The sequence below is a fragment of the Bradyrhizobium sp. genome (assembly GCF_047605465.1).
Taxonomy (GTDB): Bacteria; Pseudomonadota; Alphaproteobacteria; order Rhizobiales; family Xanthobacteraceae; genus Bradyrhizobium.
Genome location: NZ_JASGFS010000010.1, coordinates 1 through 112,781, shown reverse-complemented (window position 1 = coordinate 112,781; position 112,781 = coordinate 1). Strand labels below are relative to the sequence as shown.

General features: G+C 64.8%; 113 protein-coding genes, 2 tRNA genes and 3 pseudogenes (1 of these 118 running past the window's edge). 83 read left to right on the top strand and 35 right to left on the bottom strand.

Annotated elements, in window-relative coordinates; genetic code table 11:
- The 25 genes from QM712_RS12135 to QM712_RS12015 form a co-directional block, all read left to right on the top strand.
- A protein-coding gene (locus tag QM712_RS12135; RefSeq protein WP_415023330.1) for a phage terminase large subunit family protein crosses the window boundary here: on the top strand, positions 1-1,546 show its 3' portion. Its footprint begins 539 nt before the window's first position; only the last 1,546 of its 2,085 coding nucleotides appear in the window; its start codon lies beyond the left edge, outside the window; it ends in the stop codon at positions 1,544-1,546.
- 3 nt (positions 1,547-1,549) lie between these two features.
- A complete protein-coding gene (locus QM712_RS12130; RefSeq protein WP_415023329.1) occupies positions 1,550-1,768 on the top strand; it encodes a phage head-tail joining protein in 219 nt (72 codons plus the stop codon).
- A 32-nt stretch (positions 1,769-1,800) separates the two neighbouring features.
- On the top strand, positions 1,801-3,348 hold the full coding sequence (locus tag QM712_RS12125; protein ID WP_415023328.1) for a phage portal protein: 1,548 nt from the start codon (positions 1,801-1,803) through the stop codon (positions 3,346-3,348).
- 101 nt (positions 3,349-3,449) lie between these two features.
- A complete protein-coding gene (locus QM712_RS12120) occupies positions 3,450-4,811 on the top strand; it encodes a S49 family peptidase (RefSeq protein ID WP_415023327.1) in 1,362 nt (453 codons plus the stop codon).
- A gap of 65 nt (positions 4,812-4,876) precedes the next feature.
- Positions 4,877-5,551, top strand: a complete 675-nt coding sequence (locus QM712_RS12115) for a head decoration protein (protein ID WP_415023326.1) — start codon at positions 4,877-4,879, stop codon at positions 5,549-5,551.
- Positions 5,552-5,661: 110 nt separating this feature from the next.
- Positions 5,662-6,687: a major capsid protein gene (locus QM712_RS12110; RefSeq protein ID WP_415023325.1), complete on the top strand. Its 1,026-nt coding sequence runs from the start codon at positions 5,662-5,664 to the stop codon at positions 6,685-6,687.
- 3 nt (positions 6,688-6,690) lie between these two features.
- A complete protein-coding gene (locus QM712_RS12105) occupies positions 6,691-7,014 on the top strand; it encodes a hypothetical protein (protein ID WP_415023324.1) in 324 nt (107 codons plus the stop codon).
- Positions 7,011-7,661, top strand: a complete 651-nt coding sequence (locus QM712_RS12100; protein WP_415023323.1) for a hypothetical protein — start codon at positions 7,011-7,013, stop codon at positions 7,659-7,661. The genes QM712_RS12105 and QM712_RS12100 overlap by 4 nt, the downstream gene beginning before the upstream one ends.
- 1 nt (position 7,662) lies before the next feature.
- Positions 7,663-8,073 carry a phage tail terminator-like protein gene (locus QM712_RS12095; protein ID WP_415023322.1) on the top strand — a complete coding sequence of 137 codons (411 nt, stop codon included), beginning with the start codon at positions 7,663-7,665 and terminating at the stop codon, positions 8,071-8,073.
- 44 nt (positions 8,074-8,117) lie between these two features.
- Entirely contained in the window at positions 8,118-9,614 is a 1,497-nt protein-coding gene (locus QM712_RS12090) for a phage tail tube protein (protein ID WP_415023321.1), read from the top strand.
- A gap of 131 nt (positions 9,615-9,745) precedes the next feature.
- Positions 9,746-10,198 carry a hypothetical protein gene (locus tag QM712_RS12085; RefSeq protein ID WP_415023320.1) on the top strand — a complete coding sequence of 151 codons (453 nt, stop codon included), beginning with the start codon at positions 9,746-9,748 and terminating at the stop codon, positions 10,196-10,198.
- A gap of 116 nt (positions 10,199-10,314) precedes the next feature.
- Complete coding sequence (locus tag QM712_RS12080) at positions 10,315-10,488, top strand: hypothetical protein (protein ID WP_415023319.1); 174 nt, start codon at positions 10,315-10,317, stop codon at positions 10,486-10,488.
- Positions 10,489-10,496: 8 nt separating this feature from the next.
- Positions 10,497-14,054 (top strand): hypothetical protein, encoded by a 3,558-nt coding sequence (locus QM712_RS12075; protein ID WP_415023318.1) that lies wholly within the window; start codon positions 10,497-10,499, stop codon positions 14,052-14,054.
- Positions 14,054-14,452, top strand: a complete 399-nt coding sequence (locus QM712_RS12070) for a hypothetical protein (RefSeq protein WP_415023317.1) — start codon at positions 14,054-14,056, stop codon at positions 14,450-14,452. The genes QM712_RS12075 and QM712_RS12070 overlap by 1 nt, the downstream gene beginning before the upstream one ends.
- A gap of 37 nt (positions 14,453-14,489) precedes the next feature.
- Entirely contained in the window at positions 14,490-14,918 is a 429-nt protein-coding gene (locus QM712_RS12065; RefSeq protein WP_415023316.1) for a hypothetical protein, read from the top strand.
- Between the two features lie 34 nt (positions 14,919-14,952).
- Positions 14,953-15,369, top strand: coding sequence for a hypothetical protein (locus QM712_RS12060; RefSeq protein WP_415023315.1), 417 nt, complete (start codon positions 14,953-14,955; stop codon positions 15,367-15,369).
- Positions 15,366-16,955: a hypothetical protein gene (locus tag QM712_RS12055; RefSeq protein WP_415023314.1), complete on the top strand. Its 1,590-nt coding sequence runs from the start codon at positions 15,366-15,368 to the stop codon at positions 16,953-16,955. The genes QM712_RS12060 and QM712_RS12055 overlap by 4 nt, the downstream gene beginning before the upstream one ends.
- The gene (locus QM712_RS12050; RefSeq protein ID WP_415023313.1) at positions 16,948-17,745 is read left to right on the top strand and encodes a hypothetical protein; all 798 of its coding nucleotides are present in this window, start codon (positions 16,948-16,950) and stop codon (positions 17,743-17,745) included. Before QM712_RS12055 ends, QM712_RS12050 begins: the two co-directional genes overlap by 8 nt.
- A 1-nt stretch (position 17,746) precedes the next feature.
- Positions 17,747-19,096, top strand: a complete 1,350-nt coding sequence (locus tag QM712_RS12045) for a pyocin knob domain-containing protein (RefSeq protein ID WP_415023312.1) — start codon at positions 17,747-17,749, stop codon at positions 19,094-19,096.
- A 47-nt stretch (positions 19,097-19,143) separates the two neighbouring features.
- Positions 19,144-20,316: a tail fiber protein gene (locus QM712_RS12040; protein ID WP_415023311.1), complete on the top strand. Its 1,173-nt coding sequence runs from the start codon at positions 19,144-19,146 to the stop codon at positions 20,314-20,316.
- A gap of 63 nt (positions 20,317-20,379) precedes the next feature.
- Positions 20,380-21,636, top strand: coding sequence for a peptidoglycan-binding protein (locus QM712_RS12035; RefSeq protein WP_415023310.1), 1,257 nt, complete (start codon positions 20,380-20,382; stop codon positions 21,634-21,636).
- A 2-nt stretch (positions 21,637-21,638) separates the two neighbouring features.
- On the top strand, positions 21,639-22,064 hold the full coding sequence (locus QM712_RS12030; protein ID WP_415023309.1) for a hypothetical protein: 426 nt from the start codon (positions 21,639-21,641) through the stop codon (positions 22,062-22,064).
- Positions 22,030-22,275, top strand: a complete 246-nt coding sequence (locus QM712_RS12025) for a hypothetical protein (RefSeq protein WP_415023308.1) — start codon at positions 22,030-22,032, stop codon at positions 22,273-22,275. Before QM712_RS12030 ends, QM712_RS12025 begins: the two co-directional genes overlap by 35 nt.
- Positions 22,275-22,517: a hypothetical protein gene (locus QM712_RS12020; RefSeq protein WP_415023307.1), complete on the top strand. Its 243-nt coding sequence runs from the start codon at positions 22,275-22,277 to the stop codon at positions 22,515-22,517. The genes QM712_RS12025 and QM712_RS12020 overlap by 1 nt, the downstream gene beginning before the upstream one ends.
- A 94-nt stretch (positions 22,518-22,611) precedes the next feature.
- Complete coding sequence (locus tag QM712_RS12015) at positions 22,612-22,866, top strand: hypothetical protein (protein ID WP_415023306.1); 255 nt, start codon at positions 22,612-22,614, stop codon at positions 22,864-22,866.
- On the opposite strand, the gene QM712_RS12010 is transcribed toward QM712_RS12015, so the two are convergent.
- Entirely contained in the window at positions 22,845-23,210 is a 366-nt protein-coding gene (locus tag QM712_RS12010; RefSeq protein ID WP_415023305.1) for a hypothetical protein, read from the bottom strand. The two genes, QM712_RS12015 and QM712_RS12010, sit on opposite strands and share 22 nt — an antisense overlap.
- A 335-nt stretch (positions 23,211-23,545) precedes the next feature.
- Between QM712_RS12010 and QM712_RS12005 the strand changes: the two genes are divergently transcribed.
- A complete protein-coding gene (locus QM712_RS12005) occupies positions 23,546-23,755 on the top strand; it encodes a hypothetical protein (RefSeq protein ID WP_415023304.1) in 210 nt (69 codons plus the stop codon).
- Positions 23,756-23,776: 21 nt separating this feature from the next.
- Here the strand turns inward: QM712_RS12005 and QM712_RS12000 are convergent, their stop codons facing one another.
- The 6 genes from QM712_RS12000 to QM712_RS11975 form a co-directional block, all read right to left on the bottom strand.
- Positions 23,777-24,049 carry a hypothetical protein gene (locus QM712_RS12000; RefSeq protein WP_415023303.1) on the bottom strand — a complete coding sequence of 91 codons (273 nt, stop codon included), beginning with the start codon at positions 24,047-24,049 and terminating at the stop codon, positions 23,777-23,779.
- A complete protein-coding gene (locus QM712_RS11995) occupies positions 24,046-24,423 on the bottom strand; it encodes a hypothetical protein (protein WP_415023302.1) in 378 nt (125 codons plus the stop codon). Before QM712_RS11995 ends, QM712_RS12000 begins: the two co-directional genes overlap by 4 nt.
- A complete protein-coding gene (locus QM712_RS11990; RefSeq protein WP_415023301.1) occupies positions 24,420-24,713 on the bottom strand; it encodes a hypothetical protein in 294 nt (97 codons plus the stop codon). Before QM712_RS11990 ends, QM712_RS11995 begins: the two co-directional genes overlap by 4 nt.
- A 536-nt stretch (positions 24,714-25,249) precedes the next feature.
- Entirely contained in the window at positions 25,250-26,470 is a 1,221-nt protein-coding gene (locus QM712_RS11985) for a DUF5131 family protein (protein ID WP_415023300.1), read from the bottom strand.
- Positions 26,467-28,305: a helicase HerA domain-containing protein gene (locus QM712_RS11980; protein ID WP_415023299.1), complete on the bottom strand. Its 1,839-nt coding sequence runs from the start codon at positions 28,303-28,305 to the stop codon at positions 26,467-26,469. Before QM712_RS11980 ends, QM712_RS11985 begins: the two co-directional genes overlap by 4 nt.
- Positions 28,218-28,850, bottom strand: coding sequence for a hypothetical protein (locus tag QM712_RS11975; RefSeq protein ID WP_415023298.1), 633 nt, complete (start codon positions 28,848-28,850; stop codon positions 28,218-28,220). The genes QM712_RS11980 and QM712_RS11975 overlap by 88 nt, the downstream gene beginning before the upstream one ends.
- A gap of 530 nt (positions 28,851-29,380) precedes the next feature.
- On the opposite strand from QM712_RS11975, the gene QM712_RS11970 reads away from it, so the two are divergent.
- Positions 29,381-29,474 (top strand) — tRNA-Ser (locus QM712_RS11970).
- Between the two features lie 609 nt (positions 29,475-30,083).
- Entirely contained in the window at positions 30,084-31,661 is a 1,578-nt protein-coding gene (locus QM712_RS11965; RefSeq protein WP_415023297.1) for a porin, read from the top strand.
- 537 nt (positions 31,662-32,198) lie between these two features.
- Here QM712_RS11965 and QM712_RS11960 read toward each other — a convergent pair.
- A complete protein-coding gene (locus tag QM712_RS11960; RefSeq protein ID WP_415023296.1) occupies positions 32,199-34,676 on the bottom strand; it encodes a lytic transglycosylase domain-containing protein in 2,478 nt (825 codons plus the stop codon).
- 225 nt (positions 34,677-34,901) lie between these two features.
- On the opposite strand from QM712_RS11960, the gene dapA reads away from it, so the two are divergent.
- The 4 genes from dapA to QM712_RS11940 all read left to right on the top strand — a co-directional run bounded on the left by dapA (position 34,902) and on the right by QM712_RS11940 (position 37,395).
- The gene (gene dapA, locus QM712_RS11955; RefSeq protein WP_415023295.1) at positions 34,902-35,792 is read left to right on the top strand and encodes a 4-hydroxy-tetrahydrodipicolinate synthase; all 891 of its coding nucleotides are present in this window, start codon (positions 34,902-34,904) and stop codon (positions 35,790-35,792) included.
- A 52-nt stretch (positions 35,793-35,844) separates the two neighbouring features.
- A complete protein-coding gene (gene mscL, locus QM712_RS11950; protein ID WP_415023377.1) occupies positions 35,845-36,261 on the top strand; it encodes a large conductance mechanosensitive channel protein MscL in 417 nt (138 codons plus the stop codon).
- A gap of 74 nt (positions 36,262-36,335) precedes the next feature.
- Positions 36,336-36,809 carry an SsrA-binding protein SmpB gene (smpB, locus tag QM712_RS11945; protein WP_027530006.1) on the top strand — a complete coding sequence of 158 codons (474 nt, stop codon included), beginning with the start codon at positions 36,336-36,338 and terminating at the stop codon, positions 36,807-36,809.
- 4 nt (positions 36,810-36,813) lie between these two features.
- The gene (locus QM712_RS11940) at positions 36,814-37,395 is read left to right on the top strand and encodes a peroxiredoxin (protein WP_415023294.1); all 582 of its coding nucleotides are present in this window, start codon (positions 36,814-36,816) and stop codon (positions 37,393-37,395) included.
- Here QM712_RS11940 and QM712_RS11935 read toward each other — a convergent pair.
- Positions 37,392-38,066, bottom strand: coding sequence for a uracil-DNA glycosylase (locus QM712_RS11935; RefSeq protein WP_415023293.1), 675 nt, complete (start codon positions 38,064-38,066; stop codon positions 37,392-37,394). The genes QM712_RS11940 and QM712_RS11935 overlap by 4 nt on opposite strands.
- Positions 38,047-38,691 (bottom strand): NYN domain-containing protein, encoded by a 645-nt coding sequence (locus tag QM712_RS11930; RefSeq protein ID WP_194482445.1) that lies wholly within the window; start codon positions 38,689-38,691, stop codon positions 38,047-38,049. The genes QM712_RS11935 and QM712_RS11930 overlap by 20 nt, the downstream gene beginning before the upstream one ends.
- A gap of 328 nt (positions 38,692-39,019) precedes the next feature.
- Here QM712_RS11930 and rpoZ point away from each other — a divergent pair, with 328 nt between their 5' ends.
- The 14 genes and pseudogenes from rpoZ to QM712_RS11860 all read left to right on the top strand — a co-directional run bounded on the left by rpoZ (position 39,020) and on the right by QM712_RS11860 (position 52,915).
- Positions 39,020-39,412 carry a DNA-directed RNA polymerase subunit omega gene (gene rpoZ, locus QM712_RS11925; RefSeq protein WP_415023292.1) on the top strand — a complete coding sequence of 131 codons (393 nt, stop codon included), beginning with the start codon at positions 39,020-39,022 and terminating at the stop codon, positions 39,410-39,412.
- Positions 39,413-39,620: 208 nt separating this feature from the next.
- Positions 39,621-41,909: a RelA/SpoT family protein gene (locus QM712_RS11920; RefSeq protein WP_415023291.1), complete on the top strand. Its 2,289-nt coding sequence runs from the start codon at positions 39,621-39,623 to the stop codon at positions 41,907-41,909.
- A gap of 112 nt (positions 41,910-42,021) precedes the next feature.
- On the top strand, positions 42,022-42,774 hold the full coding sequence (locus QM712_RS11915; RefSeq protein ID WP_415023290.1) for a pyridoxine 5'-phosphate synthase: 753 nt from the start codon (positions 42,022-42,024) through the stop codon (positions 42,772-42,774).
- Positions 42,771-43,190: a holo-ACP synthase gene (gene acpS / locus QM712_RS11910; RefSeq protein ID WP_415023289.1), complete on the top strand. Its 420-nt coding sequence runs from the start codon at positions 42,771-42,773 to the stop codon at positions 43,188-43,190. The genes QM712_RS11915 and acpS overlap by 4 nt, the downstream gene beginning before the upstream one ends.
- Before the next feature lie 249 nt (positions 43,191-43,439).
- Positions 43,440-44,204, top strand: a complete 765-nt coding sequence (gene lepB, locus QM712_RS11905; RefSeq protein ID WP_415023288.1) for a signal peptidase I — start codon at positions 43,440-43,442, stop codon at positions 44,202-44,204.
- On the top strand, positions 44,201-45,052 hold the full coding sequence (rnc, locus tag QM712_RS11900; protein WP_415023287.1) for a ribonuclease III: 852 nt from the start codon (positions 44,201-44,203) through the stop codon (positions 45,050-45,052). Before lepB ends, rnc begins: the two co-directional genes overlap by 4 nt.
- Entirely contained in the window at positions 45,042-45,968 is a 927-nt protein-coding gene (era, locus tag QM712_RS11895) for a GTPase Era (RefSeq protein ID WP_415023286.1), read from the top strand. Before rnc ends, era begins: the two co-directional genes overlap by 11 nt.
- Before the next feature lie 21 nt (positions 45,969-45,989).
- Positions 45,990-46,370, top strand: coding sequence for a hypothetical protein (locus tag QM712_RS11890; protein WP_415023285.1), 381 nt, complete (start codon positions 45,990-45,992; stop codon positions 46,368-46,370).
- Between the two features lie 88 nt (positions 46,371-46,458).
- Positions 46,459-47,211, top strand: coding sequence for a DNA repair protein RecO (gene recO, locus QM712_RS11885; RefSeq protein ID WP_415023284.1), 753 nt, complete (start codon positions 46,459-46,461; stop codon positions 47,209-47,211).
- A gap of 114 nt (positions 47,212-47,325) precedes the next feature.
- Positions 47,326-47,604 carry a hypothetical protein gene (locus QM712_RS11880; protein ID WP_415023283.1) on the top strand — a complete coding sequence of 93 codons (279 nt, stop codon included), beginning with the start codon at positions 47,326-47,328 and terminating at the stop codon, positions 47,602-47,604.
- 60 nt (positions 47,605-47,664) lie between these two features.
- Positions 47,665-49,923 carry a DNA topoisomerase IV subunit A gene (gene parC / locus QM712_RS11875; protein ID WP_415023282.1) on the top strand — a complete coding sequence of 753 codons (2,259 nt, stop codon included), beginning with the start codon at positions 47,665-47,667 and terminating at the stop codon, positions 49,921-49,923.
- A 137-nt stretch (positions 49,924-50,060) separates the two neighbouring features.
- Positions 50,061-51,023 (top strand): CDF family Co(II)/Ni(II) efflux transporter DmeF, encoded by a 963-nt coding sequence (gene dmeF, locus QM712_RS11870; RefSeq protein ID WP_415023281.1) that lies wholly within the window; start codon positions 50,061-50,063, stop codon positions 51,021-51,023.
- An 86-nt stretch (positions 51,024-51,109) separates the two neighbouring features.
- The gene (locus QM712_RS11865) at positions 51,110-51,952 is read left to right on the top strand and encodes an N-acyl homoserine lactonase family protein (RefSeq protein ID WP_415023280.1); all 843 of its coding nucleotides are present in this window, start codon (positions 51,110-51,112) and stop codon (positions 51,950-51,952) included.
- A gap of 84 nt (positions 51,953-52,036) precedes the next feature.
- Positions 52,037-52,915 (top strand): annotated as a pseudogene (locus QM712_RS11860) (DMT family transporter).
- Here the strand turns inward: QM712_RS11860 and QM712_RS11855 are convergent.
- Positions 52,912-53,097 carry a hypothetical protein gene (locus tag QM712_RS11855; RefSeq protein WP_415023376.1) on the bottom strand — a complete coding sequence of 62 codons (186 nt, stop codon included), beginning with the start codon at positions 53,095-53,097 and terminating at the stop codon, positions 52,912-52,914. The pseudogene QM712_RS11860 and the gene QM712_RS11855 sit on opposite strands and share 4 nt — an antisense overlap.
- A gap of 31 nt (positions 53,098-53,128) precedes the next feature.
- A complete protein-coding gene (locus QM712_RS11850; protein ID WP_415023279.1) occupies positions 53,129-54,292 on the bottom strand; it encodes an MFS transporter in 1,164 nt (387 codons plus the stop codon).
- 175 nt (positions 54,293-54,467) lie between these two features.
- On the opposite strand from QM712_RS11850, the gene QM712_RS11845 reads away from it, so the two are divergent.
- Complete coding sequence (locus tag QM712_RS11845; RefSeq protein WP_415023278.1) at positions 54,468-55,727, top strand: adenylate/guanylate cyclase domain-containing protein; 1,260 nt, start codon at positions 54,468-54,470, stop codon at positions 55,725-55,727.
- Between the two features lie 52 nt (positions 55,728-55,779).
- Here QM712_RS11845 and QM712_RS11840 read toward each other — a convergent pair whose 3' ends face one another.
- A complete protein-coding gene (locus QM712_RS11840; RefSeq protein ID WP_415023277.1) occupies positions 55,780-57,024 on the bottom strand; it encodes an MFS transporter in 1,245 nt (414 codons plus the stop codon).
- A 158-nt stretch (positions 57,025-57,182) separates the two neighbouring features.
- Between QM712_RS11840 and QM712_RS11835 the strand changes: the two genes are divergently transcribed.
- Entirely contained in the window at positions 57,183-58,535 is a 1,353-nt protein-coding gene (locus QM712_RS11835; protein ID WP_415023276.1) for an Nramp family divalent metal transporter, read from the top strand.
- A 53-nt stretch (positions 58,536-58,588) separates the two neighbouring features.
- Here the strand turns inward: QM712_RS11835 and QM712_RS11830 are convergent, their stop codons facing one another.
- The 3 genes from QM712_RS11830 to hemB form a co-directional block, all read right to left on the bottom strand.
- Positions 58,589-59,365: an arginyltransferase gene (locus QM712_RS11830; protein WP_415023275.1), complete on the bottom strand. Its 777-nt coding sequence runs from the start codon at positions 59,363-59,365 to the stop codon at positions 58,589-58,591.
- A gap of 119 nt (positions 59,366-59,484) precedes the next feature.
- Complete coding sequence (locus tag QM712_RS11825) at positions 59,485-60,027, bottom strand: RDD family protein (protein ID WP_415023274.1); 543 nt, start codon at positions 60,025-60,027, stop codon at positions 59,485-59,487.
- A 244-nt stretch (positions 60,028-60,271) separates the two neighbouring features.
- Complete coding sequence (gene hemB / locus QM712_RS11820) at positions 60,272-61,333, bottom strand: porphobilinogen synthase (RefSeq protein ID WP_415023273.1); 1,062 nt, start codon at positions 61,331-61,333, stop codon at positions 60,272-60,274.
- A 122-nt stretch (positions 61,334-61,455) separates the two neighbouring features.
- On the opposite strand from hemB, the gene QM712_RS11815 reads away from it, so the two are divergent.
- The 12 genes from QM712_RS11815 (at position 61,456) to QM712_RS11760 (ending at position 72,116) form a co-directional block, all read left to right on the top strand.
- Positions 61,456-61,953: a DUF6163 family protein gene (locus QM712_RS11815; RefSeq protein WP_415023272.1), complete on the top strand. Its 498-nt coding sequence runs from the start codon at positions 61,456-61,458 to the stop codon at positions 61,951-61,953.
- 527 nt (positions 61,954-62,480) lie between these two features.
- The gene (gene ldtR / locus QM712_RS11810; protein WP_011087797.1) at positions 62,481-62,999 is read left to right on the top strand and encodes a transcriptional regulator LdtR; all 519 of its coding nucleotides are present in this window, start codon (positions 62,481-62,483) and stop codon (positions 62,997-62,999) included.
- Positions 63,000-63,200: 201 nt separating this feature from the next.
- Positions 63,201-63,437 (top strand): hypothetical protein, encoded by a 237-nt coding sequence (locus QM712_RS11805; protein ID WP_415023271.1) that lies wholly within the window; start codon positions 63,201-63,203, stop codon positions 63,435-63,437.
- A 37-nt stretch (positions 63,438-63,474) separates the two neighbouring features.
- Positions 63,475-63,696: a hypothetical protein gene (locus QM712_RS11800; RefSeq protein WP_091893260.1), complete on the top strand. Its 222-nt coding sequence runs from the start codon at positions 63,475-63,477 to the stop codon at positions 63,694-63,696.
- Between the two features lie 246 nt (positions 63,697-63,942).
- Positions 63,943-65,241 (top strand): serine hydroxymethyltransferase, encoded by a 1,299-nt coding sequence (glyA, locus tag QM712_RS11795; RefSeq protein WP_415023270.1) that lies wholly within the window; start codon positions 63,943-63,945, stop codon positions 65,239-65,241.
- A 15-nt stretch (positions 65,242-65,256) separates the two neighbouring features.
- Positions 65,257-65,739 carry a transcriptional regulator NrdR gene (nrdR, locus tag QM712_RS11790; RefSeq protein ID WP_415023269.1) on the top strand — a complete coding sequence of 161 codons (483 nt, stop codon included), beginning with the start codon at positions 65,257-65,259 and terminating at the stop codon, positions 65,737-65,739.
- Positions 65,736-66,884, top strand: a complete 1,149-nt coding sequence (ribD, locus tag QM712_RS11785) for a bifunctional diaminohydroxyphosphoribosylaminopyrimidine deaminase/5-amino-6-(5-phosphoribosylamino)uracil reductase RibD (protein ID WP_415023268.1) — start codon at positions 65,736-65,738, stop codon at positions 66,882-66,884. Before nrdR ends, ribD begins: the two co-directional genes overlap by 4 nt.
- Position 66,885: 1 nt before the next feature.
- Positions 66,886-67,509, top strand: coding sequence for a riboflavin synthase (locus QM712_RS11780; protein WP_415023267.1), 624 nt, complete (start codon positions 66,886-66,888; stop codon positions 67,507-67,509).
- Between the two features lie 122 nt (positions 67,510-67,631).
- On the top strand, positions 67,632-68,123 hold the full coding sequence (ribH, locus tag QM712_RS11775) for a 6,7-dimethyl-8-ribityllumazine synthase (protein ID WP_415023266.1): 492 nt from the start codon (positions 67,632-67,634) through the stop codon (positions 68,121-68,123).
- 3 nt (positions 68,124-68,126) lie between these two features.
- Positions 68,127-68,624, top strand: a complete 498-nt coding sequence (nusB, locus tag QM712_RS11770) for a transcription antitermination factor NusB (RefSeq protein ID WP_415023265.1) — start codon at positions 68,127-68,129, stop codon at positions 68,622-68,624.
- A gap of 137 nt (positions 68,625-68,761) precedes the next feature.
- Positions 68,762-69,760, top strand: coding sequence for a thiamine-phosphate kinase (gene thiL / locus QM712_RS11765; RefSeq protein WP_415023264.1), 999 nt, complete (start codon positions 68,762-68,764; stop codon positions 69,758-69,760).
- Positions 69,761-69,995: 235 nt separating this feature from the next.
- A complete protein-coding gene (locus QM712_RS11760; RefSeq protein ID WP_415023263.1) occupies positions 69,996-72,116 on the top strand; it encodes a sodium-translocating pyrophosphatase in 2,121 nt (706 codons plus the stop codon).
- 225 nt (positions 72,117-72,341) lie between these two features.
- Here QM712_RS11760 and QM712_RS11755 read toward each other — a convergent pair whose 3' ends face one another.
- On the bottom strand, positions 72,342-73,343 hold the full coding sequence (locus QM712_RS11755) for a Bug family tripartite tricarboxylate transporter substrate binding protein (protein ID WP_415023375.1): 1,002 nt from the start codon (positions 73,341-73,343) through the stop codon (positions 72,342-72,344).
- A gap of 109 nt (positions 73,344-73,452) precedes the next feature.
- Positions 73,453-73,938, bottom strand: coding sequence for an outer membrane protein assembly factor BamE (locus QM712_RS11750; protein ID WP_415023262.1), 486 nt, complete (start codon positions 73,936-73,938; stop codon positions 73,453-73,455).
- A gap of 98 nt (positions 73,939-74,036) precedes the next feature.
- Between QM712_RS11750 and QM712_RS11745 the strand changes: the two genes are divergently transcribed.
- From QM712_RS11745 to QM712_RS11715, 7 genes are all read left to right on the top strand, one after another.
- Entirely contained in the window at positions 74,037-74,588 is a 552-nt protein-coding gene (locus tag QM712_RS11745) for a ubiquinol-cytochrome C chaperone family protein (protein ID WP_415023261.1), read from the top strand.
- A complete protein-coding gene (locus tag QM712_RS11740; RefSeq protein ID WP_415023260.1) occupies positions 74,585-75,154 on the top strand; it encodes a YceD family protein in 570 nt (189 codons plus the stop codon). Before QM712_RS11745 ends, QM712_RS11740 begins: the two co-directional genes overlap by 4 nt.
- Positions 75,155-75,453: 299 nt before the next feature.
- On the top strand, positions 75,454-76,515 hold the full coding sequence (plsX, locus tag QM712_RS11735) for a phosphate acyltransferase PlsX (protein ID WP_415023259.1): 1,062 nt from the start codon (positions 75,454-75,456) through the stop codon (positions 76,513-76,515).
- Positions 76,512-77,492, top strand: a complete 981-nt coding sequence (locus QM712_RS11730) for a beta-ketoacyl-ACP synthase III (protein ID WP_415023258.1) — start codon at positions 76,512-76,514, stop codon at positions 77,490-77,492. Before plsX ends, QM712_RS11730 begins: the two co-directional genes overlap by 4 nt.
- A 132-nt stretch (positions 77,493-77,624) precedes the next feature.
- Complete coding sequence (locus tag QM712_RS11725) at positions 77,625-77,966, top strand: integration host factor subunit alpha (RefSeq protein WP_415023257.1); 342 nt, start codon at positions 77,625-77,627, stop codon at positions 77,964-77,966.
- Positions 77,967-77,990: 24 nt separating this feature from the next.
- Positions 77,991-78,566: a MerR family transcriptional regulator gene (locus tag QM712_RS11720; protein WP_415023256.1), complete on the top strand. Its 576-nt coding sequence runs from the start codon at positions 77,991-77,993 to the stop codon at positions 78,564-78,566.
- A gap of 104 nt (positions 78,567-78,670) precedes the next feature.
- Positions 78,671-78,748, top strand: a tRNA-Pro gene (locus QM712_RS11715).
- A 288-nt stretch (positions 78,749-79,036) separates the two neighbouring features.
- Here the strand turns inward: QM712_RS11715 and QM712_RS11710 are convergent.
- Positions 79,037-79,660 carry a TetR/AcrR family transcriptional regulator gene (locus QM712_RS11710; protein WP_415023255.1) on the bottom strand — a complete coding sequence of 208 codons (624 nt, stop codon included), beginning with the start codon at positions 79,658-79,660 and terminating at the stop codon, positions 79,037-79,039.
- 117 nt (positions 79,661-79,777) lie between these two features.
- Between QM712_RS11710 and QM712_RS11705 the strand changes: the two genes are divergently transcribed.
- Complete coding sequence (locus tag QM712_RS11705) at positions 79,778-80,752, top strand: alpha/beta fold hydrolase (protein ID WP_415023254.1); 975 nt, start codon at positions 79,778-79,780, stop codon at positions 80,750-80,752.
- 120 nt (positions 80,753-80,872) lie between these two features.
- Here QM712_RS11705 and QM712_RS11700 read toward each other — a convergent pair whose 3' ends face one another.
- The gene (locus QM712_RS11700) at positions 80,873-81,112 is read right to left on the bottom strand and encodes a hypothetical protein (RefSeq protein ID WP_415023253.1); all 240 of its coding nucleotides are present in this window, start codon (positions 81,110-81,112) and stop codon (positions 80,873-80,875) included.
- A 183-nt stretch (positions 81,113-81,295) separates the two neighbouring features.
- Entirely contained in the window at positions 81,296-83,194 is a 1,899-nt protein-coding gene (locus tag QM712_RS11695; RefSeq protein WP_415023252.1) for an acyltransferase family protein, read from the bottom strand.
- A 710-nt stretch (positions 83,195-83,904) separates the two neighbouring features.
- Between QM712_RS11695 and QM712_RS11690 the strand changes: the two are divergent.
- The 3 genes and pseudogenes from QM712_RS11690 to QM712_RS11680 form a co-directional block, all read left to right on the top strand.
- Positions 83,905-84,081: pseudogene (locus tag QM712_RS11690) on the top strand (dihydrodipicolinate synthase family protein); the annotation flags it as partial.
- A gap of 145 nt (positions 84,082-84,226) precedes the next feature.
- Positions 84,227-85,198, top strand: coding sequence for an SDR family NAD(P)-dependent oxidoreductase (locus QM712_RS11685; protein WP_415023251.1), 972 nt, complete (start codon positions 84,227-84,229; stop codon positions 85,196-85,198).
- A gap of 253 nt (positions 85,199-85,451) precedes the next feature.
- Positions 85,452-86,570, top strand: coding sequence for an alpha/beta hydrolase (locus tag QM712_RS11680; RefSeq protein ID WP_415023250.1), 1,119 nt, complete (start codon positions 85,452-85,454; stop codon positions 86,568-86,570).
- Positions 86,571-86,649: 79 nt separating this feature from the next.
- Here the strand turns inward: QM712_RS11680 and QM712_RS11675 are convergent, their stop codons facing one another.
- Positions 86,650-87,156 (bottom strand): MarR family winged helix-turn-helix transcriptional regulator, encoded by a 507-nt coding sequence (locus QM712_RS11675; protein WP_415023249.1) that lies wholly within the window; start codon positions 87,154-87,156, stop codon positions 86,650-86,652.
- Positions 87,157-87,558: 402 nt separating this feature from the next.
- On the opposite strand from QM712_RS11675, the gene QM712_RS11670 reads away from it, so the two are divergent.
- Positions 87,559-89,115, top strand: a complete 1,557-nt coding sequence (locus tag QM712_RS11670; protein ID WP_415023248.1) for a porin — start codon at positions 87,559-87,561, stop codon at positions 89,113-89,115.
- 268 nt (positions 89,116-89,383) lie between these two features.
- On the opposite strand, the gene QM712_RS11665 is transcribed toward QM712_RS11670, so the two are convergent.
- The 3 genes from QM712_RS11665 to QM712_RS11655 form a co-directional block, all read right to left on the bottom strand.
- On the bottom strand, positions 89,384-89,869 hold the full coding sequence (locus tag QM712_RS11665) for a GcrA family cell cycle regulator (protein ID WP_415023247.1): 486 nt from the start codon (positions 89,867-89,869) through the stop codon (positions 89,384-89,386).
- A gap of 72 nt (positions 89,870-89,941) precedes the next feature.
- Positions 89,942-90,139 carry a hypothetical protein gene (locus tag QM712_RS11660; protein ID WP_007603456.1) on the bottom strand — a complete coding sequence of 66 codons (198 nt, stop codon included), beginning with the start codon at positions 90,137-90,139 and terminating at the stop codon, positions 89,942-89,944.
- 200 nt (positions 90,140-90,339) lie between these two features.
- Positions 90,340-91,281: an acetamidase/formamidase family protein gene (locus tag QM712_RS11655; RefSeq protein ID WP_415023246.1), complete on the bottom strand. Its 942-nt coding sequence runs from the start codon at positions 91,279-91,281 to the stop codon at positions 90,340-90,342.
- Between the two features lie 136 nt (positions 91,282-91,417).
- Here QM712_RS11655 and QM712_RS11650 point away from each other — a divergent pair, with 136 nt between their 5' ends.
- The 4 genes from QM712_RS11650 (at position 91,418) to QM712_RS11635 (ending at position 95,534) form a co-directional block, all read left to right on the top strand.
- Complete coding sequence (locus tag QM712_RS11650; protein WP_415023374.1) at positions 91,418-92,221, top strand: YdcF family protein; 804 nt, start codon at positions 91,418-91,420, stop codon at positions 92,219-92,221.
- A 45-nt stretch (positions 92,222-92,266) separates the two neighbouring features.
- On the top strand, positions 92,267-93,046 hold the full coding sequence (locus QM712_RS11645) for a DUF169 domain-containing protein (RefSeq protein WP_415023245.1): 780 nt from the start codon (positions 92,267-92,269) through the stop codon (positions 93,044-93,046).
- Positions 93,047-93,150: 104 nt separating this feature from the next.
- A complete protein-coding gene (locus QM712_RS11640; protein ID WP_415023244.1) occupies positions 93,151-94,329 on the top strand; it encodes a saccharopine dehydrogenase family protein in 1,179 nt (392 codons plus the stop codon).
- Between the two features lie 29 nt (positions 94,330-94,358).
- Positions 94,359-95,534 (top strand): saccharopine dehydrogenase family protein, encoded by a 1,176-nt coding sequence (locus tag QM712_RS11635; protein ID WP_415023243.1) that lies wholly within the window; start codon positions 94,359-94,361, stop codon positions 95,532-95,534.
- 126 nt (positions 95,535-95,660) lie between these two features.
- On the opposite strand, the gene QM712_RS11630 is transcribed toward QM712_RS11635, so the two are convergent.
- On the bottom strand, positions 95,661-96,857 hold the full coding sequence (locus QM712_RS11630) for an FAD-dependent monooxygenase (protein WP_415023242.1): 1,197 nt from the start codon (positions 96,855-96,857) through the stop codon (positions 95,661-95,663).
- A gap of 147 nt (positions 96,858-97,004) precedes the next feature.
- Between QM712_RS11630 and QM712_RS11625 the strand changes: the two genes are divergently transcribed.
- A complete protein-coding gene (locus QM712_RS11625) occupies positions 97,005-97,478 on the top strand; it encodes a MarR family transcriptional regulator (RefSeq protein ID WP_415023241.1) in 474 nt (157 codons plus the stop codon).
- Here the strand turns inward: QM712_RS11625 and QM712_RS11620 are convergent.
- The 3 genes from QM712_RS11620 to QM712_RS11610 form a co-directional block, all read right to left on the bottom strand.
- Positions 97,450-98,703 carry an O-antigen ligase family protein gene (locus QM712_RS11620; protein WP_415023240.1) on the bottom strand — a complete coding sequence of 418 codons (1,254 nt, stop codon included), beginning with the start codon at positions 98,701-98,703 and terminating at the stop codon, positions 97,450-97,452. The genes QM712_RS11625 and QM712_RS11620 overlap by 29 nt on opposite strands.
- Positions 98,704-98,876: 173 nt before the next feature.
- Positions 98,877-100,424 carry an undecaprenyl-phosphate glucose phosphotransferase gene (locus QM712_RS11615; protein ID WP_415023373.1) on the bottom strand — a complete coding sequence of 516 codons (1,548 nt, stop codon included), beginning with the start codon at positions 100,422-100,424 and terminating at the stop codon, positions 98,877-98,879.
- A 115-nt stretch (positions 100,425-100,539) separates the two neighbouring features.
- Complete coding sequence (locus QM712_RS11610; protein ID WP_415023239.1) at positions 100,540-101,673, bottom strand: glycosyltransferase family 4 protein; 1,134 nt, start codon at positions 101,671-101,673, stop codon at positions 100,540-100,542.
- A 199-nt stretch (positions 101,674-101,872) separates the two neighbouring features.
- Here QM712_RS11610 and QM712_RS11605 point away from each other — a divergent pair, with 199 nt between their 5' ends.
- Positions 101,873-104,104 (top strand): GumC family protein, encoded by a 2,232-nt coding sequence (locus tag QM712_RS11605; protein WP_415023238.1) that lies wholly within the window; start codon positions 101,873-101,875, stop codon positions 104,102-104,104.
- Between the two features lie 63 nt (positions 104,105-104,167).
- Here the strand turns inward: QM712_RS11605 and QM712_RS11600 are convergent, their stop codons facing one another.
- The gene (locus QM712_RS11600; protein WP_415023237.1) at positions 104,168-105,349 is read right to left on the bottom strand and encodes a GNAT family N-acetyltransferase; all 1,182 of its coding nucleotides are present in this window, start codon (positions 105,347-105,349) and stop codon (positions 104,168-104,170) included.
- Positions 105,350-105,480: 131 nt separating this feature from the next.
- Here QM712_RS11600 and QM712_RS11595 point away from each other — a divergent pair, with 131 nt between their 5' ends.
- Positions 105,481-106,524 (top strand): polysaccharide deacetylase family protein, encoded by a 1,044-nt coding sequence (locus QM712_RS11595; protein WP_415023236.1) that lies wholly within the window; start codon positions 105,481-105,483, stop codon positions 106,522-106,524.
- Here the strand turns inward: QM712_RS11595 and QM712_RS11590 are convergent.
- Positions 106,514-106,735, bottom strand: a complete 222-nt coding sequence (locus QM712_RS11590; RefSeq protein ID WP_415023235.1) for a DUF2842 domain-containing protein — start codon at positions 106,733-106,735, stop codon at positions 106,514-106,516. The two genes, QM712_RS11595 and QM712_RS11590, sit on opposite strands and share 11 nt — an antisense overlap.
- A 125-nt stretch (positions 106,736-106,860) precedes the next feature.
- Between QM712_RS11590 and QM712_RS11585 the strand changes: the two genes are divergently transcribed.
- A complete protein-coding gene (locus QM712_RS11585; RefSeq protein ID WP_415023234.1) occupies positions 106,861-107,943 on the top strand; it encodes a COX15/CtaA family protein in 1,083 nt (360 codons plus the stop codon).
- 28 nt (positions 107,944-107,971) lie between these two features.
- Here QM712_RS11585 and QM712_RS11580 read toward each other — a convergent pair whose 3' ends face one another.
- From QM712_RS11580 to QM712_RS11565, 4 genes are all read right to left on the bottom strand, one after another.
- Positions 107,972-108,316, bottom strand: a complete 345-nt coding sequence (locus QM712_RS11580; protein WP_415023233.1) for a hypothetical protein — start codon at positions 108,314-108,316, stop codon at positions 107,972-107,974.
- Between the two features lie 222 nt (positions 108,317-108,538).
- Complete coding sequence (locus QM712_RS11575; RefSeq protein WP_415023232.1) at positions 108,539-109,819, bottom strand: O-acetylhomoserine aminocarboxypropyltransferase; 1,281 nt, start codon at positions 109,817-109,819, stop codon at positions 108,539-108,541.
- Between the two features lie 134 nt (positions 109,820-109,953).
- Complete coding sequence (locus QM712_RS11570; RefSeq protein WP_415023231.1) at positions 109,954-110,538, bottom strand: CoA-binding protein; 585 nt, start codon at positions 110,536-110,538, stop codon at positions 109,954-109,956.
- Between the two features lie 128 nt (positions 110,539-110,666).
- Positions 110,667-111,491, bottom strand: a complete 825-nt coding sequence (locus QM712_RS11565; protein WP_415023230.1) for an enoyl-CoA hydratase — start codon at positions 111,489-111,491, stop codon at positions 110,667-110,669.
- Between the two features lie 86 nt (positions 111,492-111,577).
- Here QM712_RS11565 and QM712_RS11560 point away from each other — a divergent pair, with 86 nt between their 5' ends.
- The 3 genes and pseudogenes from QM712_RS11560 to QM712_RS11550 all read left to right on the top strand — a co-directional run.
- A complete protein-coding gene (locus QM712_RS11560) occupies positions 111,578-112,006 on the top strand; it encodes a PaaI family thioesterase (protein ID WP_415023229.1) in 429 nt (142 codons plus the stop codon).
- 156 nt (positions 112,007-112,162) lie between these two features.
- Positions 112,163-112,627, top strand: coding sequence for a 50S ribosomal protein L13 (gene rplM, locus QM712_RS11555; protein WP_057756282.1), 465 nt, complete (start codon positions 112,163-112,165; stop codon positions 112,625-112,627).
- A 1-nt stretch (position 112,628) separates the two neighbouring features.
- Positions 112,629-112,781 (top strand): annotated as a pseudogene (locus QM712_RS11550) (30S ribosomal protein S9); the annotation flags it as partial.

Here is a 112,781-nt window from a genome sequence, read left to right as displayed (position 1 = left end):
AATCCGCATTGTGCTGTTCGACGAGATCGACAAGTATCCGCCATCGGCCGGCAGTGAAGGCTCGCCGATCGCCCTGGCGGAGGAACGCCAGGCAGAATTCGCCGCCAACAGCCTCTCGGCCCGCGTCTGTTCGCCCACGATCGAAGGGCGCAGCGCTATCGCCAAGTCCTACGCGGCGAGCGACCAGCGGAAACCCTTCGTTGCATGCCCGCACTGCGGGCATCAGCAAACCCTGGAATGGGAGCAGGTCAGGTTCGACAAGGATGCAAAAGGGCACATCCGGCCAGACACGGCCGCCTATGTCGGCGATTGTTGTGGCGTCGTATGGACTGAGGCCGACCGGCTTCGCGCGCTCGAGCGCATCGTCTGGCGCCAGACCCGCGAGTTCGATTGCTGCGGCAAGCATCAGAAACCGGAGCGGTGGATCTGCGATCCCGCCGCCCCCGGGGTGGAGTACGCGGTTTGCATCGAGTGCGGCAAGCGCGGGGTACCGAACGATCACGCGGGAGGCATAGCCTCCAAGCTCTACGCGCCAAAACAGAGCATCCGCAAGCTCGTCAAGAAGTACCGCGACGCGCAGAAGGAGGGCATCGAGGCCCTGAAGACCTTCTTCAACACGCAGCTTGCGAGGACGTGGAAGGTGGCAGGCGAGGCTCCCGAATGGGATCGCGTGTTCGGCCGCCGCGGCGGTTACAGATCCGGCACCGTGCCTCGCGGCGTGCTGATCCTGTTCGCCGGTGTCGACGTTCAGAAGGATCGCCTTGAGGTCAGCGTCTGGGGCTTCGGCCGAAATCGCGAGCGGTGGCTGATCGAGCACCGGGTCATCCCCGGGCAGGTGATCCATCAGGCGACCTGGGATGAACTCGCGAAAATGTTCGACGAGACTTGGCGCCACGAGAGCGGCGCCGAAATGTCGGTGCGGGACTGGGGTATCGATTCCGGCGCATTCGCGGGCGAGGTAGGTCCCTTCGTGCGCAGCCAAATGGGCCGCAACAACGTCCACGCGATCGACGGCCAGGACAATTCGCTGATGGCGTATGTGGGCGTCGGCGCGCTCGACGTCACCGTGCACGGCAAGAAGCTGCGTCGCGGTCTCAAGACGGTGAAAGTAGGTTCATCTTTCTGCAAGCAGGAACTGATGGGCCAGCTGGGCCTGGACCGGCCGGAAGAGGGCAGGGCATACCATGCCGGCTACGTGCACCTTCCCGAAGACGTCACCGAGGACCAGGTCAAACAACTCACCTCGGAGGAGCTGACCACCAGCGTCGTCCGCGGCCGCACGCGCCTCACCTGGACCAAGATGGAAGGTCGCCGCAACGAGGTCCTGGACTGCGCCAACTATGCCCGCGCGCTCGCCGCGATGCGCGGCTGGGACCGCTGGCGCCCCAACAAATTCCGCGAGCTCGAGGACCAGCTTGGCGTCGCCCCCAACGACAATCCGCCACTGGCCGATGCGCCGGCGGTGTCCGCGACCGCAACCGTCCCACCGCCGCCCGCGCGGCGACCGATGGTCCGCCGCTCCACCCGATCCAGCCACATGGACTGATCAATGCCCGCTTCCCTCGAGCAACTGCAGGCGCGCCTCGACGCGCTCTACGAGCTGCAGGCCACCGGCATCAAATCGTCGAGCTCCGGCGACAAGCGCGCGGAGTTTCGCGACATGGCCGATTTGAACGCCGCGATCGCGGGGCTGAAGGCGCAGATCGGCACGCTGCAGTCGACGCCGGCGCGGCGCTCCTATCGCATTATCGCCTGCAAGGATCTCTGAGCGTGGGTCTGCTTTCCTTCCTGGGCGGCAAGGTGAAAGCCATCAGCGACGGCCTCGAGGCCGGCCGCATGGCGCGGCGCATGGCGAACTGGGTGCCGAGCCGCGTCCACGTCAACACGTTGATTACGGCATCGGGTAGCACCGCCCTCTCGCGTGCGCGGTATCTGGTTCGCAACAACGGCTATGCCGCCAATGCGGTCGAAGTCTTCACTTCGAACCTGATCGGCGCGGGCATCGTGCCCAGCTGGACCCCGCCGCCCGAGGAGAACAACGAGCCGAAGAGCGGCGTGCAGGCGATCGGAGCCAACGGCGGCCCAAAGCTGGACGAGGAAGAGCCGGAGCCCGACGTCGCCGAATCCCCACTGAAGGCCAAACTGCAGCAGCTCTGGACCGACTGGACCGACGAGGCCGACGCGGACGGGTTGACCGACTTCTATGGCCTCGAGCGCCGCGTGGGCCGCGAGCTCTTCATTGCCGGCGAGGTCTTCATCCGGCTTCGTCCACGTCTGTTGTCAGATGGGTTAACCGTGCCGCTCCAGCTGCAGGTCCTACCCAGCGAAATGCTGCCGGTCTGGAAAACGGAGCCGGCGACGAATGGCAATTTCATCCGGCAAGGTATCGAGTTCGATCGGATCGGTCGCCGCGTCGCGTATCACTTCTACAAGGATCATCCCGGCGATCAAACGGTCGAGCAGAACACGGGCGAGCTGGTCCGCGTCCCGGCCGAGAGCATTCTGCACGTCTTTGATCCGGTCGAGGCCGGTCAGATCCGGGGGCTGTCGAAGCTCACGCCCGCGATCGTCTCGCTGTGGATGCTCGATACCTTCGACGATGCCGAGCTCGAGCGAAAGAAAACGGCGGCGCTGTTCTCGGTTTTCATCAAACGCAACGATCCAACCGGCGAGTTTTTCGAGGAAGCGCTCAACGTCGCGAGAGACCCCGATGCCAAGACGGCGCCGGTCAATCTCTCACCCGGTACCGCCCATGAGCTTCTGCCAGGCGAGGATATCTCGACGGCGCAGCCGGCCGAGGTCGGGCAGAGTTACGAGCCCTTCCAATATCGCACCCTTCTGCGGATCTGCGCCGCGCTCGGGCTGCCCTATGCTGGTGTCACCGGCGACCGCGGTAAGGCGAATTATTCCTCGGAGCGGTCGGCCAATATTGATCTGCGACGGCGCTGTGAGGCTCAACAGCATGGCGTCGTGGTTTTCCAAATGTGCCGTGCCGTCTGGGCTTTCTGGCTCAAGCAGGCCGTGCTCGCCGGCGCGATCGAGCTTCCGGGCTTCGCCGACGACCCGCGGCCTTACAACCGGGTGACCTGGATTCCGCCCAGCTGGGAATGGATCGATCCGCTCAAGGACCTGCAGGCCGAAGCGATCGCCGTCGACAATCTCTTCAAGCCGCGCTCGCTCGTGGTTGAAGCCGCCGGCCGCGACCCCGTCGAAAACGACCGTCGTATCGCCCGCGACCAGCAGCGCGAACGGCGCCTCGGCATCAAGCGCACCGGCACGCCGACGGCCGCCAAGCAGATCGCGGAAGACCCGGCCGCGGCGCCGGCGCAGCAGGGAGTGCAGCAGTGAGCTTTGCATATCCGCATATCGCCGAGCGGCTATTCGGCCATCCGCAGTGCATCGAGCCGACGGCGCTCCGGACCATCCTGGAGGGGCCGCTCGCCAAGCGCGTGCTGTCGGGCGAGCTCGGCGATGCGCGGGCCAGCAAGAAGCAGAAACAGCAGACGAAGGCCTCGACCTCGCGCCTCTCGGCAATCGTGGATGCTCAGCCGGTGACCGTCGCCGGCGGCGTTGCCGAATTCGGTCTAACCGACGAAGGCGTGGCCATCCTGCCGGTTTGCGGCGTGCTCTCCCGTCGATTTGACTGGCTGACAGCGCTCTGCGGCTGGACGACCTACGACGGCCTCAGCGCCGCGTTCGATCAGATGCTCGCGGACAGCCGCGTGAAGGCGATCTTGATGGATGTCGAAAGTCCGGGCGGCGAGGCCGCCGGCATGCTGGATATCTGCGACAAGGTCATCGCGGCGCGCAGCGTCAAGCCGGTTTGGGCCGTTGCCAATCCGCAAGCCGCCTCGGCCGCTTATGGTGTTGCAGGCAGCGCCGAGCGTCTGGTCCTCCCGCGCCTGGCGCAGGTCGGGTCGATCGGAGCCGTCATCGTCCATATCGATCAGTCGGCCTACGACCAGGCCGCCGGAACCAAATACACCGCCATCTATTCGGGCGAGCGCAAGGTTGATGGTTGGGCCCACGCGCCACTCTCCGATGGTGCGACGAAGGCGATGCAGTCCGTGGTCGACAACTGCCGTCAGCAGTTTTGCGACCTCGTCGGGCGGCAAGGGCGGATGACCTCGAGCCAGGCGATGAAGACAGAGGCCGGCATGGCTCCGGACAGCGCTGCCGTCGATGGCCGCTATGCCGACGCGATCGCGACCTTCGAAGATGCCCTTGCCGAGCTCACAGATCTCGCGGCCGGCCGGTCGCGCAGCACTTCCGCCGCTGCGAGTGCGGTTTCAACCGGAGGGCCAGCGCCCATGACTACCACTACGACGGCGGCTACGGCCGCTCAGACTGAAACGCCTGCCGCGCCGGCGGCGCCCGCTACCGCACAGCCTACCGCTGCCGCGGCGCCTGCGGCGGAAGCGCCGGCAGACGACGGCGATAACTGCCCGACCTGCAACGGTTCGGGCAAGAAAACCCAGGCTGCCGCCCAGCAAGCGGCGCCCACGGCGCTCGCGGCTCCCGCGGCCGAGGCGCCGGCCGGTGGTGACACCTACACTGCCGAGATGGCCAGCGAGACGCTCGAGCTCTGCGCGATCGCCGGCGTCAGTTCGGCCGAGGCGCGGAAGTTCGTCACGGCCAAGACGCCCATTACGAAGGTGCGTGCCGACCTGGCCGCCGCCAGGGCGAATGCCTCGGACGAAGCCACGCTCAACACCGCGCAGCCCGCCGGCACCGCCAAAGAGCTGGTCACCGCCGGTTGGGACTCTGCGATCGCGCAGGCGAACAAGCTCAACGGAATCCCCACGAAGTGACGTTGTGACGTTCCGCGCATCCGCGCGGGCGAAACCCTCGGTCTTGAGAACAGGAGTACGAGATCATGACCACCTTGACTGAAACTCTCCACGCCGGGGGCTTCATCGTTAGCGAAGCCAACGGCAGGCGCTCCCGCGACCAGGTCACGATTGGCCTGTCGCAGACGCTCGTTACCGCACAGGTCCTCGGCCGCACGCCGGTCCCCTCGAGCGTGACGTCCTCCGCCGCGGCCGATGCCAGCAATACCGGCAACGGCGTCTTCACGCTCGACGGAACCTCTCCGGTGCTCGCCGACGCGAAGAATGGCGTCTATCGCATCGTTTGCATCGAGCCGAACACCAACAGCGGCACCTTCGAGGTGATGGACCCGAAAGGCGTCGCTATCGGCCGCCTGATCGTCGGCAACACGTTTGCCAACCAGATCAAGTTCGCGATCGCTGACGGTGCCACCGACTTCGTCGCAGGCGATGCGTTCTCGGTGACTGTCGGCGTCGAGGATCCGGGCGACTATGACTACAAGGCCCTCGACACCACTGCGACAGACGGCAGCCAGCGCGCCGCCGGCGTTTTGTTCAGTGCCATTTCGACTGATGGCTCAACGAAGAAGCAGGGCGTTGTCATGCGCCGCTCCTGCGAGCTCCGCGCCTCCGATCTCGTCTGGCCGACGAGCAACCTGACCGCCGCGCAGAAGGCGCAGGCGATCCAGGAACTCAACGACCTCGGCATCATCCTCCGCTGACGTCTCGGCAAGCCGACTTCCCCACGGTCGCTTGAAGCAACAGCGCCGGCATCGGCCGGCGTCCACCTCCGCTCGCGCTTCACGCGCAAAACTGAAAAGGGAATTCGACTATGCTCACCATGGACGTCTTCAAGCAGGATGCGTTCAGCTCCACCACGCTGACTGCAGTCGTCGACAAGCTCGGCTACACGCCCGGTTTTCTCGGCTCGATCAGCGGACTGTTCCTGCCGGTCCCGGTCCGCACCACCGCCGTCTTCATCGAAGAGCGCGCGAACGCGCCGGCGCTGATCCAAACCACCCCTCGCGGCTCGGCGCCGAAGCAGCGCGGTGGCGAAAAGTCAAAGGTCCGCGCCTTCGAGACCGTGCGTCTGGCCGAGGCCAGCCGCATCACGGCCTCCGAGCTGCAGGGCATCCGCGCCTTTGGCTCGGAGACCGAGCTCAAGCAACTCCAGACCGAGGTCGCTCGTCGGCAGGGCCTGATCCGCGGCGACTTCGAACTGACGTGGGAATATCACCGCATGGCGGCAATCCAGGGCAAGGCGCTCGATGCCGACGGCTCCGCGATCTATGACTGGGCGACTGAATTTGGCCAGTCGATTCCGGCTGAGATCGATTTCGATCTCGACAACGCCAATCCGGCCACGGGCGCGATCCGCAAGAAGTGTAACGCGGTCAAGCGTTCGATCACGACCGCGCTGAAAGGGCTCGGAGGCAATGGCGTGGCTATCGGCGCCATCGTGGGCGATGCCTTCTGGGACGATTTGACCACGCACCCCGAAGTCGAGAAGACCTTCTTGGCTACGCAGCAGGCCCAAGATCTGCGCAATGGGTTTGGCACGGCCTGGTCGAGCTTCCGATATGGGGACATCAATTGGGTCAACTATCGCGGTTCGGACAATAGCGAGGTCGCCGTCAATACCGACAAGGCCAAGTTCTTCCCGATCAACGCTGGCATCTTTCCCGTCGCGCAGTCGCCGGGCGAGAGCTTCGAATTCGTCAATACACCGGGCCAGCAGGTCTATTCGGGCATCGTGACGGACAAGGACCGCAACTCCTGGGCTGACGTCGAGCTGTTCTCGTATCCGCTCTTCGTCTGCACCATGCCGTCGGCACTGCATCAGGGCAAACGGACCTGACAGATGGCTCTCGCCGATACTCTCGCCGCCGCGGCGATCAACGCGGCCTACCTCGCCTGGGGTAAGGCCGCGTCATACACGCCTCCCGGCGGCGGGAGCTCGGCGGGTTGCACGGTCCTGCTCGACGTCAGGGATTCTGGCGCGAAGCCCGAGGATGGCTCGCCGCCGGCGGGCCAGGCCTGGATCGAGGTACGGGCCAAGGAAGTCGCCGCACCCGCGGCCGGTGGCACCTTCACGCTGACGGTCGGCGGCAAAACTTACGAGGTCGCCAGCCGGCCGCTGCCGGCGGATGGCGACGGCTACGCCTGGAAAATGTGGGTCGAATGATCGAGGCCAAGGTCCAGCCCATCCGGCGCGAGCTGGACGTCGCGATCGCTTCCTGGCTCGGCCCGGAGGCGAGGGCGGACGTGCTGGTCGAGAACGCCCGCCAGATTCTGGCCGACACTGATGCCCGCAACCGTGAGGCGCTCGGACAGGACGTTCCTCATGAGACGATCGTCGACGGGCTACGCACCGAGGCGCTCGAGCGTGTCCGCGCCGACGGCGTCATTGTCCGCACCTATGACGTCATGCCCATCCTGCTGATGGAGATCGGCCGGCTGCTCTGGAGCCATTCGCCGGTGAAAAGCGGCGCCTATCAGCAATCGCATCGGCTGCTCGCTGACGGCGACGAAATCGCCGAGGTGAGGGACGGGTGGACCCTGTCGTCGCTGCCGAGCGGCGTGAGGGAGTACGTATTCACGCCGATCGCTCCCTACGCCCGCCGGATCGAGCGCGGCTGGTCAAAGAAGGCGCCGGACGGCGTCTACCAGGTGATCGCCGTCATGGCCAAGTCGGTCTTCGGCAAGTTCGCCAAGATCTCCTTCGGCTACCGGGAGATCACCGGCATCGCCGAATCCAAGGCCGAGCAGAAGGCGCGACCGGGCAAGCCCCGAGATCTACGCCAGCCGGTCATTATCATCCAGCCGAATTGACATGCCGAGCAAAGCTGTTTCCGACGCATTCGAGGCGCGGCTGCAGACCTGGCCGAACCTCACGGCCTGTCCGCTGGTCGAGATCAATGAGGTCTCGCCCGTGCAGAAGCCGCCGTATCTCGAGATCGAGTGGCCGGCCGCAGTCGAAGATCGCATGAGCACCGGCAAGCCGGCCGTTTTTCGAGAGCGGGGCGGGGCGCGTTTCATCATCACGGTCGCGACCAATGCCGCGGGCTGGAAAGCCCAGGTCATCGCGTGGGCCGATGAGCTGCGCGATCTGTTTCGCGCGCAGGCCTTCGGCGGCGTTGAGACGGATGAGGTCTCGCCTGCGGTGATCGACGAGCGCAATCGCGAGGGCACGAAATTCCACGTGCCGTTCGCCGTCGCCTATCGCTACGACGTCCTGAAATAGGCCGTCGTTTTTTTCTCCCGAAAATCTGACGAAGGAGCAGACGAATGAGCGGCCTTGTCCCCTCAACCAACCAGACCAAGCAGTCCTATGTGCGCAAGTCCGCGGCCAACTACGGCGTCAAGCCGGTCAATCCGGCCTGGCAGGAATTCCGCAACGGCAATTTCGGCCTGAAGGCCTCGCCGACGCGCGGCCGCAGCAACGATCGCCGCGGGGACGGCCAGGCGGGCGGCACGTTCCTGACGGATCTGAGCAATGCCGGTTCGATCGGTACTGAGCTCAAATTCAAGCATCTCGACGACCTCCTCGAGGCCGCCCTCAAGGGGGATTGGCAGAACCAGGCGCTGATCAAGGTCGCCACGCTCGACACCGAGATCTCCGATGTTTCGACCACGACGCTCACGGTGGCGGCCGGTGGCGGCAACTTCAAGACCGGCCATCTGACGCGGCTGCTCGGTTTCCCCACTGCCGGCAACAACAAGGTTGCGCGGGTGGCGTCCAACACGGGCACCTCGATCGTATATCCGGCGGCGACCTTCACGGCCGAGGCCGATCCGATCCCAGTGGGTGCAAGTGTCCGCGTCGTCGGCTTCCAGGGCGCCAGCGGCGACCTGGTTGCGACCACGACGGGCGGCAATGCGCTGACCAGCACCGCGCTGGATTTCACGACGCTCGGCAACGGCGTCGGAGACGGGCGCTGGGTCTACATCGGCGGCGGTGCGGCTGGCGAGAAGTTCGCAACAGCAGCCTGCAACGGCTGGGCGCGGATCGCGCAAGGCGGCGTCGCGGCCAAGCGGCTTTCTTTCGACGTCGTTCCGGACGGCTTCGGCGCCGACGCCGGCACAGGCAAAACCATATCGGTCTACACCGGCGACTTTCTCCGCAACGGCACCACGATCTGGGCGTTCGATTGGGAAAGCCAGCAGAGCGGCGTCGCGGCGACCATGTACGAATACTTCTACGACACCCTGGTCAACGGTCTCACCGTGACCCTGACGGGCGGCAAGGAGATTACCGTCTCCTTCGATTTCGTCGGCAACCAGGCGCAGGCGATCGGGACCGTGCGCTACGCCGGGTCGACCGATGTCGCGCCGCCGACCTATGGGACCATGACCTGCACCACCAATGTCGGCGATCTCACCGAAGGTGGTGTCACGCTGATGGGCGGCGTCAACTGCATGAGCTCGGGCTCGATCAAGGTCGCCAACAATATCGGCCGCGAGCCCGTCGTCGGTCCGCTCGGCGCATCGGCGACGAATGTTGGTGCATTCACCGGCTCCGGCAACGTCGATACCTATCTCGCCGATCCGACCATCATGGCGAAGGGCATCAACAATACGCTCTCATCGTTCGCCACTTTCACCGGCAACAACGACGGCGACAAGGAAGGCTACCGCTGGGACTTCCCGGCGATCCGCCTGACGCCGGATTCGGAGGTCGGCGCCTCCAACCAGGCCCGCAAGGTCTCCGGCCCCTTCGACGCCGAGCCGCACCCCAGCCTTGGCTACACCATGTCGGTCGGTCGCTTCTGGTACATGCCGTAGCCGCCCGTCGATCGAGACGCGCCCCCACGCGCGAAGAGAAGCCCGTCCAGCCGCGTTCCTCCCCAGGGCGGCCGGCGGGCCCGGCCGGGCAGTCGTGGGGCTGCCCGGCCCCCCAACCCCACGAGGAAGACATGGATATCGAAAGCGCAGTGGTCGTCGTCGACGGCCGCGAATGGCAGAAGGACCTCCCGGATCTCGGCGACCTCGAGGTGCTGGTGGCACCCTGGGAAAACCCGGCGTTCGAACGGGGGATGCAGAAAGCGATCCGCGCACTCCCGCCGGCCCTGCGCGCCGACGGCAACATCGAGCCGACCGCCTACGCCGGCGTGCTCGGCCGCGTGATGGCGAAGACGATCCTCTTCGACTGGCGCAATTTCAAGAGCGGGGGCGCTGAGAAGCCGTTCGATGCGGCCTACGCCCAGGAACTGCTCGTCAACCCGCGCTACAAGCCCTTCCGGGACGGCGTGATCGCCGCCGCCAAGCGCGTCCAGCAGGGCGTCAAGGCCGAGACCGAGGCCGTCGTGGGAAACTCATCGAGCTCCTCGACTGGGAGCGCGAATGGGGACCAGACGTCGAGCTCCTGAGAAAGCGCTACGACGAGATCGGTGCTGAGCACCCGGCGCATTTCTACCCGCCAGAGCTCATCCCCGGAACGGGCATCTACCTCGCGGCACTGCGCGCGCTGCGGAGCGATCGCCCGGTGTCGATCGGATTTGGCGCCGCCTTCACCGGCGCCATTCCCTTCGGCTCCTTTGTGACGTTCGCGCGGCGCTACGGCATCGACGATCTCTGCGAATTCGATCGCTTCGCCGAGATCCTCCGCCGGCTTGATAGCCACGAGCTCGTCCGCCTCAACAAGCCAAAGCCGTCCTGAGAGGTCCGATGGACATCCAGCAGGTCGTCCGCGAAGTGACGGTCCGTGGCTCTGAGCAGGGCATGGATCAGGTCGCGCGCGCCTATAACCAGGTGGCGGACGCGGCTGATCGGACCGCGACCGTCACCGACAAGACTACGAAGGCGCAGCAGAGCGCTGAGGCGGCCGTCGAGAAGCTGCGGCTGCGGTACCAGGACGGTTATCGCCAGCAGCAGCAATATGCCGAGGCCCAGCAGGTCTACCAGCGCGCGGTCGACCAGGGCAGGATCTCGCAATCTGCGGCCGCGGCCGAGCTCGCCAATATCCAGGGAAAGCTGGGGCAGGTGACGGCCGCGCAGAAAGCGGCGGCGCCGGTCGCCCAGGCATACAACGCGCAGATCGCATCGCTAACGGGCAATCTCGGCCTCACCGGGCAGGTCCTGCAGGCGCTCGGGCCCGCCGGCATCGCGACGGCGGCCGGGCTCGGCGCGGTCGTGGCTGTGTTGAACCTCGCGTCCGATAAGTCACACGAGCTCGCGGCGAAGGCGAAGGAGCTGAAGGAATTCTCTGAAGCAACCGGCCTGACGACGACACAGTTCCAGGCGCTCCGGTCGGAAGCGGGAAAGTTTGGCATCGACAGCGATACGCTTGCGACCGGGCTTGGCCGGTTCACCGAGGGCTTCAACGCCTTGCGTAACGGTGAGGGCGAGATGCTTGCGCAAATTCGCAAGATCAATCCCGCGCTCGCCGACCAGATGCAGCAGGTGACCGACACGGCTTCAGCCTTCACGCTGTTCGGCAAGGCCGTCGCATCCACCGACAACATCTTCCAGCGCAATGCGCTGCTCAAGGCCGGCCTCGGCCGCGGCGCCTCGACCTACGGCGCCTTGTTCGACAGCGCTCCCAACGTCGCCGCCATCACCGACGCCTTCACCGCCGCCGGCAAGGGCATCGACGAAAACATGATCAATAAGCTGCGGCAGCTGCAGATCGATATCGACAAGACGAAAAGCGCGGCCAACGGGATCTTCGCGAGCGCTTTTGGTGCCTCCACGCTCGAGGCGGAAAAGCGATATGCCGAGACCATGGTCGATATCGCCAAGAGTTTTAAGTACATCGTCGACAACGTCAGCAAGGTGAAGCTGCCAGAAATTCAACTTTCCGAAAAGAGCCAGAAGATCCTCGACGCCTACCTGGCGATCGTGAAGGCCGAGGGCAAGGTGATGCAGGTCGTGCTCAATCCGGCGGGCGCGGCTGTCGAGGGGCTGAAGGCGCTGGCTGGCTATGGCGCTCAGAAATACGATCAAGACGCAAATTCAGCGGCTAACATCCAGTCGCCGGCGAACTCGTATTCGACGTTTCAGGGCACGGGCCCGGGCGCCGCGGCCGAGAAGACGCCGCAGGCGAAGTTGGCCGATATGGAACACGAGATCGCGCTTCTCGGCACGGCCGCGACCGCTTCCGAGCGGTACGCCGCGGCTCTGCAGAAGCTCTCGGTAGGCCAGGACGGTGCGACACTCGCCGGCGAGAAGCTCGCCCGGGCGCAGGAGAGCTTGCGTCTCGATCGAGACGCCGAACTGATCGGATTGCGCGTCAGCGCGCTCGGCCAGGCCGCGACCGTGACGGACCTCCTCGCGCAAAAGGAAAACGCGCTGGCCAAGGCCCAGATGCTCGGCGCCAATCTGACGCCGGCGCAGATCGAGAACCAGAAGCGCCTGGTGATCGAGCAGGCCAACGGCGTGGCAGCCGTCAATCAACAGATCGACGCGCTGCGCGTTCAGAACGCGACACTGGGCATGTCCGTCGGGCAGGCCACCGCCTACACCGCGGTCGAAACCAAGCGACTCGAGGCATTGCGCAATGGCGCGCCCCTTGACGAGCAGCAGCTCGCGGCTCTGCGCGCCAAGGCGCAGGAGCTCGGCCGTCTCACGCAGAAAACGGCCGAGAATGCTGCGCAGAACCAGGCCAATTTCGACCGCGAGACGATGTTCCTCTCGGATACCGAGAAGCAAATCGCCCAGATCCAGCAACGTCTGCACGGCAATGACTGGAAGAATTACATGGACGACGCGCTTTCGGGCACGTTGCGGCTGAACGCCGTGCTGCAGGAGGCCAAAGACGCCGGGCTCGATTTCACGAAGAGCCTGGTGCAGGGGCTGATGCAGGGCAAGTCGGGCATGGAGGCTCTCGGGGATGCGGCCGGTCAGCTGGCCTCCAAGCTTGCGGACAAAGCCATCACCGACATTTTCTCCGGCAACTTCATCCAGGGCGGCGTCGAGGCGGTGGTTGCCGTCGGTGCGCAGCTCTTCGCCGGCGATCAGAAGGCCAAAAAGGAGTTGCAGGAAGCGCAGGCCCAGTGGACCAAGATGGCCGGCGAGGTCACGAAGTTCAACGAGGCGGCCGCCGGCGTTGACCTAGGGCCGCTTACGAACGAGCTGCAGTCGCTCTGGTCCTCGTTCACCACGCTAGAAGAGGCTGCCCGGAAGGCCAAGGATGAGAACAGCCGAACCACCCTCGCCGAAACGCTGATGGGCGGTATCAATCGCGTCATCCAGGAGTTCAAGGATGGCGCGGACGACCTTTCACCGCTTCAGAAGGCGATCAAGGGTGTGAACGATGAGGCCACCGGCCTCAAGGATACGCTGCTGCAAATCGGCACGGCCAATCATTGGGGCTTCGATCTCTCCGCCATCGACGCGGCGGCGCAGGCGCAGATCGAAAAGCTCGTGAAGGATGCGACAGACACACTCACGTCGAGCCTGTCCTCGCGGCTGAATACGGCGCTCGGCAGTTCCTGGGCGAATGACGCGACGGCACTCCTGAAGCAACACCAGACCGATCTTGCGAGCGCCGCCGAGCTCGGCAACGATCCGACTATGCTCGCGCAGATCGCCGCGGTGTTCCAGGCTGAGGCCCAGAAGATCATTCAGGATGCGGGCCTGGTCGGCGATCAGTTCAACGAATTTACCGCGCTCTTCCCCGATCTCGCCGACGTGCTGCATCAGGCCACGGTCGACGTCACGGATTCCATCAAGACGATCCGAGACTATCTCGACAGCCTGAAGGTCGGGTCGAATTCGATCCTGTCGCCCGAGGACCAACTTGCAGCGGCACAATCGCAGTTCTCGCAGCAGCTGGCGCTCGCGCAGGCTGGCGACGCCACCGCGATCGGCACCATAACGAAATACGCTGACACGCTGCTCAGCCAGGCCAAGAGCTTCTATGCGTCCTCGACCGGCTATAGCGAGATCTACCAGGCGGTCGCGTCCGCGCTCGAGGGACTGACGGGCACCAGCTCGACGACAGCCTATGCGACGACGACTTCGTCCGCGCAGGCCTCGGTCACGGACACGACCACCATTACGCCGATCGTCGCGACCGGAACAGCCGCGGCGAACGACAATGTGGCCTATTTCGCGCAGCAGACCTCGACCCTGGTCCAGGCGATCGCCGCGGCCGCGAGCGCCGACGTCGCCGCGATCGAGGACCTCCGCGACGTGCTGTCCGCAAAGATCGACGCCCTGAGGAATGCGATGACGAATGGGCGTGCCAAGCCGGCTAGACCGGCCGACAAGACAGCAGCCTGATGAGCGCGACCCGCTACTATCGAAAGAAGGACATCGACAACCTCACCGGTGTCGCACCGTATTCGCCGCCGACGCTCTACTTGTCGGCGCATACGGGCGATCCCGGCGATTCCGGCTCGCACGTCCACGAGATTTCTGGCGGCGGTTATGCTCGTCAATCGCTCGCCGGCGTTATGGGCGCGGCTGATGCGAGCGGCATCAGCGTGAACACATCGGTGATCACGTTCGGGCCCGCGACCGCCGATTGGGGCACGATCACATACTTCGGCATCGAGGACGCGGCCGGTGCCGGCACCGGCAACATGCTGTGTCCGGGCGTCCCTGTCATGCCGCGCACCATCACCACCGGCCAGCCTTTGCAGATTCCGGTCGGGCAGCTTCGGCTTCGCCTCACGTAGGCCGGACGTCGCGCTCCCTTCACTTGAAAGGACCACCATGTCGAAGAGCGACACTTTCGAAAATGACTTGCTCAAGCTGATCTTCCAGGGCATCGCGATCGCGAATCTCGCCGACAATGCCGCATCCTCGCCGCTCGGAAACCTCTATGTGGCGCTGCATACGGCGGATCCGGGCGAGGCCGGAACCCAGTCCACCAACGAGTGCACCTATACGCCGTATGCGCGCGTGGCGGTTCCGCGCAATTCGACGGGTTTCACGGTCACGGGCAGCAATGTCTCGCCGGTCAATGACGTCAATTTCCCGACGGCGACGAGCGGCAGCGAGACGGCCACGCATTTCTCGATCGGGACGGCCGCGAGCGGCGCAGGCAAGATCCTCTATTCGGGCACACTCTCGCCGACCATCGCTATCGCGAACACCGTCCCGCCGGTCATCACGAACGGCACCACCATCTCGGAAGACTGAAGGTCGGGCCTGGCCGGAAGAGGGGGCTTGAGCCGTGTTCTCAATCGGTCCGTTCAGCCGATACCGCTTCTCGGAGACCGACCAGGTCTCCTCTCGGGCGGTTGGCAGCGCGGCCGGCCAGGCCGCGGTCGTCGGTGTAGGTGCGCGCGCAGCCAAAGGGTCTGCCGCTGGCGCGGCCACCGTCACCGGTTACGGCGGCAGGGCCGCCAAGGGCACAGCCGCAGGCGCCGCCACGGTCACCGGATACGGCGCACGTGCCGCGCGAGGCCGGGCAGCTGGCAGCTCGACGGCCTACGCGATCGGCGCCCATGCAGCGCGCGGATCGGCGAATGGCGCGGCGACCGTTCGCGGCGCTGGCTCGACCAGGTGGGATCTCCTGCTCGAGGCCCAAGGAACGCGCCTGGCCTATTTCGCTGAAATCGAACCCTGGGTGCTGACAGACCGCTCATGATGTACGGCTCGGCTCCGATGTGCGCGCTGCCCTGGTCCGACGACCGGCAGCGAATGCGTGTCTATTTCGACATGACGATGGATCTGTCGGCGGAACTGACGCTGAAGATCTACGTCTCGACGGCTGCCGGCTATGCCACCGAGCCGACCGACACTCCGGCGAACCAGCCTTTCCGGGGGGCCTTGCAGAGCTTTTCGTTTTCACGCTCGATCATGCAGGGCGATATCGGTCAGTTCACGACCGGGACCGGCAATCTGACCATCTCGAACGCGGATGCCGAGTACGATTTCCTGCCGTTGTCCTACGCGATCGATGGGCGCCCGATCCAGATCCGCATCGGCCGCGTCGACCAACCCTATGCCGAGACCTATCCGCTCGCCAAGCTCACCGCCTCGGGCTGGAACATCGACACGGATTCGATCTCGATCGACCTCGAGGACTATTCCTACAAGCTCGAGGTCCCGATCCAGCCGAACACCTATGGCGGGACGGGGGATGCCGACGGCGGCTCCGATTTGGCCGGCAAGCGCAAGCCGCTCGTCTTCGGGAACGCGCTCAACGTGTCGCCGGTCCTGCTGGTGCCGAACCTCTTGATCTATCAGGTGCACGATGGATCGCTGCAGGCGGTCGATGCCGTATACGACCGCGGCGTGCCGCTGGTGGCCGATGCCGATTATGTCACCTATGCCGCCCTTGTTGCCGCCAGTGTCGTCAGCGGCCGCTATGCAACTTGCCGCGCGCGAGGGCTGTTCAAGCTCGGCAGCAGCGCCAGTGGGACCGTGACCGCCGATGTCCGCGGCGATAATTCCGACGGCTATATCAGCACCACCGCAGATATCGTGCGCTGGGCCCTGCGCAATCGCACGGTGCTGTCCGATCCGAGCGATCTCGATACGGGCTCCTTCTCGGCGGTGAACGCTGCACAGCCTGCGCCGGTCGCCTACTTCATCGCGCCCGATGACAATTTGACGGTTGCCGCATTCGTTCAAACCCTCATGAGCGGCATCGGCGGTTGGGGCGGGCACCGTCTGGACGGGACATTCGAGGTCCGGATCTTCTCGGCGCCCGCGGGAGCGCCGGTGGCATCGTTCAGCCGCGCCGACATGGGCGGCGGAGATATCAAGCGCGAGCCGTTGCCAGATGCCTATCGGCCGCCACGTTGGCGCTGGCGGGTGCCGTATGCACGATGCTGGACCACCCAGACCGACTTGGCGGGATCTGTGACTGCCGCGCGGAAGGCTTTCGTCGCCGAGCCATACCGGCTCGCGGAGGCCAGCTCGAGCACGATCCAGCTCGACCATCCCTTCGCCCAGGACCGCGACCCCGTACAATCATATTTCGTCAATGAGACCGACGCGGCCGCCGAGGCCGCGCGGCTCATCGACCTCTTCAAGACCACACGCGCGATCTACCGCATGGCGCTGCCGCGGCGCGCACTGCGCCGGGATATGGGCGACGTCATTCAGGTGACGCATGACCGCTTCGACCTCCGCTTCGGTCGCCTGATGACGGTAGTGGAGTGGAAGGCGGAGGTCGATTTTTCCGGCGATGGCGCCGACACTGTCGAGATTGCCGCCTATGGCTAACGCCTGCCTTCTCATCGACAACGTCGCCGAGAATTCTGTGATCTCGGCCTCAAGCCAGGCGCTGACCATGCCGGCGTCGAACCTCAAGACGCCACATCCGTCGCAGCGGTGGCGGAGCCTTGACCCGGTTGGTTGGTTCATTTCCGACAAGGGGCCGGGGCTTCCGGTGGATACGGTGCTCATCTGTGGTCTGACCTGCAGCGCCAATGCGAGCGTTCGGCTCCGGCTGTCGTCGATCGATGCGAGCGGCGTCGCCGGCGACGTCCTCGACAGCGGTGCGATCGGCAGCGGCGCGGCATCTTTCGACGCCGAATATGGTGAGTTCCTGTGGTTGCTGCCGGCGCCCCTGGTCTGGCGCTATACGCGCTTTGATATCAGTGACACCGACGCCGACTATGTCGAGGCTGGCTGCCTGGTCGAGGGCGTCCGCGAGAGCTTCAAGTACAATTTTGCCGGTGGCGACACGATCCAGCACGTCGACCGCAGCCGTGTTTCCCCGACTTCCTCGGGCATGACGCTGACCTGGGACGACAATACGTTCCGCCGCGCCAACCTGTCCTTCAATGCCGTGACGACCGATCAGCGCTACGGCCTGATCGAGCGGCTCGACCGGGTCAAGGGCCGTAAACGCAACGTGCTCCTGATCACGGATCCCGAAAGCGACAATCTGGCGCGGGATTCGATCTATGGCCTCGTGACCGATCAGACCGCGATCGCCTTCTCGAACGCGTTCGCGGTCGACGGCAAGCCGCTCTTCGGCAAGCAGCTCCGCATCGACGAGAGAATCTGAAATGGCCTTCGTTCCGCCCAAGGATCGCGTGCTCGAGCACTCGACCTCCAACAGCCAGACCGTGTTCGCGGTGACCGGCGCGCTCGATATTTCCTATAACGCGTTCAGCGCCTCGATGAGCGTGGGTGATACCACGATCGGCGCCGTGGTCGAGCCTGGTGTGGCTTTCAAGTCCGGCGTCCTGACCTATAGCGCCGCGAACCAGATAACGGTTTCGACCGTGCTGGAGAGCAAGGGCACCTTCTCGGCGAGCGGGGTGAAGGAAGTTTTCATGGGGCAGCCGGCGGCGCGCTCCGTCAGCCTCGATGGCGCCCAGACCCTGTCGGCATCGCTGCAATCTCAGGGCCGCAAGAACCTTGGCGTCTATGTCGACGAAGCTTTGCCGAATGGGCAAGACTTCAACAGCGTCACCAACAGCGGCACTTTCTACACTTCGGACACGACGGCGACCAACACGCCGAATGACTCGGTCGGGTCGTATTGGTGGCTGGAGGTCATCTATAACGGTTCCTACGTGAAGCAGACGGCGACGCCCTACACCGCGGCGACGGGCATTGCCTCGTCTTCGGTGTTCGTGCGGACCTGCATCGCCGGCACGTGGCGGCCGTGGCGGCGGTTGAACTCGATCCTCCGCGGCTACATCGACGGGCTAACGCTCTCGACCGCCGGATCCTCCTCGACATTCGCGGTTGCGGCGGGCGTTGCGACCGACAGCACCGCCTACGACTCGATGGAGCTCGCTTCATCGATCAGCAAGACCACGTCGGCATGGGCAGTGGGTTCGGGCAACGGCGGTCTGGACACCGGATCGATCGCGACGAATACCTGGTACCACGTACATCTGATCAAGCGCGTCGATACCGGGGTTGTCGATGCCCTGGTTTCGTTGTCGCCAACTTCGCCAACCATGCCGACGAATTACACGCTGGCGCGGCGCATTGGTTCGATGAAAACGAACGGGTCCAGCCAGTGGACGCAGTTCACCCAGATGGGAGAAGAATTCCTGTGGACTACGCCGGTCGTGGACTACACGATCTCGGCGACGATCGGAACGACGGCATCTTCGCTGTCGCTGAGCGTGCCCACCGGGATCAAGGTCCTCTCCAACATCAGTGCGGACGCGCAATCGTCGTCGACCGCGTTCTCCGCGCTCTTCAGCTCGCTTGATACGGCCGATACGGCGCCTGCCACCAACGGCATCGGCTACACCTGGAGCCAGAGCATTGCGGCCCCGCTGGCGCTGAATGTCCGCACGAATACTAGCGGCCAGATCAGGGCAAGGGCTACGGCGTCGGTGAGTTGTTCGGTGATGACGCTCGGCTGGTTCGATCGCCGCGGCCGCGACGGCTAGCGCCCCAGGCATCCTTCGCACTTCGTTTCTTCCGGAGAAAACACGAGATGGCTTTCGTACGCGCCCGTGCGCGCATCCTCGAGCTGTCGACGACGTCGGGCAGCGGTCCGCTGGCGCTCGCCGGCGCCGCCGACAACTCTTACAACACGTTCTCCTCGTTCATGTCGATCGGCGATACGACCTACGTCAGCGTCGTCGAGCCCGGCGTCGCGTTCTGGACGGGTATCGCCACCTATAGTGCGTCCAATGAACTGACGCTGACCACCGTCGAGGAGACCAAGGGAACGTTTGGCGCCGGCACCAAGGAGATCATGGCCGGTCCACTCGCATCGACGTCGATGTTCCGGGAGGACATTACCGGTGCGATCGTGACGGGCGGCACGGCGACGGCCTACACCGTTGCCAGCTATCGAAAATACGACAGCCTGTCGCGTCTTGATGGCAATATCATCGCCTTTACGCCCCACGCGATGAATGGGCAGGGAGTGACGCTTAACGTCGATGGGCTCGGCCCCAAGCCACTACGCTTGGCGCCCGGCGTGGATCTCGGTTCAAACGTGCTGGTTACGGGCTCCCCCTACACCGCCCTCTATCGTCACACGGACCAGAGCTTCTATCTGCATGCGCTCGGTGGCAATGCTTATGGTATCCCGCTGGGCGGCGGTATGGACTTCTGGGGCGCAACGCCCCCAAGCAGCGCGTTCGCACTCATGTATGGGCAAGCGCTCTCGCGAACGACCTACGCGAAGCTCTTCGATGTACTTGGGACGACACACGGCGCGGGCGACGGAGCGACCACTTTCAATATTCCTGATCACCGCGGGCGCGTCGCTGCTGGACGTGATGACATGGGTGGGACGGCTGCCAACCGCTTGAGCGCCACGAGTATCACGGCGGGCGGACCTACGACGCTCGGCGGCTCTGGCGGTGCGGATACCAAGGCGCTCGCGACCTTGAACCTCCCGCCCTATACGCCGTCCTTCAGTGTCCCTCCGGCGCTCAATTTGACGGCCAACCTAAATACGGTTGCGACGACGGGAAGTGACACCGATGCGGCCCTGGCCGCGGGCAACACGGCCGGCACCAATATTGGTCAGCGGTCGGCGTTCATCGGGACCAAGTCGATCTCGTACACGTTCGCGGCGCAGGGCGGAGCGAGCACGCCGTTCTCTCTCGCTCAGCCGACGATCATCGCCAACAAGCTTCTGCGCGTGCTCTAGCCGCGGCCGTTCCCCGCCGAGCTGTCCTCTCCATCTCTTTTTCAACAAAACGAAGGTGATCCCATGACCGACACCGTCTTCGGCCAGGCGCTCGCGCGCCTGTGGCCGCGTGCTCCTCAAGACCTGCGCGATGGCATCGTCGCAACCGCGCCGGAAGTTTTCGCGAAGTACGGGTTTTCGCCACTGGTCGTCGCGATCTTCATGGCGCAGATCAGCCACGAGTGCGGCGCTGGTCGCGAGCTCGTGGAGAACCTGAATTATTCCCCCGAGGGAATAGTGCGGACTTGGCCCAAGCGCTTTGCTTCGCTCGCCGACGCGATGCCGTTCGCGCACCAGCCTCAGAAGCTCGCTAACAAGGTCTACAACGGCCGCATGGGCAACCGGCCGGGCTCGAATGACGGCTGGTGGTTTCGGGGCAGGGGCGGGACCAACACCACGGGGCATGACGGCTATTTTCGGCTGGCCCAGAAGATGGCCCGGGATCTGCTCAACGAGCCCGACCTGGTCAACCGGCCGGATCTCTTCCTCGAATGTGCCGCGGTCGATTTCGTCCTGTGCGGCTGCGTCCGGTTCGCACAGGCGGACGATATCCGGGGTGTGACCTACCATCTCAACGGCGGCTTCATCGGGCTCGCCCAGCGCGAAGACTGGACCCGGCACTGGAAGACCGCCCTGATGGCCGAGCACGGCCAGGCCGCGCTGTTTCCGGCGCCTGTGGCCCGTCCGGCCGGGGATCTGGGCTACGGCGACAGCGGCTTCGCGGTGAAGGGCCTCCAGGCGGCCCTGAAGGCCAAGGGATACGGGGTCGGTCGGGACGATGGCGACTTCCACGAAGCCACCAGGGGCGCCGTGGCGGCCCTCCAGCTCAATCACGGCCTTCCGGCCACCGGCGTGGTCGACGACGCCACCAGCGCCGCCCTGGCGCGTTCCCCGGGGGCGCCGATCGGCGAGGCGCGGGCGACCGCGACGGTCCAGGACCTGCGAGAAGCAGGCTCACGGACTATTGCCGGGACGGACCGCCTCAGCCTGTACGGCCGGCTGAAGCTCCTCCTGGGGCTCTCCACGCTGGGCGGGGTCGGCGCCGAAGAGGGCGGCGCCTTCGATCTCGACGCCGTCCAAGCCGGCATCGACAAGGCCCACCAGGCCGCCGGCATCCTCGATCAGGCCCGCCCGTTGCTGAAAGCCATGTTCTCGAGCTCCTGGGCGCTGCCGATCGGTGTTGCCGCGGCCGTGGTCGGAATCCTGGTGCTGGTTGACGCCGCGCGCATCGCCCGGATCAGGCTCGAGGACCACCGCTCAGCCGCGAACATGGGGCGCTGATCATGCTGGCCTCGCTCGCGGGCGCGATAGCGCTCATCCCCGGCGGCGGCGCCACGGTCGCCGGCGCCGGGCAGGCCCTCGGCTGGCTCGTCCGCTGCGGCACCTGCCTCAAGATCCTCGCGGTGCTCGCCGCACTCGGTTTCACGGCTCTGCATGTGCACCGGGAGGAGGTCGCTCGCTGCGACCAGCGCATCGTCGCCGATCACCGCGCGGCGGCCGCCGCGGCGACGCAGCGCGATTCCGATGTCGCTGCGGATCTCAACAAATTCTTCGCACCGAAGCTCGAGGCGCTGCGCCGAGAGAACAAGGCCCTTCAGGATAAGGTTAACAAATATGCGAAACGGAAAGGTCTCGCTGCCGCGGCTGGCAAGCCTGGCACTTGCCGCCTCGGCGATGCTGCTGGCCTCCTGCGGCCCGAGGCTCGCTGACCTCGCGCCGCCGTTGCGCGTCGATATTCCCGTGACCTGCGAGGATCTGCTCGAGCAGATCCCGCTGCCGGCGTTCGGGCCCGACGACGACGCAGTGCAGGCGTTCCTATGGGTCGAGGCGATCGCAATCGAACAAAACGGTGTCATCGCGCTCGCGCGGGCGTGTCTGCGGCGGCAGCGTTCGGACTATGCGGCAAAGGGAGATAAATGATGCGCGCCGTGGCTTCGAGCCGACCGCCGACCCAGCTTGACCGCATCGTTGCGCTCGAAAAGCGCGCGGACGGTCATGACCAGATCGCCAAACAGGTCGGCGAGATGTACGACTTTTTCACCAAGGCGAAGACGATCAATTGGTTCATCGTCAAGGTGTTCGCCGTGATCGGCGGTTGCCTGGGGCTTGTTGCGGTGGTGCTGACCATCGCGGCCAATATGGCGAAGCTGCTCGGCCGCTGATCAGCCAATCTGGATTAGCTCGTCAACGCCGTCGGCGCCCCCGCGCCGGCGGCGTTTTTATTTCAGCGCGTGCCAGACCAGCGTGCCGACCGCGATGAGCGCCATTGTGATCAGCGTGCGCCGGCCGATGCGGTTGATCCTGTTCATGACCAGCGAAGAGATCAGGCTGATCGTCGACGCGCAAGCTCTCGATCGAGAGCAGTTCGACCTCGGCGCCGGCGCGGACAATGGCCCTGGTGATGCCGCGCGCCGCGCGGTCCTCGAGGGTGCCGGCGATCGATCCCGTTCGGCCGCGAAGGCGGCCGGCGATGATAACGACGGGGGTTCTCAGGAGGCGGGCGCGGGGTGAAGCTTGACGTCGACGCGACCGTGATAGGGGCCTTTGACGGTCGGCTTGACCTCGACCAGACCCTGCTCGAGCAGTTTCTCGCGGCGCGATTCCGTGAGGGCTTGCCAGGAGGCGACGACCAGTTCGGGCGCTTCGCCGGTGACCTGTTCGGGAGTGGCCGGCGACACCGACACGTAGCCAAGGCCGACGAAGGTCTCGCGGAATTTGCCCTCGCTGGAGGCGCGGACCTTCAGCTCTGTTTTGATCGCGTCAATGCGATCGAAGGTGAGGCGGTTGGCCGACTGGATCTCGAGCAGCTCGCGGCAAAGCTCGAGGCGGGTCTTTGGCTTTGGCGGCTTGGCCATGGCTGTCCTGCGGCGCGCGGAACGCGGAAAAAAGGCTGCGCGCAACGGCAAAATATTCCATAACGCGTTAAGGGATGTTTACCCGGCCGCCCGCCTGGCCCGCCATTTGTCCCGCCCGTCCTCCTTCCGGATTCGCGGCGGCGGTGGCAGATGCCGGTTCAACGCCCGAAGGACGGCGACCCGTGCCTGCGGGAGGAAACCGCGGCCCTCGGCAGCGTCGATCAGCGTTTGGGTCGCCAGGCGCCAGGCAGGGTGCTCCTGCTCGGCCGGCGGCAGCTGCAAATTTTGGCGAATCGGCGGAAGCTTCGCCTGGCACCCAAATTGGAGACCCCATCATGAATGGCCCGGTATTCGATAGCACAGGGAAACAGGTCGCCATGCGTATAGGCAACGAAGTCTGGAGCGTCGATCGGAAGAAGGTCTATCGCGTCGATGCGTCGGGAAACCTGTGCGACGCGAAAACGGGCAAGATCAAAGGCCATCTCGTCCCAGGAGGAGCTTTGATGGCAGATGGAAGGCCGCCCGCGCCGCAGACGCTGTTCTAGCCGACCGTAGGAAGCCGCGCTTCACGACATTTCCTGCAGGCAACGCTGGCACATCACGGTGCCGTCGTCGCGGTTAATGGTGCAGGCGATCTTCTCGCCGCTGGCATCGTACCCGACGCCGAGCTGCCTGTAGAAGGCGGGGACCGAGATATCGCAGGCGGTCATCGCGCGCTTCGTCGTGATATGCAGCCAGTGCAGGCTGGTGGGCGCGGGCGCCGGCGGCTCCTCCACGACCGGCGGCGTAGCGGGCAGGGGCGCCGGCGGCGCGGCAAACATGTCCAGTTGCTCGGTCATCGCCCCTCATCCTCTCCGATGGCAGTGACGCGGTCGCCATCAATGTGTATTGGAACGCGATGGCCGTCGTCATGGCGAACCTCGACTAAGGTGCTATTCGGCTTGGTCTCGGATGCGTTCTGCCTTTGCGCCTTCACGATATCGAGGCGCCGCTCGATTTCTGCCCCAGCATGCTGCTTCCAATCCGCCCCGTGCTCGAGCGCCAGGCGAAGAAGCCAGAAGAGGATGAAGGCCTGTTCGCGCTCCATTTTCGGTGGGATGTCCTCGCCGCTTTCGCGGAAAAGGTGTGCAATCGGCGTGGTGCGGAAATTCGGCATGCCGAGGATCTCGTCGATCTCCGGCGTGATGGTTTCTGGAAACGTCAGTTGCGTCATGCGGCTTCCTCGGTTCGGTTGATGAGGGCTTGGAGTTCGTCGGCAATGCCGTGGGCAAGCTCCGGAGCGGAATTGCCGAATTCGTAGGATCGCAGTGCGTGCAGCGCCGCGGTGAGCGTCTTCACGATCTCCGCGTGAGCGTTAACGTAGATGATTAGGCGATGGGCGAGATCGAGCGCGCGATCGCACTCGATGGTGATCGTCTTTTCTTCCTCGCCGCCGATGATCAGCACGGCCTCGTCGAAGGGCGAACGGTGATGATCGGACAGTTCGAGCTGGGGCAGGGCCATCACAATTCGCCCTCCGGCCGATGAGACGTGTTTAGCTGCTCGGCGCGACGACAGCCGATGCAGATCTCGTGATGATGTCCGGTTGCCAGCTGCCAGACACTGGTCCCGCCTCGCCCCAGCGTGAACGACTGGCCGCATGCCGTTTGAGCCAGCGAGCGCGAATGACATGCCACGATATGAACGAGGCCCCCCCGGTCCGTCAGACGATCGTGCGACACGGTTTGCGTCGGCGAGTGTCGGGTTTCGTCGGTCATTGGAATTTCACTCCCGTTACGGGCGTTGCACCGCGATCGGTCTTGGCGCAGAATTCCCACGGGTGATCCGGCTCGCTGGCATTCGCGCCCTGATCCCCGATCCAAAAACGGCGGACCTCGAGATTGCTGTGGAAACAGGCATCATTCCCGATCGACGCCGTGCGCATCTCCTTCTTGCAGGCAGCGAATTCAGCGTGCGTAGGTCGTGCGAATGCCCCCAGAGAAAGATGGCCCAGAGGGCGCCGTCGACGTCGTAATAGGCGTTCCACTGCCGCGGCTTCGTCATCGCTCTCCCTCCGGCTGGTGGTGACAGTTAGTTAGCTGCTGATCGGAGAGCTCGCCTTGGAGCAGAGGGGGCATTCCGCGCGCTCCGGGCATGCCATTGTGCTCGCGGCCACCAAGCAGTCGGCCAGCGCGCTTCTTGCCGACCTCAAACATCAACATTGCTTCGGCGCCGGCAGCATAGACGCCGGCCCCAAATCCGCGATGCTGCGAGCCGTCGGCGTGCATTACCAACTGATCGACGTTGCAGCGGCGCGACGCATCAGGATCGCGCTTCGGCGCCGGATGGTACAGAGTGTCGATAAATGCGTCGTTGGTGGCACATACCGGCACCCACGCGCCCCACTGCTTGAAGTGGAAGGCGACGCCGGCGTCGGTGCATTGCCGCTCGATCGAGGTCGGCCAGGCCGGGTGCATCGGGCGCGCGCCGTCGCCACTCTCGCCGCCGACAATCACCCAATCGAGGCGCGACCAGCCGGAATATGCCGGGTTCACCGACAGACCGCTTAGCGCATCGAGTGTCTGCGCTCCGCCGGGGTGCAGCGCGCCAAGGTCGATCGGGCCAAGGAGTGGCTCGAGAGAGACGAAGCGCACGGCCGCCGGCGTTGCGAGCAGATAGGGAATGCGCTCGCTTGCCTCCTGTTGACGCTCGGCGGAGACGCCGAGCCAGACGTTCAGGAGCGGCCAAGATTGAAGCGTCTCGCTGACGTGCTTCAATCCGAAGGCATCGCGAAGAACTTCGATCGAGAGATAGCCCTTCGCTCCCGGTGCAAGCTTCGCGGCCCAGAGCTTGTGTGCTGCGAGTGCGATGCGTTCGCCAACGTCGTCGTCGGTGAGATATTCCCGCATGCGCTGCGCGCGCTTCGTGAGCACCTGGAAGGTGTGGCGAGGCGCCAACGCCATGACCGCGAACACCTGGTCGATCCAGTTGTCCGGCACGCTCTCGTGGAAAAGATCGCCGTGGGCGCAGACGAAAATCATGCGCGGCCGCGACCACGCCAGCGGTTGGAGCAGCCACTCGCCATTGAAGCGCACCTTGCCGTTCCAGACGGGGCCGGCGTTGCTCTCTTCAGTCAGACCCTTGCGGGATGGATGATTTCGCAGTCGCGTGCCGGCAAGCCCCATCGCATAGCAGCGCTTGCAGCCAGGCGAGAGGACGCTGCATCCGGTGATGGGATTCCAAGTCGCGTCGGTCCACTCGATTTTGGAATTTTCGCTCATGGGAAAAGGCTCTCGCCGGCGCGCACGCTGCCAGCCGCGGGATAGGTGATGAAGCCGAGCGTGCGCAGCCGGCCGAGATTGTTGGCGAAGCTCGAGGACGTCGGGGACGCACCGACGCAGGCCGCGAGCTCGTCCTTGCCGAGGTGGTTGGGGTAGTGTTCGGCCGTGGCCGCCAGGATCCGCATTTGCGCCGGCGGAAGCACCGCGCCAATTTTTTGCATAATTGCATCATGCGTCGGCGCGTCCGCCGGCGGCACCGCGACGGCGTCGCCTTTAGCTGTGAGCCCAACTTCGCCCGGGGCCGGGTAATCGATTAGCCCGGCCGATCGCAGCGCCCCGAGATTGTTCGCGTAGCTCGAGGACGTCGGCGAGGCGCCTGCTAGGATGGCCACCATGTCCTTTGCAATGGACGGCTTGCCGAGCGAGGCGGCCCAGGCGATCGCGTCGAGGACCTTCTGTTTTGCCGGCGATAGATTGCCATCGCCACCCGCAGGCGCAGGCTTTGGCTGACGCGGTACCGGGGAAGCACCCGGCTCGCGCTTCGGGGCGTCCACGGGGGTTTGCTTGCCCGTCTGCTGGCCCGATTTCTGGAGCTCCTTTTCGACGATCTCCCGCTGGCCTTTGGTGTCCGCGATCGCGCGCTCGAGCGCGATCCCGATCGCACCGAGGTGCTTGCCGAATACCCCGTAGGATGCCGAGCACCAGTCGAGGCCGCGTCTGAAGCCGGCCGCTTCGCCTTCCTCGCGACCGATGCGTCGCTCATCCGCCAGCTGCGTCACGGCCGGCGCCATGTCCCCCGAGCCCTGCGCCCTCCGGAGTTGCTGCTCGAGCTCGGCGATGCGTTTCTGCAGAACTTTCGGATCCTTGGCCGCGGCCTCGGTTTTGACCTTGGCGAACTGCGCCTGCAGCTTCTCGACGTCGATCGGCGAGAGACGCTTGGTCGTTCGGCCGGCCGCCTGCGGTTTGCTGGAGTCGTAGCTCGCCGGCATGGGGAACTGGACGCGCTTGAGGAAGTGCGCCTCCGGAGACCAGCACCAGGCCTCGCCCGCCTTGAGCGAGGGCAGGGACGCGATGATGTCCTTCCCCGTTTCCTTGTCGGCCTGGTCCGCGATCCATTCCTCGATCGCCTTGCGGTCCTGCGGCGCGATCAGCCTCATTGCGAGCAGCGTCTCGACCTGGGTGAGGCTGTCCTTGTGCAGCTTGGCCGGCCGCTGGCTGATCAGCACGATGCGCAGGCCACAGGATCTGCCGAGGCTGATCAGATTGTTGGCGGCATGCAGCATGTCAGGCATCGCGCCGGCGCCACGCGTGCCCGCCTGCGGTGCGAAGAGGTGCGCTTCGTCGATCACCAGGCGCAGCGGCCCCTTATTGGTCCGCAGAATTGCGTCGGCGAAGTCAGTGAAGAACCGCATTCGCTCGCTGGTCTTGAGCAGCTTGGTGTCGAGGATCACCGGCGTATTGGTGCTGCCGATCGCCTCGGCCATCATCTCGCCCTGGGTGGCGGCGAGCGGGAAGTCACCATGGTCTCCGCCGAAGACATAGATTGGGAACCCGGGCGTCTTGCCGTCCTGGGCCAGGCGCAAACCCCACCAGGCGCCGGTGGGGTCGATGACCGCGACGCGGCCGCCAGCGGTGAGCTCGGGCTCGACGATCGCGCTCTTGGACGTGGCAGTTTTGCCGCTCCCAGTCTTGCCGAGGACAGCGATGTGATGTTCGAGGGCGGATTTCGGGATGGGACTGCGCGCGCTCATGCGGGCTCCTTGAGAAGATGCGCCGCAAATCCGGGCGCCGGAACGCTGATAGGGGAAGGGTCGGTATCGCCGCGGCGAAGCCATCCGATGCGGGGCTTCTCGACATAGCCGCGCTCCCAGACCAGCCACGCGAAGTCGGTTGTGCCGTTACCGACGCGAGGCTCGTTGGCGCGATGGCCCGGCGGCATTGAGGGCCGAGGAGCGAGCAACCAAATCTGGCGGAGCGGCGTCCGCGATAGCCAAATCGATCTCGCCTCGGCGTTGATCCAAGCCGACGGCAGGAGAATTGCGACTTTCCGATCCGCGAGATTGAGCGCATGGCCGACGAAGGCCATTGCGAAGCGGAAGGGCACGTTGCTGACAACGTTCTCGACGAAGCGCGTTTGCTCGAAGAAATTTCCGACCCGGAAGCTAGGCGCGCGCTTGACGATATCGCTCCCGGTCGCGCGCAGGCCTGCGCGCCTGGCCGCGGCGATGATACGGCCACTTCCGCAGGCTGGATCGTGGATCCTGCCCTCGAACTTTTCCGCGGCGAACAACCGGTCGTCGCACCAGTCCGGTTCGATGTACCAGTCTTCCGGATGGCGATCCCACAAGCGCTTTTTATTCGAGCGCTTGCGGGCGTGCATCGAGGGCGCGTGCCTTTGGCTCACGACTTCGCGCCCTTCAACGCTAGGCCCGGTACGGGTGAATGCGGGACGTCGGCGGCGGGGTTCCGCGAGGAAAGGTTCCCGTGCTGCACTTCAAGCAATGAATCGATGATGCGCTCCACGACGCCCATCGGAGCCTCCATAAGTTCCGGTGATGTTGGAAAAACGCGACGCAACTGACGCAACAGGATGAGCGCGGGAGCCGGCTGGCTCCCGCGTTTTCAGCGACTAATCGGCTCTTCGGATTGGCCCCGAAGGGTGGGACCACTTTCGGGACCACAGCCCCCGCGGACCCCGACGGCATGAGCTGCCGCGGTCGCGAGGGTTGATCGATGCCAAAATGGAAATTGTGCAGTTGCTTCCGGGGCTAGGCCCGGGGTGACCACTGGGACCACTTTAGTGACCGCGCGGGATTCGCGAGATTCGCAAGATTCGCTAGATTCGCGGATGCGGAAAACGCCTCGGAAGTGCTTGCGGCCCAACGATTTGTCGGGCATTACCGCGCTCACGGAGACGTGGCCGAGTGGCTGAAGGCGGCGGTTTGCTAAACCGTTATAGGCTTGTAAAGGCCTATCGAGGGTTCGAATCCCTCCGTCTCCGCCAGCCCAGGATGCTGGCGCACTGATCCTCCCCACATCAAGCCTTTGGACGCGCGCCGCGGACGTTCCGTTCCGCAGGCCGACTCGGCCGCGCGATGCCCTCAGCCGAGCAATCGCGATTCTCTCAGCCATCCATGGCGACCCGTCGAGGGCGGCTGCGCGCCTCTTCTGAGTCTTCGTCCGATTCCACGATTCGAGCGCGTCGAGCCCGCAACACCATCTGCGCCGACCGAGGTCCGTCAGGCGAGGAATTTCGACGGCAAATGGAACCCGTTCAAAAACATAAGTAAAAACAGTGTGTTACAGGCGCGGTTTGATCACAACTGCGTGTTATTTGTGCAACACCCATTGGAAAACGCGCTCCATCGGCCCGTTTCGAAGCGTTCTGTTGTTGTGTGTGCAAGGACGTTCGGTAATTGTGATCGGGCGACGGAGGGGGGCATCCCGAGGTCGTCCCGTTTTAGGTGGTTCGCTTAAGTCCCTCGCGTTCATGCGGGTGTGTCCGAAGGCGCGAAGCGGCTAAGCGGTGAGTCAAAGGGACAAGGGAACCAACCTAGGGTGCTTCACCCAGCGGATCCGGAACCTTCCCTATAGAGCAACTTGGAGGTTTAACATGAAGTTGGTTAAGAGCCTTTTGCTCGGTTCAGCGGCGGGTCTGATCGCCGTTGGCGGAGCACAGGCAGCCGATCTCCCCGTAAAGGCCAAGGCGGTCGAATACGTGAAGATCTGCTCCCTGTACGGAGCCGGATTCTACTACATCCCGGGCACCGACACCTGCATCAAGCTGGGTGGCTATCTGCGTGCTGAAGTCGCGCTGAACTCGAACAGCGTTTACGGCACCCAGGCTGGCGCTCCCGCGAGCGCTCGCAATCGCCTGAGCAACTACTACACGATGCGCGCTCGTGAAGATCTCAACATCGACACGCGCACCGCCACCGAATACGGCGTTGTCCGTACCTTCTTCGATGCCACGTTCTCGTGGACGTCGGGCGGCTATCAGGGCACGGGCTCGGCCACGGGCGCGACTGCCTACACCGGCACGCTCGCTCTCAACACGGCGGGTGCGTCTCCGGCGCTGGTCGGTTCGACGATCAACCCGACTGACGGCGGCACCTCGGGCGGTTCGCTCGGCGTGTACTACGCCTTCATCCAGTTCGCTGGCTTCACCATGGGTAAGGCCGTGTCGCAGTTCGACGCGCCCTGGACCAACTATCCCGGCAACAACTTCGACGGCCTCGTCGGCGGCAGCGGCACGGTCACTGGTGTCAACCAGTTCACCTACACCGCTGACTTCGGTCAGGGCGTCACGGCTTCGTTCTCGGCTGAAGACGTGTCTGCTTACTACCAGGCGGGCAACCTCAACCTGAGCGGCGCTGCTGGTCTCACCGGCATCACCGGTGCTGCTTACGGTTCCAACGCCATCGGCGGCACTCGTTCGCCGAACCTCGTTGGTACGGTGCGTGTCGACCAGGCTTGGGGTCTGTTCCAGGCGTCGGTTGCGGCGCATGACAACCACGTTGCCTACTACGGCGCGACCGAAGACACTGGCCACCCCGACGACAAGTGGGGCTGGGCGGTTCAGCTCGCTCTGTCGATCAAGAACATCCCGACCGGCGCTGGTGACACGATCAACGTGTCGGGCGTCTACACGGATGGTGCGACTCGCTACAACTTCCAGAACCTGGCTGGTAGCGCGTTCACGATGTACGGCAGCTCGAACATTGCCTACGCCAGCGTCGGCGCAGCCAACGCTCCGGACACGGTTTTCATCGGCGGCACGACCAAGTCGCAGCAGGAAAGCGTGAAGACCTGGGGCTTCCGTGGTGCTTACACCCATAACTGGGATCCGTACTGGAACACCTCGATCTACGGTGCTTACGCTGCGGCTCAGTTCGGCTCCATGGCCAAGAACTACCTCTGCGGCCCGACCGGCGTGATCTCGGCTGTTGCCGGTGTTACCTCGTGTAACCCCGACTTCAACATCGGCCAGCTCGGTATCATCACCCGCTGGACCCCGGTCAAGAACCTCACGTTCTCGGCTGACCTCGTCTGGACCAACCTCGACCAGAAGTACTCCGGTGTTGTGACCACCACCGCGATCTCTGGCACGAACGCCAAGCCGGCCGCGACCTACGAGCTGAAGGATCAGAACTCCCTGACCCTGCTGCTCCGCGCCCAGCGCAACTGGTAAGTTCGGTCTAACGACCTGACAGAGCCCCGGCGGGAAACCGCCGGGGCTTTTCTTTTTGCCGGTCTTGTTCGGCCCGCGTTGTCTTTCCCCCATCGTGCCGACCCCGATCTTGCCCGTTCGGCTGGCGGCTTTCATTCGCGACCCAGGGCGTCGGACGCGCGAGGGGGCGGGGCCTCTGGTTCTCCGATCGCTCTCATCTTGCCTGCATCCCTGGCGAGGGCGCATCTACGGCTCTATCCCCGGCCGCGAATCCACCGCGTGCTTCCGCTGACGGGGCGCGGCCCCACGCACGATCTGCCGGACTGCCTCCGCGGCATCCGATCGATGGATGTGATCCGTGCCGGATGACGGTGGCCCGCAAGGGCGGGCAGCTTGGGGGCGCCGGGGGACGAGGCCTGAGGTCCCCGCGCGAGCGGTAGATGCTTCTCGCCGGCCAAGGCGACTCAAGGCAAGTCCAGGCAAGGTGAGCCAAGCCTATGTCTCGGACGTTGCGTCCGGCCGCTGACCCTGTGCGCGATCTAAGCCGTGCCGGCGCCGCTATTCCACGCTGCCGGTGCCGCGGCGCAGGTCGGCCTCGATCTGCAACCGCGTGCCGCCGCCGAAGCGGGCGCGATAGACCTGCAGATTCTCCATGATCCGCTGCACGTAATTGCGCGTTTCCGAGAACGGGATCAGTTCGACCCAATCGACGGCATCGACCTTCGGGTTGCGCGGATCGCCGTAGCGGTCGATCCATTTCTTCACGCTGCCGCGGCCCGCATTGTAGGCGGCGAAGGTCATGATGTAGGAGCCGCGATAATCCTCGAGCAGTCCGCCCAGCTCGGCCGAGCCGAGCGTGGCGTTGTAGACCGAATCGTTCTTCAGCCGCGCCAGGTCATAGGTCGCGCCGTGCCGCTTGCAGACGTAGCGCGCCGCGTCCGGCGTCACCTGCATCAGGCCATAGGCCTGCGCCGGCGAGACCACGGAGGGATTGAATGCGCTTTCCTGCCGCGCGATGGCATAGACGATGCTGCGCTCGACCTCGGGGCCGATCGGTGTGAACTGCGGAATGCCGTTGACCGGATAGGCGTAGAAATCGAACGGCAGCCCGCGGTTGAGCGCGGCCTTGCCGACCAGCAGCATGCCGCGGGCGTCGCTGTAGCGCTGGGCGAGCTCGCCGAGGCCCGTCAGCGCCTCGGGATCGCCGTTCTCGCCCATGTCGGCGAGCATCGGCACCGCGATCTCGCGCTCGTCGAGTTCGTACAAGAGTTGCGCCGCGCGCACGATCTCCAGTCGTTCGGCGCCGCGCCCGCGCGGCTGGCTGTTGAGCTCGATCTGCGGCAGGCCGAGCTTGGCCCGTGCGAGCTGGCCGTAATAGCTGGTCGACTGCTCGGCCGCGCGCGCATAGGCATTGCGTGCCTCCTGCTGGCGGCCCATGGCTTCCGCGGCGCGGCCCTGCCAATAGCCGGCCCGCGCCAGCGCGGTCGGATTGACGCTGCCGACGCCGATACGGGCGAAATGCTGCGCGGCGGTCGCGGGATCGTCGAGGAAGCGCAGTGCGATCCACCCCGCGGTGAATTCCTGCTCGGTCTTGTAGATGTCGCGGGAGGGGAGGGCCGCATCGCGCGCGATCAGATAGGCGCTGCGGAATTCCTCCGTGTCGATCATCTTGCGTGCCAGCAGGCGGCGCTCGATCCACCATTCGTCGAGATTGTAGAGCCGGTTCGGATCCTTCGGTGCCGACAGCATGAGCTGGGCGGCTTCCGCGAACTTCTCCTCGCGGCGCAGCAGCTGGATCTTGCTGAAGACGAATCCGGGATCGTTGTGCAATTCGCGCGGCACCGCTTCCAGCAGCGCGCGCGTGTTCGGCGCCTTCTTGTTGGAGGCGATGCGGGCCCTCGCAAGGGCGACATAGCCGGCGCCGAGGCGCTTGGCGGCACGCAGCGCCGCCTCGGTCTCGCTGCCGTAGAGCAGGGTGTCCATCCGCGCCTTCTGGTCGCCGGGCGTCAGCAGGGCGCCGAACTGGTCGAGCGCATTGTTCTCGGTGTCCTCGGACATCGGGTCGCTGCGCCAGGCTTCGCGCACCAACCGTTCGGCGTTGGCGCGATCACCGCGCGCGAGCATTGCCCTGGCGAGCGAGAAGCGGCCCTTGGCGGAGATCGGGGACTCGTTCTCGAACCACGACCATGCGACCGAGTCGTCGCGCCGGTCGTCCCACATCGCGGCCTCGAGGCGGCGGCGCAGGAAGGTCTGCGAGGGCCAGCTGGGATTTGCGGAGAGGAAGGCGCGGTAACGCTCGACGGTCGCGCCATTGTCCTCGCTGCGCAGGATGACCCATTCCGCGAGCTTTCGAGCAACGGGATCCGAGATCGTCGCCGCGGCATCGCTGGCATCGCTCTGCCTGCGCTTGCGCACGAATTCGATGACGTTCTCCAGCGTGTCCTTGTCGCCCTGGGAGGTCGACGAGGTTGCTGCGACTGCAGCGGGTGTGACCGGCTTGCGCGGCGCGGCGTGCTGGCGGGTGGCCGGAGCCAGCACGGGAGCTGGTGCCGGTCTGGCGGCCGCAGCGCTCGGCCTCACGGTCGCTGTCGCGGTCGGGGCAGCGGTCTTGGGTGCCGCAGAACCTGCGGCGGCAGGCCGCGATGTCGGTGCGGAGGCCGCGGACGCAGGCTTCGGCTTGTCCTTCGCGGCGTCCTTGCCGGTCGTCTTGCTCGTGTTCTTGCCGGCGTCCTTGGCGGGCTTCTTCGCGGCGGCGTCCTTGGCCGGCGCGGGAGCCGCACCCTTGCTCGTGCCCTTTGCCGAGTCCTTGCTCGCGCCCTTGTCCAGTTCCTTGCCGGCGCCTTTGGCCGATCCCTTGGCAGGTGCCTTCGGTGCTTCCTTGGCGGTTCCCTTGGCAGCTTGTTTCGCAGGGGCGCCGGTCCCTGCATCAGTCGCGTCATCCGACTTGGCGAAGGCGGCACAGCCGACCGACAGCCCGGCCAGCAGGCTCACGACAAGACCAACGGATCGCCATGCGGCGTGGGCGGGAGAGGTCACGGCGTTTCGTCGCCCCGAATCAGTCAAGTGGCTCTGGACCTAGCTGCATTTGATGGAATATGCGGACAAAATACCAACAGCCGCTTACCTTTGGCCGGTTTGCATCATCACCGCGGCAAAATCGCGGCCTAAACGGTGCGTCACACGGAAGCAGCCCTTTTACCGGCGGATCAGACCCGATATGAAGGGAGCTTGCTTCAAGCTTGCCGCGTACGGAGGAAGTCCATGGTAGCCAAGACGAAATTCCGGGGGTCGTTCACCGCCTTGGTTACGCCGTTCAAGAATGGCTCGCTCGACGAGGCGGCGTTCCGCTCGCTGGTCAACTGGCAGATTTCGGAAGGCACCAACGGGCTCGTGCCGGTCGGCACCACCGGCGAAAGCCCGACGCTCAGCCATGACGAGCACAAGAAGGTCGTCGAGTGGTGCATCGGCGAGGCCAAGGGCCGCGTGCCCGTCGTCGCCGGCGCCGGCTCCAATTCGACCACGGAGGCGATCGAGCTCGCAAAGCACGCCGAGAAGGCCGGCGCGAACGCCGTGCTGGTGGTCACGCCCTACTACAACAAGCCGACGCAGGAAGGGCTCTATCAGCACTTCAAGGCGATCAACGATGCGATCGGGATTCCGATCATCATCTACAACATCCCGCCGCGCTCGGTGATCGACATGTCGGTCGACACCATGAACCGCCTGTGGGAGCTCAAGAACATCGCCGGCGTCAAGGATGCCACCGCGAGCATGGTGCGGGTCTCGCAGCAGCGCGCCGCGATGGGCGAGGACTTCAACCAGCTCTCCGGCGAGGACGCCACCATCATCGGCTACATGGCGCATGGCGGCCACGGCTGCATCTCGGTGACGTCGAACGTCGCGCCGCGCCTGTGCTCCGAGTTCCATGCGGCCTGGCAGAAGGGCGACACCAAGGCGGCGCTCGCGATCCACGACAAGCTGATGCCGCTGCACAACAATCTCTTCATCGAGAGCAATCCGGCGCCGATCAAGTACGCGATGTCGCTGCTCGGCAAGCTGGACGAGACGCTGCGGCTGCCGATGGTGCCGGTCTCGGAGCCGACTCGCGTTGCGGTTCGCAGCGCGATGGTGCACGCTGGCCTGATCAACTGATATCCTAGCCAATCGGGAGCTGTTCATGGGCGTCGAGGAGAAGGGTACGCGGATGCTCAAGGAGTTCCGCGAGTTCGCCATGAAGGGCAACGTCGTCGACCTCGCGGTCGGCGTCATCATCGGTGCGGCCTTCGGCGCCATCGTCAATTCTCTCGTCGGCGACGTGATCATGCCGGTCATCGGCGCCGTCACAGGCGGCCTCGACTTCTCGAACTACTTCACCCCCTTGTCGAAGGCGGTCACCGCCACCAACTTAGCCGATGCGAAAAAGCAAGGCGCCGTACTTGCTTGGGGCAGCTTCCTCACGCTCACGATCAACTTCATCATCGTCGCCTTCGTGCTGTTCCTGGTGATCCGCGCCATGAACACGCTGAAGCGCAAGGAGGAGGCGGCACCCGCTGCTCCGCCGAAGCCGTCGGCCGAAGTCGAACTGCTGACCGAGATCCGCGATCTCCTCAAGAAGTCTTGACGCGCGCGCTTCATCCGAACTGTTAGCGTTTCACGCGCTTCTCGAGCAGGTTTGCCTGCCAGGTATTGACTGAGATGGCCGATAAGAACGAACGTCCTATCAAGGTCATGGCCGAGAACCGCAAGGCTCGCTTCAACTACGCCATCGAGGATACGATCGAGGCGGGCATCGCGCTGACGGGAACCGAGGTCAAGTCGATCCGCAACGGCAAGAGCACGATCGCGGAATCCTACGCCGACTCGAAGGATGGCGAGATCTGGCTGATCAACGCCACGATTCCCGAATATCTCCAGGGCAACCGTTTCAATCACGAGCCGAAGCGGCCGCGAAAACTGCTGCTCCATCGCCGGCAGATCAACAAGCTGATGGGAGCTGTTGATCGCGAGGGAATGACACTGATCCCGCTCAAGCTCTATTTCAACGAGCGCGGCCGGGCCAAATTGCAGCTCGCGGTTGCGAAGGGAAAGAAGCTGCACGACAAGCGCGAAACCGAGAAGAAGCGCGATTGGAGCCGGGAGAAAGGCCGGCTGATGCGGGCCAGAGGATAGCGCCATGTCCCAGAAGAATCTGCTCGAGGTCGACTGGAGTCAGATTCCCGCTCCCGCGGACGATGGCGCTGCCGCGCATCTGACGGGCATGAAGTTGCCCGCGATCAGCCTGCTCGCGACCGACGATACGTCGGTCACCCTGTCGGGACTGCCCGGGCGCACCGTGGTGTTCGGCTATCCCCGGACCGGCGAGCCCGGCAAGATCGGGCTCGTCGACGACTGGGACATGATTCCCGGTGCGCGCGGTTGCACGCCGCAGACATGCGCGTTTCGCGACCTGTTCGCCGAGTTGAAGGCCGCCGGGGCCGCCCAGGTGTTCGGTCTGTCGACCCAGAGCAATGCGTATCAGACCGAGATGGCCTCGCGTCTGCACCTGCCGTTTCCGGTCCTCTCCGACGAGAAGCTGGCGCTGACACGCGCGCTCAACCTGCCGACGATGGATGTGGCGGGGCTCACGCTGATCAAGCGAATTGCCCTGATCATCGACGACGCGCGGATCACCCACGTGTTCTATCCGGTGTTTCCGCCCGACCGGAACGCCGGCGATGTCCTGTATTGGCTGAAGGCCCATCCCGCCGGCGGCTAGTCGAGGTCGGCCTTCACCTTCGCGAACACCTTGCGAAACATGTCCGTCGTCAGCACGCCCGTATTCGTGTTGTAGCGGGAGCAGTGGTAGCTGTCGTAGAGCCGGAACGCGCCGGCCTGATGCACCGCACCGTGACCGAAGGGAGCTTGCGAGCCCTTCAGGTTCAGCGGCTTGAGGACGGTGTCATGCGCAATCCGCCCGAGCGCGACGATCGCCCGCAGGTTCGGCATGGTGGCGAGATTGGCCGCGAGAAACTGGCGGCAGGTGTTGATCTCGACCGGCAGCGGCTTGTTCTGCGGTGGCACGCAGTGCACCGCGTTCGCAATGCGGCAATCCACCAGCTTGAGGCCGTCGTCGGGCCTCGCCTGGTACTTGCCCTTGGCGAAGCCGTATTCGATCAGCGTCGCGTAAAGCAGGTCGCCGGCATAGTCGCCGGTGAACGGTCGGCCGGTGCGATTGGCGCCCTGCATCCCCGGCGCCAGGCCGACGATCAGCAGGCGCGCCTTGATGTCGCCGAACGGCGGCACCGGCGCGTTGTGCCAGGACGGCTCGCGCGCGCGGTTCGCCTCGCGAAACGAGACGAGGCGCGGGCAGAGTGGACAATCAAGATCGGGGACGAGGGTGGGGGGCTGGCGGCTCGACCGGGCCGCCTCACTCCTCGAAGTCGTCATCGCCCCTCGGCGCCATCGTGGTCGCGCGCTGGAGGAATTGCGGGGCGTGGTGGCGCGCCTCGCGCTCGCCGCGATCGCGCGGAGCGGGGCGTTCGGACGGGTCGCGGCCGAGCTTGGATTGCAGCTCGACGAGGTCGGTGAAGACGTCGGCCTGACGGCGCAGTTCGTCGGCGATCATCGGCGGCTGGCTGGCGATCGTCGAAATCACCGTGACCCGTACGCCACGGCGCTGCACGGCTTCCACCAGAGAGCGAAAATCGCCGTCACCCGAGAACAGCACCATCTGGTCGACGTGCTCGGCGAGCTCCATGGCATCCACGGCAAGCTCGATGTCCATGTTGCCCTTGACCTTGCGGCGGCCGGAGGCGTCGATGAACTCCTTCGTCGCCTTGGTGACGACGGTGTAGCCGTTGTAGTCGAGCCAGTCGATCAGCGGGCGGATCGAGGAGTATTCCTGATCCTCGATGATCGCGGTGTAGTAGAACGCCCGCAGTAGCGTCCCGCGGCTCTGAAATTCCTTCAACAGGCGCTTGTAGTCGATGTCGAAGCCCAGAGTTTTCGCTGTCGCGTAGAGATTGGCCCCATCGATGAAGAGCGCGATCTTGTTGGTAGGAGAAGGTGACATTCAGTTTGCTCGCGTAGTGTTCGTGATTAATCGTTTATTGTTGGCGCGACGGCAGCAAGCCGCGCAGTTCAAAGTGCTGCCGAAACCCGTCGAAACCGCAAATCCGGAGAAGTCGGGGCAATCAAGGTATAGTTATGGCGGTCTTCCATAGACCCGGCGCCGCCCCCGATAGCAACCCGGGAAACCACCCATCCCAGCCGTAATGTGGGGGTAGCAGAGCCGTTTGGCGAGGCCAAATCACAAATTGGCCTTGCGAAACCGCCCCGGCCCCTATAACTAGCCCGCATCATCCACATATTTCGTCCCACCTACAACGGAGCGACAGTCCATGGCTCGCGTCACCGTAGAAGATTGTATCGACAAGGTCGACAACCGGTTTGACTTAGTCCTGCTGGCCGCCCACCGCGCCCGCATGATTTCATCCGGTTCACAACTAACGGTTGACCGCGATAACGACAAGAACCCTGTTGTATCCTTGCGCGAAATCGCCGACCAGACCATTTCGCCGGAAGATCTTCGCGAAGAGCTCGTTCACTCGCTCCAGAAGTTCGTCGAGGTGGACGAGCCGGAGCCCGATACGATGCCGTTGATCGGTTCCGCAGGTGCGAGCGTCGATGCCGACGACACGGAAGTCGCCGTCGAGCGGATGACCGAAGAGGAGCTTCTGAAGGGCCTCGAAGGCCTCGCGCCGCCGGAAGAGCAGCCCGAGGAGGACGAGTAATCGTCCTGTCGCAAGCTTCGAATTCTTGTGATCTTATCAAAGGCCCGAACCCGCGTTCGGGCCTTTGCTTTTGTTGACCTTTTCGTGGTTACCATGGCGTTGTCGGTTGAGATCGCGCAGCTGTCTCCGAATTGATCGGACGCGGGCGCGATCGAGGTTAGGATGTATACAACGGGCCGTTTCATGGTCCGTTTGAAGGCAGGACGGAATGGTGTATCGGCGCCGCAGACCAACGCAGATGCTGGCCGCAACCGAATCGGTTGCCGTGGCCCCGACTGCGCCGGTGGCGCGACCGGCGAAGCCTCGCGCGCGCATGATGCGTCAATATGACCTCGTGGAGCGCGTCAGGTCCTACAATCCCAACACCAACGAAGATCTTCTGAACCGGGCCTATGTCTACGCCATGAAGGCGCACGGTTCGCAGACTCGCGCCTCCGGCGATCCGTATTTCTCGCATCCGCTCGAAGTGGCGGCTATCCTCACCGATTTGAAGCTGGACGACGCGACGATCGTGGCCGCGCTGCTTCACGACACGATCGAGGACACCGAGGCGACTCGTGCCGAGATCGACCAGATCTTCGGACCCGAGATCGGCGCGCTGGTCGAGGGCCTGACCAAGCTGAAGCGGCTGGAGCTCGTTTCGCGGGAAGCCAAGCAGGCCGAGAACCTGCGGAAATTGTTGCTGGCCATTGCCGACGATGTCCGCGTCCTCCTGGTGAAGCTCGCCGACCGCCTTCACAACATGCGCACGCTGGAATTCGTGCCCACGGAATCGCGCCGGCGCATCGCCGAGGAGACGCTGGACATCTATGCGCCGCTCGCGGGCCGCATGGGTATGCAGGAAATGCGCGAGGAGCTGGAAGACCTGTCCTTCCGCACCCTGGATCCCGAAGCCTATTCGGTGGTGATGCAGCGGCTCGATGCGCTCGCCGAGCGCAATCGCAATCTGATCGGCGAAATCGAGGCCCAGCTCTCCAACAATCTGCGCCACAGGGGCCTTGGCGCGCGCGTCTATGGCCGCCGCAAGAAGCCGTTCTCGATCTGGACCAAGATGGAGCGCAAATCCGTCGGCTTCGAGCAATTGTCGGACATCTTCGGCTTCCGCGTCGTCGTGAACGACGTCGAGTCCTGCTATCGCGCGCTCGGTATCGTCCACACCACCTGGCCGGTCGTGCCGGGGCGGTTCAAGGACTACATCTCGACGCCCAAGCAGAACGACTATCGCTCGATCCACACCACGGTGATCGGCCCTGGCAACCAGCGCGTCGAGTTGCAGATCCGCACCGAGGCTATGGACCAGATCGCCGAGCGAGGCATCGCCGCGCACGTCTTCTACAAGGAGGGCGTCGGTTCGCCGACCGAATTCCTCAAGCGCGAGTCGAACGCCTTTGCCTGGCTGCGCCACACCATCGGCATCCTGTCCGAGAGCGCCAATCCCGAGGAATTCCTCGAGCACACCAAGCTCGAGCTGTTCCACGACCAGGTGTTCTGCTTCACCCCGAAGGGCAAGCTGATCGCGCTGCCGCGTCATGCCAATGTGATCGACTTCGCCTATGCCGTGCATACCGACGTCGGCAACAGCGCGGTGGGTTGCAAGATCAACGGCAAGTTCGCGCCGCTGTCATCGGAGCTGCAGAACGGCGACGAGGTCGAGGTGCTGACCTCCGAAGCGCAATCGGCGCCGCCGTCCGCCTGGGAAACGCTGGCCGTCACGGGCAAGGCGCGCGCCGCAATCCGGCGCGCCACGCGCACCGCCGTTCGCGATCAATATGTCGGCCTCGGCCGGCGCATCGTGGAGCGCCTGTTCGAGCGCGCCAAGATCGACTACGCCGACGACAAGCTCAAGGGCGCGCTGCCGCGGCTCGCACGCACCTCGATCGAGGACGTAATGGCGGCGGTCGGCCGCGGCGAGATCAAGGCCTCCCATGTCGCGCGCGCGATGTATCCCGACTACAAGGAGGAGCGTGTCGCGCGCTACGGCGTCAAGAAGGGGCTTGCCGCCAAGCTCAAGGACAAGGCGTCGTCGGAGCCGCCGCGCAGCCCCGTTGCGATCCCGATCCGCGGCATCAATTCGGACCTTCCGGTGAAGTTCGCGCCGAACGGCGGCGCCGTGCCCGGCGATCGCATCGTCGGCATCGTAACGCCTGGCGAGGGGATCACCATCTATCCGATCCAGTCGCCGGCCCTGAAGGATTTCGAGGAAGAGCCGGAGCGCTGGCTCGACGTGCGCTGGGACATCGAGGACTCCGCGCCGCAGCGCTTCCCCGCCCGCATCAAGGTGGAGAACGTCAACGAGCCGGGAGCGCTGGCGCAGATCGCGACCGTGATCGCCGAGCACGACGGCAACATCGACAACATCAGCATGCAGCGCCGCTCGCCGGACTTCACGGAGACGACGATCGATCTCGAGGTCTACGACCTGAAGCACCTGAGCGCGATCATAGCCCAGTTGCGTGCGAAGGCGGTCGTCGCCCGCGTCGAACGTGTTAATGGATGAAGCACGCCGTTGCCGGGCTTGACCCGGCAACCCATCTCTTCAAGAAAGATGGATGCGCGGGTCGAGCCCGCGCGTGACGAGTTGAGAAACCTCGTTTTCGTGAGCCAAGCCAATGCCCGCTTCCCCGCTTCGCCTCGGTGTCAATGTCGACCATGTCGCGACCCTGCGTAACGCGCGCGGCGGCCGCAATCCCGATCCGGTGCGGGCTGCCCTGCTGGCGATCGAGGCGGGAGCTGACGGCATCACCGCGCATCTGCGCGAGGATCGCCGGCACATCCGCGACGACGACATGGCGCGGCTGAAGGCCGAAATCTCCAAGCCGCTCAATTTCGAGATGGCGGCGACCGACGACATGATGCGCATCTCTCTGGCGACCAAGCCGCATGCTGTGTGCCTGGTACCCGAGCGGCGGCAGGAGGTGACGACCGAAGGCGGCCTCGACGTCGTCGGCCAGCACAATGCGCTGGCGCCCTATATCGCGCGCCTGAACGATGCCGGCATCCGCGTCTCGCTGTTCATCGCGGCCGATCCTGCGCAGATCGAGATGGCGGCGCGGCTGCGCGCGCCCGTGATCGAGATTCATACCGGAGCATGGTGCGATGCCGTGGTCGACGGCCACACGGAGAAGGCTGAGGCCGAATGGCAGCGGATCGTGGCGGGGGTGAAGCTTGCGAAAGCCGCAGGACTGGAGGTTCACGCCGGACACGGGCTCGACTACGCGACGGCGGAAAGGATCGCGGCCCTGCCGGAGATCATGGAGCTCAACATCGGCTACTACATGATCGGCGAGGCGCTGTTCGTGGGGCTGGCGGAGACGGTCCGCAGCATGCGCGCGGCGATGGACCGTGGCCGGAGCCGGGCATGATCATCGGCATCGGTTCGGACCTGATCGACATCACGCGCGTCGGCAAGGTGATCGAGCGCCACGGCGAGCGCTTCCTCGATCGCATCTTCACCGCGGCCGAACGGGCCAAGGCGGAGCGCCGGGCCAAGAACGAGAAGATGGTGGTGGCGACCTACGCCAAGCGGTTCGCCGCCAAGGAGGCCTGCTCCAAGGCGCTCGGCACCGGTATCCGGCAGGGAGTCTGGTGGCGCGACATGGGCGTGGTCAACCTGCCGGGTGGCCGGCCGACCATGCAGCTGACCGGGGGGGCCCTGAAGCGGCTCCAGGCCCTGACGCCGGAAGGCTTCGAGGCCCGGATCGACGTCTCGATCACCGACGACTGGCCGTTGGCGCAGGCCTTCGTCGTCATTTCGGCGGTCCCGTCGGCAAAGTCCTGACCAGCTTGCGATCGTTTTACGATTTGCAATAAAAATCAATGGCTTGCGTTGTTTTGATGCGATCCTTGATTGCGTGGGCCCCGACAACCGTCTAAAAGTCCGCGAACGCAAATCAGGCTGGGCGAATTCGGCTTTACGCCGGAATTGGCCCTCATTATCAGAATCAGGACAATCTCCTTGCGCCGCGAAGCGATGGGCTGTTCGCGGGAGGAGGGCGCTCTGTGATCGCCGGCCGGAATTGAGAGAGCAATGAGCGTGACTTCAGGAACAAAAACCGAAAGCGGCGTCGGCGAAACGATCAGGGTCGTCATCCATGCCCTCCTGATCGCGCTGGTGATCCGCACCTTCCTGTTCCAGCCATTCAACATCCCGTCCGGGTCGATGAAGGCGACGCTGCTGGTCGGCGACTACCTGTTCGTCTCGAAATATTCCTACGGCTACAGCCACTATTCGATCCCGTTCTCGCCGCCGCTGTTCTCGGGACGCATCCTCGGCTCGGATCCGAACCGCGGCGACATCGTCGTCTTCCGCCTGCCGAAGGACGACACCACCGATTACATCAAGCGCGTGATCGGCCTTCCCGGCGACCGCATCCAGATGAAGGACGGGCTGCTCTACATCAACGACACGCCGGTCGAGCGGCAGCGCATGAGCGAATATGTCGGCGAGGATCCCTGCGGCTCCGAGGGGGGTGGCATCTCGCGGGTCAAGCGCTGGAAGGAAACGCTGCCGAACGGCGTGTCCTACGAAACGCTGGATTGCGCCGACAACGGCTACATGGACAACACCAACGTCTACACGGTGCCGCCCGGCCATTTCTTCATGATGGGCGACAATCGGGACAACTCGACCGACAGCCGCTTCCTCGGCCAGGTCGGCTACGTGCCGGCGGAAAATCTGATCGGCCGCGCCCAGATGATCTTCTTCTCCATCGCTGAAGGCGAGCATGCCTGGATGTTCTGGCGCTGGCCGTGGGCGGTCCGCTGGAATCGCTTCTTCAAAATCGTCCGATGAAAGACGAAGCCAAGGACATTCCGATCCAACAGGCCGAGGCGCAAGCCGTCCCCGACGGCGAAGCTGCGACCAAGACGCTTGAGAGCAAGACGCCCGACACCAAGACGCCTGCGAAGAAGAAGCGGGTGCGGGGCAGCAAGGCCAAGGGCTCGGATGCGAACGCCGCGCTCGAGGCGCGTATCGGGCACGGCTTTGCCGATCCGAACCTGCTGATGCAGGCGATCACGCATGTCTCGGCGCTCAAATCCGGGCGCAAGCGCGGAGACAGCTATCAGCGCCTGGAATTTCTCGGCGATCACGTGCTCGGGCTGGTCGTTTCCGACATGCTCTATCACGCCTTCCCGAATGCTGATGAGGGCGAGCTGTCCAAGCGCCTTGCCGAACTCGTGCGCAAGGAGAGTTGCGCCGACGTCGCCAAGTCGCTCGGACTGCTCGACGACATCAAGCTGGGCTCGGTCGGCCCCGGCGCCGACGCGCGCCTGCGCAAATCCGTGCTCGGCGACATCTGCGAGGCCGTGATCGGCGCCATCTTCCTCGATGGCGGCCATGCGGCTGCGGCCGAATTCGTCCGGCGCAACTGGACCGAGCGCATGCACAAGCCGCGGCGCCCGTTGCGCGACCCCAAGACCGTGCTGCAGGAATGGGCGCAGGGGAAGGGGTTGCCGACGCCGGTCTATCGCGAGGTCGAGCGGACCGGCCCGCATCACGATCCACAATTCCGTGTCGCGGTGGATTTGCCGGGACTGGCTCCGGCGGAAGGCGTCGGCGGCAGCAAGCGCGCGGCAGAGAAGGTAGCAGCTTCGGTGATGATTGAACGCGAAGGCGTTGGCGGCGGCAATGACGGCTGAAACAAGCGGCGAGACACCTGCCGCGACACGCTGCGGCTTCGTCGCGCTGATCGGCGCGCCCAATGTCGGCAAGTCCACGCTGGTCAATGCGCTGGTCGGGGCCAAGGTCACGATCGTTTCACGCAAGGTGCAGACCACGCGCGCGCTGATCCGCGGCATCGTCATCGAGAACAATGCGCAGATCATCCTCGTCGACACGCCCGGCATCTTCCTGCCGAAGCGTCGGCTCGACCGGGCCATGGTCTCGACCGCCTGGAGCGGAGCGCATGACGCCGACCTCGTCTGCGTGCTGCTCGACGCCAAGAGCGGGATCGACGAGGAGGCCGAGGCGATCCTCACCAAGGCCGCAAGCGTCAATCACGAGAAGATCCTGGTCATCAACAAGGTCGACCTGGTCCAGCGCGAGAAGCTGCTGGCGCTGGCGCAAGCCGCCAACGAGCGCATGAAGTTCGCGAGAACCTTCATGATCGCCGCGATCTCGGGTGACGGCGTCGACGACATCCGCACTACGCTCGCCGAAATGGTGCCGCCGGGTCCGTATCTCTATCCCGAAGACCAGATGTCGGACGCGCCGATGCGGCAGCTCGCTGCCGAGATCACGCGCGAGAAGATCTATCAGAAGCTGCACCAGGAATTGCCCTACCAATCCACGGTCGAAACCGAAAAGTGGGAGGAGCGCAAGGACAAGTCGGTGCGCATCGAGCAGACGATCTTCGTCGAGCGCGAGAGCCAGCGCAAGATCGTGCTCGGCAAGGGCGGGGCCACCATCAAGTCGATCGGCGCGGACTCGCGCAAGGAGCTGATGCAGATCCTCGATGCGCCGGTGCACCTGTTCCTGTTCGTCAAGGTGCGCGAGAACTGGGGCGACGATCCCGATCGCTACCGCGAGATGGGCCTGGAATTCCCCAAAGAATAGCCAAGAAAAGATCGGTATCCGATGAGCGTGCCCCGCAACGTCCAGCGCTTCGAAGCGTTGCTTTACGCATCGCTGATGCTGGATGCCCTGTCGGTCGCGGTCCAGGACCGCACGCCCACCGCCGACATGAGCGACCAGATGATCATGACGGCAACTTTGCTCGCCGCTGTGATGATCCTGCTCCTGGTCTATTTCGTCCGGCTTGCCGCGCACTGGCGCAGGAACTGGCCGCGCTGGGTGCTGGCGGCCGCGCTCGTGCTGTCGGTGATTTCGCTCGGCCAGACCATCGGCGACAAGGGGCTCGAGCTCGATAGCGTGATCGAAATCGTCTCCTGCGCGCTGACGGCGGTCGGCCTGTATTTCTCTTTCACCGGCGATGCGCAGGGCTGGTTCAACGCGTGAGCGTCGCACGCGTAGGCGGGCTCGGCGGATGAATCCTTCGCCCAATCCGCCCTACGATTGACAGCCGGAATGCGCTAGACTCGACGTCATGGAATGGACCGACGAAGGCATCGTGCTGGGCGTGCGGCGGCATGGCGAGAGCAGCGCTATCGTCGAACTGCTCACGCGCGGGCACGGCCGGCATCTTGGTCTCGTTCGCGGCGGTGCCGGCGCGCGGATGCGGCCGCTGCTGCAACCCGGCAACAGCGTCGGCGTGGTGTGGCGGGCGCGGCTCGATGAGCATCTCGGCTCCTACGCGATCGAAGGTCTGAAGCTGCGTGCGGCGACGCTGCTGGAATCCTCCCACGGCGTCTACGGTGTCACCCATCTCGCCTCGATTGCCCGGCTTCTCCCGGAGCGCGATCCGCACGAGGACATCTTCTCGCTGCTCGAACATTCGCTCGACAATTTCGACGATATCGGCGGCGCCGCCGTGCACCTCATCCATTTCGAACTGGCGATGCTCTCCGAACTCGGCTTCGGGCTGGCGTTGGAGAATTGCGCCGTGACCGGGGAGACCACGGACCTAATCTACGTCTCGCCCAAGTCCGGCGGTGCGGTGTCGCGCAGCGCGGGCGAACCGTGGCGCGACAGGCTGCTGCGGCTGCCGCCTTTTCTGCGCCAGGGCGAGATGCATGACGACCTTACCGAGCAGGACCTCCAGGACGGGTTCGGGCTGACCGGATTTTTCCTGCTGCGCCACGTGCTGGAGCCGCGGGGGCTGGGCCATTCCGATGCGCGGGCCGGCTTCATCAACGCGCTGACGCGGCAGCAGGCGAGGGCGGTGTTGCCGGCACCTTGATACCTGCATCATGAGCTGATCGCGCCTCTGCCTTGCCTTGGAGTGGCCGGCCGCGCGGAACCAAATCGGCCAAGCCGAGTTGGCGGGGCAGGTTCCACAACGGGGACGGCCTAAATGTTGATCAAGGGTTTTGTTCTGTCGGCGGCGCTGCTGGCGTTCGCACCCGACGCGATGGCTGGCGAACCGCAACCCGGCCTGTTCCGGCGGGCATCCTGCACCGTCGTCCGCTACTATGTGGCGAAATATTCCGCTGTGGCCGCAGAGACATGGGCGCGGTCCCACGGCGCGACCGAGGCCGAAATCGAAGCCGCCCGGCGCTGCGTGGCCAATATGCCGGTGACCCCGCCTGCAGCCCGGACCGAGACCGTGACCGCCGGTTGGGCAGGGCACTAGCGGCCAGCCTGGAACCAATCGATCCTTGCCCGATTCGCTTCCACGGTTTAACCGGGCGCCATGGGAAAACGATTGATTCCGCCGGAAGACCCGGCCGAAATTCACGAGGTGCCGCTGCGTGAAGCGCTGGAAGAGCGCTATCTCGCGTATGCGCTCTCCACCATCATGCACCGCGCGCTGCCGGACGCGCGCGACGGCCTGAAGCCCGTGCACCGGCGCATCCTGTACGGCATGCGCCTGCTCAGGCTGGACCCCGGCACCGCCTTCAAGAAATCCGCCAAGATCGTCGGCGACGTGATGGGCTCTTTCCATCCGCATGGTGACCAGGCGATCTACGACGCCATGGTGCGCCTCGCGCAGGATTTCTCCTCGCGCTATCCGCTGGTCGACGGCCAGGGCAATTTCGGCAATATCGACGGCGATAATCCTGCCGCCTACCGCTACACCGAAGCGCGCATGACGGATGTCGCGCGGCTTCTGCTCGACGGCATCGACGAGGACGGCGTCGAATTCCGCGCCAACTACGACGGCCAGTCGAAGGAGCCGGTCGTGCTGCCCGGCGGCTTCCCGAACCTGCTCGCCAACGGCGCGCAGGGCATCGCGGTCGGCATGGCGACCTCGATTCCGCCGCACAACGCCGCCGAACTATGCGACGCCGCGCTGCATCTGATCGAGAAACCCGACGCGAAATCCAAGGCGCTGCTGAAGTGGGTGAAGGGTCCGGATTTCCCGACCGGCGGCATCTGCGTCGATTCAAAGCAGGCCATCGCCGAGGCCTACACGACCGGCCGCGGCTCGTTCCGTGTCCGCGCCCGGTGGGAACAGGAGGAAGGCGCGCGCGGCACCTGGGTCGTCGTCGTCACCGAGATTCCCTGGCTGGTGCAGAAGTCGCGGATGGTCGAGAAGATCGCCGAACTGCTGGACCAGAAGAAGCTGCCGCTGGTCGGTGAAGTCCGCGACGAATCCGCCGAGGACGTTCGCCTCGTCATCGAGCCCAAGTCGAAGAACGTCGATCCCGCCCTGATGATGGAATCGCTGTTCCGGCTGACCGAGCTCGAGAGCAAGATTCCGCTGAACCTCAACGTGCTGATCAAGGGCCGCATCCCCAAGGTGGTGGGGCTCGCGGAGTGCCTGCGCGAATGGCTCGACCATCTGCGCGACGTGCTGATCCGCCGCTCCGGCTTCCGCAAGAACCAGATCGAACATCGGCTGGAGGTTCTTGGCGGTCACCTCGTCGCCTATCTGAACCTCGACAAGGTGATCAAGATCATCCGCACCGAGGACGAGCCGAAGCCGGCGCTGATCAAGGCGTTCAAGCTCACCGAGGTCCAGGCGGAGGCCATCCTCAACATGCGTCTGCGCAACCTGCGCAGGCTCGAGGAGATGGAGATCCGCAACGAAGACAGGGATCTGCGCAAGGAGCTGAAGGGCATCGAAGGCCTGCTGGCCTCCGAGGCCGAGCAGTGGAAGAAGGTCGGCGAGCAGGTGGGCAAGGTCCGCGACATGTTCGGACCCAAGACCCCGCTCGGCAAGCGCCGCACCACTTTTGCCGACGCGCCCGAGCACGATCTCGCCGCGATGGAGGAAGCCCTCGTCGAGCGCGAGCCGGTGACGGTCGTGGTCTCCGACAAGGGCTGGATCCGCACCATGAAGGGCCATGTCGAGGATCTCTCCGGCCTGGCCTTCAAGCAGGACGACAAGCTCGGCTTCGCCTTCTTCGCCGAGACGACGTCGAAACTGCTGCTGTTCGCCACCAACGGCAAGTTCTACTCACTCGATGTCGCCAAGCTTCCGGGCGGGCGCGGTCATGGCGAGCCGATCCGCCTGTTCATCGATCTCGAGCAGGAAGCCGCACCCGTTGCGCTGTTCGTCAACAAGGGCGGGCGCAAGTTCCTGGTCGCAAGCCACGAGGGCCAGGGCTTCGTCGTCAACGAGGACGATTGCGTCGGAACCACCAAGAAGGGCAAGCAGATCCTCAACGTCGACATGCCGAACGAGGCGCGCGCGATCACCGAGGTGCTCGGCGACACGGTCGCGATCATCGGCGACAACCGCAAGATGCTGGTGTTCCCGCTCGACCAGGTGCCGGAGATGGCGCGTGGCCGCGGCGTCAGGCTGCAGAAGTACAAGGACGGCGGCCTCTCGGACATTGCCGTGTTCGATGCCAAGGCCGGCCTCACCTGGAAGGACTCGGCCGGCCGCGAATTTAGCGCGACCATGAAGGAGCTCGCCGAGTGGCAGGGCACCCGCGCCGATGCCGGCCGCCTGCCGCCGAAGGGCTTCCCGAAGTCGAACAAGTTCGGGCGGGTGATCGGATAGGGTGAACCCGCCGCATCGGCGCTGTCTCCTTCCAAGGAATAAATCGCCCGCCTTCGGCGGGCGATTTGCCGATTCCATCCACGACATTCGCTCGTGTATGATGCGGAAAGCGAATTGCGACTCCGGGAGCCGACACGATGCATTCCCATTCGATCGAACAATGGACGCACGACCATGCGTTTCTCGGCGACAGGCACGACGAGAACGAGCGGCGCACCTGGCTCGTGGTCGGCCTGACGCTGGTCATGATGGTCGGCGAGATCGTGGCCGGCTCGTTGTTCGGCTCGATGGCGCTGCTCGCCGACGGCTGGCACATGGGAACGCATGCGGCGGCCCTCGGCATTGCGGCCTTCGCCTACCGTTTTGCGCGCCGGCATCTCGGCAATGCCCGTTTCACCTTCGGGACAGGCAAGTTCGGCGATCTCGCCGCTTTCTCCAGCGCAATCATCCTGGGATTGATCGCGATCGAGATCGCCTATGAGAGCGTGCTGCGGCTGATCACGCCGACGCCGATCGCCTATGGCGAGGCGGTCGCGGTGGCCGTACTCGGTCTTTGCGTCAATCTCGTCAGCGCCTGGTTGCTGCGCGACAACCATGATCACCATCACCATGATCACGGTGGCGGCCACGCGCATCATGACCATGACCATGACCATGATCACGGCCACCACCATCACCACGACAACAATCTCCGCGCCGCTTATGTGCATGTCATGGCGGATGCCGCGACCTCGGTTCTCGCGATCGGAGCGCTGCTGGTTGCGATGTATTCGGGTTGGGTCTGGGCCGATCCGGCCGTGGGCCTGATCGGCAGCGCGGTGATCGCGAGCTGGGCGTTCGGCTTGATCCGGAGCTCGGGAGCTGTGTTGCTCGACGTGCGCGCCGACGAGAAGCTCGAACGCACCATACGCACCCGCATGGAAATCGGTGACGACCGCGTGACTGATCTGCATCTTTGGCAGGTCGGTCCCGGCCATTGTGCCGTGCTGGTCTCGGTGGTGTCCGACCAGCCGAAACAGCCGGCCGTCTACAAGCGCCGGCTGGCCGGCCTGAAAGGGCTCAGCCACGTCACGGTGGAGGTCGAGACCTGCCCGCATTGACGTGACCGGCAGGAGCGGAATTCCGCAGGCCTGCCGGGGTTGAACTTGGATCGCCGCTCGCCCGGCGCTGCCAGGAGGGACCAGGGATGATGCCAAGGATCGCTCGTAAGTTCGCGCTCGCTCTCGCCGCCGCTTTGCTCGCGCTGTCCGGTCACGCGGCCGTCGCGCAATCGGAAAAGACCGGCGTCGAAAGGCTCTACGTCCTCAACTGCGGGGAGGGCACCGCCGGCGACATCTCGCGGTGGACGCCGGGCCTGAACGAAGGCAAGACGATGGACTTCGTCGACACCTGCTACCTCATCAAGCACGCCAAGGGGTGGTTCCTGTGGGACACCGGCATCGCCGATTCCGTCGCGGCCATGCCGAACGGCCTTCCGCCGTCCGATCCGAAGGCCGTCGCGTGGCGTCGTCCCAAGACGCTGCAAGGCCAGCTCGAACAGCTCGGCGTCAAGCCGGATGACATCAAGGCGATGGGTGTCTCGCACACGCATCCCGATCACAGCGGCAATGTCGAGCTGTTCCCGCAAGCGACGCTCTATGTGCAGAAGGCCGAATATGACTGGCCCGGCGCCAACAACGAGCCGCGCTTCAAGCCCTCGCACCCCGTCGAGCTGCTGGCAGGCGACAAGGACGTCTTCGGCGACGGCAGCCTGACCATCCTGTCGACGCCGGGCCATACGCCCGGACATCAATCGCTGCTGGTGAAATTGCCGAAGACCGGCGCAGTGATCCTGTCCGGCGATGTCGTGCACTTCAAGGACAATTGGGACAACCGGCGCGTGCCCAGCATGAATGTCGACAAGGACCAGAGCGCAGCTTCGATGCAGAAGATCGCCGACGTCCTGGCGAAAGAGAAAGCGCAGCTCTGGATCAACCACGACAAGGCCCAGCGCGACAGCCAGAAGATGGCCCCGGAGTTCTACGACTAGACCCATGGAAGTCGGCCTGTTGCCCCAGGGGTGGCAGCAGCGCTGTGTTAGGCACCCGCGAGGAGCTCCGCGACGGAGATCATCGTGGGACAGTGGACCGGGGTCGCGATCGCGCTGGTGTCGAGCAGCCTTGGCGGCACCGCGGCGGCGATCACGCGCTAAGTCGTCGGCGGCGCCGATCCTGTTCTGCTGGCGATCCTGCGCTGGGGCATCGGCTTTCTTTGCCTGTTGCCGTGTGCACTGATGCTCCGTGTGCGCTGGCCTCAACGTTCGGATTGGCCGGCCGTGGCGCTGCTCGGCATCTGCTTCTTCGGCCTGTTCTTCATCCTCTATAACATTGCGGTGTCCTACACGACTGCGGCCCGCGCCAGTCTCGCGCTCGCGACGCTGCCGCTTCACACCTTGGTGGTGGGGGCTCTCCTCGGCATGGAGCCTCTGACCACGCGCAAGATCACCGGTGTTTGCGTCGCCGTGCTCGGCGTTGCGGCGGCGCTGGCCGCGGGCCTCGCGCAAAGCCCGTCAGGGGCCTGGCGCGGAGAGCTGATCATGACGGCCGCCGTGTTCTGCATGGCCTTCTACAACGTGCTGTCGCGTCCGCTGATGCAGCGGTCGAGTGCGCTCGGCTTTCTCACCGTCGGCATGGGAGCGGGCGCGGCCGTGCTGGTGCTGGCGGGTCTGGTGAAGGGCAGTTTTACGGCGCTGGATCGCTTCACGACGGCACAGTGGATCGCCGGGATTTATCTCGGCATTGGCGGTGGTGCGCTGGCGTTCATCCTTTGGGTTATGGCGCTGGCGCGGGCAACGCCGACCCGGGTGGCCAATACGATGACGGTCAATCCGATTGCCGCCGCCCTGTTGGCGGCGCTGCTCGTCGGCGAGCCGATCACGCCAAATCTTCTGATTGGGCTGGTCGCCGTGTTTGCCGGCATCTGGATCGCAACTGGTGAGGCGAAGCCGGCCTAGCTGCGCGGGGCGGTCACCGCGGGCGGGCTTGCGTCCGGAGTTTTCTTCGGCTTCAGCGTACCGGCGTAGAAGGACAGCAGCCACACCAGGATGATGGCCACGAGATAGACGCCCCAGGCCTGCGGCGGCGTGGTTGCCCAGCGGATGGCGCGCTTGAGCGGGCTTGCGGTGTCTTCCGTCATGATGCGCTTGTGCGCGAAAGCCATGGCGCGGTCAATCGGGTCGGGGCCCCGGCCGGATCAGGAACAGCGCCGCGAGCGCGGCGAGGCTCAGCGCGGACGAGACGATCAGAACCCTGGCTCCCATCACATCGATGAGCAGGCCGAAGACCAGCGGCGCCATCGCCTGCGCCATCCGCGCCGGCGCGCCGATGATGCCGAGGCGGTAGCCGAAATCCTTCGGGCCGAAGATCGACAGCGGCAGCGTACCGCGCGCGATGGTCAGGATGCCGTTGCCCGAGCCGTGGAGCAGTGCGAACGCGCTTGCGGCAGGCGCGCCGAAGATAGCGACGACCGCGGCGCCCAGCGGATGCGTGAGGCAGGCGAGCCGCGTCGACCACAGCGGATGGAAGCGGCTCAGGAAACCCGCTTCGAGAATGCGCGCAACCACCTGAGCCGGACCGATGAGTGCGCCGGCCGCAATCGCCTCCACATGCGAAGCTCCGGTCGCCTCCAGGATCCGCGGGAAATGTACGGCCATGGCGCCGGTCACGGTCCCGACCGCGGCGAAGACGAAGGCGAGCAGGATCATGGTGCGGTCGAGCGGTACGTGCGGTTTCTCGCTCGCGGTCGCGGTCGCGGCCTGCCTGGCGCCCGCGATCGCCGGCAGCATGAAGAAATTGAGCGGCAGGCCGATCAGGATGTTGGCGGCGGCCCAGGCAAAGCAGGTGTCGCGCCATCCGATATGGGCAAGCCCCCAGGCCGTGAGCGGCCAGCCGACCGTCGAGGCAAATCCCGCCATCAGCGTGATGCCGGTGATCGAGCCGCGCGCCTCGGTGCCGTAGATGCGGCCGAGGGCGGCGAAGGCGGCATCGTAGAGCCCCATCGCCATGCCGAGGCCGAGCACGAACCAGGCGAACGCCATGACGGTGACCGATTGCGAGAGGCCGAGCAGAACGAGGCCGGCCGCGATCGTCAGGTTCGATGCCGACAGCACCTGCCGGCCGCCGACGAGATCAATCCGCCGACCGATCCGCGGACCGAGCATGGCCGAGATCACCAGCGAGGCCGAGAACGCGCCGAAGATCCAGTTGGAGGAGACGCCGAGGTCGCGCGCCATAGGGTCGGCGAGCAGCGCCGGCAGATAATAGCTGGATGCCCAGGCCAGCGTCTGCGTGGTACCGAGCGCCAGGATGATCGGAAGCTGGCGGCGGCTCATATCCCTGTGGTTCCGGTCTGCTGCGGTTTCATCGCATGCATTTGCGGCCTGCACGGAAACCGCGTCAACGGCCTCCGTGACATGTTCGACCTGCTGCCGGCGCGAGCCTTGACCGTGCGCGGCCTGCGCGCGACATCCGCCTTCCGCTCGTCACGAATGCACGCCATAATGGCGCATGCAACTGACCTCGCGCCTCGAGCTGATGAACTGGCTGACCAGCCAGGGACTCACGGGCCTGTCCGAGAGCGAACTGCTCCGCGGTTTCTGCGAGCGCTGCCGCGCCGAAGGACTCGCGATCTCGCGCGGGCTGGTCGTCATCGACACGCTGCACCCGATCTACGAGGGACGGGGCTTCCGCTGGAGTGACCGGCCGAGCAACGAGAGCGACGTCTTCGAATACGGTTCGACGGCCGAGGGCGATGCGGCCAAAAGCTGGCGCCGCTCGGTGTTCTTCCACATGCTTGAGCACGGCCACGACGAGATGGTTATCGATCTCGCCGATGCTCCCTCGCTGGACTTCTCGCAGATCGGCGAGCTCGCAGAGAAGGGGCACCGTCACTATGTCGCCTTCGTGCATCGTTTCGGCGAGAACGGCGCGCTCGGCCTGATGGATTGCCTCTATTCCTGCTGGACCACCCGGCGCGACGAAGGTTTCGACGAGGCCGAGCTGGGCGCCCTGCGCGATCTCGTGCCGGTGCTCGGGCTCGCGATCAAGTCGGCGCAGCAGGTCGACATCGTGCGGACGCTGGGCCGCGTCTATCTCGGGCGCGATGCCTCCGAGCAGGTCCTGCGCGGACGCATCTCGCGCGGCATCACCGAGCGGATCAACGCCGTGCTCTGGTACTCGGACCTGCGCGGCTCGACCGGGATCAGCGAGAGCATCGGCCCCGACGAGATCATCCCGTTCCTCAACGATTATGCGCAGACCGTGATCGACGCGATCCACGATGCCGGCGGCGACGTCCTCAAGCTGATCGGCGACGGCGTGCTTGCGATGTTCACGGGCGACGACATGGCCGCGGCCCGCCGCGCGGCGCTGCGTGCCGAGCATCTGTTCCGCAAGAACGCGGTGGCGTTGAACGCGCGCCGGGCGGCCGACGGACGTCCGACCACGTCGGCCTATATCGGCCTGCATGTCGGCGAGGTCTTCTACGGCAATATCGGCAGCGAGGACCGGCTCGATTTCACCGTGGTGGGGCCGACGGTCAACGAGGTCAGCCGCATCGCCTCGATGAGCCGCTCGGTCGACCGCGAACTGCTGGCATCGGCGGAATTCTACAAGGGCCTCGATGCCGGCGGCCGTCGCTTCCTCGTCTCGACCGGCCGTTACGCGCTACGGGGCATCGGCCGCGCGCAGGATCTCTACACGCTCGATCCGGAGGTGGAGTCGAGCGAACCCGTGGCGGGAAGCTACGAGCGCTATCTGGCGAATTAGGCCCGGGCGTCCGAACCGTTCCGCCGCGGCGCCCGCAATGACGCGGGTTTGGCTAGCACCTCGCCGCGGCTTCGTCTCCGACCATGCCCGGCTGCTTGTCCAGCGACACGGCGGGCGACAGCCAGATCACCAGCGCCTGCACGCCGAACACTGCCGCCGCGAGATAGAGGCATGCTTCCGCGCTCCAGAGACCGCCGACGATCGCGCCCAGCGCCGAGCCGAGCGGGCGGGCGCCGTAGCTCATGATGTTGATGGCGGAGACGCGACCCAACAGGCGCGGCGGCGTCACCGACTGCCGCAAGGTCGTGGTCGAGATCACCCAGAGGATCGGCCCGACGCCAAGCAGGAAGAAGCTCAGGCCCGCGAGCCAGGGCGACGGGATCAGCACCGTCAATGCCATTACGACGGAGGCGACGAAGCCGGTGACCGGACCAAGGCCGACGACCGTGCCGAAGGCGATGCGCTTCATCACCCGTGTCGCAAACAGCGCGCCGATCACCATGCCGACGCCGTACATCGTCAGCACCGTGCCGACACCGGCCGCCGTCAGGCCGAGATGGCGCACGGCGTAGGGGACGAACACGGCGATCTGCAGGAACCAGCCGGTGTTGAAGATGAACTGGGTGATGAACACCGGCCGCAGCAGCGCGTGATGGAATACGAAGCCGGCGCCTTCGCGGATGTCCTGGACCGGATGACGCCGCGGCGTGGCAGCGCGGGCGGGCTCGTAGATGCCGGAGAGCAGCACCACGGCGATGGCCGAAAGCGCGGCGGCGAAGCCGAAGGCGGGGCTGGCCCCGAGCCAGCCGACCAGCGCGCCGCCCAGCGCAGGGCCGCTGGCGAAGGCGACGGTGCGCGCAAGCTCGATCCGTGCATTGGCGGCCGGCAGCAGCTCCGGGCTCACCAGCGACGGCACCAGCGCCGGCGCGGCCACGCTGTAGACAACAGTGCCGCACACCGCTGCAAAGCCGAGCAGCGCCAGCAGCGGCAGGTTGAGGGCGCCGAGCCAGAGCAGCAGCACGATCGCGGCGAGGGCCGCCGCCCGCAGAGCTTCCGCTCCCGCCATCAGCACCCGGCGTGACATGCGGTCGGCAAGCAGCCCGGCAGGAATGGCGAAGAGAACGAAGGGCAGGGTGAGGGCGGTCTGCAGCAGGCCGGTCCGGCCTTCCGCGACCCCGAGCGTCAGCACGGCGACGATGGGAGCCGCGGCCAGGGCGACCTGTTCGGCCGACTGTGCCGCCAGGTTGGACCAGGCGAGGCGGTTGAACGTGATGGGGAGGCGAGGCGTCGTTGACATGCTCATGTCCTGCGGAGTCGGGTTGGCGCCAATATCCGCCGCGACGATCGCCAAACCCACCCGCTTCCCGAGAGCGCAGGGACGTCGACGGGAACCGCTGCGGCTAGATGCAGTTGCAAATGAGTTGCAATAAGGTCCGACTTCGCTATTGTGCCAACATGGATGCCCGATCGCCCGATCTGACCCCCGACGCCGCCGGCTGGCGCGCTGACGCGCCCAAGACCAAGAGCCTGGCCGAGGTGAACGCCAGCGTCGCGATCCCAAAGGCGGGGGTCTGGTGGCGCCGTTTCCTCGCCTTCGTGGGGCCGGGCTACATGGTCTCGGTCGGCTACATGGACCCCGGCAATTGGGCGACCGACCTCGCCGGTGGGTCGAAGTTCGGCTACACGCTGCTCTCCGTCATCCTGCTCTCGAACCTGATGGCGATCGTGCTGCAGTCGTTGGCGGCGCGGCTCGGCATCGTGACCGACCGCGATCTCGCGCAGGCCTGCCGCGCGAGCTATCCGCCGGCGGTGAACGTCCTGCTCTGGCTTGCCTGCGAGGCGGCGATCATCGCCTGCGATCTGGCCGAGGTCATCGGCACGGCGATCGCGCTCAAGCTCCTGTTCGGGATTCCCCTGATCGGCGGCGCGCTGATCGCGGCGCTCGACGCCTTCCTGCTTCTGGTGCTGATGAATCGCGGCTTCCGCTTCCTCGAGGCCTTCGTCATCGCACTGCTCATCGTGATCGCGACCTGCTTCACGATCCAGGTCGTCGCGGCCGCGCCGCCGGTCGCGGAGATGCTGCGGGGCTTCGTGCCCTCGACGGAGATCTTCACCAATTCCGAGATGCTCTACATCGCCATCGGCATCATCGGCGCGACCGTGATGCCGCACAATCTCTATCTGCACTCCTCGATCGTTCAGACCCGCGCGTACGAGCGCAATGACGAGGGTCGGCGCGAAGCGATCAAATGGGCGACGACGGACTCGACCATCGCCCTGATGCTGGCGCTGTTCATCAACGCCGCGATCCTGGTGGTGGCGGCGGCGACCTTCCACAAGAGCGGTCACTCGGATGTCGCGGAGATCGGCCAGGCGTTCGAATTGTTGTCACCGCTGCTCGGCCTCGGCATCGCCTCGACGCTGTTCGCGGTGGCGCTGCTCGCCTCGGGTCTCAACTCGACCGTGACCGCGACGCTCGCCGGGCAGATCGTGATGGAAGGCTTTCTCGATCTGCGCCTGCCGAGCTGGGCGCGCCGGCTGCTGACGCGCGGCATCGCCATCATTCCTGTGATCGTGGTGACGGCGATCTATGGCGAACGCGGCACTGCCGATCTGCTGGTGTTCAGCCAGGTCGTGCTGTCGATGCAGTTGCCTTTCGCTGTCATCCCGCTGGTGCGGTTCGTCTCCGACCGCCGCAAGATGGGGCAGTTCGTCATCCCCGCATGGGTCGCCGCGCTCGCGTGGATCGTCGCGGGTGTGATCGTGGTGCTGAATATCAAGCTGTTGGCCGACACGCTGTTCGGCTGATCCCATCCCGCTCCGGCCCGCATTCGCGGGGCATGACGCAAAAACCGTGTCGGCTAGTCCTGCGGCTCGGACACGGCATCGCCCTGCGCATCGATGCGCAGCCAGCCTGACGGCGCGAGGCGCTGCTGCGGCAGGAAGCGCGCTTTGTAGTCCATCTTCTTCGAGCCTTCGATCCAGTAGCCGAGATAGACGTAAGGCAGTCCCTGCCGGCGGGCGCGGGCGATGTGGTCGAGGATCATGAAGGTGCCGAGCGAACGGCTGACCTGACCGGGTTCGAAGAAGGAGTAGACCATCGACAGACCGTCGCTGAGCACGTCGGTCAGTGCGACCGCGAGCAGTTCGTCGCCGCGACCGGTGAGGCCGCTGTCGGGATTGCGCCTGCGATACTCGATGATGCGGGTTTCGACATGGCTGTCCTCGACCATCATGGCGTAGTCGAGCACGGTCATGTCGGCCATTCCGCCATGACGGTGACGGGAATCCAGATAGGCGCGGAACACCGAATACTGCTCGGAGGTCGGCACCGCGCTGCGCTGCTCGCCGATGATGTCGGCATTGCGCGCCAGAACCTTGCGGAAGTTGCGGGACGGCCGGAACTCGTTGGCGACGACCCGGACCGACACGCAGGCGCGGCATTGATCGCAGGCCGGCCGGTAGGCGATCGACTGGCTGCGGCGGAACCCGCCATGGGTCAGGAGGTCGTTGAGGTCCCCGGCGCGATCCCCGACGAGATGCGTAAACACCTTCCGCTCGTGCCGTCCCGGCAAGTAGGGACAGGGTGAGGGCGCCGTGAGGTAAAACTGGGGGGTGTCGCGCGAGTGCTGGGTCAAGGGACGTCGTGGGCCTCCGAAGTGGGTATGAGCATCGCGCTACGGAAGTCCCTGGTCAATCGGTCTACATGGCAGGTCAGATCAGCCAGCTTAGCCGGTCCTGGTTGACAGGTCCTTGATCAATAGGTCCTGGCGGTCTGCGGCACGGGCGCACGAACCGAATTGTTGATCACGACCGTTCCCAGCACGAAATCTTGCAGCAGCCGCCGGCGCCCGTTGAACAGGCCGACCAGCACCACGAACGGCGACAGGAACGAGACCGACACCCAGAACAGCACGGCATGGGTCGCGCCGAGCACGAAATAGCCGGGCGCGCCGTACCAAGTGCGCAATTCCAGATCCATCACCCGCATGCCGATCGTCGCCGACGACGGCCCGCCGATGCAGGCGCCGTAATAGACGATCGCCCAGATCACGGATGCCGGCCACGCCAGCCAGAACAGCGCCCAGCCGAGGCCGAGCGTGATCACGCCGAACACGGCGATGAAGAGGTAGCCGAGGATGACCGGCACGGAGATCACGACGAGGTCGATCAGGAATGCGAACACCCGCCGCGTCGCGACGCCGCGAAACAGTTCCGGATGCAGGTAGGGGTCGTAGGCGTGCGACGGAACCCCGCCGTCATTGCGCCAGGCGCCTGAACTACCCGAGTCATACGACATCGTCCGTCCTCCCAGAGGAAATCCTCGCAGCACGACATGGGAACAGGCTGTCCGCATGCCAAGAGCGCGCCGACATTAACAAGCGGAAATATTCCGGCAATTCGGGGGCGGCAGGATCATTCGGCGCGTTTGCGCGAAATGCAGCGGCCGCGGGGTGGGCGACGACGCGAGAGTCGCGCGCCCACCGTATGCCGGTGCATCTCGATTCGGAGTGATGGGCGCGCCTGGCTTTGCCCAGCCACGATCACTGCGCGCGCAGCTTCTCCGCGACCTTCGGCGCGAAATAGCTCAACACGCCATCCGCGCCGGCGCGCTTGAAGGCGAGGAGGCTCTCCATCATCGCGCGCTCGCCATCGAGCCAGCCGTTGTTCGCGGCCGCCGCGATCATCGCGTATTCACCTGAGACCTGGTAGGCGAAGGTCGGCATCGCGAACGTGTCCTTCACGCGCCGGACGACGTCGAGATAGGGCATGCCGGGCTTAACCATCACCATGTCGGCACCCTCGGCGATGTCGAGCTCGACCTCCCGCAGCGCCTCGTCGGTGTTGGCACTGTCCATCTGGTAGGTGCGCTTGTCGCCGGTCAGCGCCTTGGCAGAACCGATCGCGTCGCGGAACGGGCCGTAGAAGGCGGAGGCGTATTTCGCTGCATAGGCCATGATCTGCACGTCGAGGAAGCCAGCGCGATCCAGTCCCTCGCGGATCGCGGCGACGCGGCCGTCCATCATGTCGGAGGGCGCGATGATGTCGCAGCCGGCTTCGGCCTGCACCAGCGCCTGACGCACCAGCACCGCCACCGTCTCGTCGTTCAGAATCCGTCCGTCGGCGATCAGTCCGTCGTGGCCGTGGCTGGTGAAGGGGTCGAGCGCGACGTCGCAGAGAATGCCGAGCTCGGGAAACTCCTTCTTGATCGCGCGCACAGCCTGGCAGACCAGATTGTTCGGGTTGGTGGCTTCCGATCCCTCTTCGTCCCGCAAGGACGGGTCGGTGTAGGGAAACAGAGCGATGCAGGGGATGGTGAGTTTCATGGCCCGTTCCGCCTCGCGCACCGCGTGGTCGACGCTGAGCCGGTCGACGCCGGGCATCGAGGCGATCTGCTCGCGCTTGTTGTCGCCGTCGATCAGGAATAGCGGCCAGATCAAATCATCGGTGGTGAGCACGTTCTCGCGCACCATGCGCCGGGCCCATTCGGCCTTGCGGTTGCGGCGCGGCCGGACGGTCAGATCGAGGGCAGGGGAGGCTGCTGACGCGCCATCGCGGCGCGAAACCTCGCGCAATTCGATCGGACGTCCGTATTTGATCGCCATTACTCTTTCTCCGTCTGGAATTATTCTTATACCAGCTCACATGGTTCCCGTCACCGCGGCTTGACCTGCCGCAAGGGATGGCAGCCGATTGATTTTGCGGGGCGAAGCAGCCAGAAGGAGCCATGTCCGAGATATCAACCCGCGACGCGGCCCGCGACAATGCCCGGGACAGCGCCAGAGAAAGCGCCAGGGAGAGCGCCATGTCGGTGGCCGCGATCTCGACCGGCCGGCCCGAGTCCGACGACAACGTCTGGACCCGCCGGCTCGTGCTGTTCCTGCGGTTGATGGCGCTGCTGTCGATCCTGAAGGGCCTCTATCACTGGGCGCAGGTGACGGGCTTCGTCGGCGGCGAGGACGAGGCGTTCGAGAACCAGTCGATGGCCTGGCAGGCCGCAACCGTCTATTTCGCGGTGATCGAACTCGTCGCGGCCGTCGGCCTCTGGCTCGCGACGCCCTGGGGCGCGGTGGTGTGGCTGACGACCGTGGTGTCCATGGCGGTGATCGAGTTGATGTTCCCCGGCATCTACGGCGGCAGCCTGGTCGTCGTCGCGGTCGAGGCCATTATGCTCGCCGCCTATCTCGCGCTCGCCTGGATGGCTGCGCGCGAGCGGCCTCCATAGTCATCAGCTGATCGCAATAACTGTCTCTCCCTCTCGCCCCGGATGCAGCGCAGCACGCAGTGATGCGCTGCAGGATTGGGGGCGTTTTTTCTGCATCGTGCCGCGAATTCGATCCGGCTTTCCATGGTCGGGATCCGTGCTTTCGCCTGCCGAAGATACGCGATGGGAGCCGGCGGAGTCGTGCGCGCTTGGTTGACCGATCGTTGCGTAAAATTTGCTGTAATTTGTCGCTAAGCTTGGTGTTCCGTCACAGCTCTTACGCGTGCGTTTCGAAACGGGGCGGCGCTGTGCTGGAATGCGACAGCGGCGGCGGACGGAGGGTGAACAGGACCTTGCGAGGGTCAACAGACGGTTGCGAAAAGCCCTTGTGGGACAGGCTTAATCCGCAATTCACTCTCTTAAATTCATGATCTCTTTATTGTCTTATTTAAGCTGATGTTCAAACGGCCCCCTTAAGTTGCACCTATCAGGCGAAACACAAGTTTCGTCGAATAAGTGTCGATAAAAACGACAACAGGGGAAGTGTCATGATGAAAGCCGTCGCAACTGCGGCAGATACCGCAGAGCGCGTCTCCGGCCAGCAGGGCTCGGTGCAGTCGCTCTATCTGGAAGCATTGACTCTGGTGGAGCGGCTGCATCGTCGTCTCCTCGATGTCATCAAGGACGAGTTCGATCGCCGCGGCCGCGCCGACATCAATTCGGTGCAGGCGCTCCTGCTCTACAACATCGGCGACAAGGAGCTGACCGCGGGCGAGCTGCGCACGCGCGGTTACTATCTCGGCTCCAACGTTTCCTACAATCTGAAGAAGCTCGTCGAGCTCGGATTCCTTGATCATCAGCGTTCGCGCGTTGATCGCCGCTCGGTGCGCATCCGCCTCACGCCGCAGGGCCAGGAAGTTCGCCGCATCGTCGATTCGCTCTATCAGAAGCACGTCAAGACGGTCGAGCAGGTCGGTGGCATCTCGGGCGAGGAGTTCTCCACGCTCAACAAGTCGCTGCACCGCCTCGAGCGGTTCTGGACCGACCAGATCCTGTATCGTCTCTGATCTGCTTTCCAGGGAATCAAGGCCAAGCCGGCCACGACAAGACCGGCAGGCCTCCCGAACGTGCCTGCCTTCCCCCAAGCGCGCCGGCCCGGGCCAGCCCCGGACCGGTGCGTTTTGTCGTTGTGCGGGTGCGAAAAAATAAGCCCGACTAGCGGAACCAGTTCCCCGCCTCACGGTTATCTCTCCGGATCGGAGGATGCGATGCTGGTCGAGCGCGGACTTCAGGCAATGAACGTCGAACTCGTGAGCGATGCCTATGCCATCGCCGCGAATTACCTCCGCCGCTCCGGCGCCATCCCCGACACGCTCGTCACCAACGAGCGGTTGCTCGAAATCATCGTCAAGCTGCTCCAGCATGGCGAATTCAACAAGATCAGGCTCGCCAACAAGGCCATCGCCAAGTTTGAGGCGCAGTCCGGGGCCAGAGCGGTTGCCTGATCAAGACTCCCAAAATTCAGACGAACCAGAGGGTGCCATGGAAGCCGCCATCGACCGCATCATGCAGACCTATGACCTGCTCGCGAACCGCACCGCAGCGGCGAGCGAGGAGGCGCGGGCCAAGGTCACGAACTACCTCAACACGCTGATGGAAGCCGGCGAGAAGGACACGCACAGGTTGACGGTCTGCGGCCTGACCTATCTGCGCCAGCTGGACGGGAGCGTTGATCCGGTGAAGGCGGGGTATACCGGGCTGTAGACGGAGCGCCGGACGCCCCCTCCATCCCCGGCAGCGACGGAATGGAGGGAAGCCGTCCCACCCGGACGAGGGCTGGGGGCTGAAATGTCCCGATGTCCACCATATCTTGCATAAATATCAGGCCCGACCCGCAAATGCTTGGCCGGGGACGGGTGATGTGGTAGATCGCGCTCGCCGCTTCCGATCACCACACCAGAGCCGACCGTAGCCCGCAAGAAAGGCTGCGGCGGTGGAGATATTCGCAAGATGTCGTCAGCCCAGACCGCCTCCGCGCCCGATTCGTTTTTCTCCGCCTCGCTTCAGCAGGCCGATCCCGAGATTGCTGCCGCCATCAAGGGCGAACTGGGCCGCCAGCGCCATGAGGTCGAGCTGATCGCCTCCGAGAACATCGTCAGCCGTGCCGTGCTGGAAGCGCAGGGTTCGGTGATGACCAACAAATATGCCGAAGGCTATCCGGGCGCGCGCTACTACGGCGGTTGTGAGTGGGTCGACGTTGCCGAGAACCTGGCGATCGATCGCGCCAAGAAGCTGTTCGGTGCGCAGTTCGCGAACGTCCAGCCGAACTCCGGCAGCCAGATGAACCAGGCCGCGTTCCTGGCGCTGGTCCAGCCCGGCGATACCTTCATGGGTCTCGACCTCGCGGCGGGCGGCCATCTCACTCACGGCTCGCCGGTCAACATGAGCGGCAAATGGTTCAAGGCCGCGCACTACACCGTGCGCCGCGAGGACCAGCTCATCGACATGGACGCGGTGGCGAAGCAGGCGGAGCAGGTCAAGCCGAAGCTGATCATTGCCGGCGGCTCGGCCTATTCGCGCCCCTGGGACTTCAAGCGCTTCCGCGAGATCGCGGACTCCGTCGGCGCCTATCTGCTGGTCGACATGGCGCACTTCGCCGGCCTCGTCGCCGGCGGCGTGCATGCCTCGCCCGTGCCGCACGCTCACATCACCACGACGACGACGCACAAGTCGCTGCGCGGTCCGCGCGGCGGCCTGATCCTCACCAACGACGAGGTGCTCGCCAAGAAGCTGAACTCGGCGATCTTCCCAGGTCTCCAGGGCGGACCGCTGATGCATGTGATCGCGGCGAAGGCGGTTGCCTTCGGCGAGGCGCTGCGGCCGGACTTCAAGGTCTACGCCAAGAACGTCGTCGAGAACGCCAAGGCGCTGGCCGAAACGCTGAAGAGCCACGGGTTCGATATTGTTTCCGGCGGCACCGACAACCATCTGATGCTGGTCGACCTCAGGCCGAAGAGCCTGAAGGGCAATGTCTCGGAGAAGGCGCTGGTCCGTGCGGCCATCACCTGCAACAAGAACGGCATCCCGTTCGACCCCGAGAAGCCCTTCGTCACGTCGGGCCTGCGTCTCGGCACTCCCGCCGCAACCACCCGTGGCTTCGGCGTCGCCGAATTCCAGCAGGTCGGCGGCATGATCGCCGAGGTGTTGAACGCGATCGCGCAGTCCGACGACGGCAAGGCGCCGCTGGTGGAAGCGGCGATCAAGGAGCGGGTCAAGGCGCTCACCGATCGGTTCCCGATCTACCAGTAAGGTCAAGGCAAACGGATGCGCTGCCCGAACTGCAACAGTCTCGACACGCAGGTAAAGGACTCGCGTCCGACCGAGGACTCGTCCGTGATCCGCAGGCGGCGCGTGTGCGTCGCCTGCAATTTCCGTTTCACGACCTTCGAGCGCGTGCAATTGCGCGAGCTGACCGTGATCAAGCGCAACGGCCGCCGCGTGCCGTTCGACCGCGACAAGCTGATGCGCTCGGTGCAGATCAGCCTGCGCAAGCGGCAGGTCGATCCCGAACGCGTGGAGAAGATGGTCTCCACCATCGTGCGCGAGCTCGAGACCGGCGGCGAGGCGGAAATCTCCTCCGAGGTGATCGGCGAGACCGTGATGGAGCATCTGCGTACGCTCGACGACGTCGCCTATGTGCGCTTCGCCTCCGTCTACCGCAATTTCCGCGAAGCCAAGGATTTCGCCGAGGTGCTCGGCGAGCTTTCCGGTGAGGAGGAAGCGCGGCTTGCCGCGGTCCGCAAATGATCTTCCGGATTCTGGAAGATCAGTTCGCACAGAAAGCCCGCGACTCCAAGGAAGCCGATCGACGCTACATGCAGCTTGCGCTCGCGCTCGGTAGGCGCGGGCAGGGACGTACCTGGCCCAACCCCGCGGTCGGTGCCGTCATCGTCAAGGACGGCATCATCGTCGGGCGAGGCTGGACGCAGCCCGGTGGACGTCCGCATGCCGAGCCCGAGGCGTTGTGGCGGGCTGGAGAGGCGGCGTGCGGCGCCACCCTCTATGTCACGCTGGAGCCCTGCTCGCATTTCGGCAAGTCGCCGCCCTGCGCCGACGCGGTGATCGCGGCCGGCATCAAGCGGGTGGTGGCGGCGATCGAGGATCCCAATCCGGACGTCGCGGGGCAGGGCCATGCGCGGCTGCGCGCGGCCGGGATCACGGTGGACGTGGGCTTGTGCGCGGCCGAGGCCGCCTTCGACCATGCGGGGCATTTCCGCCGCATCCGCGACCGGCGCCCGCACGTGATCCTGAAGCTTGCGGTCTCGCCGGACGGCAAGATCGGCGGCGCCGGCGGCACGCCGGTCGCGATCACGGGCGAGGCGGCGCGCAATCGCGTGCATTTGTTGCGTGCGCAGAGCGATGCCATTCTGGTCGGCATCGGCACGGTGCTGGCCGACGATCCGGTGCTGACCTGCCGCCTGCCGGGAATGGCGGCACGCTCTCCCGTGCGTGTGGTGCTCGATCAGAGCCTGCGCATTCCCGGCGACAGCAGGCTCGTGCACTCGGCGCGCGAGACGCCGCTCTGGGTGGTCTGCTCGGAGCTTGCGGAGGCCGCGGCCGCCGCACGCCTCGGCGCTGCCGGGGCGCAGGTGATGCGCATGCCGCCGACGAGCGCATCGGGGCTCGATTTGCCGGTCGTGCTGCATGAGTTATCCGAGAAGGGCATCACGCGGCTGATGGTGGAAGGCGGCAGCCGCGTTGCGGCGTCGTTCGTCGCGGCCGACCTCGTCGATGAGATCTGGCTGTTCCGCGGGGCGGAAGAGGTGGGCCGCGACGGTGTCGATGCGCTCGATGCATTGCCCCTGTCGAAAATCACGCAGTCGCAGAGCTTCAAGGTTCATGCTAGCGAGACCTTCGACAGGGATACTCTCACCATCTACGAGCGCGCCTAGCATGTTTACCGGCATTGTCACCGATATCGGCGAGATCGTCAGCCTGACGCCGACGGCGCAGGGGCAGTTGCACCGCCTGCGTATCGCCTGCCGCTACGATCGCGCGACCATCGCGGATGGCGCTTCGATCGCCTGCAACGGCGTCTGCCTGACGGTGGTCGCCTCCGGCGTCGAGGGCGGCAAGGACTCGGCTCAGAAGACCTGGTTCGACGTCGATGCCGCAGCCGAGACGCTGGGGCTGACGACGGCAAAGCACTGGAAGGTGGGAACGCGGCTCAACCTCGAGCGTGCGCTGAAGATCGGCGACGAACTCGGCGGCCATATCGTCGCGGGCCATGCCGACGGCATCGCGACCATCGTCAGCCGCGAGAACCTGCCCGACATGGCGCGGTTCGAACTCTCGACCACGCGCGAACTGGCGCGCTTCATCGCCGCCAAGGGCTCGATCACGCTCGACGGAGTTTCGTTGACGGTCAACACGGTGAAGGATCTGACCTTTTCGGTGCTGATCATCCCCCATACGCTGACGGTGACGACGATCGGCGCCTGGACGGCGGGCGCGGAGGTCAATATCGAAGTCGACCTGATGGCCCGCTACGCGGCACGGCTGACGGAAATGAAGTGACCGGCGAACCCGGGATTCCGGGTTCGATGCGTCGGATCGCCCCGGAATGGCAGTTTAAAACTTGGCTTACCGGCCTGCGGCGACTACATAACGCGCCGACCTCTGTAGAACGGATTTAGACGATGGCAGACGCGCGGCGCGCACCCCTGAAGGACCAGACCGACATTTCCGGCGCGCGTGCGCTGATCGTCGAGGCGCGGTTCTATGACGACCTCCAGGACGCGCTCCTCGACGGCACGGTGGCCGAGCTGAAGGCGGCCGGCCTGACGCATGACGTCATCACCGTCCCCGGGGCGCTGGAGATCCCGGCGGCTGTGGCGATCGCCGTCGATGCCGCGGCCGCAAACGGCAAGCCCTATGACGCTGTGATTGCGCTCGGCTGCGTGATCCGCGGCGACACCATCCATTTCGAGATCGTCTCGCAGGAGTCCTCGCGCGCGCTGATGGATCTTGCGGTCTCGCGAAAGCTGCCGCTCGGCAACGGCATTCTCACCGTCAACACCGAGGCGCAGGCCTGGGCGCGGGCGCGTGCCAGCGAACTCAACAAGGGCGGCGATGCCGCACGGGCCGCACTTGCGATGCTGCGCATCAAACGCCGCCTGGCGCGAGGCTGAACCATGGCTGACCCCACCAGGAAACCGGCGGGCGTTCCGGAGAAAAAGGCGAACCGGCGTGGTGCGGCGCGGCTCGCCGCCGTCCAGGCGCTCTATCAGATGGATATCGCGGGCGCCGGCATCAACGACATTTTCGCGGAGTTCGAGAGCCATTGGCTCGGCAACGAGGTCGAGGGCGACACGTACCTGCCGGCGGAAGCCGCGTTCTTCCGCGACGTCGTCTCCGGCGTGGTGCGCGACCAGAAGGCGCTCGATCCCCTGATCGACGAGGCGCTGTCGAAGGGCTGGCCGTTGAAGCGGATCGAGGCCATCCTGCGCGCGGTGCTGCGAGCGGGGGCCTATGAGCTCCAGCATCGCAAGGACGTGCCGGGCCGTGTCGTCGTGTCCGAATATGTCGACGTCGCCAACGCCTTCGTCGACCGCGAGGAGACCGGCATGGTCAACGCGGTGCTCGACCAGATCGGCCGGCAGTTTCGCGGCGACGAGTTCGGGCGAGGGTAGACATACATTCCGCTGTCATCACCCGCGGAGGCGGGTGATCCGGTACGCCGCGGCAGCGGTCATGATTATCGGGTGTCTCGGCGTACTGGATCGCCCGGTCGAGCCGGGCGATGATAGCGAGTGTGGGGCTACCGCCGATGACCGACGCGCAAGACACCTCCGGCGAAGACTCCCTCATCGCACGGTATTTCAGGCCGCTGGCGACCGATCCGGGAGCGCTCGGGCTGGTCGACGATGCCGCGATCCTGAGGTCAGCCGGCGACGACATCGTCGTCACGACCGACGCGGTGGTCGAGGGTGTGCATTATCTCGCCAGTGATCCTCCCGACACCATCGCGCGCAAGGCGCTGCGGGTGAACCTGTCCGATCTCGCCGCCAAGGGCGCGTCTCCGGCCGGCTTCGTGCTGACGCTGGCGCTGCGCGCCAAGGAGGACGCCTGGCTCCGGCCGTTCGCGGATGCGCTGGGCGAGGACGCCAACGCCTTCGCATGCCCGCTGCTCGGCGGGGATACGGTGTCGACACCTGGACCGCAGATGATCTCGATCACGGCTTTCGGCCGCGTGCCGCAAGGGCGTATGGTCGGCCGTACCGGCGCACGGCCGGGCGACCGCATCCTGGTGACCGGGACCATCGGCGATGCCGCCCTCGGCCTCGACGTCCTGACCGACGGCGCCGCCGCGAAGGCGCTGGCCTCCGATCCCCATGCGCGCGACATGCTGGTCTCGCGCTATCGCATCCCGCAGCCGCGCAGTGTGCTGGCGCAGGCCGTGAGGGATCATGCGACGGCCGCGATGGACGTCTCCGACGGTCTTGCGGGCGATCTCGCCAAACTCTGTGCGGCTTCCGGCGTCTCGGCCACCGTCGAGGTTGCGAGCATGCCGTTCTCCGCGCCGGCCGCGGGCCTGGTCGCGCGCGATGCGGTTTGCGTTGAGACGCTGCTGGCCGGAGGGGACGACTACGAAGTGCTCTGCACCGTCCCGCCCGCCCAAAGTGACGCCCTGATCGCCGCCGGTCGGGCGGCCGGTCTCGCGGTCACCGTGATCGGTACGGTCGTCGAAGGCAGCGGCCGGCCGCGCTTCGTGGACGGGCAGGGGCGGGAGCTGGTCCTGAAGCGGCTCTCCTACAGCCACTTCTAGGAATTCCTCCAAACCGGCCCCAAGGCTGCGGGGTCGGCTCCAAATTACCTGCCCACATCGGTGTTTTCGGCTGCCTCCGGCGTTGCACCATCAATTTGATTTTGGCAAGCTTGTGACCGACTAGGGCCGCCCCTTCGCAATGAGGGACGGCCTTGTTCAAAATCAAGGCGCTGCACCGCACGACGGACAACAAAAGGCGCCGGGGATACATCAAGGATCTGAGGCAAAAAATCACATGACAGCATTATGGTTGATAGTGCTCTGCGGAGTGCTTTCCGTCGTCTACGCGATTTGGGCGACGTCTTCGGTGTTGAGCGCGGATGCGGGGTCGCCGCGCATGCAGGAGATCGCGGGAGCGGTGCGCGAAGGCGCACAGGCCTACCTTCGGCGCCAGTACACCACGATCGGTCTCGTCGGCATCGTCATCTTCGTGCTGCTTGCCTATTTCCTCGGGCTCTACGTCGCGGTTGGTTTCGCCATCGGCGCCATCCTGTCGGGGGCTGCCGGCTTCATCGGCATGAACGTCTCGGTCCGTGCCAACGTCCGCACGGCCCAGGCCGCGACGACGTCGCTGGCCGGCGGCCTCGAGCTCGCCTTCAAGGCGGGCGCAATCACGGGCCTTCTGGTGGCGGGTCTCGCCCTGCTCGGCGTGACCCTCTACTTCGCCTTCCTGGTGCACTCGCTGAAGCTTGCGCCCGATAGCCGCACGGTGGTCGATGCCATGGTGGCGCTCGGCTTCGGCGCTTCACTGATCTCGATCTTTGCCCGTCTCGGCGGCGGCATCTTCACCAAGGGTGCGGACGTCGGCGGCGATCTCGTCGGCAAGGTCGAGGCCGGCATCCCCGAGGACGATCCGCGCAACCCGGCCACCATCGCCGACAACGTCGGTGACAACGTCGGCGACTGCGCCGGCATGGCGGCGGACCTGTTCGAGACCTATGCGGTGACCGCGGTCGCCACCATGGTGCTCGCGGCGATCTTCTTCGCCAAGACGCCGATCCTCTCCAACATGATGACGCTGCCGCTCGCGATCGGCGGCATCTGCATCATCACCTCGATCATCGGCACGTTCTTCGTCAAGCTCGGGCCGAGCCAGTCGATCATGGGCGCGCTCTACAAGGGCCTGATCGCAACCGGCATCCTGTCGCTGATCGGCATCGCCGGCGTGATCTACTACCTGATCGGCTTCGGCAAGCTCGACGGCGTCGACTATACCGGCATGGCGCTGTTCGAATGCGGCGTCGTCGGCCTCGTCGTCACCGCGCTGATCATCTGGATCACCGAGTACTACACCGGCACCGACTATCGTCCGGTGAAGTCGATCGCCCAGGCCTCGGTGACCGGCCACGGCACCAACGTGATCCAGGGTCTCGCGGTCTCGATGGAAGCGACCGCGCTGCCCGCGATCGTCATCATCGCCGGCATCCTGGTCACCTACAGCCTCGCCGGCCTGTTCGGCATCGCGATCGCGACCGCAACCATGCTGGCGCTGGCCGGCATGGTCGTCGCGCTCGACGCCTTCGGCCCGGTTACGGACAACGCCGGCGGCATTGCCGAAATGGCGGGCCTGCCGAAGGAAGTGCGCAAGTCGACCGACGCGCTCGACGCGGTCGGCAACACCACCAAGGCGGTGACCAAGGGCTACGCGATCGGCTCCGCCGGTCTCGGCGCCCTGGTGCTGTTCGCGGCCTACAACCAGGACCTCAAATTCTTCGTTGCGGACTCCGCGAACCACACCTACTTCGCCGGCGTCAACCCGGACTTCTCTCTGAACAATCCCTACGTCGTGGTGGGCCTCCTGTTCGGCGGCCTGCTGCCGTACCTGTTCGGTGCGATGGGCATGACCGCCGTCGGCCGCGCGGCCGGCGCGATCGTCGAGGAGGTGCGCCGCCAGTTCCGCGAGAAGCCGGGCATCATGCAGGGCACCGACAAGCCGGATTACGGCAAGGCGGTGGACCTGCTCACCCGTGCGGCGATCAAGGAGATGATCATCCCCTCGCTGCTGCCGGTGCTGTCGCCGATCGTCGTCTACTTCGTGATCTACGCGATCGCGGGTGGCGGGGTCGCCGGCAAGTCGGCGGCGTTCTCCGCCGTGGGTGCCATGCTGCTCGGCGTCATCGTGACGGGCCTGTTCGTCGCGATCTCCATGACCTCGGGCGGCGGCGCCTGGGACAACGCCAAGAAGTACATCGAGGACGGTCATTTCGGCGGCAAGGGCTCTGACGCTCACAAGTCGGCGGTGACCGGCGATACCGTCGGCGATCCCTACAAGGATACGGCCGGTCCCGCGGTGAATCCGATGATCAAGATCACCAACATCGTGGCGTTGCTGCTGCTGGCGATCCTGGCGCACTGAGCGGCGCTGCAATTCCAAGACAAAACCCCGCGGCGCGAGCCGCGGGGTTTTCGTTTGGCAAGTTGGCTCTTGTCGATGCGATGGAGCGTTGCCCATCCTCATCCTGGGGCGCGCGGAAGGCGCGCCTCGAAGGATGAAGGCCCGACTGGCGGCCCTCTGCTTCGAGACGGCCGCTGCCCTCTCGCCATGAGGCGGATGGATCTGAGCGCGCGGCGACAGGCGTGCCTACTGCACGTCCATCTGCAAGCCTTCCTTCTGGATGATGCCGGCGAACTTCTTCGTCTCGGCCTCCACGAAGTCGGAGAATTGCTGCGGCGTGCCGTAGTCGGCGCGGGCGCCCATGGCGGCGATGTTCTTCTTGATGTCGTCGCGTTCGAGCATGGCCTTGACCTGGAGGTTCAGGGCCTCGAGGACCGGGGCAGGGACGCCCTTCGGCAGGAACACGGAGAACCACGAGGAGACGTCGAAATTGGCAAGCTCCGGCGCGCTCTCGCGCATCGTGGGCAGATTCGGAGCGAGATCGCTGCGTTCGGTCGTGGTGACGCAGAGGCCGGTGAGCGTGCCGTTCTGCACCTGCGGCAGGCTCGGATAGAGATTGTCGAACAGGATCTGGATGTCGCCGGCGAGCGCGGCCTGGAGCGCGGGCCCCGCGCCGCGGAACGGGATGTGCGTCATCTTCAGCCCGGTGAGCTGGAGAAACCAGGCGCCGGTGAGGTGAGGGCTCTGGCCGACGCCGGAGGAGGCGTAGCTGAGCTTGTCCGGATTGGCCTTCAGGTAAGCGATCAGTTCGGCAATCGACTTGATGCCGGTCTTCGGATGCGCCGAGACGATGTTCGGGATCCGGATCATGTTGGAGACCGGCTGGAGCTGGTCCGGCTTGTAGCTGAGGTTCTTGAAGATGCTGTAGGCGATCGCATTCGGACCGGGATTACCGATCAGGATGGTCTGGCCGTCCGGCTTGGCGCGGGCCACCTCGGCAGTGCCGATCGTGCCGCCGCCGCCGGAGCGGTTTTCCACCACGGCCGACTGGCCCCAGGCGGTTTGCAGATGCGCCGCCAGCAGCCGCCCCATGACATCGGTCGAGCCGCCGGCCGCGGCCGGCACGATGATGCGAACGTTTTCGGTGGGCTTCCAGTCGGCAAGGCTCGTGCGCGACAGGATGGCCGCAGCCGATAATCCCGCGGCGCCGGCGAGCACGCGGCGGCGAGACAACAACTTCCTGTGCAAATCCTCAGACACGAATCCGCCTCCCTGCTTGTTGTTTTGCAGGGAGCGTAGGGAACCCGATGCGCGACGGCAAGTCGCATGCGGCGCCACGACGCCGCAGGCCAAAGCCTCAGTTGAAGCTGAGCAGCTTGAACAGCGGCGCGAGGTAGCTCATCTCCTGACCCGAGGTCGGCGTGGTCCGGCTGATGAAGTCGAAGATCTTGCCGTCCTGCAGGCCGTAATTGGCGAGCCGGCGAACGCGGCGATCCTTGTCGAAATAGATCGCGATGACCCGCTGGTCGACGACCTTCTGGTTCATGAAGGCGACCATGCGCTCCGAGCGCTGCGAGATATAGTAGAACACCTCACCGTCGAGCGTGGCGACCGTGGAGGGCGTGCCCATCACGATCAGCACCTGGTCCTGGCTCGCGCCGATCGGAATCTGCTCCAGCGCGCCGGGCGGCAGAATGTAGCCCTTCTGGAATTGCTCGCCGGTGCAGCCGGCGAGGGCCACGCCGATCAGGGTCGCGGCCGCGAACAGGCGGAGCGCACGCCAGCGCGCATGAAGGCTGCGCGGCTTGTTGGCGCGCAGGCGGGTCTCGGTCGTTGTCGTCATAGTGGAACTGATTCCGTCCCCTTGCGTCGCGCGAGGCGCTGAAGTACCGGGCGGAGGCTCTGAATGCAACTCGCGCGCGCCCGCTTGCGGAAACCACAATGCTTTGGCCGTTCAATCACTTCAGGAAACCCCGGCTAGCCCCGCCAGGCACCATTGAGGCCATCTATGGCATGATCGTGACGCAGGCGCGAGAACCCATGTTTTACCGGGACTTGGGCGTGCCCGATACGGTTAATGGCCGTTTCGACCTGTTGCTGCTGCATCTGTGGCTGTTGCTGAGGCGCCTGCGGACGGCCCAGGGCGGCACCGAACTGTCGCAGGCCCTGTTCGACCGCTTCTGCGAGGACATGGACGACAATCTGCGTGAGATGGGGGTCGGCGATCAGATCGTGCCGAAGCGCATGCGAGCCTTCGGCGAGGCCTTTTACGGCCGGGTGCAGGCCTACGATCAGGCTTTGGCGAGCGACGCCGAAGCGCTGGCATCCGCCATCTGCAAGAATATCCTGAATGGTGCCGGCATGGACCAGGCGCGGCGGCTTGCGGCTTATGCCAGGGCCGCTGAGGCCGATCTTGGCCGCACCGGTGAGCCCGCGCTGCTATGCGCGTCCTTCACATTCCCCCCGGTGCCCCCTGAGGAGGTCACGCCATGAGCCGACCGAATGCCGGTACCCAGCCGGACCCCTGGCGGTCCCCCATTATCGTCGCCCAGATTCCCGATGCGGGCCTGCACCGCGAGCTTACGGCGTCGGCCAGTGAGCGGCAGGCCATGGCGGAACTCGCGGGCCTTCGCGACATCCTCTCCGCGCAGGCTGCCTTCGACGTCACGCCGAAGAGCGGAAACCGGATCCAGGTTACCGGCCATGTCCGGGCCCGGGTCGGCCAGACCTGCGTGGTGACGCTCGACCCGATCGAGAGCGAGATCGATGAGGAGATCGACCTGGTGTTCGCGCCCGAGGCCGAGGCGCGGCGGCTCGCCGACCTTATCGAGGAGGGGCAGGACGACGAGGAGCCGCCCGAAGTGGTCGATCCGCCGGAAGCGATCGTCAACGGCATCATCGACCTCGGCCGGCTTGCGACCGACGCGCTGTTCCTTGCGATCGATCCGTATCCGCGCAAGCCGGGCGCGGTGTTCGAGGCCGAGGTCATCGCTCCCGATCCGGAGGATCATCCGTTTGCGGCTCTGAAGGCGCTTCAGGACAAGAAGAAAGGCAAATAGCCGCGAATTCCCGGTGGGGATCGTCCTGGGGTGCCGCGTGAAGCGTTTGCCGGGCCAGATTGAAGGAGCGTCCTATCTATCTGATTTCCATACATTTCATGCGAAAGTCGCGATCTGTGTCGCTGTCGTCCTGGATGCAAAAGGCTGGGGGCAAGAGGTTGTTTCGGGATGACAAAACGCTATTGTCGCGCCCCGGTCCGGGTGCGGCGTGGCGCCTGGCCGGTCGCCATGTCCATGGCGAACCCATTTTGCGGCCCCGCTAGTTCAAGACCGCAGCAGACCAGGTTTCCGGGACTTTTATGCCAAGCAAGGTTCGTATCGCGCTTGACGCCATGGGAGGCGACGTCGGCGCCCCTGTGGTCATTCCAGGCGCCGCGATCTCGCTCGGCAGGCACCGTGAGACCGAGTTCCTGCTGGTCGGCGATCGCGCCAGGATCGAACCCGAGCTCGACCGCTATCCCCAGCTCAAGGCCGCTTCGAAGATCATCCACACCGATGTCGCAGTCAGCAGCGCGGACAAGCCGAGCCAGGCGCTGCGGCGCGGCCGCAAGACCTCCTCGATGTGGCTGGCCATCGACGCTGTGAAGAAGGGTGAGGCGGATGTTGCGGTCTCCGCCGGTAACACCGGCGCGCTGATGGCGATGTCGCGGTTCAACCTGCGTACGCTACCTGGGATCGACCGCCCGGCGATCACCGGAATATGGCCGACCAAGCGCGGCGAGTCCGTCGTCCTCGACCTCGGCGCATCTATCGGCGGGGATGCGCACCATCTGGTGTCGCTCGCGGTCATGGGCGCAGCGATGGCGAGCGTGCTGTTCAACAAGAAGCGGCCCACGGTCGGCCTCCTCAATATCGGGGCCGAGGAGATCAAGGGCCACGAGGAGATCCGCGAGGCCAGCGAGATCCTGCGTGCGAGGAACCTGCCCGAGCTCGATTATATCGGATTCGTCGAGGGCGACGGCATCGGCAAGGGGGCGGCCGACGTCATCGTGACCGAAGGTTTCAGCGGCAACATCGCGCTCAAGGCAGCCGAGGGAACCGCGCGGCAGATGGCGGAATTACTCCGCAACGAGATGCAGCGGAGCTGGATGTCCAAGCTCGGCTACCTGTTCGCCCGCAGCGCCTTCCAGGCCCTGCGCGATAGGATGGACCCGAACAAGTCCAACGGCGGCGTGTTCCTGGGGCTCAAGGGGCTGGTGGTCAAAAGCCATGGCGGGACCACAGCCGAAGGCTTTGCCTATGCGATCGATGTTGGCTATGAGATGGCTCACTACGATCTCCTGAACAAGATCAATCAGATGCTCAACGGCGAGGGCGGTGCACTCAATTCCGTGCAGTCCGCGCAGGAGGCTGTTTCGTGACTCAAATTCGTTCGGTCGTGCTGGGCTGCGGCGCCTACCTGCCGGAGCAGGTGGTGACCAATGCCCAATTGGCGGAGCGTATCGACACCTCCGACGAGTGGATCGTGCAGCGCACCGGTATTCACGAGCGGCACATCGCGGCCGAGGGCGAGTTCACCTCGCATCTGGCGATCAAGGCCGCGCAGGCCGCGCTCGCCGATGCCGGCGTGGACGCGCAGTCGATCGAACTGATCGTGCTGGCGACCTCGACGCCCGACAATACCTTCCCGGCGACGGCGGTTGCCGTGCAGCACGGGCTCGGAATCAACCACGGCGCGGCGTTCGACCTGCAGGCGGTCTGTTCCGGCTTCGTGTTCGCGCTGGCCACCGCCGACAATTTCCTGCGGACCGGTGCCTACAAGCGCGCGCTGGTGATCGGCGCCGAGACCTTTTCGCGCATCCTCGACTGGACCGATCGCGGCACCTGCGTGTTGTTCGGCGACGGCGCCGGCGCGGTCGTGCTGGAGGCACAGGAGCAGGCGGGCAAAGCCGCGACCGATCGCGGCGTGCTGACGACGCATCTGCGCTCGGACGGTCGCCACAAGGCGAAGCTTTTTGTCGATGGCGGTCCGTCCTCGACCCAGACCGTCGGCCACCTGCGCATGGAGGGCCGCGAGGTCTTCAAGCACGCCGTCGGCATGATCACCGACGTGATCGTCGATGCATTCCAGGCGACCGGGCTCAATGCCGAGGACATCAACTGGTTCGTGCCGCACCAGGCCAACAAGCGAATCATCGACGCATCGGCGCACAAGCTTCATATCGCACCGCAGAAGGTGGTGCTGACGGTCGACCGCCATGGCAACACGTCGGCCGCATCGATCCCACTGGCGCTGTCGGTGGCGCGCAGGGACGGCCGCATCAAGCGCGGCGACCTGGTTCTGCTGGAAGCGATGGGCGGCGGCTTCACCTGGGGCTCGGCGCTGGTGCGCTGGTAGCAACAGTCGATAAAATTTTGCCGGAATTATCGCTGATGATCGATGCCTCTGCATTGATGTGCGGTGTTGACCGCCGTATCGTAAGCTCATAATTTTAGACGACAATTGTTCGCCGTGATGTGGGGCAGGGCGATGACCGAGACTAGCAAAACCGTAACGCGTGTTGATCTGTGCGAGGCCGTCTATCAGAAGGTCGGTCTGTCGCGCACGGAGTCGTCTGCGTTCGTGGAACTCGTGCTGAAGGAGATCACCGACTGCCTTGAACGGGGCGAGACGGTGAAGCTGTCCTCCTTCGGCTCGTTCATGGTCCGCAAGAAGGGCCAGCGCATCGGGCGCAACCCGAAGACCGGGACCGAGGTTCCGATCTCGCCGCGGCGAGTGATGGTGTTCAAGCCGTCGGCGATCCTGAAACAGCGGATCAACGCCCAGCACCGCGGCAATGGCGATGCCAGCAAGGCTCAACCGGAGGCGTAACCGCCCGCGGAAAGGATTTGGCATTTGGACAAGGCGCCGGATGCGTTCCGAACCATCAGCGAAGTAGCGCAGGAACTCGACATTCCGCAGCATGTGCTGCGGTTCTGGGAGACCCGCTTCTCCCAGATCAAGCCGATGAAGCGCAGCGGCGGCCGCCGCTATTACCGTCCGGACGACGTCGATCTGCTCAAGGGCATCCGCCGGCTGCTCTACGGCGAGGGCTACACTATCCGCGGCGTGCAGCGGATCCTGAAGGAGCACGGCGTCAAATCGGTCCAGGGCCTTGCCGACGGCTCGGCCGCGGTGTCGTTCGGGGCGATCGAGGATGCCATCGGCCAAAGCCTGATGGAGCCCGAGGACGAGGCGCCGATTCGCGGCGTCGCCGATTCCGACGATGACGACTACCAGGGCGACGAAGAGGAGGGCATCGACTTCCGCTTCACGGAGGTCGATGACGAGGAAATCCTCACCACCTTCCGGAAAGGCGGCACCGCCACGCCCGCCGGCCCCAGCGCGCTGGACCGGGAGCGCCTCGGACGGGCGCTCGCCGACCTCGTCGCCTGCCGCGAGATGCTGGACCTGGCGCTGAAGGACGGCTAGGGCGGCCCCAGTTCGCTGTGCGGGCGGTTCCGACGCCATAAGCCCACACCAATTTGGCGTCGCTGCTTGCGCAAAGCGGCGATCCTAGCTAATGGAACGACGTTCGGAGCGTGGCGCAGCCCGGTTAGCGCACTAGTCTGGGAGACTAGGGGTCGGAGGTTCAAATCCTCTCGCTCCGACCATTTTTCCAAATAGTTTCAATGTCTCGTGGGGGTGGCCGGTTTGTAGCGGACCGCCCGTTTGCAGGTAGTTTGCAATGTCCGTTCGCGACCGGTTCGTTGGCGGAGATTGGGACGATCTGGATGACGGGGGACCGTGGCCGCTACCCTCGCGACTGCAACGAACGTTGCCGGTGATCTCCCAGACGCGATCCTCCGTGCGCCTGGCTCGTAGTCAGAGCCGTCTGTGCCCAGTTCGGCGAAGATCTTCCTCAGATTTTGAAGGTCTCGAACAGGCGCCCGATCCGCAGTTCACCTCAGATATCCCACCACCATCCGCGTCGTCTCGTCCACCAGCGCCTTCATGGCCTTGTCTGACAGCATCTCGGCCTGGTTCAGCACCGTGTTGTGCGCCACAGCCTCGATCGTGCTGACACAGATGAAGGTCGCCATATCGAGGTCGATCCTGCGCATGTCCTTGCGGCGGCTCTCGAGATAGGCCCGCACGAGCGTCTGGACCTCGCGGTTGAAGGCTTCGACATCGGCGAGCTGCCCGGTGCGCGGAATCTGCTCGGCGAGGACGCGGTGCAGCTTCGGGTCGATGCGATGGGCCTCGATCGCAACCGTCACCAGCCGGCGCACGGCTTGGTCGACCGGCATGTCCGCGACCTCCGCGAGCGCGGCGCGGACGAGCCCCATGATCTCCTGGTTGTGACGGTCGATCACGGCGGCGACGAGCGCCTCCTTGCTCGGAAAATACTGGTAGAGCGACCCGACACTGACGCCGGCGACCTCGGCGATGCGATTGGTGCTGGCCTTCTCGAATCCTTCGCGGACCAGAATGCGAGCAGTCGCCTCGACCAGCGCGTCGACAGTCGCGCGGGAGCGTGTCTGAGAGGCATTTTTCCGGGGTTTTGTCGGCGGTCTGCGCGCCATGGCATTGCAATCCGAATGCGAGTAGGAAAAGCGAGCGATCACTCGCATTATAGCCGCGGTTGGCGCGCGGTGCACAGGACAATCGCGCCGGACGGTCCAGCAAGGCGAGGTGCGAGCATGAGCGTCGCGAAGATGTTGTCGATCGGTCGGATATGCGCAGGCGGCCGCGTGGAGCGCGCTGTGCCGCCGGAGGACCCGAGACCGAGCCTGCAGAGCCTCTGCTTCAACGCGGTCCTGGGCCTGCTTCCCTTCAAGACGCAATTGGCGTCGGCCGAGGCGGTGCAGGAGCATGTGCGCCGGCTCGCCTTGCGGCCGGCCTCGCATCAGCCGACGAGGCTCGGCCGCGGCGTCGATGTGACCCTGACGAAGATGGGCGGATGGCCGGTCTACTACACGGCGCCGTCGTCGGGCCATGAGGGACGAAACTATGTGATGTTCCTGCACGGCGGCGGCTACATCAACGAGATCGTGCCCGCGCACTGGCGCTTCGTCGGGCGGATGACGCGCGATGCGCGGGTCAGTTGCGTCGTGCCGATCTATCCGCTGGCGCCGGCCGCCACCGCGAAGGACGTGGTGCCGGCGACCGCCGAACTGTTGCGGATGCTGCTGGAGGATGCCGGGCGGGCAAAGGTCACGGTGGTCGGCAATTCGGCCGGCGCCGGGCTTGCACTGGCCGCATGCCAATGGTTGCGCGATCGCGGTCATCGGCAACCGAACCGCCTGGTGCTGATCTCGCCCGCGGCGGACGCGTCGGTCGGCCGTCCGGAGCAAATCGAGATCGCGGGGCGCGATCCGATCCAGGACATTCCGGGGATCGTCGAGGCGGCCCGGCTCTACGCCGGCGAGCTCGACGTCGGCCATCCCTTCGTCAGCCCCCTGAACGGCGCATTCCGGTCGCTGGCGCCGATGACCATCTTTGCCGGCACACGCGATCTGCTCTATCCCGACAGCGTCGATCTCGCGGAGCGGGCCCGGGCGGCGGGGGTGCCGGTCGAACTCCATCTGCGGCGCGGCCAGCCGCACAATTACGCGCTGATGCCGACGCCGGAAGGACGGCAGGCCCGTGCGGTGATATTGCGTGCGATAGCCTAGGGAGAAGGCGTGACCGTGGTCACGGAGTGGACTGCCCGGACTGGGGCTGGCGCCGGTGGCCGCGCGGAGGGAGATGAGCGCCTCCGGGGCGTTTCCTCGATGATCGTCGTTCGCAGGGGCCTAGGCGTGGCCCTTGATTTCATAGTGACCCGGCACGCATTTGTAGCGCTCCAGGCGCCAATTGGCGTGATAGATCGGATGCTCGCCCATCCATTTCGCAAGGCCTGCCTGTGCGCCGACCGCGCACTGCATCATCGAAATCTCGGGCGTCATGTTGCTGTCGGTCACGATTTCCTCGACGCAACTGCCTGAGGCAGCGGCGCCGAGCCGGCAGAGTACGGCAACGACGGTTACGAACATTCCTGTCACCTCATCGGTAGTGTTTGACCACGAGGAGAATGCAAGCGCAGTGCCACAGCGCGTGTCGGAATTGCCGCACTCATCTGGTTGATCAGCCCGCCCTCAGGCCCCTTTCGCCGATTCGGATCGTAGGAAACTCCCGCGGACACCAAAGCCGGGCCGCAAATGGTGACAACGGCATACTCAGTCGTGCGTCATGACGATTGTTGGATCAGGATTGAGCCCACGCCCGTAAGACTGCGCAAGCCACGCAGATCCAAGGGCTGTCAGATGTCCGTAGTCGAATTGAATCGGCGTGCGACCTACGAGGAGACGGCAGGTGTCCGGACACATGGCCGAATAGGCGGATCGGTAAGAGACGCCTCTGGGCATGATCGTTTCCGCGAACTTGCGGTCTGTCAGCTTTTGCTCAGGCTTGAGATGTTCTTGGGCGGCCGACTGCAGATCGCGGTGTTTGGCGGTCGCTACGGCCAAGATGCGAGGGAGGGGAAGGTCATATTCCGGCACAGGTCCGGATATGACGACGCGGTCTGCATACCCGGACAAGGAGGATGCGCGCTCGACAGCGCCATCAACCTCGCTCATTTCCCACCGTGCCGACAGCACGATCATGTCGACGTGGTGTTGCGGGAGAAACTTCTCGAAGACCTCCTGCATCAACTGCACGCATCGCTGTTGGCCGCCGAGATGCATGACGGGCTTGCAGCCTGATGCTGTCGCCTGCATGACATTGGCATTCAGCACCTTCTGATAGCCGTGCCACAGATGGGCGCCATGACTATCACCGATGATGAGGATATTCGGGCGCGCCGGGTCAAGCTTCAGGCAGAGATCTCGCCGGTAGTATGAGATTGAATCGAACCCGGAGTTGAGAAAGCATCGGCCGCCCCGCATCGGCTCCATGGCGTCGTAGTCTTCGAAAGCGAGCAGGTCGGCTGTCTCTTTCGGCACGGGAGCAATGACGTTGGAGATCGGTGCAGCTATCAGTGCCGCCAGACACATGATGGCCATGGCCGCGGCCCCGCCGAACAGGATCTTGCGGGGTGCCATTTCTGTTCGCCGGAAGGGGCGCTCCACAAACCACCATGACATCATCGCGATCGAGATCGCGATCGCGGCCAGGATGACGCGCTGCTTGAAACCAGCCGTACTGCCGAAATAAACGAACAACGGCCAGTGCCACAGATAGAGCGAATAGGAGATCAGCCCGGCAAAACGGACCGGTAGGAATGAGAGGGTGCGGCCGACCAGCGTGCCCGGGCCGGAATGGATGATCGCCGCTGCGCCGAAACATGGGAGCGTGGCAGCAAGTCCCGGGAATGCCGTTCCTCGGTCATACGTGGCGACAGCTATGAGGACCGAGACAAGGCCCGCCGCCGAGATCGCATTCCGGGCGAGTTTGTTTTCAAGTGCGGGAAGCGCCCGGATCGCAAGCAGCGAGCCCGTGAGAAGCTCCCAGGCCCGGAAGGGTACGAGGTAGAACGCGGCGCTGATGTTCGTCTCGACAGCCACGATCGATCCCAAGAAGGACGCCACTGCCAGAAGGGCAATCGCTTGAATGCTTCGGGTCGGCGCAACTCTGCGGATCGCGAGGACGGTGATCGGGAACAGGATGTAGAACTGCTCCTCGACAGACAGCGACCACGTGTGCAGAAGGGGATTGTTGGCAACGTGAGGATCGAAGTAGCCCGCGATAGCGTAGAAGAAGATGTTCGAGACGAACAGCGTTGCATAGGCAATGCTCTTGCCGACGTATTCGGTCTCGCTCGGGAATTGGGTCGAGAACGAGATCAGCAGCGTGGCTGCGAACACCGCGAATAGAGCAGGAAAAATCCGCCGTATCCGCCGTTGGTAGAAATCAACAACGCTATAGCTGCCATCCGCGATGCCGTCGTAGATAATCTTCGTGATGAGAAAGCCCGAGATCACGAAGAAGACATCGACGCCGACGTAACCACCCTTGAACAGGGGTGAGAGTTCGTAGTGAAAGCCGAGGACGGGTATGATCGCAAGGGCACGCAGCCCGTCAATGTCCGAGCGATATTGCAATTCCGCACCAATGAAACGCGCGGGCCGGCTCAAAAACGGGCGCCTCCCGCATTTGTTGTATCGGAGACTGCCACGTCGTTATGGGTGATTCAACCAGTACGGTATGAAATAGAAATCACACCTCTAAGTCATTGTCGGCGATGGTCAAATGAAATTGATGCATTGCACAAAAACCGCGCGCGTGAGATGCTCCGCGGATGGATGCTGTGCTCTTGGTATTGATGGGATTGAGCTTTGCGGCCGGATACAGCGTCCGGTCGTATGTTTCGCATCGTCGTCGGTTGAAGAAAGCACGCTGGCGCTTCGGAAGGGCCTAGTTTGCTATGCGAAAGCCTTGCTCGTGGCTGGCGTAGAAGCCGGGGAGACACCTTGAGCAAAAGCAAGCGTATATTGGATTGTTCAGACGCATAGAAGTGATCGAAGACTGCTCGTCTCACGGCATCCGCAAAGCCCGTCTGAAGATCCTGCAAGTACTTTCGTGATGGTAGCGAAAGCGTTCGTAAGCTTTTGAACCGCCCTTGGTGCTTTCTCAGGCGTCTATGGGGCTCCCCCATGATGTTCATCCATCTCAGCGGGAAGCAGCGCATCGGGAAGAGGTGGATTGTTCCAGCGATGCCGGATGATCCGCCGCACATCGTTGGGAAGGTGATTGTGAAAGACGGCGCCCGGACAGTGGGCCCGTGGGATGTCTCGCGCGGTGTGAACACAATAAGCGAGTTGTAAATACCTCTCGCACCTGGACGATCATCGCCGACAACCTGCCGGCCTGCACGCGTCATGCGCAGACATTGCAGGGCCTAGAGAAGACCTATCCGCGCGCGCCGATGCCGGAGGCCTCGTCCGCGCAGCAGGCCGCGGTCCGGCAGGCGCTGGAGGGACTCGGTGCGCTCGACGGGCGGCGTGTCGAGCCGGCCGAATAGTCCGTCCGCCGAAATAATCGAAGCCAAGCAGGCCGCGCCGATCCGCTTTTACCCGCGGCTGCGGCGCTGCTACATTTTACGCGCCGTCCGATGGGTTCGCGCGCGGGCGGAGAAACATACCGACCAAGGGAGGGGCTGAAGTCCCATGAAGGATTTTGCAGGAAAGATAGCGGTCATTACGGGCGGTGGCACGGGCATGGGGCGCGAGCTTGCGCAGCAGCTCGTCGCCGAGGGCTGCAACGTCGCGATGTGCGACGTCTCGGAAGCCGCGATGGCCGAGACCAAACGGCTCTGCGAGGTCGAGAAGCTGCCGCAGGGCCTGCGCGTCACGACACACGTCGCCGACGTCTCGATCGAGGATCATCTGAAGCGTTTTCGCGACGAACTCGCCGCGCAGCAGAAGACGGACAGGATCCATTTGCTGTTCAACAACGCCGGCATCGGCGGTGGCGGCAGCCTGTTCACCAACACGCGCGAGCAATGGGAGCGCACCTTCAACATCTGCTGGGGCGGCGTCTATCTCGGCGTACGCACCTTCCTGCCGATGCTGGTCGCGGCGGACGAGGCTCACATCGTCAATACCGCCAGCGTCAACGGCTTCTGGGCTTCGATCGGCATGAACCAGGCGCACACCGCTTACAGCTCGGCGAAGTTCGCGGTGAAAGGATTTACCGAAGCGCTGATCAACGATCTTCGTCTTCACGCGCCTCATGTCAAATGCTCGGTGGTGATGCCCGGTCACATCGGCACGTCGATCGTCTCCAATTCCCGCAAGGTGCAGAGCAGCGACGGTTCCGACCGGCTCAATGCCGACGAGGTCGTGCTAACCCGCAAGCGGATGGTGGCGGCCGGCGTGCCGAATGCCGAGAAGATGTCGGACGAGGATATCCAGGGGGTCTTCGCCGAGCGCGCCCGCAGCTTCCTCGAGGATGCGCCGACCAGCGCGGCCCAAGCGGCGAAGATCATTCTCGACGGCGTGAAGGCGGAGCGATGGCGCATCCTCGTCGGCGAGGATGCGAAGCGTCTCGACGAGCGCGTGCGTGCGGCGCCGGAACAGGCCTATGACCGCGCGTTCTACGAGAGCTTTACGCAGGAGGCCGGCTGGCGGCTCGGGTGAGATCGTCAACGAGCGCGCGTGCGTATGTAGGTATGATGCGCGTCATGACAAGAGGGGCGCTCCGTATTAACCGCAGCGCCTCTCGCTCGCGTCGGCCTCCTTATGACGACACGGCATGTCACGCATGCGACATATTCCATGCGTTCAAGCGATGGTGATCTCGCGCGCGTCTCATTCGGCGCACGCCAGCTTGGTTGGTGAACTGAAATAGTTTACTCAATCAGGGTAACGCCACGACACAGCGTAGCTCCCGATGATACCCGCATGCCTCTCCGACGACTGGTCCTTCTGCCCGGAGAGAGAAGACCTCTCCGCTGAATTCACGCGGCTCCTGACCGCAGCTCAGGAAGGCGGCGCCACCATCGCGGAATGTCTCATGATCGCGCGGCATCTGAAGCAGGCCGACGAGCCATCCTGGCACCGCGAATGGAAGAAGCTGGCACATGCCAACCGGCAGCGCGCGGAAGCGGCGTTCGCGGAAGGCCACATGGCGACCGCGCAGCGCAACTGGCTCCGCGCGATGAACTATTACAGCGCGGCCGCGATGCCGCTCGATCTGGCCGACGAGCGCCGCTGGGTCGCCGTGCTCGCGATGCAGGAATGCGCGCGGCGGTTTCTGTCGGCGCGCCGTCCGGCCGGCGAGGTCGTCACGATTCCCTGGGCCGACGATGGCCACGCGCTGCAGGGCTATTTCCTGCCTGCGCCGTCGGCGAACGGTCGGGCACCGACGGTGATCTGTATCGGCGAACCCGGACACCGCAAGGAGGAGTTCCTGTTCAAGCTCGCGCCGCATGCGCGCGAGCGTGGCTTCTCGATGCTCGCGCTCGACCTGCTCGGGGAGCAGCGCGACGACTATGTCGAGGCGCTGCTGCAACGGCGGGACCTCGAGAGCTCGATCGCCAGCGCCATGGATTATCTGGAGACGCGGAGCGATGTCGATTTCGATCGCGTCGCGATCGTCGCGGACGGGTGGGGCTCCTCATTCGTGGCGCGCGCGGTGCTGCAGGAGCCGCGAATCGCCGCGGCCGTCTGCGACGGCGGCCTCTGGGATCTTCACGAGCGATCGTTCTTCGCCAGCCGCTTCGCGATGAGCGATCTCAGCATCGTCCCGGTGCCGCATTCGCCGTTGATGGCCAGCAGCGCCGAATGTCCGGTGCTGATCACCCTCGGCGAGGACGGCTGGCTCAAGGCCGATCGCGCACGCAGGATCGTGCAGAAGTCGCAGCCCAGCAATTCGGATATCGCGCTGAAGGTGTTCACCGCGGCCGAGACGGGCGCAGCTCAGGCCCACGCGGACAATCCGAGCCTCGCCAACGAATACATCTTCGATTGGCTCGAATCGCAACTCGGCGCCAGCGCTCGGCGGATCTGAGCGTTCGCGCCAGGAAAGCGCGTCGGCCACGACGTGAGGGCCCCGTTCCGTTCTTGCCGGATGGCAGTGTCCCGGCGGCTCAGAAGTCGAGGGATATCCTGACACAGGCCTTTTCGAGGCGCGTCTTGAGCGTCGCGAGCTTGGCGGTGAACTCGGTCAATTCGTTCTCGTCGAACTCCTGGAAGACGAATTCCCGGATCGTCTTGTACTGCTCGTTGAGGCTCGCGATGTGCTTCTGCGTTTTCTCGACCAGCGACAGGCGGACCACCCGGGCATCCGTCGGAGACGGGCGACGGCGCAGCAGGCCTTTCTTCTCCAGGAGCTTGGATTGCGTGGTGACGAAGGACGGATCGACGTTGAGAAGCTTTGAGACCACGTTGACCGGAACGCCGTCGTCCTTGTCGAGGTCCGAGATGGCCATCAGGATCAGCCATTGCGGGCCGCTGATGCCGAGCGTCCTCGCCCAGAACTGACGCAGCTCCTCCAGGTGCATGTTGATCGACGATATCTCCCAGGTGAAGCGCCTGATGATATCCAGATTGCCGATGGAGCGGAGGCGCGCCCCTTCTTTCCTCGTCGCGGACACAGCGTCACTCCCGTGATCTGATTCTTCTGACCGGTGTCGTGCGAGCCCATAGTCCACGCAAGTCTGCTCTGACGCAAGTGCAGAGCAGGGTTATTTTGTCACGAAAATTACAAAGATGATCAAGTCAGCCGATTAGCTCAGGCTGAGTGTTGCGGCCGAGGCACAGGTTTAGTGAAACAACAAAGCTGAGCAAATAAACTATTTTAATTAGGGGAACGACGCAGGCATATTAGTTCGTGACGGTGGGGGGTACTCAATCGTCCCGTTGCAGGTGGTTCGCTCACGTCCCTCGCGTTCAAGCGGGTGCCCGAAAGCGCGAAGCGGCCGAGCGGATTTCGAGGCGGGGATCTGGGGGGCCTGACGGTCCTGTCTCCGCGAAAATGAGCAACTTGGAGGTTTTAAATGAGAGTGGTGAAGAGCCTTTTGCTCGGCACTGCGGCGGGTCTGATCGCCGTCGGTGGAGCGCAGGCGGCTGATCTTCCGGTCAAGGCCAAGGCGGTCGAATACGTGAAGATCTGCTCGCTGTACGGCGCGGGTTTCTACTACATCCCGGGCACCGACACCTGCATCAAGCTGGGCGGCTATCTGCGTGCGGAAGTCGCGCTCAATGCCGGTGGCAACTACAGCGCTTCGTACAACAACGTCTTCGCGGCGAACAACCGCCTGACGAACACCTACTCGATGCGCGCCCGTGAAGATCTCAACATCGACACGCGCACCGCGACCGAATACGGCGTGGTCCGCACCTATTTCGATGCGGTCTTCACCTGGACGACCGGCAACTACGTCGGCACCGGCAGCGGCACGGGCTCGACCCAGTACAGCGGCACGCTCGGCCTCAACTCCGCCGGCACCGGTCTCGTCGGTTCGAGCGGCGGTGCGGTCAACGCCACCGACGGCGGCATTTCGGGCGGTTCGCTCGGCGTCTACTATGCCTTCATCCAGTTCGCCGGCTTCACCATGGGTAAGGCGGTGTCGCAGTTCGACGCGCCCTGGATCAACTATCCCGGCAACAACTTCGACCAGCTCGTCGGCGGCAGCGGCAGCACCAACGGTGTCGCCCAGTTCACCTACACGGCCGACTTCGGCCAGGGCATCACGGCTGCGATCTCGGCGCAGGACCAGACGCAGGTCTACCAGACCGCGATCTGGAACACCGCCGGCATGAGCACCACGGGTGTCCTCGGCGGCGCTTACGGCTCGAACGATCTCGGCGGCTCGTCGTCTCCCGACATCGTCGGCATGGTCCGCGTCGACCAGGCCTGGGGCCTGTTCCAGGCCTCGGTTGCCGCTCATGACAACCACGTCGGCTATTACGGTGCGACCGAAGCCACCGGTCATCCCGGCGACAAGTGGGGCTGGGCCGCTCAGTTGGCCCTGTCGATCAAGAACATCCCGACCGGCGCGGGTGACGTGATCAACGTGTCGGGCGTCTACACCGAGGGCGCGAGCCGCTACAACTTCCAGGAGCTGGCCGCGACCAGCTACTCGATGTTCGGCAGCTCCAGCAGCGCGTATCAGAGCATCGGCTTCGCCGGCGTGTCTGACGCGGTGTTCGGTCCGGGCGGCCAGCTCGAGCTGACCAAGACCTACGGTTTCCGTGGTGCCTACACCCACAACTGGAACCCGAACTGGAACACGGCGCTTTACGGTGCGTGGGCTGCGGTCAACTACAGCGGCACGGCCAAGAGCCTGATCTGCAGCAGCGCCTCGTTCGCGACCCTGACCGGCACCTGCAACCCGGACTTCAACATCGGCCAGCTCGGCGTCATCACGCGCTGGACTCCGGTGAAGGGTCTGACCTTCTCGGCTGACTTCGTCTACAGCCACCTCGACCAGAAGTACTCGGGCACGATCACGCCGGCGGCGCTGACCAGCGTTGCCAAGCCCGCGACCACCTACGAGCTGAAGGACCAGGACACCTACACGCTCCTGCTGCGCGCCCAGCGCAACTGGTAAGCTCGGGTCTCTCCGATCTGACGAAGCCCCGGCGGGAGACCGCCGGGGCTTTTTGTCGACCAGAATTTCGGAAATCCGGCATGCGCGAAGCGCGAAGACGAGCCATGCGATTCGAATGGCCTCAGATTTATTTACTTACCTGAGTTACTAAGCTATATAGCTGCTCAGCCGATCACGAAAGTTACGGCTCTTGGCTTCATGCTAAGCCTCCAGAAACCTCCGGCAATGCCCTGCCGGAGGTTTTTCGTTTCGGGAGAGGCCGAGCGTCTCAGCCGCGCATCACGCGCGCGGCCGGCCGGTAGGCGAGGCGGCTGTGGCCGGCGCAGTAGGGTTGGCCATCCGGCGAGGCATTGCCGCAGAAGCAGAAATCATCCGCGCCGGGCGTCGAAATCGGCCAGCGGCAGCGGTTCTCGGCCAATTCCAGCAGCGAGCAGCGGTTGGCTTCGTCGATCGGTTCGGCGATCGAAGGCCCGCCTGTTTCGCCGTAGATCGTGGCAAGCATTTCATATTGCAGGCGCGGCACCGCCCGCGACGCGCGAGGCGAGGCGGAGTTCCTGTCCCGATGCCTGCGCTCCTCGGCCGGCCTGCCGCGTGTCAGGTTGAGGCGGGACAGTTTGCCGATCACGGCATTGCGGCTGACACCGATATCCGCAGCGATCTCGCGGCAGGAGAGGCCGGCTTCGAAGTGCTGCCTCAGGAGTTCAATGCGTTCGTCGGTCCAGGTCGGTGGAGTCGTGAGTGAGAGAATAGGCATTTGTCGCGGTCCCAGGTTGCAGATGTCGGCCATCCGCTTGCGAGATCCGTCCGCGTCCTGCTCGGCGCCTGCTCACGTCCTGCCATTGTCGCGAATCGACAAAAGCCCGTCCTTGATGGCGAGACGGATGCCTTCCTCGATCAATGTCCGTGCGACGCCGGGAACGCTGGTGCCGTGGGTGCCCTGCCTCACCAGTTTTTCCAGGTAGGTGATGGTCGAGAGCGCCAAGGTTACGGGAATGCGGTCAGTCTCGGCTTTTTCGGTGGCCATGGCCCGAACGCTAGCCTCTTACTCAGGTACATAAAAGTAACGATTAAGATTCTATTTAGGTTCAGGGGTGGAAGTCAAATCCAAGCTTCGTCCGCCACTCAAGCGATTGAAATCACTTCAAAAATAGACGCAAGAACGCGCGCCGCCGGGAATGGCGGAGCGCCGTGCCGTGTCGACAGGTCAGGAAAGGGCGGGTCCGCTCAGCCGTGCACGATCGCCTTTTCGATCATGCAATGGATGCCCTTGGAGCCGTTGACGGTCTGGGTCACCCGCAAATCGGCCGCCAGGCTGCAGAGCGTGTAGGCGTCCTCGCGCGACAGGTTTCGCTTCTCGCCGAGCAGCGCGATCATGTCGCGGAGCGCCCGCACCACGCATTGGTCGAGGTCGGGATCCATCGCCATGGTGATGTAGTGCGACGTCGTCTCGGCGCGCGGATAGCCGAGCCGCAGGTCCTTGCGCAGCGTCAGGCGGAAGCGGCCCTGCAGGGCGGTCTCGATCGCGGTGACGCAGACTTCGCCGTCGCCCTGCACGCCATGGCCGTCGCCGCAGGAGAACAGCGCGCCCCGAACGAAGACGGGCAGGTACAGCGTCGCGCCCGCACCGAGTTCCTTGTTGTCGAGGTTGCCGCCCATCGCGCGCGGGACCAGCGAGGAGATGCGGCCCCAGGCCGGCGGCGGCGAGACGCCCATCACGCCGAAGAACGGTTTGAGCGGAAGGTCGAGCCCCCACGGCATGCGCCCGACCATCCGCGTTCGATCCAGCGGGATGTTGAGGAGGCGCGTTTCGTGGAAATCGTCGGGGAGGGTGCCGGAGAGCGGCCGGATCAGATTGTAGCCCCAATCCTGCCTGAGCTGGACGTCGAGAACCTCGACCTCGAGGACGTCGCCGGGTTCGGCGCCTTCGACCGCAATCGGGCCGGTGAGGATGTGGCCGGGCACCATCCGCTCGGATTTCGCATGCACCTCGAACAATTCGGGCGGGACATGAAACCGGTTGCGATCGGGCACCACCTCCGGCCCGCCGCTGATCGTGTCGATCGTCACCTCGTCGCCGCTTGCGATGGTGAGGATCGGCTTGAGCCTGGCTTCGAAAAAGCCCCAGTGACAGGTTTCGGGGCTTGCATGCAGGTGATGATGGGTCATGTGGACCTGTGAGGCGCGATGGAATGCCAGATATGGGATTCGACACGCGGCCGTGCGTCAAGTCCCGACGTTAGCTCTTGGGCTCGCGGCCCTTACGGCGTATGACGCTGTGGCAAACATCTGACGGGGTTTTCCGCTGTTTTTCGTGCTCTCCAAGACCATCGGCATTGCCGTGATGCCGGTCAACCTCCTGATCGAACTCGGCATCCTCGGCACACTGCTGTTGCTCACGCGATTTGCGCGGCTTGGCCGCGCGCTCATCGTGTTCGCGATCCTGCTTCTCGCGGTCTGCGGCCTGACGCCGCTGTGCAATGTCCTGATCTATCCGCTGGAGGCGCGCTTTCCGGCGTGGGATGCCTCGCAGGGCGCGCCCGACGGCGTCATCGTGCTGGGCGGTCCGATCGATTCCGACGTGTCGGCGGCGCGTCAGACGCCGGTCGTGCGCAATGCGGCCGACCGGATGTTCGCCGCAGCCGAGCTTGCGCGCCGCTTTCCCAACGCTCGCCTCGTTTTCACGGGCGGCAGCCCGAACCTGTTGTCCGCGGACGCCAAGGAAGCCGACTACGCCGTGGAGTTGCTCGAGGGCCTCGGCATCGCGAGGGAACGCATGATCATCGAGCGATTGTCACGCAACACCTATGAGAACGCGGAGTTCACGAAGGCCATGGTCCATCCCAAGCCGGATGAACGCTGGCTGCTGGTGACTTCGGCCTATCACATGCCGCGCTCGGTCGGCTTGTTCCGCCGAGCGGGTTTCACGGTCGAGCCGTATCCGGTCGACTGGCGAACCGGCGGCGCCTCCGATCTCATGTCTCCCAACAGCCTCGCGAGCGAGAACCTGAAGCAGACCGACATCGCCGTGCGCGAATGGCTGGGGCTGCTTGCCTATCGCCTTACCGGTCGCATTGATGAATTGCTTCCGGGACCGGCCAAGCACTAGAACAAGCCAACCGGCGGAATGCCTCGCCGGACCGGGAGCTAGGCCATGCAGCAGACCGCCGAGCCGATCGACCTTTCGACCATCGTCGCCGATCTCAACAGCCTGTTGCGGCTGAAGACGACGGTGATCGGGATGAAACTGTTCGCGCGCGCCGCGGACATGGAAGCGATTCCGAAAATCCGCCGGCCCAATGCGGTCCACACCACCGACCAGATCGTCAGCATGGCCGCGCGCCTTGGGTGGACCGTCGGCATTACCGCCGACGATCTCGTGGGCGCGCAGTGCCGCGCGGTGATCGGGCTCGCGCCCCAGGACGAGAAATGGCTCGCCGGCGAGAACTATGTCGGCGTATGGCACGGCACCGCGGAGGACGCGCGCAAGCGCCAGGAGGCGCTCGACGTGGTTCCGTTCGGGCACTATCAGGCGCTTGCCGTCAGTCCGCTTGCGAGCGGCCGGCTCGATCCGCCCGACATCTGCCTCGTCTACGCAACGCCGGGGCAGATGATCATCCTGATCAACGGGCTGCAATATACCGGTTACAGGAAGTTCGAATGGGGCGTGGTCGGTGAGACTGCCTGCGCGGATTCCTGGGGCCGGGCGCTCAAGACCGGCGAGCCCAGCCTGTCCTTGCCATGCTATGCCGAACGGCGCTATGGCGGCGTGCCGGACGAGGAGATGCTGATGGCGCTGAAGCCCGGGCATCTCGCCAAGGCGATCGAGGGGATGAAGGCGCTGGCGAAGAACGGCTTGCGCTATCCGATCCCTCCTTACGGAATTCAAAGCGACGTCCGCGCCGGCATGGGCGTGAGCTACGCCAAGAAATAAGGATCGGCGATTGCGAGCAGTATGGGTCGGCGCGCCGTTGCTCTGGCGAGGGCGATGTCCGGATCGTTTCGCTCGCGATGACGAAGCAACTTGAGGAATGGATCATGAGCTCTGCGAAATTCGACATCGTCGTCTATGGCGCGACCGGTTTCACCGGTCAGCTCGTCGCTGAATATCTGGCGGCGCACTACAAGGGCGGCAAGGGGCTCAACTGGGCGATGGCCGGGCGCAGCCTCGACAAGCTGAAATCGGTGCGCGATGCGATCGGTGCGCCCGCGGACACGCCGCTGATCGTGGCCGATGCCTCCGACGCTGCGTCACTGAAGGCGATGGCGGAACGGACGATGTCGGTGATCACGACGGTCGGCCCGTATCAGCTCTACGGCGAGGAACTGCTCGCCGCCTGCGTTGCGACCGGCACCGACTATTTCGATCTCTGCGGCGAGCCGATCTGGATGCGGCAGATGATCGACAAGTACGAGGCAGCCGCAAAAGAGAGCGGCGCGCGTATCGTGTTCTCCTGCGGCTTCGATTCCGTCCCGTTCGAACTCGGCGCGTTCTTCGTGCAGGAAGAGGCCAGGCGCGTGTTCGGCGCACCAGCCGCGCGCGTCAAGGGACGCGTGCGCGACATGCGCGGTACGCTCTCGGGCGGAACCGCCGCGAGCGCCAAGGCAACCTTCGATGCGGTCGCAAAGGACATGAGCCTCGTTGCGATCCTGAGCGATCCGTTCGCGCTGACACCGGGCTTCACCGGACCGAAACAGCCGAAGGGCAACAGGCCGCTGCTCGAGGACGACCTGCAGTCCTGGGCGGCACCTTTCATGATGGCGCTGATCAACACCCGCAACGTCCATCGCTCCAACATGCTGATGGGTTTCCCCTACGGCCAGGACTTCGTCTACGACGAGATGGTCCTGACCGGTCCCGGCGAGAGGGGCGAGGCCAACGCCAAGCGGGTGATGGCGGCCAATGCCGAGAAGACCGGGCCCAACGCGCCGAAGCCGGGCGAGGGGCCGTCGAAGGAGGAGCGGGAGAACGGCCGCTTCGATCTGCTCTATGTCGCGATCGCGCCCGACGGCCGCATGGTTCGCGCCGGTGTCACCGGTGACCGCGATCCGGGCTACGGCTCGACCTCGAAGATGATTTCCGAATGCGCGATCTGCATGCTGCAGGACGTCACGGACGTTGCCGCCGGATTCTGGACCCCCGGCGCAGCGATGCAGCACAAGCTGATCAAGCGTCTGGTCGATCACGCCGGGCTGACATTCGCGGTGGAAGCATAAAGTTCACGATCCTGCAGGAAGCGTGACTCGTGGCCTCGAAGTTCGACATCGTCGTCTATGGCGCGACCGGCTACACCGGTCGGCTCGTTGCCGAGTACCTCGCCGCGCATTACGTCGGTGTGGGATCGCCGACATGGGCGATGGCCGGGCGCAGCAGGGAGAAACTGGCCTCCGTTCGCGATGCGATCGGCGCTCCCGCGGACACGCCGCTCATCGTTGCGGACGCCGCCGATCTCGCCTCGCTGCGGGCGATGGTCGATGAGGCGAAGCTGGTCGTCACCACCGTCGGTCCATACCAGCTTTACGGGTCGGATCTGCTTGATGCCTGCGTCGCGTCGGGCACCGACTACATGGACCTCTGCGGCGAGCCGATTTGGCTGAAGCAGATGATCGATCGCTACGAGGCGGCCGCCAAGGTGAGCGGCGCGCGCATCATGTTCTCCTGCGGCTTCGATTCCGTGCCGTTCGAGCTCGGTGCGTTCTTCGTTCAGGACGAAGCGAGGCGTGTGTTCGGGGCGCCGGCGCCACGCGTCAAGGGACGTGTCCGCGACATCAGCTGGAAGTTCTCCGGCGGCACCTCGGCGAGCGCAAGGGTTACCTTCGAAGCGGTTGCGCAGGATCTCAGTTTGGTGTCGATCCTGAAGGACCCCTTTGCCTTCACGCCCGGATTTGAAGGACCGAAGCAGCCACGCGGCAACAAGCCGATCTTCGAGGAGGATCTGCAATCCTGGTCCGCCCCGTTCGCGATGGCCACGCTGAACACGCGCAATGTCCATCGCTCCAACATGTTGATGGGTTTCCCGTATGGTCGGGACTTCGTCTACGACGAGATGGTGCTGACGGGAGCGGGGGACGAAGGGCAGGCCAACGCGAAGCGTGTCATGGCTGCCAACAGCGAAAAGACAGGGCCTGAAGCGCTCAAGCCCGGTGACGGGCCCACGAAGGAAGAACGCGACAACGGTCACTACGACCTGCTGTATGTCGCGATTGCGCCCGATGGCCGTCAGGTTCGCGCGGCGGTGAAGGGCGATCTCGATCCCGGCTATGCATCGACGGCCGGGATCATGTCCGAATGCGCGATCTGCCTGCTGCGCGACGCGCCCGATGTCCCGGCCGGTCTCTGGACGCCGGGTGCCGCGATGCGGCACAAGCTGATCAAGAGGCTGATCGATCACGCCGGGCTGACGTTCGAGGTGGAATGCTAGCTAGCCTCCCTTCGAGCCATCATGGGATTGGCAAGACGAAGCGTGTCCGACCAAACATGATCGCGATGGTGTAGGAATGGTGGGCACGGCGCGTCGTGCCTTTTTCCATCCTGCGGACGTTCGCCGTCACGCCGCCCGCGCATCATACGCGTACATGAAATCCATGCTCTTCGAGCCCAGCGGCAACAGCCACTTGATCATCTGATTGCGGATGAGCGCGCCGGTGGCGCTGAACTCGCGCTTGTGGTTGCCGTTGCGGCGTGCCATCGCGACGATCTTCTCCGTGCGCGGGCGCCGCTCGGCCTCGAAGGCCTGGAAGGTGGCGCTGAGCTCCTGGCCCTCCTGCATCAGGCGCGCGAGCCGCATCGCATCTTCCAGCGCGAGCGAGGCGCCCTGGCCGGCATGCGGGCTGGTGGCGTGGGCGGCATCACCGATCAGGAGCGTTCGCTTGCGCGACCAGATCGGCAAGGTTGCGACGTCGAGCGTGTCGGTGATGACGATGTTCTCGGCGGCCTCGATGATGGCAGGGATCGGATCGTGCCAGCCCTGGTGGAAGGCGCGCAGATGCTGCTTCAGCGTCGTCTCGTCGAGCGCGCGGAACATCGCGGCATCCATGCCATGGGCGGGTTGCGTGCTCCACCACATCACGCCGTCGTTCGGATCGGAACTGCAATAGCCGTAACCGAAGAAGCCGCTCTGTCCGAAGGTGGTTTCGATATGCCGGCCGATCGCGCGGCCGTCGAGGACGGCGCGCGGCACGAAGCCGCCGAACCCGATCAGGCCGGTGTTGAAAGGCTGCGGCCCGTCCGGCACGACCTGGCGCCGCGTGACCGAATGCACGCCGTCGGCGCCGATCAGGAAGTCGCCTTCGGCGGTGGTACCGTCCGCGAAATAGGCGATGATCGGCTGGTCGCCGCGATCCTCGATCTTGATGAGACGCTTCTCGAAATAGAGCGAGACGCAGGAGCACCACGCCTTGTCGACCAGCATCTCGTTCAGCGTCGCCCGGCAGACGTTCACCGCCGGCTGACCGAAGCGGCGTTCCATGTCGCGGTTGATCGCGCCGAGCTTGCGGCCGTCCTGCGAATAGAAGTCGAAGGAATCCGCGATGGAGCCGCGGCCGATCAGCTCGCCGGCCAGCCCGATCTCGTCCATCACATGCATGCCGTTCGGCGCGATCTGGAGGCCGCCGCCGATGCCTTTCGAATAGGGCCACGCTTCGTAGATCGCGGATTCGATGCCGGCGCGGCGCAGCAGGATCGCGGTGACGGGACCGGCGATGCCGGCGCCGATGATCAGGGCCTTGCGGGGACGGTAGGACATGGCTTGCTCCCGACGTTTCCGTGGTGCTAGGAGAAATTACGATCGCTAAATCTCTTAGTGACTAAGATATATATCGATTAAGATATGAGGTCGGCCTTGTCAAGAACGAAGGCGCGCGCGGGGTTATTAGAGGAGCTCGAAGAGGCGATGCGTCGGTCGTCCGCGCAGGGCGTGCTCTATGGCCAGACCGTTGCGAATGTGGCGGGAATCGCCAATTCCGACCTCGAATGCATGGACATCCTGTATCTCGAAGGCCGCGTCACCGCAGGCCGGCTCGCCGAGGTCACGGGGCTCACGACCGGGGCCATTACCGGCGTGGTCGACCGGCTCGAGAAGGCGGGACTGGTGCGCCGCGAGCGCGATGAGAAGGACCGCCGCAAGGTCTTCATCGCCGTCGTGCCGGAGAGCGCGATGAAGATCGGACAGCTCTACGTGCCCATGCAGCAGGCGATGGAGAAGGTGTTTGGCGGCTATTCCGACGAGGAACTGCGTCTGCTGCTGCGCTTCGCGACGGAAGGCTACAAGGGCGTGCTTGCGGCGACCGAGGCGCTGAAGGGCCTTCTCGACACGCCGCCGGAAAAGCGCCCCGACCTCAAGCTGAAGGTTCGCCGGCGGCCCTGATCTTGTAGGGTTGCGCGGCCGCGATCATGCCCCACATCGCGCCCAGCATCATCCAGAAGTGCCGCCAGTGATCGGTGTCGATCACGAAGCTCTCGCCGACGGTGCCGACGAACGCGGCGAAGATAGCGAGGTAAGCGCGCTGCCAGGGCACGCGGACGAAGATGTGCCGGAAGCCCATGATGACGGTGGTGAAGACCAGCGCGGGATAGCAGATGCCGGAGAGCCAGCCGCCGGACATGAAGGCGTTCAGATAGGAGTTGTGAGTGTCCTCGGGAAAGTAGCGGTGGAACTGCAGGGGCCCGATCCCGAACGGCAGTTCGAGCGCCATCTCCGCGCCGAGGATGTGCCGGCCGAACCGGCCGAAGCGGCCTTCGTCATAGCTCTGGTCGAAGCTCGCGCGCTGCTTGAACATCTCGGCGATGGAGTCGAATGACAGCAGGACCGCGATCAACGCGAGCCCCAGCACCACGGCGACGACCGCCATTATGATGATGCGCGAGCGTTGCGCGTTGCCCCGGCTGGTCAGCACCATCAGCGCCAGCATGAAGGCCGCGGTCAGTACCAGCCCGCCCCAGGCGGCGCGGGAGAAGGCCAGCAGGATGGCCAGCGCCATGATGGCGAACGCGAAGACGTTGCGGAACGCCTTGGCCAGCCGGTCCGAGACCACGCTCTGCAGCGCGAACAGCGCCGGCAGGATCAGGAAGGCCCCGAGCACGTTCGGATCCTTGAAGGTGCCGCGCGCGCGGTCGTAGAGCGTCAGGAGATCGCGCCCGCCGGGAACGAGGTTGAAGTAGCCGGCAATCGCGGCGAGTGAGGCGATCATTGCGCCGACGACGAGGCCGCGGCGGAGCATGTCGAGCCGGGCCGCGGTGTCCTCGGAGGTCACCATGGCGAAGAACACCACGGTCACCGCCATGTACCAGGACGTCGCGATCCAGCTCACCACCTCGGACTGGCCGAACAACGGGATCGCGCAGATCGTGTAGCCGAGATTGAGCAGGACCAGCAGCAGCACCAGCGGCATCAGCACGAGTTTGAGCCGCAAGCCGGTCGCGAAGAAGGCGACCGTGGCAAGCAGGGTCGCAATCTCGTAGGGGCTCGGCTCAATGAAGACGATCGCGCCGGAGGCCCCGACCAGCCAGACCAGCGCGCGCTGCAGCGCAAGCACGCCGGGTGCGGCCGGTGCGGCTATGTTCACTCCACCGGCTGCCGCCGCATACGCCATCACACGCTCACGCTACTCGTACACACAACTTCCGCCGTCATGCCCGTCTTGTGCGCACTTGCGTACTGGGACGTGGAATCCGGCACTCCAGGTCATTCGAGGCAGCTTGGCTGACGCCGATCACTGGATCGCCCGGTCAAGCCGCGATAACGGCTGGTCCGGGCACTGTAGCCTCAATATGCGTTCTCGCTCTTGGTCAGCAGCGAGATCGGGGTCTTCAAGAGAATGACGAGGTCGAACAGCACCGACCAGTTCTCGATGTAATAGAGATCGAACTCGACGCGCTTCTGGATCTTCTCCTGATTGTCGATCTCGCCACGCCAGCCGTTGATCTGGGCCCAGCCGGTGATGCCGGGCTTGACGCGGTGACGGGCGAAGTATCCGTCGACGGCCTCGTCGAACAGCCGGCTCTGAAGCTTGCCTTGCACGGCATGCGGGCGCGGGCCGACCAGCGAGAGATTGCCGGCGAAGACCACGTTGAAGAGCTGCGGCAATTCGTCGAGGCTGGTCTTGCGGATGAAACGGCCGATGCGGGTGACGCGCGGATCGTTCTTGGTCACGACTTTCGAAGCCGTCGGATCGGCCTGATGATGATACATCGAGCGGAACTTGTAGACGTCGATGCGCTCGTTGTTGAAACCGAAGCGCTTCTGCCGGAACAGGGCCGGGCCGGGGCTGTCGAGCTTCACGGCGATCGCGACCAGCGCCATCACGGGCAAGGCAAGCAGCAGCGCGAAACCGCCGACGACACGGTCGAACAGCCACTTCATCACGAGGTCCCAGTCGGTGATCGGCGCCTCGAACACGTCGAGCGTCGGCACCTTGCCGAGATACGAATAGGAGCGGGGACGGAAGCGCAGCTTGTTGGTATGCGCGGAGAGGCGGATGTCGACCGGCAGCACCCACAGCTTCTTCAGCATCTCCAGGATGCGTGCTTCCGCGGAGATCGGCAGCGCGAACAGCACGAGGTCGACGCGGGTGCGGCGGGCGAACTCGACGATGTCGTCGACCTTGCCGAGCTTGCGGGCCCCGGCGCAGGTGTCGAGCGCGCGGCTATCGTTGCGATCGTCGAACACGCCGAGCACGTGGATGTCGGAATCCTCCTGCGCTTTCAGCGCCTCGACCAGCTGTTCGCCATTGCTGTCGGAGCCGACGATGATGGTGCGGCGGTCGAGCCGGCCCTGGCGCGCCCAGTTGCGCACCAGCGCGCGCAACACGATTCGTTCGGCGACGAGTGCGGCGAGCCCGAGGAAGTAGAATGCGGCGAGCCACAGCCGCGACACCTCGGTGCCGAGCTTGGCGAAGAACGAGGCGCCGATGAACAGCAGGAAGACGAACGACCAGGACGAGATCATTCGCGTCATCTGCCGGAGCTGTCCGCGAAACACCTGGACTTCGTAGATGTCCGCGGCCTGGAAGCACACGACGGCGGCGGCGGCGACGGCGATGATCGCCGCCAGATAGTCCCAGCGGAGGCCGGCGAGCGGCATGACATAGGCGACGTAGAGCGCAATGCCGACGAGGCTCAACAGTGCGAAATCGATCGCGCGCACGATGCCGGCGATCACGATCGGCGAGTAGGCGCGGACAACTTTCTGGTTGACCACCTCGAGCGCGGCGGGCGTCAGCCGGCGGCGGCGTTCGACGAAGGACTGGTCAGCCGGCTTGGCCGCGGAACTGGTCGCGGCATCGAGCATCGAGCGTGCGTTGAGCGGTTCCACGGCGTCCACGTCCATTCCAAGGACCCGTGGCGCGGCTTCGCGCCCGGGCGAGCATCCCCCGGCTCTCCGCTTAACGGACAAATCGGAATATTTTCTAAAGCGGGCGCGGGAGTGGTTAATGATTGGCAAACGCGTCGCGATAGCCCGCGAGAACGCCGTCGACCATGGCCTGCTGGGAGAAGTGCGCCGAGATGCGCCCGCGTAGCGAAGCGGCTCGCTGCGCCGTCGCTTGCGGATCGTCGAGGGCGGTCGCGATCGCCTCGGCCATGGCTTCCGGGTTGCTTGCTTCGAACAAGGCGGGGCTTCCGGTTCCGAAAATCTCGGGAATGCCGCCGACGCGCGCCGCGATCATCGGAATGCCGGCAGCGCCTGCCTCGATCACGACGTAGGGCATTGAATCGCCGCGCGACGGCACGACGAGAAGGCGTCCCTTGGAGAAGCCGTAGCGTGCCTTGACGTGACCGACGAAACGGATTGCGCCGGCAAGGCCGAGCTTTTCCACCTGAGCCTTCAACGTCGACGTCTCCTCGCCGTCGCCGCCGAGTGTCAGCGTCACCTTCTTGCCGTTCGCATGCAGGCGGGCCACCGCGTCGACCAGAAGGTCGGCACCCTTGATGTGTCTGAACTCCCCGACATAGGCAAGGTCGGTGGCGTCGTCGGCGGTGACGATCGGCTCGAATTCCTCCGGTGTCACGCCGTTGAAGACGCAATGCACGACGCCCTTCGGCGTGCCGACGATACGCTGATAGGTGTCGCGGGCAAAGGCGCTCTCGAACAGGAACAGATCCGTCGAATCCATCAGAGTCCGTTCGAGCCGTGCGTAGAACTCGCCTTTGAGCGTGTTCAAGGGATAGTGCAGCGAACCGCCATGCGGCGTGTAGATGCGGATGGTGTTGTTCGCGCGCCGGCGCATGCGCACGAAGGCCCCGGCCTTGGCGCCATGGCCGTGCATGACGTCGGGCCTGAGCCTGGCGATCAGACGCTGCATGCGAAACCAGACGAGGAAATCCTCCGGCGACGGCTCGCGGCGGATCGCGAGCCGGTGCACGCCGAGCTTGAGCCGTGGGGCGATCTCGGCAAGCGCCTTGTCGGCGCGTTCTCCACCGGTGAGACTGTCGGCGAGAATCCCGACGTGATGGCCGCGGTCGACCTGGCCGTTGGCAAGGTCGAGGATGTGACGGATGATGCCGCCGACAGGCGCGCGCACGGCGTGGAGGATGCGGAGCGGCTGGTCGGGAGAGGGAGGCATGATGAAAACCAGCGCTCGACGGCGAATGCCGAACAATTTTGCGAAATATCGAGAGGGATTAAGAGCCCCCGTGGTTAACAAACGGTGTGGGCCGGACAGGCCGCCCGATCCGGCGAGCCCGGATTAACCCAGCGGCAACCTTAATGGAGTGTAATTGCGCCGATCGAGGTAGAGCGGCGTTGTCCTGCGGGAGTGTGAGATGCGTTTGGCGTTCTGGCGTGCCGGCAAGGACAAGGCTGTGGTCGAGCGAGCCGTTTCCAGGCCCCAGGCCGAGCCCGTGCTCAAGGCCGAAGCCCAGGAAGCGAAGCCTGCGCCCGTCGTACCGAGAGAAACCCAGTCCGAATTCGGCGACATCGATCTGCACGCGCTCGGCGGCGCCTTGGCGCGCAAGCGCGCCTGGATCATCGTGCCGACGGTGCTCGCGCTCGTGGCGTCGGTTGCCGCCGTCAATCTCGTGACGCCGCGCTACAAGTCCGAGTCGCGCATCCTGATCGACGGTCGTGAGAACGTCTTCCTGCGTCCGAACAGCGATCGCGCCGAGGAGCGGCAGGCGCTCGACGCCGAGGCCGTGACCAGTCAGGTGCAGCTCGTGCTGTCGCGCGATCTGGCGCGCGAGATCATCAAGAAGAACAAGCTCGCGGAGCGCCCTGAATTCGATCCGGTGCTGCAGGGCATTTCACCGCTGAAGTCGCTCGCGGCGCTGTTCGGCATCGGGCGCGACCCGTTCTCGATGACGCCGGAAGAGCGCGTGCTCGATGCCTATTACGATCGCCTCCAGGCCTACGCCGTCGACAAGTCCCGCGTCATCGTCGTCGAGTTCCAGTCGGCCGATCCGGAGCTTGCAGCGCGTGTCGCCAATTCGATCGCCGACGGCTATCTCGTGCTGCAGCAGAGTGCGCGCCAGGATCAGGCCCGCAACGCGAGCCAGTGGCTGTCGGGCGAGATCGAGAATTTGCGCAAGAAGGTTTCCGACGCCGAAGCCAAGGTCGAGGACTTCCGTTCCAAGTCGAGCCTGTTCGTCGGCACCAACAACACCACGCTGTCCAACCAGCAGATGGGCGAGGTCAACACCCAGCTCAACAATGCGCGGGCGATGAAGGCAGATGCCGAAACCAAGGCGCGTCTGATCCGCGAGATGCTCCAGAGCGGCAAGCCGATCGAGGCCTCCGAGGTCCTGAACTCGGAATTGATGCGGCGCCTCTCCGAACAGCGCGTGACGTTACGGGCCCAGCTTGCCGAGCAATCTTCGACGCTGCTCGGTAACCATCCGCGCATCAAGGAATTGAAGGCCCAGCTCGGTGACCTCGACACCCAGATCCGTGACGAGGCCGGCAAGATTTCGCGCTCGCTCGAAAACGACGCGCGTATCGCCAGCGGCCGGGTCGACAGCCTGACCGTGAGCCTGGAGCAGCTCAAGAAGCAGGCGACCTCGACCAACGGTCAGGACGTTCAGCTCCGAGCGCTCGAGCGCGAGGCCAAGGCGCAGCGCGATCTGCTCGAGACCTATCTCGCCAGATACCGCGAAGCCAACACCCGCGAGACCATCGATACCGCGCCGACCGAAGGCCGCATCATCTCGCGTGCCATCGTCTCGAACACGCCGGCCTATCCGAAGAAGCTGCCGATCGTCCTGATCGCGACGCTGGCGACGCTGCTGCTCTCGTCGGGCGTCGTCATCACCGGTGAACTCCTGCGCATGACGGCGCCGCGTGCCATTGCGGTGCTTGCGCCGGCCCAGGCCCCGGTTCGCCACGAGCCGGTCGTCGAGACCGTGGCGGCGCAGCCCGCGCCGCTGCAACCGGAGATGCCGGCTGACGCGGATGCCGCCGAGATCGAGGAGATCGGGCAATTGGCCGACACGTTGCGCGCGGCGGGCGCGGCAGCGAGAAAGGTCACCGTGCTCGGTACCGCGCACGGCGATGCCATTACCCTGTCGACGCTGACGCTCGCGCGCCATCTGGCACGCGATGCGCGTGTCGTCGTGGTCGATCTCGCAGCCACTTCGCCGATGATCGCGGCCGTATCCGTGGACCCGATGGCACCCGGCCTTGCCGAATTGATGCAGGGCGAGGCCTCGTTCGCGCAGGTCATCACCAGGGACAAGCTCTCGCGGCTGCATCTGGTCATGGCAGGCCGTCCCGGCTTCGACCGCAGCCTGCTGCAGTCGCCCCGCGTGACGCTTGCGGTGGACGCTCTGCTGAGGGCTTACGACCACGTCCTGATCGACGCCGGCAGCGCTTCCGATCTGCCCGCGGAACTGCTGACGGCGAATGCCCGCGCCGTCGTGGTGCCCGATGCCTTGATGACGGCGGACGCCCGCACGTTGATGTGCGAGCAGCTCAGGGCCGTCGGTTTCAGCGAAGTGACGATGCTGAGCAAGCCGGTGCAGGCGTCGGATGCGGTGGAAGCGCCGCGGGTGGTGGCGGCGTAAGCCTCTTGCCCTTGTCGCCTCCGGGGTAGGGTTCGCCCCGACGGCTGGCGAGGGGCCGCTCGGCTAGCCGAACGCCTGGCGGACGCGTCGCGCGAGGTCGAGCAGCATCTGGTTCTGCTTCACCAGCCGCTTGCCGTGGTTCAGCGAAGACATCGCCATGGCCGCGAGCTTGCCGCGCGAGGTCAGCGGGACAAAGCTGTCGAAGATGTCCTCGTCGCCCTTGCAGAACATCCGCTTGTATTCGTCAGTGCCGATCCCGAGGTCGAGCGAGCTGTAGCCGCGCTCGGCGTAGCGATCGATGATGTTGCGCATCAGGATCAGGCCGGGGCTGTAGCGGGCGTGTTCCGAGAGCGTGTAGGTGTTGAACATCATCGAGAAGCGCTGGCCGTCGGCGACGCCGGCGAAGATCGCGATCACCTCGTCGTCGCATTCGAGCGCGTGGATGTCGATGGCGCGGCCTTCGCCGCACGGCGCGAGGCAGGCGTCGCGGATGAACTGTTCGACGCCCGGCTCGGCGAAGACATTCGGCAGCTTCTGTTCCGCCATCCGCGCGGGCTTGATGCGAAAGAACCAGTCGAGCAGGCGGGTCACGTCCGTGTCGCTCGTGGCCAGGTGATAGCGGTAGCCGGCGAGCGCCTGCAGCTTCTTTTCCTTGCTCTTCAGGCGGCGGCGAAAGGAGTTGCTGATCCGCGATGCGGGCGGACCACCGGGCTCCATCACCAACAGCGGGCAGCCGTTGATTGCGCTCTGTCGCGGCAGCAGCGCAAACGGGTTCTGCTGCTCGTGCCAGCGCATTGGCTGCTGCGTCAGCGACAGCACATCGGCATGTTCGCGCAGCAGCGCAAGGAGCGTGTCGAGATCGGCCGCAATCACCTGCGCGGCGAACTCGGCGTTCCAGAGGCCCATGTTGAAGGTCGTATGCTTGCCGCCCATGAAGCTGGCCGTGCGTACGCCGTGGTTTTGGCGCAGCGAGAGCGGCAGCAACAGGAGCGGCCGGCGCTCGGCGTCGCGGGCGACGACGATGAAGGGGCGCGCGCCTTCATGCTCGCCGACCAGCCGCTGCCAGGGGCCGAGCAGGTCGAAGCGCTGATAGGGCGTGAAGAGGTGACCGCTCTTTTCGAGTGCGCGCCAGATCGGTTCGGCTTCGTCGAGATCGGCGACGATGTCGACATGTGCGATGCGGCTCGCTTTCGACCGCGCTGGCGCTTCCGCCGTCCGGCTTTGCATCGCCGCAGCCATGGTCATTCGCAAAACCTGTCGAGAAATCGAAAAATACGCCTATTTCGGCCGATGGCCGACCTTTGCAAAGAAATGTCAACAAAGGGTAATGACAATGAGCGAGGGAACGGGCCGCCGGCCAACGCGAAGGTGGGATATTGGCATCCGACGACAGATGGCTGGAACGGCTGCGCCTCGAGCTTGCCTGGTTCACCGGCCAGCCTCTGCTGCGCGAACGTGGTGCCGGCGCAATCCTGCGCTTCGAGCGCGTGCGGCCGCGGCGTGGCGGTGGGTTCCAGCCGCTGCGCGAGAGCGAGATCACGCCGCAATTTCTCGACCGCGCGATCCGCGCGCTGAAGCGCTGGCGATTCGACTTTCTCGGGATGGACGATGTGTGCCGGCGCGCGGTGACGCTGCCGGACCAGGGGCGTTTCGTGGCGCTGACCTTCGACGGTGCAAGCAAGGACGTGATCAGATTCGCCTATCCGGTGCTGACACGCCACGCGGTTCCCTTCACCGTTTACGTTCCGACGGCCTTTCCCGACGGGGTCGGAGAAGCCTGGCGCATCGGGCTTGAACAGGTGATCGCGCGCGAAAGCCGTATCAGCCTGATGATGGGCGACAAGGAGCAGCGCTTCGTCGTCACGGGCAATGCCGAGAAGCGAGCGTTGTTCTCGCTCGTCGAAAGCTGGCTCCGTTCGTTGCCGCCGGCGGACCTGTCGGCCGCGATCAACGATCTCTGCGCGCGCTACCGGATCGATCTCACAGCGCTCTCGCGCGAAGCTTCGATGGACTGGGAGGACCTGGCGAAGTTGGCCGCGGATCCGCTGGTCACGATCGGAAGCGCGACTGTGAATTATCCCGCTCTCGCCAACATGAAGGATGCGGCCGCGCAGCGCGAAATGACGATGGGCCGAGCCGTGGCGGAAGCTGCGTTTCGCCGTGAGACACGGCACTTCGCATTTCCGTTCGGCGACCGCAATTCGTTCCGTCGCAGCCATGTCGTGATGGCCGAGGAGGCTGGCTTTGCCAGCGCGGTGTCGACCATCCCCGGAGTCGTGGAGGCGGAAGGACGAACCAATCTGCGCGCGCTGCCGCGCATAGCCTGGGACGGCCGGATGCAGTCGCTGCGCATGCTGCGCGTGCTCGTCTCAGGCGTTGCGTTCTCGCCGGTGAAGCCGACGCCCAGCGCTACGAACTAGAGCGGACGCGGTCGGGCCGTTGCATCCAGCTCACGATCGGCATCGCCGGCAGGACCCAGCCCATGCCCGCGACGACGTAGTAAATCGCCTGCCGCCAGCCGGATTCGGCGATCCACGGCATCTGCGCCAGCGCCATGCCGAGCAGCGCCCAGACGGCGGCCAGGACCAGAAGCAGGATGGTACCGAGGAACTTTCGGGCACGGATCTTCATGGCGGACGGCTGCGGCCTTCGCGTAACTTGCGCTGCGGGAGCGGGGGACTATAAGGGGCACGCAGTCCGGTTCAAGCCTCTTTGGCGCAAGTCTTCTCGGTACAAGGCCTGGTTTTGCTCCTGAAATGACGCCGATCTCCACCCCGTCCGAGCCGCATCGCGCCGTGCGCTGGTGGCTGATCTCCGTGGCCGCGCTGATCGCGCTGATGGTGCTGGTCGGCGGTGCGACGCGGCTGACGGAATCCGGTCTCTCGATCGTCGAATGGAAGCCGGTGACGGGCAGCTTGCCGCCGCTTTCGGAGACGCAGTGGACCGAGGCGTTCGAGGCCTACAAGAAGATCCCGCAATATCGCGAGCTCAATGCGGGCATGAGCCTGTCCGAGTTCAAGGAGATCTTCTGGTGGGAATGGAGCCACCGGTTGCTCGGCCGTTTCATCGGCGTCGCCTATCTCCTGCCTTTCCTGTTCTTCCTGTGGCGCGGTGGACTGTCCGGTGAGTTGAAGCGGCGTCTATGGCTGCTGTTCGCGCTCGGAGGCCTCCAGGGCGCGGTCGGCTGGTGGATGGTGGCGTCGGGCCTCACCGAACGTGTCGAGGTGTCGCAGTATCGGCTCGCGACACACCTCGTGCTGGCGCTCCTGATTTTCGCCGGCATCGTCTGGACCGTGCGGCGGCTCGCCGAGCGGCCGCAGATCGCGGCGCCGGTGCGGTTGCGGTTCACCAGCGCGTTGCTCCTCGTCGTGACATTCGTGCAGATCTATTTCGGTGCACTGGTGGCAGGCCTGCGCGCCGGGCGTGCCTACAACACCTGGCCAGACATCGACGGGGGATTCATTCCGCCGGCGGAGCGGCTTTGGTTCGAGACGCCTTGGTGGCGCAACATGTTCGACAACGTGCTGACCGTGCAATTCGAGCACCGCATGACGGCCTATGCGTTGTTCGTGCTGGCGGCGCTGCATGCGTTCGATGCCATGCGGTCGCGCGCGGGGTCTGCGGCAAGCGGCGCACTGTTACTGTTCGCGGCGGTGAGCCTGCAGGCGGTGCTCGGCATTCTCACCTTGCTCAACCAGGTACCGATCGGCCTTGCGCTCGCGCACCAGGCGGTGGCGATCGCGGTGTTGACGCTTGCGGTGATGCAGGCGGAGCGGCTGGCTTCGCGTCATTCAGCCGAAGCGCAACCGCGCGCGGTTCCGGTCGGGCAGGCCGGCTGATCGCCATCAGGCGGAACGTACCGGCGGATCAGCAATAGCCGTAGATGCCGCAGGAGTAGGGCAGGCGCCAGAAGTAGTCGACCTGCTTCCCGCCGTAATACGAGCCCTGGTAATCGTAATCCCAGGGACGGCCGTAATAGCCCGGCAGCGTGTGTGAGCCCGGCAGCAGCGGCGTTCCTGGCAGGTTGCGGATGTAGCTGCCGATGCCGTAGGCCGGCGAGATCAGCGCGTCCGGATCGGTCTCGACATAGACCTTGGGTGCCTCAGGCGGAGGAGCCGCGGCACGCCGCTTCGGCGTGGCCGGAAGATCGGCGGCGACGGCAGCCGAGACCGTCAGCATTGCCACCAGGGCAGGTACCATCCAGCGCAGCATCGTCGGCTCCGAATCAAAAGGCGATCCAGCCAGATGTATGCGGCCGATATGGTTAATGACTATTAACTGAAGCCCATCATTCCGGCGTCGCTTGCAGGAGTGGCAGGGCTCGAACCTGCGGCCCGGGCCTTGGAAACCAGAGCTCTGCCGTTGAGCCCGCCCCTGGATCTTGAGCGTCCGGGGTTCGGCGCATGGCACCGCACCCCGGAGCGACTGGACACATTATGCGCTGAGCGCCTGCTCGAGATCAGCGATCAGGTCTTCCTTGTCCTCGATGCCGATCGAGAGCCGGACCACGTCGGGGCCTGCGCCGGACTTGACCTTGGCGGCGTCGTCGAGCTGGCTGTGCGTGGTGGAAGCCGGGTGGATCACGAGCGAGCGGGTGTCGCCGACATTCGCCAGATGCGAGAACAGCTTCAGGTTCGACACCAGGCTGACGCCGGCGTCATAGCCGCCCTTCAGGCTGAAGGTGAACACGGCGCCCGCGCCCTTGGGCGCATATTTGCGGGCGAGCTGGTTGTACTTGTCGCTAGCGAGGCCCGCATAGCTCACCGAGGCAACGGCCGGGTGGCCGGCGAGGAATTCGGCGATCGCCTTGGCGTTGTCGCAGTGCTTCTGCATGCGCAACGGCAGCGTCTCGATGCCGGTGAGGATCATGAAGGCGTTGAACGGCGACAGCGCCGGTCCGAGGTCGCGCAGGCCCAGCACGCGGCAGGCGATCGCGAAGGCGAAATTGCCGAAGGTCTCCTGCAGCCGGATGCCATGATATTCGGGCCGCGGCTCCGACAGCATCGGGTATTTTCCGCTGGCGGACCAGTCGAACGTGCCGGCATCGACGATGATGCCGCCGAGCGAATTGCCGTGACCGCCCAGGAACTTCGTCAGCGAGTGCACCACGATGTCGGCGCCGTGGTCGATCGGCCGGATCAGGTAGGGCGAGGCCAGCGTGTTGTCGACGATCAGCGGCACGCCCGCCTTGCGCGCCACGGTCGAGATCGCCTCGATGTCGGTGATGCTGCCGGCGGGATTGGCGATGGACTCGATGAAGATCGCTTTCGTGCGCGGGGTGACCGCGCGCTCGAAGCTCGCGATGTCATCCGGATCGGCCCACACCACGTTCCAGCCGAAGCTCTTGAACGCGTGCGTGAACTGGTTGATCGAGCCGCCATAGAGCTTGCGCGCGGCGATGAATTCGTCGCCGGGCTGCAGCAATTGCTGCAGCACCACGACCTGCGCGGCGTGGCCCGAGGCGACCGCAAGCGCGGCCGTACCGCCTTCGAGCGCGGCGACGCGCTCTTCCAGCACCGCGTTGGTGGGGTTGCCGATGCGGGTATAGATGTTGCCGAACGCCTGCAACCCGAACAACGAGGCTGCGTGGTCGGCGTCGTTGAAGACGAAAGACGTCGTCTGATAGATCGGAGTGGCGCGCGCACCGGTGGTGGGATCGGGCTGTGCACCGGCATGCACGGCAAGGGTCGAAAATCCCGGAAGGCGATCGCTCATTCGTGGCGTCCTGTTTTTTGTGGTCTGAAATCGCGCGGCGATGCTGATGGGCGAGGCGCCCGCCGTCAAGGCACCGCTTTACATCCGAGCGCTACGCATTGTCACGTTTGCGAACGAGTTATTTTGCAGTTGCGTCAGCTTTGCTCGCCCTTGTTCTTCGCCGCGCGATCCGATGCGGCGGTGTCGCCGCCGCCGACACTCGTCCGATTGAGGGACAGGCGCATGCCCTGCGTCGGAGCCGGCGGGCGCTTGGAGCTCAGCGTGCGCGAATTGACGCCCATCCAGGAGATTTCGGACGAGAGGCGGCCATATTCGATCTTCGGGCAGCGGTTCATGACGACCTTGATGCCGGCCGCTTCGGCCTTCGCCGCGGCCGCATCGTCGCGCGCCCCGAGCTGCATCCAGATCACCTTCGGCAGCGGATCGAGTGTCAGCGCCTCCTCGACCACGGGCATGATGTGGCTGGAGTTGCGGAAGATGTCGATCATGTCGACGGGGCGGCCGATGTCGCGCAGCGAGGCGACGAAGGGCTTTCCGAGCAGTTCCTTGCCGACATGGCCGGGATTGATCGGGATCATGTCGTAGCCGCGCTGCGCCAGATATTTGAACGCGAAATAACTCGGGCGCACGTTGACCGGCGAGGCGCCGACCATCGCGATCGACTTCACGCTGTTGAGGATGCCGCGGATGTAATTGTCGGGATAGGCGTCGTGGTTCATCTGTTCTTTCTCTGGCCCTCATGGCGAGGAGCGCGGAACGCGCGTCTCGAACCATGCGGCCGCTGTCGGACCTTCATCCCTCGGGGTGCCGCATTCCGCGGCTCCTTGGGATGAGAGAAGTTGGTTGGCTACTCGTCCCGCCATGTCGCCTCGCGCTTCTCGATGAAGGCGCCGATGCCTTCCTCCGCGTCGCGCGCCATCATGTTCTCGGTCATCACCTCTGCCGCATAGCGATAGGCATCGGCAAGGCTCATTTCGGCCTGGCGGTAGAATGCCTCCTTGCCGAGCTTGACGGTGTAGGCGGATTTCAGCGCGACCTTCTGCGCCAGCGCGATCGCGGCGTCGCGTTCGGTGCCGGCGGCGACGACGCGGTTGACGAGGCCGATCTCGCGGGCACGGGCGGCCGGAACCGGTTCGCCGGTCAGCAGCATCTCCATCGCCTGCTTGCGCGGAACGTTGCGGGAGAGCGCGACCATCGGCGTCGAGCAGAACAGGCCGATGTCGACGCCGGGCGTGGCGAAGCTCGACGCTTCGGAGGCGATCGCGAGATCACAGCTTGCCACGAGCTGGCAGCCGGCCGCCGTCGCGATGCCCTGGATCGCCGCGACCACGGGCTTGGGCAAATGCACGATCGCCTGCATCATCGCACTGCAGGCGTTCATGGTCTCGGCGAAAAAGGCACGGCCTCGGTCCGGATCGGCGCGGCGCGCGGTCAGTTCCTTCATGTCATGGCCGGCGGAGAACGCAGGGCCGTTGGCCGCGATCACGACGCCGCGGACGACCTTGTCATCGCGGATCTCGTCGAGCGCGGCATGCAGGCTCGCGATCATCGCCACCGAGAGGCTGTTGCGCGCGGCCGGCCGGTTCAACGTCAGGACCGCGATGCTGCCGGCGGTCTCGCGCAGCAGGATCGGCGGTTGCGGGGAGGGGGCGCGGGCGGCCAAGACGGACATTGACGCGATTTCCGATGGATGATTGCAATTGGATGACGCAGATAACTTAATGTAACAGGCCAAGTGAAGCGAGGGTCGGGAACAGCATGGCGTTAGCGAAAATGAGCGTGGCGGAGGTCGAGCAGTTTCTCCGCACCGAGTTTCCCCAGGCCTTCAGCGGCGACGACATCACGATCGAGAGCGCGGACGGCCAAACCTGCCTTTTGCGCCAGCGCTACAGCGAAAGGATGCTGCGGCCGGGTGGAACCGTGTCCGGCCCGACCCTGATGGCGCTCGCCGATTTCGCCATGTACGTGGTGCTTCTGTCGGCGATCGGGCCGATCGGGCTTGCGGTCACAACCAATCTCAACATCAATTTCCTGCGGAAGGGCCAGCCCGGGCAGGACGTGCTGGCGGAAGCGAGGCTGCTCAAGCTCGGCAAGCGGCTCGCGGTCGGCGAGGTAAATCTGCTGTCCGGGACTTCGCCCGATCCGATCGCCCATGTGACATCGACCTATTCCATTCCAAATGTTTGAGCTTTTTGCAGGTAATATAACACCATATTTTTAAGCTATTGATTTGTCAGATGTAATTTCCGTGACCGGGCATTGACCGTCGCGCGTCTCTTGTCTAGAAACCCGCGCAGTCCGGTGCGGTGTTCGCGCCGATGTCTCCCTCACGGAAATTCTGACATGAAAACCTTTTCGGCAAAGCCGGCCGAGGTGACGAAGAAGTGGGTGCTGATCGACGCCAAGGGTCTGGTCGTCGGCCGCCTCGCGACCATCGTCGCCATGCGCCTGCGCGGCAAGCACCTCCCGACCTACACGCCGCACGTTGATTGCGGCGACAACGTCATCATCATCAACGCCCAGCACGCGGTCCTCACCGGCCGCAAGCGCGAGCAGAAGACCTACTACAAGCACACCGGTTACGTCGGTCACGTCAAGGAGCGCACCGCGCGCCAGATCCTCGAAGGCCGTCATCCCGAGCGCGTGCTCGAGAAGGCCGTCGAGCGCATGATCCCGCGTGGTCCGCTCGGCCGTGTCCAGATGGGCAACCTCCGTGTCTACGGCGGTGCCGATCATCCGCACGAGGCCCAGACGCCCGAGAAGCTCGACATCGCCAAGTTGAACCGCAAGAACACGAGGGCCGCATAACATGGCCGAATCCATTCAGTCGCTCGATCAGCTCTCGCAGCTCAAGACGGCGGCCTCGCCCGACGCGCCCAAGCACGAGAAGAAGGTCGACAAGTTCAACCGCGCCTACGCCACCGGCAAGCGCAAGGACGCGGTCGCCCGCGTCTGGATCAAG

Coding starts and splice junctions, on each gene's coding strand:
- QM712_RS11845 (WP_415023278.1), top strand. CDS start 54,468: ATGCAACTGACCTCGCGCCTCGAGCTGATGAACTGGCTGACCAGCCAG.
- QM712_RS12040 (WP_415023311.1), top strand. CDS start 19,144: ATGGCTTTCGTACGCGCCCGTGCGCGCATCCTCGAGCTGTCGACGACG.
- QM712_RS12055 (WP_415023314.1), top strand. CDS start 15,366: ATGATGTACGGCTCGGCTCCGATGTGCGCGCTGCCCTGGTCCGACGAC.
- QM712_RS12015 (WP_415023306.1), top strand. CDS start 22,612: ATGAGCGCCATTGTGATCAGCGTGCGCCGGCCGATGCGGTTGATCCTG.
- thiL (WP_415023264.1), top strand. CDS start 68,762: ATGACCGACGCGCAAGACACCTCCGGCGAAGACTCCCTCATCGCACGG.
- QM712_RS11670 (WP_415023248.1), top strand. CDS start 87,559: ATGAGAGTGGTGAAGAGCCTTTTGCTCGGCACTGCGGCGGGTCTGATC.
- QM712_RS12010 (WP_415023305.1), bottom strand. CDS start 23,210: ATGGCCAAGCCGCCAAAGCCAAAGACCCGCCTCGAGCTTTGCCGCGAG.
- QM712_RS11665 (WP_415023247.1), bottom strand. CDS start 89,869: ATGCCTATTCTCTCACTCACGACTCCACCGACCTGGACCGACGAACGC.
- QM712_RS11610 (WP_415023239.1), bottom strand. CDS start 101,673: ATGCCTCCCTCTCCCGACCAGCCGCTCCGCATCCTCCACGCCGTGCGC.
- QM712_RS11965 (WP_415023297.1), top strand. CDS start 30,084: ATGAAGTTGGTTAAGAGCCTTTTGCTCGGTTCAGCGGCGGGTCTGATC.
- nrdR (WP_415023269.1), top strand. CDS start 65,257: ATGCGCTGCCCGAACTGCAACAGTCTCGACACGCAGGTAAAGGACTCG.
- QM712_RS11850 (WP_415023279.1), bottom strand. CDS start 54,292: ATGAGCCGCCGCCAGCTTCCGATCATCCTGGCGCTCGGTACCACGCAG.
- QM712_RS11825 (WP_415023274.1), bottom strand. CDS start 60,027: ATGTCGTATGACTCGGGTAGTTCAGGCGCCTGGCGCAATGACGGCGGG.
- QM712_RS11750 (WP_415023262.1), bottom strand. CDS start 73,938: ATGACGACAACGACCGAGACCCGCCTGCGCGCCAACAAGCCGCGCAGC.
- QM712_RS11835 (WP_415023276.1), top strand. CDS start 57,183: ATGGATGCCCGATCGCCCGATCTGACCCCCGACGCCGCCGGCTGGCGC.
- QM712_RS11780 (WP_415023267.1), top strand. CDS start 66,886: ATGTTTACCGGCATTGTCACCGATATCGGCGAGATCGTCAGCCTGACG.
- QM712_RS11655 (WP_415023246.1), bottom strand. CDS start 91,281: ATGACCCATCATCACCTGCATGCAAGCCCCGAAACCTGTCACTGGGGC.
- plsX (WP_415023259.1), top strand. CDS start 75,454: ATGCCAAGCAAGGTTCGTATCGCGCTTGACGCCATGGGAGGCGACGTC.
- recO (WP_415023284.1), top strand. CDS start 46,459: ATGGAATGGACCGACGAAGGCATCGTGCTGGGCGTGCGGCGGCATGGC.
- QM712_RS11590 (WP_415023235.1), bottom strand. CDS start 106,735: ATGAAGATCCGTGCCCGAAAGTTCCTCGGTACCATCCTGCTTCTGGTC.
- QM712_RS11990 (WP_415023301.1), bottom strand. CDS start 24,713: ATGGCCCTGCCCCAGCTCGAACTGTCCGATCATCACCGTTCGCCCTTC.
- glyA (WP_415023270.1), top strand. CDS start 63,943: ATGTCGTCAGCCCAGACCGCCTCCGCGCCCGATTCGTTTTTCTCCGCC.
- QM712_RS11660 (WP_007603456.1), bottom strand. CDS start 90,139: ATGGCCACCGAAAAAGCCGAGACTGACCGCATTCCCGTAACCTTGGCG.
- QM712_RS11565 (WP_415023230.1), bottom strand. CDS start 111,491: ATGTCCGTCTTGGCCGCCCGCGCCCCCTCCCCGCAACCGCCGATCCTG.
- QM712_RS11880 (WP_415023283.1), top strand. CDS start 47,326: ATGTTGATCAAGGGTTTTGTTCTGTCGGCGGCGCTGCTGGCGTTCGCA.
- QM712_RS11620 (WP_415023240.1), bottom strand. CDS start 98,703: ATGGCGTATGCGGCGGCAGCCGGTGGAGTGAACATAGCCGCACCGGCC.
- lepB (WP_415023288.1), top strand. CDS start 43,440: ATGAGCGTGACTTCAGGAACAAAAACCGAAAGCGGCGTCGGCGAAACG.
- QM712_RS11560 (WP_415023229.1), top strand. CDS start 111,578: ATGGCGTTAGCGAAAATGAGCGTGGCGGAGGTCGAGCAGTTTCTCCGC.
- QM712_RS11915 (WP_415023290.1), top strand. CDS start 42,022: ATGCCCGCTTCCCCGCTTCGCCTCGGTGTCAATGTCGACCATGTCGCG.
- QM712_RS11725 (WP_415023257.1), top strand. CDS start 77,625: ATGACCGAGACTAGCAAAACCGTAACGCGTGTTGATCTGTGCGAGGCC.
- QM712_RS11815 (WP_415023272.1), top strand. CDS start 61,456: ATGTCCGAGATATCAACCCGCGACGCGGCCCGCGACAATGCCCGGGAC.
- QM712_RS11940 (WP_415023294.1), top strand. CDS start 36,814: ATGTCCCAGAAGAATCTGCTCGAGGTCGACTGGAGTCAGATTCCCGCT.
- QM712_RS11800 (WP_091893260.1), top strand. CDS start 63,475: ATGGAAGCCGCCATCGACCGCATCATGCAGACCTATGACCTGCTCGCG.
- QM712_RS11930 (WP_194482445.1), bottom strand. CDS start 38,691: ATGTCACCTTCTCCTACCAACAAGATCGCGCTCTTCATCGATGGGGCC.
- QM712_RS11890 (WP_415023285.1), top strand. CDS start 45,990: ATGAGCGTGCCCCGCAACGTCCAGCGCTTCGAAGCGTTGCTTTACGCA.
- nusB (WP_415023265.1), top strand. CDS start 68,127: ATGGCTGACCCCACCAGGAAACCGGCGGGCGTTCCGGAGAAAAAGGCG.
- QM712_RS12075 (WP_415023318.1), top strand. CDS start 10,497: ATGGACATCCAGCAGGTCGTCCGCGAAGTGACGGTCCGTGGCTCTGAG.
- QM712_RS11760 (WP_415023263.1), top strand. CDS start 69,996: ATGACAGCATTATGGTTGATAGTGCTCTGCGGAGTGCTTTCCGTCGTC.
- QM712_RS11625 (WP_415023241.1), top strand. CDS start 97,005: ATGCGTCGGTCGTCCGCGCAGGGCGTGCTCTATGGCCAGACCGTTGCG.
- QM712_RS11865 (WP_415023280.1), top strand. CDS start 51,110: ATGATGCCAAGGATCGCTCGTAAGTTCGCGCTCGCTCTCGCCGCCGCT.
- QM712_RS11995 (WP_415023302.1), bottom strand. CDS start 24,423: ATGACGCAACTGACGTTTCCAGAAACCATCACGCCGGAGATCGACGAG.
- QM712_RS11685 (WP_415023251.1), top strand. CDS start 84,227: ATGAAGGATTTTGCAGGAAAGATAGCGGTCATTACGGGCGGTGGCACG.
- QM712_RS11710 (WP_415023255.1), bottom strand. CDS start 79,660: ATGGCGCGCAGACCGCCGACAAAACCCCGGAAAAATGCCTCTCAGACA.
- QM712_RS12065 (WP_415023316.1), top strand. CDS start 14,490: ATGTCGAAGAGCGACACTTTCGAAAATGACTTGCTCAAGCTGATCTTC.
- QM712_RS11705 (WP_415023254.1), top strand. CDS start 79,778: ATGAGCGTCGCGAAGATGTTGTCGATCGGTCGGATATGCGCAGGCGGC.
- QM712_RS11700 (WP_415023253.1), bottom strand. CDS start 81,112: ATGTTCGTAACCGTCGTTGCCGTACTCTGCCGGCTCGGCGCCGCTGCC.
- acpS (WP_415023289.1), top strand. CDS start 42,771: ATGATCATCGGCATCGGTTCGGACCTGATCGACATCACGCGCGTCGGC.
- mscL (WP_415023377.1), top strand. CDS start 35,845: ATGCTCAAGGAGTTCCGCGAGTTCGCCATGAAGGGCAACGTCGTCGAC.
- dapA (WP_415023295.1), top strand. CDS start 34,902: ATGGTAGCCAAGACGAAATTCCGGGGGTCGTTCACCGCCTTGGTTACG.
- ldtR (WP_011087797.1), top strand. CDS start 62,481: ATGATGAAAGCCGTCGCAACTGCGGCAGATACCGCAGAGCGCGTCTCC.
- QM712_RS12110 (WP_415023325.1), top strand. CDS start 5,662: ATGCTCACCATGGACGTCTTCAAGCAGGATGCGTTCAGCTCCACCACG.
- hemB (WP_415023273.1), bottom strand. CDS start 61,333: ATGGCGATCAAATACGGACGTCCGATCGAATTGCGCGAGGTTTCGCGC.
- QM712_RS11840 (WP_415023277.1), bottom strand. CDS start 57,024: ATGTCAACGACGCCTCGCCTCCCCATCACGTTCAACCGCCTCGCCTGG.
- QM712_RS11640 (WP_415023244.1), top strand. CDS start 93,151: ATGAGCTCTGCGAAATTCGACATCGTCGTCTATGGCGCGACCGGTTTC.
- QM712_RS12045 (WP_415023312.1), top strand. CDS start 17,747: ATGGCCTTCGTTCCGCCCAAGGATCGCGTGCTCGAGCACTCGACCTCC.
- QM712_RS11975 (WP_415023298.1), bottom strand. CDS start 28,850: ATGCACGCCCGCAAGCGCTCGAATAAAAAGCGCTTGTGGGATCGCCAT.
- QM712_RS11745 (WP_415023261.1), top strand. CDS start 74,037: ATGCTTTGGCCGTTCAATCACTTCAGGAAACCCCGGCTAGCCCCGCCA.
- QM712_RS11575 (WP_415023232.1), bottom strand. CDS start 109,819: ATGAGCGATCGCCTTCCGGGATTTTCGACCCTTGCCGTGCATGCCGGT.
- QM712_RS12035 (WP_415023310.1), top strand. CDS start 20,380: ATGACCGACACCGTCTTCGGCCAGGCGCTCGCGCGCCTGTGGCCGCGT.
- QM712_RS11740 (WP_415023260.1), top strand. CDS start 74,585: ATGAGCCGACCGAATGCCGGTACCCAGCCGGACCCCTGGCGGTCCCCC.
- QM712_RS11980 (WP_415023299.1), bottom strand. CDS start 28,305: ATGGCTTCGCCGCGGCGATACCGACCCTTCCCCTATCAGCGTTCCGGC.
- smpB (WP_027530006.1), top strand. CDS start 36,336: ATGGCCGATAAGAACGAACGTCCTATCAAGGTCATGGCCGAGAACCGC.
- QM712_RS12130 (WP_415023329.1), top strand. CDS start 1,550: ATGCCCGCTTCCCTCGAGCAACTGCAGGCGCGCCTCGACGCGCTCTAC.
- parC (WP_415023282.1), top strand. CDS start 47,665: ATGGGAAAACGATTGATTCCGCCGGAAGACCCGGCCGAAATTCACGAG.
- QM712_RS12025 (WP_415023308.1), top strand. CDS start 22,030: ATGCTGCTGGCCTCCTGCGGCCCGAGGCTCGCTGACCTCGCGCCGCCG.
- QM712_RS11920 (WP_415023291.1), top strand. CDS start 39,621: ATGGTGTATCGGCGCCGCAGACCAACGCAGATGCTGGCCGCAACCGAA.
- QM712_RS11570 (WP_415023231.1), bottom strand. CDS start 110,538: ATGAACCACGACGCCTATCCCGACAATTACATCCGCGGCATCCTCAAC.
- QM712_RS12090 (WP_415023321.1), top strand. CDS start 8,118: ATGAGCGGCCTTGTCCCCTCAACCAACCAGACCAAGCAGTCCTATGTG.
- QM712_RS11605 (WP_415023238.1), top strand. CDS start 101,873: ATGCGTTTGGCGTTCTGGCGTGCCGGCAAGGACAAGGCTGTGGTCGAG.
- QM712_RS12000 (WP_415023303.1), bottom strand. CDS start 24,049: ATGACCGAGCAACTGGACATGTTTGCCGCGCCGCCGGCGCCCCTGCCC.
- rnc (WP_415023287.1), top strand. CDS start 44,201: ATGAAAGACGAAGCCAAGGACATTCCGATCCAACAGGCCGAGGCGCAA.
- QM712_RS11680 (WP_415023250.1), top strand. CDS start 85,452: ATGATACCCGCATGCCTCTCCGACGACTGGTCCTTCTGCCCGGAGAGA.
- ribD (WP_415023268.1), top strand. CDS start 65,736: ATGATCTTCCGGATTCTGGAAGATCAGTTCGCACAGAAAGCCCGCGAC.
- QM712_RS11600 (WP_415023237.1), bottom strand. CDS start 105,349: ATGACCATGGCTGCGGCGATGCAAAGCCGGACGGCGGAAGCGCCAGCG.
- QM712_RS11630 (WP_415023242.1), bottom strand. CDS start 96,857: ATGTCCTACCGTCCCCGCAAGGCCCTGATCATCGGCGCCGGCATCGCC.
- QM712_RS12105 (WP_415023324.1), top strand. CDS start 6,691: ATGGCTCTCGCCGATACTCTCGCCGCCGCGGCGATCAACGCGGCCTAC.
- QM712_RS11805 (WP_415023271.1), top strand. CDS start 63,201: ATGCTGGTCGAGCGCGGACTTCAGGCAATGAACGTCGAACTCGTGAGC.
- QM712_RS12100 (WP_415023323.1), top strand. CDS start 7,011: ATGATCGAGGCCAAGGTCCAGCCCATCCGGCGCGAGCTGGACGTCGCG.
- rpoZ (WP_415023292.1), top strand. CDS start 39,020: ATGGCTCGCGTCACCGTAGAAGATTGTATCGACAAGGTCGACAACCGG.
- QM712_RS12005 (WP_415023304.1), top strand. CDS start 23,546: ATGAATGGCCCGGTATTCGATAGCACAGGGAAACAGGTCGCCATGCGT.
- QM712_RS11985 (WP_415023300.1), bottom strand. CDS start 26,470: ATGAGCGAAAATTCCAAAATCGAGTGGACCGACGCGACTTGGAATCCC.
- QM712_RS11645 (WP_415023245.1), top strand. CDS start 92,267: ATGCAGCAGACCGCCGAGCCGATCGACCTTTCGACCATCGTCGCCGAT.
- QM712_RS11855 (WP_415023376.1), bottom strand. CDS start 53,097: ATGACGGAAGACACCGCAAGCCCGCTCAAGCGCGCCATCCGCTGGGCA.
- QM712_RS12020 (WP_415023307.1), top strand. CDS start 22,275: ATGCGCGCCGTGGCTTCGAGCCGACCGCCGACCCAGCTTGACCGCATC.
- QM712_RS12050 (WP_415023313.1), top strand. CDS start 16,948: ATGGCTAACGCCTGCCTTCTCATCGACAACGTCGCCGAGAATTCTGTG.
- rplM (WP_057756282.1), top strand. CDS start 112,163: ATGAAAACCTTTTCGGCAAAGCCGGCCGAGGTGACGAAGAAGTGGGTG.
- ribH (WP_415023266.1), top strand. CDS start 67,632: ATGGCAGACGCGCGGCGCGCACCCCTGAAGGACCAGACCGACATTTCC.
- QM712_RS11585 (WP_415023234.1), top strand. CDS start 106,861: ATGACGCCGATCTCCACCCCGTCCGAGCCGCATCGCGCCGTGCGCTGG.
- QM712_RS12095 (WP_415023322.1), top strand. CDS start 7,663: ATGCCGAGCAAAGCTGTTTCCGACGCATTCGAGGCGCGGCTGCAGACC.
- QM712_RS12030 (WP_415023309.1), top strand. CDS start 21,639: ATGCTGGCCTCGCTCGCGGGCGCGATAGCGCTCATCCCCGGCGGCGGC.
- QM712_RS12085 (WP_415023320.1), top strand. CDS start 9,746: ATGGATATCGAAAGCGCAGTGGTCGTCGTCGACGGCCGCGAATGGCAG.
- QM712_RS11580 (WP_415023233.1), bottom strand. CDS start 108,316: ATGCTGCGCTGGATGGTACCTGCCCTGGTGGCAATGCTGACGGTCTCG.
- QM712_RS11935 (WP_415023293.1), bottom strand. CDS start 38,066: ATGACGACTTCGAGGAGTGAGGCGGCCCGGTCGAGCCGCCAGCCCCCC.
- QM712_RS12070 (WP_415023317.1), top strand. CDS start 14,054: ATGAGCGCGACCCGCTACTATCGAAAGAAGGACATCGACAACCTCACC.
- QM712_RS12115 (WP_415023326.1), top strand. CDS start 4,877: ATGACCACCTTGACTGAAACTCTCCACGCCGGGGGCTTCATCGTTAGC.
- era (WP_415023286.1), top strand. CDS start 45,042: ATGACGGCTGAAACAAGCGGCGAGACACCTGCCGCGACACGCTGCGGC.
- dmeF (WP_415023281.1), top strand. CDS start 50,061: ATGCATTCCCATTCGATCGAACAATGGACGCACGACCATGCGTTTCTC.